Raw genomic sequence first — 113,315 nt, forward strand, 5'->3', positions numbered from 1 at the left:
CTCGCCGAACTCGCTGGACAGCAGCACCGCGCCGCCCCACTCGCCGCCGATGCCGACGCCCTGCGCGAAACGCAGGCACACCAACAGGATCGCCGCCGTGCCGCCGATGTCGGCGTAGGTCGGCAACACTCCGATGAGGACGGTCGCGAACCCGGTGAGCAGCAAAGTGCTGACCAGTACCCGTTTCCGGCCGATCACGTCGCCGAGCCGGCCGAAGATCAGGCCACCGACCGGGCGTGCCACGTAGCCGACGGCGTAGGTGGAGAAGGCCAGCATGGTCGCGGTCAGCGGGTCGCCGCCGGGGAAGAACAGGGTGCCGAAGATGGTGGCCGCGGCGACCGAGTAGGCCGCGAAGTCGTACCACTCCAGGGAGGTCCCGGACAGGCTCGCGGCGAAGGCCCGCCACAGGGCCTTGCGGTCAACAGCGGTGTCAGCCATGTGGCATATTCTATGTATACACGTTGCATGCGCAAGGGAGACACCGTGAGCGAGCTGACGTTCGAGCTGGTCGACGGCCAGAAAGTTACCGTGCGGGTGCGGTCCGCGCTGAACGGCGGCTACGCCGGGCGCAGCCAGGACGACGTCGCCGCGCACGTCGCCGAACTGGCCGCGCTGGGCGTGCCGGCGCCGACCACCACGCCGTGCCTCTACCCCATCGCGCCGTATCTGGTCAGCCAGGCCGACGACGTGCCGGCGCAGCACGGGCACACTTCCGGCGAGGCCGAGTGGGCCATGATCGTCACCCATGACGACGTCCTGCTGACCGTCGCCTGCGACCACACCGACCGCGATCTCGAGGTGCACGGCGTCGCGTGGAGCAAGCAGGCCGCGCCGGACATCGTCGGCCGGCAGGCGTGGCGGCTGTCCGAGGTGGCCGACCGCATCGACACCCTGACCCTCACGGCGTGGGTCTGTGACGGGGAAAGCTGGGTCGAGATCCAGCGCGGCACCCTCGCCGAACTCCTCACCCCACAGTACTGGCTCGACGCGCTACGGGCCCGCGATCTGCTCGCCCCCGGCACCGTCCTGCTGTCCGGCACCATTCCCATGCACCCCGGCGTGGACCAGTTCGCCACCGCCTGGCGCGTCGAGCTCGGCGATCCGGCTACCGGCAACGTGATCCGCTGCCAGTACGCCGTGCGGCGGCTGCCGGAACCGGTCGCTTAGCGCGTCCGTTCGGGCAGTCGCAGTACCGCGCGCCCCGGCCGGTGGATCATCATCGTGGCGAACCCACGACACTGGAGCCGAGATGGATCTCAAGCGCTTCTTCTCCCGGCAGGCGCGCAAGGCCGAGGTCGGCGTCTTCCACGCGGTGGAGACCAAGGTGAAGGCGGCCAGCACCACCGCATTGGTCACCAGCTTCGTGATGGACCTGGTGGCCAAGTACGTGTTCCCCAACGGCGTGCCCGGCTGGGCCACCGCGGTGATCAGCGGCGCCGTGGTCGGCGGCCTCACCTTCGTCGCCGGCTGGCTGGCCAAGCACACCCCGCGCGAGCCGGCGGAAACCCCGGCCGCTCCCCCGGCGGCCGCCTAGCGCCCCCTGGCCTCGGCGGTCAGCACGGCCGCCAGCCAGGACGGTGGCAGCGGCGCTCGATCGCCGGTCTCCAGCCACAGGCCGACCTGCCAGCGCAGCAGCCGGGTCACGGTCAGCGCCGCGCCGCGCACCGCGTTCGGGCTGGTGGCCGGATGCAGCCCGGACAACTGCCGCAGGCCCTCGAAGGTGGTCGGGACCTGGTCGAAGTCACGGATCCAGCGCTTGGCGACCTCGTGGCGGCGGGCCAGCGTCTCCCGGAAGCTGTCCAGCGGCGAGAACACCTGCCCGGCCCACCAGGGCCCGAGATCGAGGCCCGCCGCGGTCGTCAGCAGGGTCAGAAACGCCGGCACGTCCTGGGGGTCACGGGCGGTGATGGCCCGATTCTCCAGCAGGACGAGCGCGCGGCGGGCGAGTGCCGGGTCACCGAGCAGGTCGGCCGACGAACAGGCCCACGCCCCGGTCGGCGCGCCGTCCGGGCCGACGTGCCAGATCTCGGTCCGGCCCGGTCCGAGCGCCACCACGGCACTGCCCGGCGCGGTCAGCGCGACGGGTTCCGCGACGACGACGGCGTTGTCGCCGAGCACTTCGGTCATGGTCCCTCCACGATGGTCAAGATTGCTCAACCATCGCTGAGTGACACAGAGCGTTACATTCGGGACCGTGCTCACCCGGTGGTGTTGCTCCAACCGCTAACCTCTGTCCGCGAAAGTTGACGGAGGAGCTGACGTGAGGCCGTTAGGGACGTCCGACCCGGTTGCGGTGGGCCAGTACCGGAGCATCGCCCTGCTGGGGCGGGGCAGAACGGGTCGGGTGCTGCTGGGCGTCGCCCCGGACGGGACGCTGGTGGCGCTGCGGCTGCTCCATCCGGCGCTGGTGCGGGACGAGGGCTTCCGGCGCGAGGTGCTGACGGCCCGTGAGGTCAAGGTCCAGCACACTGCCCCGATCGTGGACGGGGATCTGGACGCCCCGGTGCCGTGGCTGGCGACCCCGTTCGTGGTCGGGCCGTCGCTGCGCCAGGCCGGCAAGCTGCCGGCGGACTCGATGCCCGGGCTGGCCGCGGGCCTGGCCGCCGGGCTGGCCGCGATCCACGACGCCGGCCTGCTGCACCGCAACCTCAACCCGAGCAACGTGCTGCTGGCCGAGTCCGGCCCCGTGGTGCTCGACTTCGGCATCACGCACGGCCCCGGGCTGGCCGGTTCGCCCGGCTTCGTGGCCCCGGAGCAGGCCGCCGGGCAGCCGACGACCTGGGCCAGCGACGTCTTCGCGTACGGCACGGTCTTGTACACCGCCGCGACCGGCCGCAGCCCGTTCGCGGCGGGGACGCCGCAGCAGACGTTGGCCAACGTCATGCAGCTGGAGCCGGACCTCGGGGCCGTGCCGGACACGCTGCGCTGGATCGTCGGGCCCTGCCTGGCCAAGAACCCGGCCCAGCGGCCCACGCCGGCCCAGTTGTTGGAGGCCATCGGGCAGCCCGTCGGCCAGTGGCCTCCCGCCGTCCAGGACATGATCGCCCGCCGGCAGGCCGACGTGGCTCGCACGGTCGCCGAGCCGCCGGCCCCCGGCACCCCGCCGCCGAGCGTCGAGACCCCGGAGACGCGGCGTCGGACCGCCACGATCATCGGCGCCGTCATCGTGTTCACGGTTTTCGTGACGGCCATGGCCGGCGTGCTGTTGGCGTTCGGCGGCGGTCCCCACACCGACGCCGCGACCAGCACCCCGACCACCACGAACACGCAGCCTCTGGTGACGATCGTTCCCACGACCACCACGACGACGACAACCACCACGACCACCACGACGAGCGCCGCCACCAGCATCCAGGCCGGCGTCTGGTACACGATCACCAACACCGCCACCGGCAAGTGCGTCGACGTCGCCGGCGGCGGCCGCAAGAACGGCACGCCGGTGATCTTGTTCAGCTGCGGTGGCAAGGACAACCAGCAGTGGCAGTTCATCCCCACCGCCAACGGCTTCTTCCGCGTCGCCAGCCGCCGCGCCCCCGCGCTCGGCTTGGACGTGGACGGCGGGGCCGGCGCGGTCGCCAACGGCACCCGCGTGCAGCTCTGGGCTTACGGCGGCGGGGCCAACCAGCAGTGGAAGCCCGTCGACCAGGGCAACGGCACGTTCGAGCTCGTCGTCCAGCACAGCAACGCCTGCCTGGACGTGACCGACGGTTCCAACCAGGACGGCACCCGGCTCCAGCAGTGGCAGTGCTCCGGCAGCCCCAACCAGCTGTTTTCGGTCACCCCGGCCACCTAGCCCCGCCCGCCCCGCACCCCATCCGAATGTCACATGCGCGCCGTACTTGCCTCCCTGAGGCACGTCCGGACCGCATGTGACAAGAAGTGGGTTGACTCGCCGAAGTGTGAGTGGTTTATTACTCCTATGACGTCCTCGCGGCCACGAACCCTCTCCACCTCGGAGGAGCGACGGGAGACGGTGCTCCGCACCGCCGTCGACACCTTCGCCAGTCGGGGGTACTACGGGACCACCACCACCGAGGTGGCGACCCGGGCCGGGATCTCACAGGCGTACGTGTACCGACTGTTCCCCAACAAGGAGGCCCTGTTCCTGGCCGTCGTCGCCCATGCGTACGACCTGGTCCGGGACAGCCTCGCCCGCGGCGCCGCCGCCGCGACCAGCACCGCCCCGCTCGACGTCCTGTACGCCATGGGCGATTCGTACGCCCGGCTCATCCAGGACAAGAACCTCATGCTCATCCAGCTCCACGCCCAGGCCGCCGCCGTCGCCGAGCCCGCCGTCCGCGACGCCGTCCGCGCCGGCTACGCCCGGGTGGTCGAGTACGTCCGCAGCGTCTCCGGCGCCACCGAACCCGAGGTCCAGCAGTTCTTCGCCACCGGACTGCTCTGCCACCTCATCGTCGCCATCGACGCCGACCACATCGACGCCCCCTGGGCCCGAGCCCTGTCCGCCGGCATCCGCCACTTCTGATTCGCCGCCGTCTGCAAGCCCGACCTCACCCACCCCCTTCCGATGCACCCCGCATACCGCCCCTTTTTTCGCCACAACAGTGAGTGGTCAACCACTCATCTACCTAAGGAGATCACCATGTCCATCACCGCCACCGAGATCGTGCTGCCCGGCAAGGTGGAGCCGGAGGGCCTGGAGACGCGCGAGCGCAGCGTGCCGAACCCGGGCAAGGGCCAGGTGCTGGTCCGCATGGAAGCCACCGGGGTGTCGTTCGCGGAGCAGCAGATGCGCCGGGGCAAGTACTACGACCAGCCGGCGTTTCCGTTCGTGCCGGGCTACGACATGGTCGGCACGGTGGAGGCGACGGGCACGGACGTGGACCCGGCGCTGGTCGGCCGGCGGGTGGCAGCTCTGACGAAGATCGGGGCCTGGTCCACGCACATGGTCCTGGACGCGAACACGGTCGTGCCGGTGCCGGAAGGGGTCGACGCCGCCGACGCGGAAACGGTGGTGGTCAACGGGATCACGGCCTGGCAGATGCTGCACCGCAGCGCCCGCGTCCGCGCCGGCCAGACGATCCTGGTGCTCGGAGCCAACGGCGGCGTGGGCTCGACGCTGGTGCAGCTGGCCCGAGCGGCGGGGATCCGCGTGATCGGCACGGCCTCGCCGCGTCACCACGACAAGGTCGCGGCGCTGGGCGCGATCCCGCTGGACTACCGCGCGGACAACCTGACTGAACAGGTCCGTGCACTCGCACCGAACGGCGTCGACGCGGTGTTCGATCACGTCGGCGGCGCGGGCATCGTGGACTCGTTCCGCCTGCTCGCCCCCGGCGGCGCGCTCGTCTCGTACGGCACGGCGGCGACCCGCGACCAGGAGGGCTCGTCCCGCCTCCCGGTGCTCAAGCTGTTCGGCCGCCTGCTGGTGTGGAACGTGCTCCCGAACCGCCGCCGCGCCTCGTTCTTCAACATCTGGACGGGCGTCCGCAATGCCGAGAAGTTTCACGCCCGCCTGCGCCAGGACCTGACCGAGGTCTTCACGCTGCTGGCCGACGGCACGCTCCGCCCGCAGGTCGCGGCCCGGATTCCGCTGGCCGACGCGGCCAAGGCGATGCGCCTGGCCGAGTCGGGCACGGTCACCGGCAAAGTGGTCCTGGTTCCGTGACGGTCAGCAGGTCCCGTCGACGCTCGGCAGCGGCCGGCCGGTCAGATATCCCACCACGGCAGCGTCAATGCAGCTGTTCCCCAAGAAAACCCCGTGGTGATAGGCACCTTCCTGCGTCACCAGCCGCGACCCGGTCAACGCCCGGTGCATCGCCAACTGCCCCGGATAGGGCGCGACCGGATCGTTCGACGCCGCGACCAGCAGCACCGGAAGTCCATTATGGACGTCAGTCAGCGGCTCGATCGGCTGCACCGGCCAGAAAGCGCACGGTGTGATGTTCCGCGTCACCGAACCGAACACCGGCTCATCGGTCCGATGCGCCTGGATGTCACGGAAGTACGTCGCCGGATCACGCGACACCGCCCGGTCGGCACAGAAAACGGCAGTCCCCGAGCGTGCGCCATTCTCGCCACCGCCGATGTAGATCGCGGACAGCTCCGCAGCCAGTCGATCGGTCACCTTGGGCGCGCCGTCCCGCAACTGCCGGATCTCGGTCGCGAACTCGACGTAGTCGTCGGTGGCATCGCTGCGAATCCCGTTGTACAGAAGGTAAGGCAGCACATGACTGTCCACTGTGTACCCTCCAGCCCGCACCGGCCCCAGCCGGCGCACGGTCGTCACCACCTCGTCGGCCGTGTCACCGATCCCCTGTTTGCCCGCGGCCCATTCGGCGAAATGCCGCAGCGCGGCCTCCAGCGCCGGCCCCTGCGTGACGAAGAACCCCGCCCCGAACAACGCGGGATCGACCGAGCTGTCCAGCACGAACCGATCAGCACGGGCGCCGAACATCTGGAGGTACACCGAACCCAGATAGGTGCCGTACGAGTTGCCGTAGTACGAGATTCGCTGCTCGCCCAACGCCTTGCGAATGGCGTCCATGTCCCGCGCGACGTTCCGCGTCGACGCGTACGGCAGCTCGTCCCGGTGCCCCCGCGCGCACTGCGCCGCCAGGCCCGCCTCGAACGCCACGCTTTCCTGATAGCTGGCCAAATTCGGGCCCGCCGACTGCTGGAACGTCACGGTCCGCCACGGACACAGCACCGGCCCGCTTCGTCCGACAAAACGCGGATCGAAGCCGACCAGGTCGTATGCCGCCCCCAAGGCCGGCGCGAAGTCCCCCAGCACGGCCAGTTCCAGCCCACTGTCGCCGGGCCCACCGGGATTCATCAGCAACACCCCGCGCCGATGCGCCGGATCCTTGGCCTTGATGCGGGAAATGGCCACGGACATGGTGCGGCCGTTCGGCTGCCGATAGTCCATCGGCACGGTGATGTCGGCGCACTGCGCGCCCTTGCTGTCGAGCTCCTGGCCGATCGCGTCGTCCGTCCCGAGCGCGCAGCCATGCCAGGTCACCCCCGGCTGCCCCGTCCCCCCGACCGTCAGCGACGCGACCGCCGCCAGCACCAGCGCCACCCCTGATAACGACATGCCCAGGAGGGTGCCGGCGGCGGCAATCATCCATCGTCGGGCCAGAAGACGACGGGCGTTTCAGCCCCGAGGCTGACGCCGTCCCGGATGTTCCCGTGCTACGACGGCCGATCCGTGTCCAGCGGCACGTCACCACCGCGCACCAGACCCAGTTGCACGGTCTGCCGCCCGAACACGGCGTCGACGCCCCAATCGATCAGCGTGCGAGTGCGGTTGCCAGGCATCGCCGCCAGGTGGTAACCGCGTGTCACGGCCGCCGCTGGCAGGCCGGACAACGGAATGCCCAGCGGGTTCGCCGCCGCGGCCAGCCCGCCGAGATCCACCACGAAGCCCAGGTCATGATGCTTGTACTGGGCCATGTGCCCGTTCCCGAGCGATGCCGCGATGTTCTTGCCGGCCAGCTTGCCCTACCGCATCGCGTGCTGCGCGGTCATCGCCGTCAGCTCGCCCGGTCGGGTCAGATCCGGCACCGCCGCGCAATCCCCGCACGCGAAGATCTCCGGATGCCCGGGCACCGCGAGTGTGGCATCGACGATGACGCGCCCGCGCTCCGTCGGCAGCCCGGTCGCTTCGGTCAGCGGGTCCGGCCGCACGCCGACGCACCAGGCCAACGTGCGTGTCGGCACGAACTCCCCGTTCGTCAGCCGCACGCCCTCAGCCGTCGCCTCCGCCACCGAGGTACCCATCATCACCTCGACGCCCCGCCGACGCAGCACCTTGTCCGCGGCCTTGGACAGCCGCGGATCCAACTCCGGCAACACCTTCGGCGCGATGTCCAGCAGCAGCCACCGGATCTTCTGATCCCGCAACGCCCTGCTGCGACCGGCCACCGCCGTCGTGAACGGCGGCCCCTGCGCTGCCACCTCCGTGCCCGTATAACCGGCCCCCACCACCACAAACGTGCAGCGGGCCCGTCGTTCCTCCGGGTCGTCCGTCGCACCGGCCAGCTCGATCTGCCGGATCACGTGATCCCGCAGGTACAACGCCTCGCCGATATCCCGGAAGCCGTGCGCGTGCGCACCGACACCGGGGATCGGCAGCAGCTTGTTCACGCTCCCGGCCGCCAGCAGCAGCCGATCGTAGCTCAGCACATGCGAGCCACCCTCAGGATCCGTGTACGTCAGTTCGCGTTGATCCACCGCCAGCTTCTCCGCTGTGCCCAGTGCCAGCCGTACCTGCGGCAGCGTTTTGGTCAGCGACACCGCCACCCGGCGTGGATCCAGCGACGCCGCCGAGACCTGCGGCAGCAGCGGCAGGTACAGGAAGTAGTCGGTCTTGTTGACCAGCACCACTTCCGTGTCCGGCGGCGCCGCCCGGACCAGCGCCTTCGCCGCGTTGAACCCGGCGAACCCGCCGCCCACAATCACGATCCGGTTCGGTGTGCCCACGTTCCTCACCCGACTTCATGGTCGACAACGCCGCTGGACTACCCGGCCCTGCCGGCGGAAAACCCGGTCCCGCCCAGCATGCGGGCGGGACCAGCACCGGGCAACCCGAAGCCGCCGTGCGGTGCAGCCGATTCCCGCGATCCGCCCAGCACGAACCCGGTGAGCGATGGAGGTTTCTTGCCTCGATTCGACTACCCCAGAACCGCCACCCACCCGAAACACGGGGGTCGGCCCGAACCCGGCCGACGCCCCTCCCCCTTCCCGCCTCCAGCTCAGGACTGCTAGCCAGACGGTCTGGTCAACTCCGCCGGATGCCCCCGCAGGCCCGCCGGAAGCATCGGGCCGGCGCGATTCGGCCGGCCCCTCCCCCAAGGTCAGAACTGCTCGCCGGCCGGCTGCTTGATCGTCACGTTGATGCGGTTGAAGAAGTTCGTGGTGGCGATCATCAGGATGATCGCCGACAGGCCCTTCTCGTCGAAGTGGTCGGCGGCCTCGTCCCAGACGGCGTCGGACACCGGGTCGACCTGGTCGGCCAGGCGGGTGGCGGCCTCGGTGAGGGCGAGGGCGGCCCGCTCGGCGTCGGTGAACAGGTCGCTCTCCCGCCACGCCGAGACGCGCAGCAGGCGGTCGGGGCTCTCGCCGGCCTTCTGGGCGCTGGTCACGCCGGCGTCGACGCAGTAGCCGCAGCCGTTGATCTGGCTGGCCCGCAGGTGCACGAGGTCGAGCGTCGCCTTGGGCACGCCGCCCTGATAAATGGCCTTGAACAGACCCTGCACACCGGCGACGGTGTCGGGCAGAACCTTGGCCGGGTTGGTCATTCGCGCTGCCATGATCTCGCTCCTTCGTTTGTGCTCTGTCATCTCACTGACGAGCCGGTGCGAGAGAACGTGACGGGCATCGATGTGACGGCGGACACTCGCGCCGGGGTCACGGTCCAAGCGCGTCCCGCAAACCGCGCCGGCCGGACACGCCGAGCTTCCGGTACACGCTGGTCAGCGCGAATTCCACGCTGCGCGTGGTGACGTACAGCTCGCGGGCTATCTCCTTGTTGGTCCGACCGGCCGCCGCCCGCCGCGCGACGAACGACTCCCGCTCGGTGAGCAGCGCCGGATCGGCCAGCGCGAATCGGCGACGTCCCCCGGCCTGCCGCAGTTCGCGCCCGGCCCGCTCCATCAATGTCACCGAGCCGCAGCGCATCGCCATGTCGTACGCCATACGCAGCACGGAACGGGCCGCCAATTCGTTGCCGGATTCGCGCAGGCAGCGGCCCCGATCGGCGAGCGCGCGCCCGTACTCCAAACGTGCCGGCGATTCCCGCAGGATGTCGACGGCCTCCGAGAGCAGCTCGGCGTTGCCGGTCACCACGCCGGCGCCGCGCAGCGCGACACCAACCGTCGACGCCGAGCCCCAGCGCCGCGCAAGGTGCAGCTCACGCTCCACAAGGGACAGTGCACGACCACGGTCTCCCAACTCGGCCAACAACAACGCCGCCGTCGACCGCCACGGGCACACCGCAGGGTTGAGGACGCCGCGCTGCTCAAGCCGGCGTCCGCACTCCAACAGGTCGTGCACGGCACGAATCTTGTCGCCATCAGCGGCACGAAGCCGGCCACGCTGGAACAACACGGTGTCGAACCGTGCCGAGCCCGGGATCTCGCCGTCCAGACCCTGGGCACTCAACAGCACCGCCGCGCCCTGCGGTTCGTTGACGTCGATCAGAGCACCGATCATCGGCGCGATGGCGGTGACGTGCGGATCACGTTGCAGCAGCGTCAATCTTCGCGCCTCACGCAGATCTCCCCGCCGCAGCGCCAGATCGCTGCCCAGCGCGAGGGCCAGTCGAGTCAGCGCCGGACGGGACCGTCCCGAGATCGCGGTCATGGCGTTCTCGCACAGTCGCTCGGCCTCGTCGAATTCGTCCATCATGGACAGCGTCGTCACGACGTGCTGCCAGGCCCGGCGATCCACCAGGTCGGAGCCGGCCGTCACGGGCAGGTTCCGTCCGGTGGCCCGCGCCAATGCGACGCCGGCCCGCACCCGATCGCCTTCCAGCGCATGGGACACGGCCGTGATCGCATGCCAGAACCGTTGCCGGCGCGGGTTCTCCGGCAGGGCCGGCATCGACTCCACCACACTCGCGTGTTCAACGCCAATTGACAGCGGTGCGAGCTCATCATGAACATTGACCAGCGCCCGGGCGGCATCGACCAGCTGCCCACGCTCGGCCAACTCGTAGGCCAACGTCGCGCTGCCGCCGGCTTGCGTCAGATGTTCCAGCGCCGCATCGGGATCGGTGTGCACCTCAGCCTCACCGAGCCGAGCCAGCACCGACCGGCGGTCCTCATCGGACAGTGGCTCGGAGAGCAGCCGTTGCAGGCACTCCGCCGCTCGCTCCGGTTCGCCGTCGCTCATGGCCGTGGCCGCGTGCTCGCGCAGCAGCCGGCACGTCCACTCGTCGCCGATGGGATCGGTCGCCAGCAACTGATCCACGACGTTCTCGACCGCTGCGCGGCGTCGGTGCAACGCCCGCGCCGCCCGCAGCCGCATCTCCGACGGAGTTCCCAAGCTCAATGCCACTTCGACCAGTGGAACACTGACTGTGCCGTAGTCGAGGAGTGCTCGACTTGCTGTCCCACAGTCGACGCCGGCCACCGAAGCCACCAGCGAAAGGTCCGCCGTGCCCAGGATCTCGACCGCCCGACCGACGGCCACGAGCTCCGGCCCCAACGTCGCGGCAATCGTGGCCGTCAGCTCCGGCGGCGGCTCCCGGCACAGGTCGCCGACGGACGGCCCGTCACACCGCAACAGCTCGGCCACCAGCCACGGATGTCCTCCGGTCATCCGATGAACCAGGGTGACGTCACCCGGCATCAGCGCCTGGACTGCCGCCTCGTCCAGACGGCCCAAGGGGATCCGATGCGCGTCCCGGGAAAAGTCGCCCAGCCGCCCCGGCAACGCCGTCACGATCATCGCCACCGGCAGGTCGGCCAACCGACGGCGCAGATAGTCCAGCAGCCGGCGGGAATCGCCGTCGCCGAGGTCGAGATCGTCCACGGCGATCAGCACCGGCGCCTTCGCGGCGAGGTCCCGCAGCGCACGGAACAACTCCCGCAGCGCGGCCTGCACCGCCTTGGGGTCGTCGCCTCCGGCGATGCGGTCCACCACCGGGCCGGCGACCGGCTCGAACAGCTGCGCCGCCAACTCGTACGGGAAATCGCGTTCGACCGCGGAGCCCTGCGCAGCCAGCACCGTGAACCCGAGCCCGGCCGCGAGCTCCACACACGCCCTGAGCAGCGTCGTCCGCCCCAGCCGCGGCCCGGCCTCGACGCACACCACGGCCGGCAGCTCGGAAAGCGCTTGCCGACAGACCGCCAGTTCGGCGTCTCGACCAACACAGGCCTGTCCCACCCGCACCCCGGTCGCTCCCTCCACCGTTTCACCAAGGGGTCGTACGGGAAGTCCTCAACCCGCAAAAGAGATGGCGATCGATCACCAGGCGATCCCGGAACGTCGCCCGTGTTAACTTCCGGATCGATCTAGGGAGGGTCATGACCGTCGACGAGTACGGCACCGTGCGGGCCCACGCGCTGCGGCAGTGCCTCGCCGCCGGGGCCACCGTCGAGGAGGCCGAGGACTGCGTGCACGAGGCACTGGTCGAACTGCTCGAGGTGGACGACCCGGCGTCCGTGCGCACCCCCGCCGGCTGGGTCGCGACGGTGTCCCGGCGGCGGCTGATCGACCAGCTCCGGCGGCGGTCCCGGGAACGTGTCGCCGGGCAACGGGAGCCGTCGGCCATCGCCCCGGCCGATCCCGCCGAGCTCGTGGCCGACCGCGACCTCGCACGCTGGCTGGTCCAGTCCATGACCGAGCTGCCGGTCACCACGCAGGAGGTCTGCGCGGCCATCGGCGACGGAAAGTCGGCGACCGAGGTCGCGTCGGAGCTCGGGCTCAGCGCCCGGGCCGTCGAGTCGCACCTCACCCGAGCCCGCCGCCGGCTGCGCAAGCTGCGCATCGCCATCGTGCTGCCGGTCGGTGTGTGCTGCGCGCGGGCCCTGCAACGGTTCGCCGCGCCGCTCGCCTGCGCCGCCGTTGCCGCACCGGTCGCCGCTGTGATGCTCATGCCGACGTCCCCGGTGCCGCAGCCGTCCCCGCCGCGTGCCGAAGCGCCGGTCGCGATGACCACCGCCCCCACCACGACGCCGCCACCCGCCGTCCCGTCGACAACAACTGTTGTCACAACGGTCCCTACGACAACAACCACCGACTCGGCCCCAACACCGGCCGCCCCGCCGCCGGTCACGACCACGACGTCCCACCTCGTTGAACAGGCCCGTGCAGTGGTGCCGAACGTGGACAACGTGGTCAAGGACGTCCTGAGCAAGCTGCCGAAGACGCTGCCGCCGCTGCCCGACCTGCCGCTCAAGCTTCCCCTGGGCAACTGATCTAGGGTGCGGGCATGGTGAACCTACGGGAGCAGATCCTCGCCGAACTGGGTGTCAAGCCGACCGTCGAGCCCAAGGTCGAGATCCGGCAGCGGGTCGACTTCCTCAAGGACTACTTGCGTTCCACCCCGGCCAAGGGGTTCGTGTTGGGTATCAGCGGCGGCCAGGACAGCACGCTGACCGGCAAGCTGTGCCAGCTGGCGGCCGAGGAGCTGCGGGCCGAGGGCCACGAGGCGACCTTCGTGGCGGTGCGGCTGCCGTACGGGGTGCAGGCCGACGAGGAGGACGCGCAGATCGCGCTGCGTTTCATCCAGCCGGACAGGTCGATCGCCGTGAACGTGAAGCCGAGCGCCGACGCCGTCGCCGCCGAGTCCGCACAGGGCCTGCGTGAGCTGCTGGGCGACGAGCCGAAGCTGCGGGACTTCGTGCGCGGCAACATCAAGGCCCGTGAGCGGATGGTCATCCAGTACTCCATCGCCGGGCAGCTGAACCTGCTGGTCGTGGGCACGGACCACGCGGCAGAGGCGGTCACCGGGTTCTTCACCAAGTACGGCGACGGTGGCGTCGACGTCACGCCGCTGACCGGGCTGACCAAGCGCCAGGGCGCGGCCCTGCTGCAGGAGCTGGGCGCGCCGCCGAGCGTGTGGCAGAAGGTGCCGACCGCCGACCTGGAGGACGAGCGGCCGGCGCTGCCGGACGAGGTCGCACTGGGCCTGAAGTACGCCGAGATCGACGACTACCTGGAGAACACGGACGTCGCGCCCGAGGTCGCCGCCCGGGTGGAGTCGGTTTTTATCGCTACGCGACACAAGCGTTCAGTGCCGGTCACCCCTTTCGACAACTGGTGGCAGCAGAGCTAGACCCCTGCCGCGGCGGCGTGCCAGGGTTGATCACGTGCGCCGTCATGAGCATCCCTTCGTGCCCTACCGCCCCGCCCGGCCGTCGAACGACGACGCGCTGCGGCGGGGCGAGGACTTCTACCGTCGGCTGGACGAACGCCGCTCAGTGCGTTGGTTCTCGTCCGATCCCGTGCCACAGCAGGCAATTGAGCTTGCGGTGCGTGCGGCCAACACCGCGCCGAGCGGCGCTCACTTCCAGCCGTGGACGTTCGTCGCGACCGACGACCCCTCGTTGAAGCGCCAGGTCCGGGTCGCGGCCGAGGACGAGGAACGCCGCTTCTACCGTGAGCGTGACGCCCCGGAGTGGCATGCCGCGCTGGCCCGGCTGGAGACCGACGAGCACAAGGAGTTCTTGGAGAGCGCTCCCTGGCTGGTCGTGGCCTTCGCGCAGAAGAGCACGCCGCGGCCGGACGGCTCGCTGCGCAAGAACTACTACGTGAACGAGAGCGTCGGGATCGCCTGCGGGCTGTTCATCGCCGCCCTGCACGAGATGGGTCTGGCCACCCTCACCCACACGCCGAATCCCATGGCATTCCTGGCCGAGCTGTTCGGCCGGCCGGCCACCGAACGGCCGTACATCCTGTTCCCGGTCGGCTATCCGGCCGACGACTGCGAGGTGCCCGACCTGCGTCGGAAACCGCTCTCCGAAGCCCTGGTGGTGATCAGCCAGAACTCGGAGAGCGCTCTCCCACGTTAGGCCCGCATCAGCCCCACGATCGCGTCGATCAGCCCGGTTGCGGCGTCGTGCCAGCTGGACCGGGGCGTCGGGCGGTTCTCGGCCAGCGCGCGTTCCCGCTCGGCCGTCATCTGCACGATCAGGTGCCGCGCCATGTCGTCCCGTTCGGCGCGTACCGGCTTGGGCAGGTCGGGCAGGCACCGGTTGATGCCGTCGAGCACGGCCTGGAGGCTGGGCGAGGCGAGCGCCTCGTCGACCATCACGCCGTGCAGGTCGGGATCGGTCATCACCTGGGCCGCGAACCGCGCGTACCAGGTGGGGCTGCCGAGCGCTTCGAGGTGCGCGGTCGACGGCCGGACCAGGCAGGCGACCCAGACCCGCAGGTCGATGGAGTCGACGGCTTCGTCAACCATGACTGCACGCAGCCGTTCCATCTCGGCCATGTGCCTGCGCACGATGGCCCGCACCAGGTCCGCCTTGGTGCCGAAGTGGTAGCCGACGGCGGTGTTGTTGCCCTGCCCCGCGGCTTCGCTGATCTGCCGGTTGGACACAGCGATCACGCCGTACTCGGCGAACAGCCGTTCCGCCGCCGCCAGAATCGCCTCGCGTGTCGCCTGCGCCCGCACCGATCAGCTCCTCACCATCGCACCGGCAGGGCGCTCAGCCCGCCGACCACCAAGCCTTCCACTCGACGGAGATCTTCCGCCGGCACCGCCAGCTCCAGCGAGGGGACCCGGTCCAGCAGCACGTCGAGCACCGTCTGCAACTCGATGCGGGCCAGCGCCTGGCCGAGGCAGGAGTGCGGGCCGGCGCCGAAGGTCAGGTGCGGGTTGGGCGTGCGGGCGAGATCCATCTCGTCGGCCCGGGCGAACGCCGTCTCGTCCCGGTTGGCCGCCGCCATGTCGCACAACACCGTGGTGCCGCTGGGAATCCGCTCCTCGCCGACCTCCACGTCCTCGTCGACGTAGCGGACCATGCCGAAGCCGAGGTTGGCGTCGAAGCGCAGCGCCTCTTCGACGGCCGTGCGGACCAGGGACCGGTCGGCCAGCAGCCGTTCCCAGCGGGTGCGGTCGGCCAGCAGCATGCCGGTCATCTTGGCGATCATGTTGGCCGTCGTCTCGTGCCCCGCCGCGAGCAGGCCCTGCCCGGTCGCGACCAGCACCGCGTCGGACATCGGCTGCCCTTCCGCGTCCGTCGCCCGCACCAGCTCGCTGAGCAGATCGTCCCCCGGCTCACGGCGGCGTTCCGCGACATGCTCGGCCATGTACGCCGCGAACTCGCGCATGGCCGTGTCCGTCTCCTGCTGGGTGTAGCGCGTCAGGTTGAGCATGTTGTCCGACCAGTGCGAGAAGCGGTCGCGGTCGGTCGAGGGGACGCCGAGCAGGTCGCAGATCACCCACACCGGCAGCGGGAAGGCCAGGCCCGACTTCAGGTCCGCCGGCGTGCCCTTTGCTTGCATCTCGTCGATCAGCTGGTGGGCCATCGCCTCGATACCCGGCCGCAGCGCCATGACCCGCTTCGCCGTGAACCACTTGCTGATCATCCGCCGCCAGCGCAGGTGGTCCGGTCCCTGCTGCGGCAGCACCGTCGACATCTCGCTGTTGAACAGCCCGCCCGACTCCGTGTCCGACAGCCGCGCCGCGTCCGGCGCATCCAGCCGCCGGCCGAACCGGTCGTCCGACAGGATCTGCCGCACGTCCGCGTACCGGGTCAGCAGCGTCGCCCCGTCCCCGCTCGGCAGCGTGACATGGGCAACCGGACACCGTTCTCGCAGCTCAGCCCACTCAGCGGGCGGTTCGAGGGCGGCCGGCCGGGGCAGCGGATAGCTCAGATTCTCCACGTTCCCAGTGAAGACCCGAGGTAGATTTAAGTCAAGCGCCTGACTTAAATCGAGGAGGGGTGGGCAGCGGGGGGATGCGCGGGCAAAGCCGGGTGGGGGGTAGGGACGAGTGGCAGAGCCGGTGGACCGGGGGACCCAAGCGGAGCCGGGCGGCCCGGCGCCGGGGCAGAGGGCCGCCAGGTCCGCCCATCTGATCAGCGAACTGGTCGAAGCCGCGGATGACCGGGCGCTCTCGCGGATCATCGGCCGCTACGCCCGGCTGAACCTGTTGCTGTTGGATGAGCTGGGCTACGTCCAGATCGGCGTTTGGCGACCCACGACTTCACCGCACACATCCCGGTAACCGGTACCCAATCCTGCCGGCTACGCACCAGTAAACCGCTCGCCGCAAGCGCGCGAGCTGGGGGATGCTCAGCGGATGGCGATCTGGGAGCACGACGGGCAGATGTTCGAGTACATCTCGACCTACTGCCTTCCGGAGGACGCATGGCACCACGAAGTGACCGGCCTGTCCGCGTCGGCCTACATCTGCCTCGTGATCCCGGACCTCACGCCCGACGGCCCATTCACACCAGCGCCGCCTGACAACGCCACGCTCCGCTTCTTCGACAGCACGATTCCCTGGCCGATCTGGACCAAGTTCATGACCGCTGTTCAGGATTCACGACACTTTGCGGAGGGATAGCGGAGCGGTGGGTGGGTTGCGAGGCTGCGGGCGACGAAAGCAAGAGGGGTCGGCCTGGGTGGCCGACCCCTCCCCTTCACCGCCCTGCGGCTAGCTCGGCCTCAGCGGGATGGCCCAGCGCTGCTGGGGCGTGCCGACGAAGTCGTAGATCTGCAAAGGGTTGCCGTTGGTGAGCACGCCGGACTGGTCGTCGAGGACCCGGCCGGCGTAGGTGTTGACGATGGCGCCGTCGGGGCGGAAAGCCCACTGCTGACTGCCGGAACCGCAAGTGGTGACGCCGATGGGGGTGCCGTTGGCGACGCTGCGGATGTCGATGCAGTTGGCCATGGACTGAAGACGCCCATCGCCCCACGTGGTCCACTGCTCACCGGAAGAGCCGTAGCAGTCCCAAAGCCAGACGGTGGAGTTCGCGGGGTTCTCGCCCTTGATGTCGGCGCACTTGCCGCCGACGCCGACGATTGCCCCGGTCCACAGAGCCTGGGCGCTCATGCGCCACTGCTGCAAAGCGGTGCCGGTGCAGTCCTGGATGGTGAAGACGGCGCCGAGGGTGTCGGACGCGCCGGTCAGGCAACGGCCGGAGTTGGGGTTGAGGACAGTGCCATCGGGCCGGGAAGCCCACTGCTGGCCGGCGTCACCGGGGTTGCACTGCCACAACATCACAGCAGTGCCGGCGGTGGTGGCGGCGTTGTTGACGGTAAGGCACTTGCCCTCGGCGTGGAGGGTACCGTCGCCGGGGGTGATCCAACTCTGGGCCTGGTTGTGGTAACAATCCCAGACCTGCACGGCATTGAGCCGGGGATCGCCGTTCTTGACGTCGAGGCACTTGCCGCCGGGATCGGTCAGCTGATTGTTCTGACCATGCTGATCGGGCGCCCGCCACACCTGGTCGGACCGGCCGGTGCAGTCCTGCAACTGCAACACGGCCTGGTTGCTGGTGGACGCGGGCGTCAAACAGCGCCCGGACCGCGGGTTGACGATGGTGCCGTTGCCACGGATCACCCACACCTGGTTGCTGGCCTGCGGCACACACGGTGCGAGCACTTCTTGTGTACCGGCAGCGGTGCCGTTGTTCAACGCGGTCAAACACTTGCCGGCATTGGTCAGCGCGCCGTCGGCGGTCTGCGCCCACACCTGTGCACTGGTGGGGTTGCAGTCGAACATCTGGATGCCGTTGGTGGTGCCGGTGGAGTCCGGGCTGGCGTTGTACAGATCCAGGCACCGACCATTGGCCCCGACGAACTGCCCGACCCGGATCGGCTGGTCGCGCTTGACCCTGACATCCCGGAAGTGCACGCCGGCCGGGGCATTGGCCAGGCCGATGTACTGACCGTAGAGCCGGCTGCCGTCGGTGCTGTACTGGTTGACCTGGGTGCCGTTGAGCTTCACCGTGACGGTCCGCCAGTCCACCGAGATCTCGTAGGTGTTCCACTGCCCGGCCGCCTTCTGCGCGGCGGCCTTGGCGCTGCCGTCCACGAACGGCAGGATCGAACCGGTCATGGACGTCCCGGAGGCCGACGTGAGTCCGATGTGGACACCTACGCCGGTCTTGAGCGGCGAAGTGGCATCCGTGCCGGGGTCGGCGAAGCCGATCAGCACATCGGCGCCGTCGCCCTCACCGTCCTGCCTGTAGTCCAGCTTGACGGTGTAGCTCTCGCCCATCATGCGCGCGCCGTACCAGGACACGCCCGTGCCGTCCGAGGTGGACAGTGTGCAGCCGTCGTCGGTGAGGCCCTTGGCGCCCAAGGTGCGCCACCCGACCGAATTGGACTCGAGCCGGCCGTCGTAGACCGCGGTGAAACCGGCCTCGTTGAGCGGCCCTGCACAGTCGGTGTTACCGGCATTGAACGCCGGTCCGCCGACGAAGTAGCCGGCCACGTCCAGCGCGACCTGGGCCTGCCCGCGGTCGTTGCGCACGCCGACCTTGCCGCTGGCGCCCAACGGCACGAACGCGGTCGAGGACATCTTCTCCCGCTGCCGCATGGTCTGCGTGGTGTCCTTGAGCGAACCAGCCTCCTGCGGGAACACCGACAGGTCGGTGCCGAGGGTGTCCTCCTCGCCGCTGGCCCGCAGCACCACGCCGGTGGCCGACCGCGGAATCCCGGACAGACCGGCGATCTGGAAGTTGGCCGTCTCGCCCTGGCCGATGGCAGTGGTGCGCTCGCCGGTTCCCGTTGCGGTGTCGGCGATCCGGGTGGCCTCGGGCAGTGCGACGAACGACGCCGCGTTGGCGTCGGGGGTGAACGCGCCGATCACGTCCACGGTCGCCTGCACGACACCGGTGGTGCGCAGCTTGATGGTGCCGTCCGAGGCGATCGGCACGATCGAGGTGTTGGAGTGCTTCTCGTTCGGGTTGACGTTCAGCGAGGTGCCGGCGGAGTCGGTGGCGAACATGCCGAGCGCGGCACCGTTGCTGGCTTCCGAAGCGGTCAGGTTCACCAGCACGGCGGCGGCCGATGTCGGCACGCCGGCGATGCCGCGGACCGGAATCGGGTACGTCTCGTTGGCGGCCAGCGCGGTCTTGCGCGGGCTGCCGTTGAAGCCCCGCGTGTCCAGCACGCGGACCGGCTGCGGCTCGGGCAGGTAGCCGTTGGCGCCGTCGGGGCTGAAGTAGCCGAGCAGGTCGAAGTTGTCGAACACGTTGCCGGGCCCGGCCTTCAGCCGCACCGCCCGGTCGCTGGTGATCGGCGCGACGACCATGGTGGACACGAAGCCGCTGGCCGGGGAGACCCGCACGGTGGTGGCACGACTGGTCGACGTGGCCGGATCGCCGGTGTAGACGTCCATACCGCTGTCCACGTTCGGACCGGCCGACGGATTCGTCCGTACAGCCAGGTTGAACACGACGGCAGTGGCGCCGGCCGGCACGTTCGACGCCAGCGCCACCGTGCCGACCTCGTTCGGCGCGTAGCCGCGGCCCTCGATCGCCACCGGCTTGGCCAGCGGCATGTACTTCGAGTTGTTGGACTTCGGCAGATCGGTCGGCGAGCCGAGCACCAACTGCCCGCTCCCCCACTGGTTGTCGTTGTGCTTGGGGAAGTCCGCGCCTGCAGTGCCGACTTGAGCTGCGACTGGTCGAGGCTGGGCACGGCCGACTTCAGCAGCGCCGCGCCGCCGGCGATGGTGGCCGAGGCGGCCGAGGTGCCGGCGAAGGTGCCGTTGGCCCAGTAGGAGGTGCTGACGTGGTCGTAGCCGGTGATGTCCGGCTTGATCCGGCCGTCGATGGTCGGGCCCTGGCTGCTGTCGGTCTCCAGCTGGCCGGACGTCGGCGTGGTCGCGCCGACCGCCATCGCGTACGGGGAGGTCGCGGGCTCGGTGATGCTGCCGGCGGCGGTGGCGTACTGGATCGGGTTGTCCTTGGCCGGGCCGGACACGAACAGGTCGAGCCGGGTGCTCGGCTGGGCGTTGACGTTCTTGATGTACACCGAGAACGTGTTGGTGCCGCCGGTGTTGTTGGTGAAGGTCACCTCGGCCGTCGGCTCGCCGCCGCCGGGCGTGCTGGCCTGGTTGTTGGCCGCGTACGCCACGACGTTCGGGTCCGTGGGACCGGTCGGCGGCGTGGTGCCCTTGACCACGTAGAGGTCGAACTCCTGGGTGGTCTTGGGCCAGGCGTCCCAGCGCAGGCCGACCGTTGCGGTGCGGCCGTTGGCCAGCGCGAAGCCGTTGTTGGCGCCGGTGCCGCCGTCGTAGGTGACGAAGCCGTTGGCGTTGGTCGTGGCCTGGCCGGAGTAGTGCGTCTTGGCGTTGTCGCCGGCCGCGACCGACCACAGGATGCCGGCCTGGCTGGTGGTGCGCACCACGTCGGCCGGGCTGCCCGGGTCGCCGGTGCCGTCGCCGCGGCCGGAGGTGAACATGCCGATCGCGGCGGTGATCACCTGCACGCCCTGCTGCTGCAACCAGGACGCGGCCGTGCCGAACTCCATGGAGGTGCTGGCACAGGCGATGAACAGTTGGGCGTCGGGGGCCATGGCGTGCACGACCTCCGCGACGGAGGTGCCGTGCTGCACGGTCGCCGGCGGATCAGCCTGGCAGTTGCCGTAGTTCACCGGCATCTGCGCCGGCAGCGTGCCCGCGGCCTGCGCGTCGGCCAGCCCGCCGAGGTCCGGGTCGATGATGCCGACCTTCACGCCGGCGCCCTTGATGCCGGCGTTGATCCACTGGTTGGCGCCGGACGCCGCCAGGCCCTCCGGGTCGATGTCGCCCATCGGCACGATCCGGTCCGGCGGGCGGATGGCGGCGACACCGGGCTGCTTGGCCAGGTCCGCGACCTTGGCCGCGGGCACCTTGGCCTCGACCCGGCCGTTGCGGCCCATGGCGACGGAGCCGCCGACCGCGGCGACCGCCGCGGCGGCCTGCTGACCGTCCACATAGAGCACCAGGTTGCCCGCCTTGTCCTTGGGCACCAAGGTGTTCGGCTTGGCCGCGGTCACCGGTCCGGCAATCGCCGCCGGCTGAGATGGGGCGGCGACGGCCGGCAGTCCCAGACCGCCCACCCCCAACGCCACCCCCACGGCCAACGCGGCCGCGCGTCTGTGTGTCGCCATGTGCTTTCTCGTTTCTCCTTGTGCGCCGGTCACTTGACCACCGCGTCCCGGCAGCCCCGATAGCCGGGAATCGCGTTGGGCGAGTTGTAAATCCTGGTCTCGCAGTCGAAGTTGCGGCCCTGGGCGATGACGTCGAGGTAGTCCGGCACCAACTGGCCGTCCGGGAAGTGCGGTGTCACCCGGTAGTAGATCGGACCCTTGTTGTCCTCGATCTGCTTCCTGACCTGCTTCTCGACTGCGTGGTACATACGGGACGAGTTGGTCTTGTTCTGGTTGAGCGGCACCAGGTTCCGTGCATCATCGGCGCCGTAGAAGCACCAGGCGATCAGGTGCCCGGCCGCCTCAGCGCACGGGTTGTCCCCGTCACGGCCGTCCATCGGGTGATCCTCCTTGGGCCGGTCGCCGGTCTGGACCATCGTCAGGCAGGCCGCCGCGCCGGTGGCCCGGTTGCCGATGCCGTTGCCCTTGTCGTCGGTGACCCGTTGCAGCGGGCCGTACCAGATGGTGTGCGGCAGATCGCCGTTGAGGCAGTCATCCTCGTCGGCCCGGTAGTCGTAGTTGGCGTCGGCCTGCGGCGCGTCGAACACGCTGACCGGGCCGGACTGGGTGGTCTTGTTGTTAGCGTTGGTCAGGCCGGGCCCGGGGTCGACGATGTGGTCGGCCGGCGGGTCGATGCGGTACTGCGGCGGACGCGGCTTGACGGTGTCACCCGGCGGCTGGCGGTGCTCCCGCTTGTGCACGTTGACGAACCACAGCGGCGGGGGCGGCGGCAGCGGGCGGTGCTTGACGACGGGACGACCGCCGCCATGACCACCGGGGCTGCCACGGGTGCCGCCCGGGCCTCCCGGGGTGCCGTGAGTGCCCGGCTTTCCGGGGCCACCACTGGGATAGCCGTCACGCGGGTTGCAGTAGTAGCTGTTCGAGTGGGCGCAACGATCATGTGCCCAGTCGTAGCGGATCTGGTCCGGGCACGCGTAGCCCTGACTGTCGCGCATCGAGTCGCCACAGCCCGAGACCGTCGCCGGCGTGCACTCCGAGGTGCCGGTGAACTGTCGGGCGATCGACTCGAGGGCCGATTCGAAGGCGTCCAGCCAGCTGTCGGGAACGTGGTCGTAGTCCGGCCCGCAGATGAGTGGCGTCCAGTGGTGGCCGTCGGGGTCGGTGCCGTCGAGCGGATCTGTGTCGCCGTAGCCGAACCGGTTGTTGGACGGGGTGTTCCAGCTGTCGCGGCTGGTGAACTGGCCACTGGCCGGGGAGTACCACCGTGCGGCCATGTCGACCTGGCCGGTGCCGGAATCCGTCCAGCTGCCCTGGAAACCGAGCGCCGAGGTGTCGCCGCTGGACGCGGTGACGGTGCCGAACGGGTCGTAGCTGCGCAGCCCGTCGGTGGTGCCACCGATGTACCGTCCGACGACGTCCCCGTGCTGGTTGGTGAACAGGCTCTTGCCGGTGGTCGCCGTGACTGCCTTGTCCGACAACGGAGTTCCGTCCGGCAGCCGGCTGACGACCCGGTTCCCGTCGGTGACGACGTTGTTGCTCAGCCCGTCGTAGCCGAAGGCCGTTCCGTTGCGGGTGGCAACCCGGTCCAGGCTGTCGTACTGGTACTGCATCGCGCCGCTGGCGACCTGCCGGCCGAAGGCGTCGAAGGTGGAGGCGCTGGTGTTTCCGTTGGTGGTGGTGGACTTCAGGGTGCCGCGAGCGGTGTAGGAATAGGTGGTTCCGTTGCCCGACAACAGCTCGTTGCGCTCATCGTAGCCGAAGGTCTGGCCGCCGACGGAGGTGCGGTTGCCGGCGTCGTCCCAACCGTAGAGCGTGGTCTTGTTGGTCGGGTCGGTCCACGAGCTGAGCCGCCCGGCGCCGTCGTAGCCGTAGGAGTTGTTGGCCGACTTGCCGACCGTCAGATCCGACCGGGACTTCAGGTTGTCGTCGAGGTCGTAGCCGTAGGTCTCGCCGAGCCGGGTGACCTGCGTCGAGCCGTCGGGGCTCTGCTGCAACTGGTCGGAGGCCAGCCGGCCGAGCGGGTCGTAGCCGATGACCCGCTGGGTGTTCTGGGCCACGGCCCGGTCGGTGATCGTGTTGAGCTGGCCGCCGCTGTTGTAGCCGTAGTCCATCGTGCGGCCGGTGACCGGGTCGGTGACCCAGGCGAGCCGATCGGCCTTGTCGTAGCCGTACTTGGTGGTGCCGGCAGTGTCCTTTCTGGACTCCATGGTGCCGTCGCCGTAGTACGTGTACGAACCCGAGGTCGCCGGTCCCTGATAGGTCAGGACGTTGCCACGGTCGTCGTAGGTGTAGATGGTGTCGCCGCCGGGACCGCCGACCTTGGTGATCCGGCCGGCCAGGTCGTAGCCGATGGTCCGGTCCGAAGTGGACGCTTCGGCGCCGGCGCCGGTCTGCTTGTACACCCGGCCCTGGGCGTCGAAGCTGCTGATGCGGGTGATGCCGCCGGGCTCGGTCTGGGTGACGGCCTGCTGCGCCGCGTCGTAGATCGTGGTGCGGGTGCGGTCGGCCATGGTCGGCGCGGCGGTGGTGGCCGGGTCGATGGTCGATTCGGGCAGGCCCCAGGTGTTGTAGGTGAACTCGGTGGCGTGCCCGTCGCCGTCCACCACGTGCGCCTTGTTGCCGAGCGCGTCATAGCCGACGGTGGTGGTGATCGAGTGCGTGGCGTCGACCTTGGTCACCTGCTGCGCGACCCGGTTCAGCGAGTCGTAGCCGAAGGTGGTCAGGCGCCCCTCGGCCGAGGTGGTGCTGGCGACGTTGCCGTTGCTGTCGTAACCGGTCGTGCTGACCCGCAGTTCCTTGCCGTTGCTGGACTGCGAGGACCGCACCGCCCGGCCGAGCAGGTCGTAGCCGGTGGTGGTGACCAGCCCGGTCGGGTCGGTCACGGTGGCCGGCCGGCCGGCGATGTCGTAGCTGGTGACCGTGCTCCGGTTGGTCGGGTCGGTGACCTTCTTGGGCATGCCGGCCGCGTCGAACTCCGTCGTGGTGGTGTTGTTCTGCGGAGTCGTGACGGTGGTCGGGTTGCCGGCGTCGTCGTAGCCGGTTGTCGTTGTGTAGTACAGGGTCTGACCCGAGGACCGGTCCACGTCGGTGGCGGTCCGCCGCTGGCCGAGGGTGTCGTACGTGAACTGCTTACGCGCTCCGGACGGGTCCGTTGTGGACAGTAGTTCGCCGGCACGGTCGTAGCTGTTGGTGACGACGCTGGGCGTGTCACCGACCTGCGGCAGCGTCGTGGTCAGCACATTGCCGTACGGGTCATAGGTGTTGACGGTGACCCGCTTCAACGGATCCGTGACCTTCAGCGCGTTGCCGGCATGGTCGTAGTCGGTGTGCGTGGTCGCGGTGATCGGCGTGCTCGAGCCGGGCGGCGTGTAGTTGGGCAGCGTGCCGTCGGTGGCCCGGCCCAGGCCGTCACGGGCGGTCGTGGTGACGTTCCCGGCCGCGTCCTTGGACTGGGTGACCTCGCCGAAAGCGTTGCGGCCCACCGTGGTCACGCCGCGCACGTCCGGAGTGACCTTGCCGGCCTGCCACACGTCGGCGGCCGGCGTGGTGGTCGTGACCAGCTGGCCGGTGCCGTCGTAGCTGTAGAGCGTCGGCAGCTGGCGGCCGTCGTTGACGGTCGTCGGCAGCCCGCGCTCGTCGCGGATCACCGTGGTGGACACCAGGGTGTTGGCGTCGAGCCGGTCGTCCGAGCGCACGACCTGGTTGCCGGCGTCGTAGCCGAACTGGGTGAACTCGGTACGGGTCGGGTCGGCGGCCCCGGTGCGGGACACCGTCAGCTGGTTGCCGTCGAGGTCACGGGTGTAGCTGGTGGTGCGCTTGAGGCCGGCCGGGTCGAGCGTGGTCGACGCGATGTTGCCGGCCGGGTCGAAGGTGCTGGTGGTGGTGACGCCGCCGGCGGTCACGTCCTGGTTGAGGTTGCCGGCCGGGTCGTAGGACCGCTGCTCCAGCACCAGGTCCCGACTGCCGTCGTAGTTCTTGGCCGTCACGGTGGCGAGCAGGTTGTCGCCCCAGTAGCCGTAGGTTGTGGTGCGGCCCATGGCATCCGTGCTGACCGTGAGCCGACCGCCCGAGTCGTAGGCCTTGGTCGCCACGGTCAGCGAGGTGGCGTTCGGGTCCTGCGGGTCGACGCCGGCGCCACTGACCACAGTGGTCAGTTCGTGCCCGAGCTCGTCGGAGATCGTGGTCCAGTCGAAGCCCCGCACGTCCGTGGTGGTGACGCTGAGGTTGTCCGACGAGAACTTGACCTTCTCGATGCCGCCGTCCGACAGGGTTTTCTGCTGCACCCGGTCGTGAGCGTCATAGACGTAGCTGGTGATGCGCGGCGCGTCGCCGCCCTGGCTCACCGGCAGCGTGTCGCCGAGGGTGATCGACGTGACGTTGCCGTCGCCGTCGTAGCCGTAGGTGGTGATCGGCGTGTGGGTGATACCGGTGATCAGGTTCTTCACCGGTTGGCCGGTGGCCGTGGCGATCTGCGACCGGCCGTCGTAGGTGTAGGTGGTGGAAGCGAAGACCGCGCCGCCGTCGTTGAGCGTGGTGGTCTTGGTGGTGCGGCCGATGTCGTCTGTGGTGCGTGTGGTGTGCAGCTTGGTCGGCGAGATCGTCTCGGCCAGATCACCGTTGTGGTTGTAACGGTTGGTGGTCAGCTCACCGCGCGGTCCGGTGGTCGTCAGCAGTAGGCCCGCGGGCACGGTCTGGTTGTCGGCGGCCGGTTGCGTGCCGTCGGAGTAGAAGTTGACCGTGGTCGGGTGTGTGGTCTGGCCGACCGGGATCGGCTCGATGATGGTCTTCAGGCGACCGGCGGTGTCGTAGTCGAAGGTGGTGCGGTAGGTCGTGTCGGTCGGGCCGGATGACCGCGCGTCCGACTTGCTGGCGACCTTGTTCCCCCTGGGGTCCAACGGGTTCGCCGGCGCGATGTAGGTGAAGTAGGACGTGTTGCAGGAGTTCGCCGCCCGGCAGCTCTTGCGGCTGAGCACGTTGCCGCGCTCGTCGGTGGTCTGCTCGACGCGGATGTTGTTCTCGTCGACGGTCGCCGACAGGAAGCCGGCGGTGTTGTACTCCCGGCTGGTGTTGTGGCCGTTGTGCGAGGTGGTCATCAGGCGGCCGCCGTTGACCACGTCGTAGGTGTAGGTCCAGTCGCCGTAGCCCTGCGGCCCGTGCAGCGTGGCCGTGCGGGTCACGTTGCCCCAGTACGGATTGCCGTTCTGGTCCTTGAGCTGGGCCGAGGTGATCTTCGACGGGTCGATCGTCCACTTCAGACCATCATGGTCGACCAAAGTGGACACTCGGTCGTTGATGTCGTCGTAGGCGATCGTGGCATAGACCCGGGTGCTGTCCTGCGGCAACGTGACCGACTTCAGCTCGATGCCGGCCTGCGCGGCCCGGTAGTGGTCGGCGGCGGCCAGCGCGCCCAGCGAGTGCTGGTAGAACGCGGCCTCGTCGATGTCGCCCTGGAAATAGAAGTTGCCGTTGTTGGTGGCCGGCCAGCCCTGGCCGCGGCCGGCGCCCAGCACGGCGGTGGTCTGCGCCTTGGCGTCGATCAGGCCGGTGATCGGCGAGCCCGCCTGCTGACCGTCCAGGTACAGGTTCTGGGTGTTGATCGCCGTGGACAGGACGGCGTGGTGCCAGTTGCCGTCGTTGACCTGCTGGGTCGTCACGACCTGCCGGGCGCCGCCCGCGTCACGCATCGGGAAGCCGCCGTACAGGAAGCCGTCGGTGCCGACGTAGAGCACCGGGGTTGCCTGGGTCGGCGTGCCGGCCGGAAAAGCCTGGTTCTGCAACGACATCAGCGTGCCGCTGCCGGTGGTCTTGAACCACAGCTCGGCGGCCATGGACATGCTGGTGGTGGCCAACTTGTCCGGCAGCGTGACGTACGAGCTGGCGCCGTCGAAGGTCGCCGCGGTGTCGCCGGTGCCGCCGATCGCGCCCTGCGACCCGACGATCACGCCGTGGCCGGCGGCGCTTTCGCCGCCCTGGTGCCAGGTCACCGCGCTGCCGAAGGTCGCGTTGTTCTGCTCGTCCAGTCGCCAGTAGGCGGCGGGGTTGTCGTCGGCCACCGAGCTCCGGTAGTGCGAACCCGGTTGGTACGTATAGGTTGTGCAGTTCGGGGCCGCGCCCGGCGCGCACACGGTGTTCAGCTGGTCACCGGTGTAGTTGTACTTCCACACCAGCGGTGTGCCGCCAATGCTCGGGGCCTGCGTGGCGACCGAGGTGACGTGGCTGCCGGTCCAGGTCAGCGTCAGCGTGCGGCCGCTGGTGCTGTTGGTGATCGTGCTGACGTGGTCGTTTCCGTCGTACGTCAGGGTTTCCTGGAGCCCGGCCGGGTCGATGATCGCCACCAGGTGCTGGGCGGCGTCGAACTGCCACTGCGTGCCGGTGGAGTCCTTCAGGGTGTGGTAGGCCAGGCCGCCGCCGGTGTTGTGCACCAGCAGCGTGGACTCGCCGGCCGGCGAGCCGTAGCTGCCGTCCGGGTTCAGGCCGAAGCGCAGCTGACGGCCGGTCGGGTAGGTAAGCACCAGGTTGCCGGAGCCGTCGTTGTCCTTGGCCAGCTTCATGTCCACTCTGGACGCCCAGCCGATGCCGAAGGCGCTGTCCCGACGGGGATCGAGGCTGTTGTAGGTGCGGCCGACGGTCAGGTCCGGGCCGACCGTGTCCACCGAGGCGTCGGTGTTCTCCAGCGTGTAGTTGCCGACCTGCGGGTCGAGGCCGGTGGCCTGGGCCGCATCGGGCACGCCGGCCAGGTGTGAGGTGATCTCCGGCTGCGGCACCTGCGGCGTCAGCTGCAACACCGTCCAGTTGGGACTGCCGTCAACGGTGTCGTTGGACTTCACGCCCCAGTAGTAGTTCTTCGTCCAGTACAGCGTGCCGGCCGGCGGCGTCCAGGTCTGCGCGCCCCACGGGGACTCCACGCAGTTCAGGGTCAGGGCCGCGTCGGTGCAGAGCCGGAACTTGTAGGTCAGGCCCTTGTTCGGCCAGTTGTCCGGGTCGATGCCCTCGGCGTACAGCGTCGGTGTCAGCGTCTGCACGGTGGCCGGGGTCGCCGGCTGCTCGTAGTTGACCGTGGGCTTCACGTTGGTCACGTCCAGGTCGAAAACCCCGTACGGAACCTGGTAGGCGACGAAGAAGTCCTGTTTGGACGGTGTCCACATGGTCAGGAAGACCTGGTAGCGCCCGGGTGGCAGGGCGTACAGCGGGATCGTCATGGTCACCGACTGGCCCGGCGCCACGTCGTTCGGCACGGCCGTGCCGTTGGAGACGTAGTTGCCCGGCTGGATGATGTAGCCGAAGTGCCAGCCGTTGCTCGGCGTCCACGTGGTCGAGCCGCGGTTGGTGATCTTGGCGGTGACACTGCCGGTCTGGTTGGCCGTCGGCTGCAACACATCCGTGGCCTGGAAGGCCGCGCCCTCGTCGGAGTACAGCACGTCCAGGAACGGCCGGTTGTCCGCGACCGCCGCGTTGGCCGAGGCGAAGCGCATGCCGTTGCGGTCGGACTCGTCGGCCGCGCGCAGGCTGATCCCGTTGCCCATCGCCGCGCCGTGCGTCCAGTCGGTCAGCACGTCCGCGTCGAACGGGAGTTTCTCCGCCGCCGGGCTGCTGCAGCCGGAGCCACCGTGAGCGAAGGTGCCCGACGCCAGCTGGCGGCCGACCTGCGCGCCGGGCCAGCGCTGACCGCTGTTCCAGCCGGCCGTCGCTTCGTACACGTTGACCGTGCGGGGCGAGCAGGTCGTGGTCCCGACGGCCCACAGGTTGAGCGTGCCGCCGAGGATGTACTTGTTACCCAGGTTGCCCAGCGAGAAGTGCAGGTAGGAGCGGGCAAGCGCGCCGTCGACGTAGCCGGTCTCCAGGATCTCGCTAGTGGAGTCGACGGCCCCGTTGGACTTCACGTACATGTCGTCGGCGGCGTTGTACTGGCCGGCCGACGGGTCGATGTCGACCGGGAAGGCCCGGTTCGGGTCGTGCAGCCAGTTCGCGTCCAGGTTCACGCCGAGCGTCCAGGCGTTGCCCGCCTGGGCCAGGGTGTAGTGGACCGTGCCGGAGGCGTTGGTGGCGTCCTTGGCCGTGCCGGCCGGGATGACGCCGATGACCTTCGTGCCGTCACGCAGTTCCACCGCGCCGTCGGCCGTGAGCTGCGGCGTCAGGTTGGTCAGCGCGAGGGTGTAGCTGTAGGAGGCGGGGGCCTGCGCGGTCGTCAGCAGCAGGTCTTCCTTCACGCCCGTGGTCGTGGCCTGGAGCTTGAGGTCGACGCCCGGCAGTGCCGCCGGGTAAGTAACGGTTGAACCGTTAGTTTTCGCCGGGACGTTGGCCGCGTTGGCGAGGCCGTAGGCCAGGCTGTGCCTGTCGTCGAAGGCCAGTTGGACGAGCTCGGCGTCGTCGGCCTTCGTGGCCACGCTGAGCGTCTGGGCGGTGGCCTTCGGCTTGAGCCGGTCACCGGCCGGCACCAGCGTCGGGTCGATGTGCTGCCAGCTGCCGTCCGGCATTTTCACGTTGGCCGGCTGGTCGTAGACCCGGAGGGTGTGCGTGCCGTTCGGGTTGTCGAACGTTTCCGTGGTCGCCGTGCGATCCTGGGGCCTTTCGACCGCCTTCGGATCGATTGTCGGCGCGTTCGAATGCTGCGAGACCTTCGGCGTGACGTGCTGTCTCTGCGATTCGTTTGAGGTCGCCGGCAACGACGCCAGTTTGTCCGGCACCGCGCCCGGCGGTCTTTCGGTGTTTCTGTCGGGCGCCTTGAGTGCCGCGTTGGTCGCCTGCCCCGGCTTTCCGCCCTGCTGCTCGGGCGCGGTCAGCGACGCCCCCGACGGCAGCCGGCCGTCCGCCGTCAGCCAGGAGAAGTCCACCACCTGCGTGCACAGCGGCAGCGTCACCACTGCCGCCAAGGCCAGCGCGATCCCCACCAGGAGTGCACGGCGCGACGACACCCGAGCCACGGCTCCGCCCCCTCACAGCCCTCGGTCGGCCGTTGTTCGGCCGCCCGTTCCACCCCGGGTGTCTACGGGTGTTCGGGCTGTTCAGAGTCGGTGGTGCGGCGCTGGACAACTAAATCTGAACAAAGCGCTGCCCCGTTCGGATCAGCCGGCACCGGGGCAGAATGGGCGTCGTGCTGGTCACCTCGCGCTCGGCGGCCGAATACCGGGCCATGTTCTCGCTGTCACCCGGCCAGTCTTTCCTCGACTGCTGCGCCGGCGGCGCGAGCTTCTGCGCCGAGACGCCCAACGTTGTCGCCGTCGATCCCGCCTACGTGTTGGGCTACGGGGAACTGTCCCGTCTCGTGCGCACCGGGTTGATCGACGGTGACCGCATTATCGCGGAAAACGTGGACCATTTCGAATGGTCCTGGTACGGCGACGTCGATTCTCGCGCGGCCATGCGTATCGACGCCGCCGACCGGTTCCTGGCCGATCTCCGCACGCGTCCTTCTCGCTACATTGCCGCCGCCCTGCCCGATCTGCCGTTCGCCGATGATTCCTTCGACGTCGCCCTGTGTTCCCATCTGCTGTTCACGTGGGCCGAACGCTTCGACGAGAACTGGCACCGTCGGGCGCTCACCGAGCTGGTCCGGGTCGCCCGGGCCGAGGTCCGCGTCTTCCCGCTCGTCCTCCAGGGCACCGGCGCGCCGGTGCCCTTCCTCTCCCGCCTGCGTTCCGCGCTCCCGCCGTCCGAGCTCCGCGACGTCCCCTATCGGTTCCAACGCGGTGCCCACCAGATGCTGGTCATCGACGCCAGAAACGCTCCAACACGGTGTTGAACGGCTCCCCCACGTCCGGCACCAGGTGCGCCATCCCCTTGCACTGCACCCGTTCCGCCCCGGTCCCCTTGGCGATCGCGTCGCAGATCGCCTCGTATTCCTCCATGTGGCCGCCGCTCACCGCCAGCATCGGGAAATCCGCCTCCCGCAAGGCATCCAGCCGCGGCCGGGCCTCGTCCGGCGGCCTGGCACCGCGCAGCCGCTCTGCCCCCTGGAGCAACGTCGGGTGCACCGGATCGGTGAGCTCCACCGGCGCTCCGGCCAGGGGCAGGAACTTCCGCAGCATCTGCTCCGCCGGCTCCGTCGACGCGCACAACGCCCTGAGCTCCGCCGCCCACGCATCCACCACGGGATTGCCCAACGCCAGCCAGGTGGCCGGCGGCTCGACAACCGTCAACGACAGCACGGCATCGGGGCGCAGCAACGCGGCGTCCATCGCCACCAGCCCGCCGTACGAGTAGCCGACGAGATGCACCGGCCGGTCCAGCACCTCGTCCGCCACCAACGCCGCCTCGGCCTCGAAGTCCTGCCGGCCAACCGCCGGCGAACGGCCGTGCCCGGGACGGTCGACGGCGTGCAGCGTCCAGCGCTCGGTCAACGGCCGCTGACCCCGCCAGGCCTCACGCCCACCGAGCACGGCCCCGTGCACAAGCACGACATCGGGCCCCTGGCCCCACTGATGAACGAACATGAGAGCCACGCTAGCCGTCCAAGGGCTGCCCGATCGGGCTGCACCTTGCCCCACGTCCCACATCAGGGATATTGTCCCAGATGTGGGACACGATCTGGACGCACGGCTCGCTGACCGACTGGCCGAACTGCGGCAGCAGCGTGGCTGGTCGCTGGACGAGCTCAGCGGGCACAGCGGCCTCAGCCGATCGACGCTGTCCCGGCTGGAACGGGCCGAGATCAGTCCGACCACGACCGTGCTGAGCCAACTCTGCGCCGCCTACGGGCGAACGGCCTCGCAGCTGCTGGCCGAAGTGGAGGACGAGCCGCCACAGGTGCTGACACCGGACCAGCAACCCGTGTGGCGGGACGACGACGCGGGCTTCATCAGACGCTCGGTGTCGCCGCCACAACCGGGACTGCGCGGCGAACTCGTCGAGTGCACGCTGCAACCGGGCGCGGACATCGTCTACGCCGTCACCCCGGTTCCCGGTCTGGAGCAACACATCTGGGTCCTCGACGGCGCGCTGGAACTCACCATCGACGGCCGCACGCACGTCCTCGACGCCGGCGACTGCCTGCGGTTCCGGCTCTGGGGCCCGTCCCGCTTCCGTTGTCCCACCGGCGATCCCGTCCGATACGCACTAGTGGTGGTGCTGCCATGACCTACCGACACCGTGCCGCGACACAAGACGACCTACCGGCCATTGTGGACATCTACAACGCGGCCGTGCGCGACCGGACCAGCACGGCCGACCTGGATCCGGTCACCGTGGAGTCGCGGCGGGCCTGGTTCGCCGAGGCGAAACACCCGACCTGGGTCGGCTACCACCCGGACGATCCGGCGACCGTCACCGGTTACCTGTCCTTCGAACCGTTCCTCAATGGACGGCGCGGCTACGACGTCACCCTGGACGTGGCGATCTACCTGCACCCGTCGCACCAAGGCCGGGGCCAGGGCCGGGATCTGCTGCGCGCGGCCATCGCCCACGCCCCGACGCTCGGCGCCCGCACCCTGGCGACGACGATCTTCGCCAGCAACGAGCCGAGCCTGCGGCTGTTCCGGGCCAACGGTTTCGAGGAGTGGGGCCGGCTGCCCGCGGTCGCCGACCTCGACGGCCTGGTGAAGGACCTGGTGATCGTCGGCCGGCCGCTTCAGATCCCGACCCCGTCCGGCCACGTGACGGGAATCTCGGCCGAGTCGGTCAGCCGCAGCTTGCGGCGGGCCCGCTGGTAGAACGTGGTGTGCCCCAGCCGGACCACGCGAGCGGCGCCGGGACGGGCGTGCAGGTCGATGCGGTCCCCCGGCCCGACGTAGCCGGCGACCGCGCCGTCCACCTCGACGGCCAGCCGGCCGCTGGTCGGCAGGATGTCCAGCTCCACTTCGTCGTGTACGGAAAGGACAACGCCCCGGCTCCACGCGGAATGCGGGGCGGCCGGCGTGACCAGCAGGGCTTCCACCGACGGGCTGGTGATCGGCCCGCCGGCGGAGAAGCTGTAGGCGGTGGAACCCGTCGGCGTGGCAACGACGACCGCGTCGGCGGCATAGCTGACGAACGGCTGCCCGGCCACGCGGACCGCGACCACGGCGCTGCCGTCGCCCGGCACCCGCACGACGGCGACGTCGTTGAACGCCGTCACGGTCTTGCCGTCGAAGACGGCATCCACGGCCAGCCGGGGCTCGATGCTGAACTCGTGGTCGTCGATGGCGGTCAACGCCTCGGCCAGATCCGGCACGTCCACCTCGGCCAGAAATCCGAGCTTGCCCAGATTCACGCCCAGCACCGGCGCCCGCTGGCCGTCGGCGATGCGCATGGCCCGCAGCATGGTGCCGTCGCCGCCGAGGCTCACCACCAGGTCGGCGCGGCGGCCCAGCTCCTCAGGCGTGACCGGGATCGCGGCGCAGTTGAGACGCACGATCTCGCCCTCGATGCCGAGGATCTCGATGTCCCGCTTGGCCGCCCAACCGAGCACCGCGGCCACGGCGTCGGCGGAGTCCCGTTGGGGGTGCAGCACAAGCCCGGCTGAATGCATGGGGAAAGTCTGCCCGCTCCCGGCGGTTCCGGCGAGACCTGGACGGTATCCTGGCAGCTATGAGCGCGACGACACCGGTGCGGGGACAGCGCCGCGCCGCGCTGGTCGCGGTGGCCGCGGAGATGTTCGCCCGCAAGCCGTACGACGAGATCTACATCAGCGACATCGCCAAGGAGGCGGGCGTCGCGCACGGCCTGCTCTTCTATCACTTCAAGGACAAGCGCGGCCTGTACCTGGAAGTGCTCGAGCTGATGGCGGCCGAGATCGGCGCGCTGTACGAACGCCGTCCGGGCGAGGACACCAACCCGCTGTGGCTGCGCGGCGTGGTGCGGCGGCAGATCGAGTACCGCCGCGACCACGTCCACACGTCCATGGCGATCATGCGCTCCGGCGGGCAGGATCCCGAGGTCGACGAGGTCATCGAGCGCACACGCCGGTCCGGGGTGTGCTTCCTGGCCAAGCTGCTCGGCCTGACCGGTGATCCGGATCCGCTGCTGCGGATCGCCATGCGCGGCAGCATGGGCGCGGTCGACGAGATGACCATGGACTGGCTCTCGCACGGCCTCGACATGCCGCTGGACCACCTCGTCGAGCTGGCCTACGTCACCCTGCTGGCCATTCTCGGCTCCGTCTGCACCGCCGACCCCCGCGTCACCGCCGCCGTCGCCGAGCTCAAACCGGTCGGCTGATCAGACCGACGCGGTCGCCCACAGGCTGTCGATCTCGCGCTCGGCCTCGGCCAGGCTCTGCTCGGCCAGCGGGATCAGCTCGGCCAACGCCGGCACCACCGAGGCCAGGGTCAGCTCGGCCGTGATGAAGCGCGGCTCGAGGCCGGTCGCGGCCAGGCCGTGCGGCAGCCACGGGGTGACGTGGTCCCAGCCGTGACGGGGCGTGTCCGGGCCGTAGCCGCCGCCACGGGTGCCCAGCACGATGAGGTCGCGGCCCTCCAGCAGGCCGGTGCCGGTGCTCGGGTCGAAGGACAGGCCCGGCGCGACCAGGTGGTCCACCCATGCCTTGACGCTGCTGGGCGCGCCGTAGTTGTAGAGCGGCAGGCCGAGCACGACGGCGTCGGCCGCACGGACCTCGTTGACCAGCTCCTCGCTCAGCTGCCACGAAGCGGCCTGGGCCGGCGTGTGCTGGTCGGGCGGCGTCTGGCGGGCCAGGCCGCCGTCGGCGTCGAGGTGCGGCACGGGGTTGCGGCCCAGGTCGCGGTAGGTGACGGTGCCGTCCGGATGGGCTGCCCGCCACGCTGCGACGGCCCGCGCCGTCAGCTTCCGGCTGACCGACTCGGTCCCCTTGATGCTCGAGTCGATGTGCAACAGGTGCGGCATGCTGGTTCACCCCTGAGTTGACTTGACTTCATGTCAGTTGAGAGCTCAAGCATGCGGGCTGACTTGACTTCATGTCAAATACTGCGTCAGGCGTCACACCCCCGCGAGTCCCGCCCACAGTCACACCGAATGCCTGAAACGGATTCGGCATTTCGGTATGACGCTAAGCGGGACTCGCGGGGTTCAGGAGAGCTGGTAGCAGATCTCGGTCCAGACCTTGGCCGGATCGTCGTCGTGCGGGCCGTAGACCTCCCACCGAACACCCGTCCGGGACAGATTTTCCTTGGCACACCAGGCGATTACGGCATCGTGGGCGGCGCCGAGCTCGGCGTACGATCCATAGTGGACGGTCATGGCCACGCGGCCGGCCGGCAGGCTCGACGAGACCACATTGCCGGTGAGTGGGCACGGCTGCGTCAGCTCGACACCGACCTCGACCCGAGGCGTGTCGTCCAGGTAGAGCATGACGTTGCGGCAGCCGCGGTGGATGTCGGCGGCCCGCAGACAGGCCCAGACCTCGTCCAGCATGGGCTTCCACAGTGCCGGAAATTCCCGCCATGTCGTGGTCGCGGCGACCACGGCCGTCGGCCTGGCCTCGACGTTGCGCACGGTCACGGCGTGCTTCATGCGCCCATGCTAGGACCGGTTCTACGGTGTCGGAATGGTCGTCGTGTTGTGGGTCGTCGTGGCGCTGTGGGCGCTCGGCGAAATCGGGCTCCAGCTCACCCAGCTGCTGCGGAGCAAGCGCACCAAAACGCGCGAATGGGGCAGCTACGGCGGAATCGCGGTGACCGCCGCGCTCGCGGTGGTGGCGGCGTCGCTGCTGCGCCGGACACTGCCGGCGCTGGACTTCTTCCCCGTCCGCGAACCGGGCTGGCTGGTGGCCGCCACCATCCTGATCGCGCTCGGCGGCGGGTTCCGGCTGTGGTCGATCGCCACGCTCGGCCGGTATTTCCGGGCGGTGGTGCACATCCAGGAGGACCACCACGTGGTCCGCACCGGCCCGTACCGGGTGCTGCGGCATCCCTCGTACACCGGACTGCTGGTGGCAACGCTGGGGCTTGCGCTGCTGCTGGGCAACTACGCCTCGACGGTCGCCTTCGAGCTGCTGGTGATCGTCGGCATGCTGTACCGGATCCACGTCGAGGAGCGCATGCTGCTCGACGGGCTCGGCGAGGACTACGCCGCATACATGCGCGAGACCAGCCGACTCATCCCGGGTGTCTGGTGAGTTGAGGGTTTCCGCCGAGATGCCCAGCTGAATTCGGGAAAAGCCTCATAAAGGAGTTCAATGACACACTTGAAGGGTGGAAATCGACGAACTCAGCGCCCACATCACTGACACGTACGCCGGCGTGCGCGTCCTGACGCACGCCGGCGACTCCTTCTTCCTCTACGACCCCGACGGCGACCTGCCGCCGCAGCGGCAGCAGCCGTTCGTCACGATCGTCACCGGCGACCACTACGAGGCCGACTCGCAGCTCGACCGGGACGGCGCGTACCGGGTCAACATCGGTCTGACCAAAGCGGGTTACGCCGCGGTGATCGGTCAGTCCACTGTGGACGACTACACGCCTCGGGACACGCTGCTGCCCCACCCGACCTACGCCGGCCAGCACTGGATTTGCGTCGTCAATCCCGGGCCGCGCACCGACGACACCGTGCGGAAGCTGATCGCCGACGCCTACGAGTTCGCCGTCCGCAAGCACACCAACCGGCGTTAGCTCACCACTGCACCGGCAGGCTCCGCAGCCCGTAGATGATGGCGGAGTTCTTGAACTCCGACAGCGGCAGCGGCGCCGACAGGCGCAGGCCCGGGATCCGGCGCAGCAGCGTGGTCAGCGCGATCTGCAACTCGATCCGGGCCAGCTGCTGGCCGAGGCACTGGTGCGGGCCGAAGCCGAACCCCAGGTGCGTGCGGGCCTGCCGGGCGAGGTCGACGCTGTCCGGCTGAGGAAACACGTCCTCGTCCCGGTTGCCCGACTGGATCGCGGCGACCAGCCACTCCCCCGCCTTCACCTCGGCCCCGGCGACCGTGACGTCCTCGGTGGCCCGCCGCAGCAGGCCGAACTGGATCACCGTCAGGTAGCGCAGCAGCTCCTCGACGGCGGTGGCCGGATCGGCCTGCAACGCGGCCAGCTGGTCCGGATTCTCCAGCAGCAGGGCCGTGCTCAGCGAGATCATGTTGGCCGTGGTCTCGTGCCCGGCGATCAGCAGCGTGGCGCCGATGGTGACCAGCTCGGCCCTGGTCAGCGGCTGGTCGGTGGCGTTGCCACGGGCGATCAGCCGGCTCAGCAGGTCGTCCGCCGGCGCGACCACCCGCTGGTCGATCAACCCGCCGATGTAGTCGGAAATCCGCTGCCACGCCTCGGCGCCGCCGCTGCGGTTGGTCTCGATCGACAGCAGCAGCTCGCTGTCGCGCTGGAACTCGTCCCGGTCGGCGTAGGGCACGCCGAGCATCTCGCAGATCACCAGCGACGGGATCGGCAACCCGAAGTCCCGCACCAGATCGGCGCTCGTGCCCGTCAGCATGGCGTCGATGTGCTCGTCGGTGATGCGCTGGATGTAGGGGCGCAGGGCTTCCATGCGTCGCACGGTGAACTCGCCGATCAGCAGCCGGCGCAGGCGGGCGTGGTCCTCGCCGTCCAGCTGGATGATCTGCCCCGGGTCGGGTTCGCTGAAGTCGTAGCCCGACAGCATGTGCTGCGAGCTCGCGGCCCACGAGCTCAGCCGCCGATCCGAGAGCACCGCGCGGGCATCCTCGTACCGGCTGACCAGCACCGCGTCCACACCGGCCGGGCAGCGCACCGTCGCAACGGGCTCCTCCGCGCGCAGGCGGACGTAGGCCGGATCCGGGTCGAAGGGGCACTTCTCCGTGCGCTGGTTCGGAAAGGCGGGCACATCGACCGGGCGAGTAGTCGTCACGTGAGATAGCTTGCCAGCCATGAAGTCACGCATCGCTGCTCTGATCGGGTCGGTGCTCATCGCCGCGCTGGTTCTGCCTGTTCAGGCAGCGGCGAGCGGTTTTCCCTTGACGCACTGCACCTTCACTCCTACGCCGGACAACCCTGCCGCCAGGCCGGTGCTGCGACCCGTGCCGATCGCACCCACCGTCGGCACGTTCGACGTGACGTTCCACTTCAACTACGGGCCCGTGACCGTGCGGCTCAACCGGGCCGGCGCCGCCCCGTGCGCCGTGCAGAACCTGATCAGCCTGGTGGCGCAGCGGTTCTACGACCACAGCCAATGCTGGCGGCTGACCGACAGCGAGCGGCTCGGCGTGCTCCAGTGCGGCGACATCTACGAGGTGGAGAAGGGCGGTCCGGGCTACAAGTTCCCGGACGAGACCGACGGCACCGAGACGTACGGGCGGGGCACGATCGCCATGGGCAACCAGGGGCCCGGCACCAACGGCAGCGAGTGGTTCATCGTGCACTCGTTCGCGCACATCCCGACCAACTACTCGGTGATGGGCACCGTGATCAGGGGCATGGACGTGCTGGACCGGATCGTGGCCGCCGGCATCATCCCCAGCGAGCGTGGCCCGCGCGACGGCGCGCCGGCCCAGCCCGTCAAGATCCTTCGCGGCACGCTCGGCTAGCGGTGGTCGGCCTCGCCCGTCTCCAGCAGGGTCGAGGCCGCACCCACCACGTTCGGATCCGGCTTGCCGACCACCTCGTGGTCCTTGTCCTCGTAGTCGACCAGTGAGAGCACGTGGCGCATCGCCTCGACGCGGGCGCGCTTCTTGTCGTTGCTCTTCACCACGGTCCACGGCGCGTAGTCGGTGTCGGTGGCCCGGAACATCGCCACCTTCGCCGCCGTGTAGGCGTCCCAGCGGTCCAGCGACTCCACGTCGTTCGGGCTGAGCTTCCACTGCCGGACCGGATCCACCTGGCGGATCAGGAAACGCGTGCGCTGCTCCGCCTGGGAGACCGAGAACCACAGCTTCACCAGCGTCACGCCGTCGTCGACCAGCATCCGCTCGAACGTCGGCGCCTGGTGGATGAAGCGGCTGTACTGCTCGTCCGTGCAGTAGCCCATGACGCGTTCCACGCCGGCGCGGTTGTACCAGGAGCGGTCCAGCAGCACGATCTCGCCCGCCGTCGGCAGGTGGTTGACGTAGCGCTGGAAGTACCACTGGCCCATCTCGCGCTCGGTCGGCTTGTCCAGCGCCACCACCCTCGCCCCACGGGGGTTGAGGTGCTCGGTGAACCGCTTGATCGTGCCGCCCTTGCCCGCCGCGTCCCGCCCTTCACAGGCGATGACCATGCGGCTGCCGGTCTCCTTGATCCAGTACTGCATCTTCAGCAGCTCGATCTGCAGCAGCCGCTTGACCAGGTCGTACTCCTCCCGGCTCAGACGGCTGTCGTACGGGTAGTTCTCCCGCCAGGTGTCCACCACCGTGCCGTCCGGGCGGAGCAGGATCGGGTCGTCGCCGTCCTCGTACTCCACGACCATCTCGTCGTGCTGCAGTTCCGGGAACCGGGCCAGGACCTCCGGCGATTGCTGAATCACCGCCCACACATACGCCAGCCGAACGAACGCGGGGTTACACGGCGGTTGATTTCAGTTGCCACTGAAGTAATAGTGCTTTTATTCGACATGGGTTCACCGATGTGAATCGGCGGAGCCCCGGCGGCCCGGGCCTCGGTGCGGCTCGTGGCGGCCTGGCATAGCCTGCAAGCAGGGAAAACCGCGAGGGAGAGTTCGTGGCGCTGGGTGAGCGGGAGTCGGAACGCGAGCGGTTGGCCGGGCTGGTCGGGGGAATCCGCGACCGGGGCGGGGCGCTGGTGGTCCGGGGCGAGGCGGGCATCGGGAAGTCGGCGCTGCTGGCGGAGATCGAAGCGCCGGGGGTGAGGGTGCTGGCGGCGGTGGGGGTTGAGGCGGAGCACAGCCTGCCCTACGCGGGCCTGCACCAACTGCTGTTCCCGCTGCGCCAAGGGATCGACGCCCTGCCGAAGACGCAACGAGAAGCGCTGGCGACGGCACTGGGGCTGGCGGACGGCCCACGCCCGGAGATCTACCTGGTGGGCATGGCGGTGCTGAACCTGCTGGCGGAAGCGGGAGAACCGCTGCTGCTGATCGTGGACGACGCGCACTGGCTGGATCCGAACAGCCAAGACGTGCTGGCCTTCGTGGCCCGCCGACTGGAATCGGAGCCGATCGCCCTGGTGGCGGCGGTGCGTGACGGCGAGCCGTCGCGGTTGACCACGGCGAATCTGCCGACGATGACACTGGGGCCGCTGTCGGACGAAGCGGCGCGGGAATTGCTGGCGGATGTACCGCCCGGGCAACGGGAGCGGGTGCTGAAAGCGGCGCGCGGCAATCCGCTGGCGCTGAAGGAGCTGTCCCGGGGTGATGCGTCGACGAGCGTGGAGCAGACGTTCGCGAACCGGGTGCGGGCGCTGCCGGCGGGCACGAGGACGTTCCTGCTGACCGCGGCGGTGAATGACACGAATGAGCTTGCCGAAGCGCTGGACGCCACGAAAGCGGACTTGGTGGCGTTGGGGCCGGCGCTGGACGAGAACCTGATCACGATCACGCACGACACGCTGGCCTGGCGGCACCCGCTGCTGCGCACGGCGATCGTCAAGGACGCGGAGCCGCAGGAACGCCAACGGGCGCACCAGGCCCTGGCCGACACGATCACCGATCCGGACCGGCGGATCTGGCACCGTGCGGCGGCGACCACGGGCCCGGACGAGGAGATCGCGGCCGAACTGGTGAAGTCGGCCAAGCGCACGGAACGCCGGGGTGGCGTCGACGCGACGGTGCGGCTGCTCGAACGGGCCGCGAAACTGACCAAGGATCCGGCCGGCCGCGCGGAGTTGCTACTCAAGGCGGCCGGCGGCGCCGTCGAGACGGGCAACCGGGAGCTGGCGGAACGTCTGCTGCGAGAGGCGTCGGCCGAGGACCTCACGCCGAACCAGCGAGCGGTCGCCCGCTGGCTGCCGACCAATCTCGACGACGGCCTGCGGGACGAGGTGTCCAGTCCGGGCGACGTCGCCGACCTGGCGATCAGCGTACTGGCCGACGGCGATCTCGACCTGGCGATGCAGATCCTGTGGGGCGCGGCCATGCGCTGCTTCTGGATCGAGCCCGGCATGGCCGACCGCCGCCGCCTGACCAAAGCAGCCGACGCCATGCCGCTCGACCGCCACGACCCGCGCGTGGTCGCGATCAACGCCTACGTGACTCCGCTCGAACGCGGCGAGTCCGTGCTGGCCGATCTCACCGCGCTGGCCGGCGAGACCGACCGCGACGCGCAGGTGGACCGCTTTCTGGGCAGCGCCGCGATGCTGACCGGCGCCTTCGATCTGGCGGCCCGGTTCTCCGCCAGCGCCCAACCCGGCCTGCGGGCCCAGGGCCGTCTCGCCTTCCTGGCCCGCGCGTTGGGCGTGCAGGCGTGGAGCTGCGTCCGCCTCGGCGATCTCGCCACCGCCATGGCCGCCGCTGAAGAGGGCCAACGGCTGGCAATCGAGACGTCACAGCACTACATCCACGGCCTGACGCTCGCCACTCAAGCCGAGATCGCCGCTTTGCGCGGCGACTATGCTCTGGCCGAAAGCCTTGCCACGCAAGCGGAAAGCATCGGCCTCTCGGCCGGCGCGCGGCCGGTGCTGGCCACCGTCCAGCTGGCCCGCGGCATCGCCGCGCTGGGTGAGGGACGGCACGCCGACGCGTTCGCGAACCTCATGCGGCTCAACGATCCCGCAGACCCCGCGTACCAGGTTGCCTTGCGCTGCTATGCGATCGCCGAGCTGACCGAGGCCGCGGTGCGCTGTGATCAGCTCGGCGTGGTCCGGGAACTGGTGCAGGAGTACGAGATGCACGCGATGGCGTCGCCCTCGCCGGCGCTCCACAGTGGACTCCGCCATGCCCGCGCCGTGCTCGCGGCCGACAACGAGGCGGAGAAGCTGTTCCGGGCCGCGCTGGACGTCGAGACCTGGCCGCTCGAACGCAGCCGAACCCAGCTCGCCTACGGGGAATGGTTGCGCCGGCAACGACGTCCCGCCGATTCGCGCCCGCACCTGCGCGCCGCCCGCGAGACGTTCGACGCGCTGGGCGTGACGGCGTGGGCCGAGCGGGCCCGCCGCGAGCTGCGCGCGGCCGGCGAGACCAGCCCGGACCAGCCCACCGACCGGGTCGGCGACCTGACACCCCATGAGCTGAACATCGCTCGGCTGGCCGCCGAGGGCTTGACGAACCGGGAGATCGGGCAGCAGCTTTATCTCTCACACCGGACCGTGAGCACGCACCTGCACCGCATCTTCCCCAAGCTCGGGATCACCTCCCGCACCGAACTGCGAGAGGTGCTCGGGCCATGACGTATGCCGCGTACGTCATCTGACGGTCGCCCGCGGCCGGAGCCGGTCACTAGCGTCGACAACGCAGTGATCGCCGTTCCCGTCAGGAGTGTTCCGATGATCAGCAGGAGACTGTTCGCGCAGGGCGTCGCCGGAGTCATGGCGGCGGGCACGCTCGCCGCCTGCTCCTCGGAGAAGGCCGCCGCGCCGGCCGCCGCCCCGACGACTTCGCCTGGCCACACCAAGTTCGCCGCCCTCAAGCAGATCAACGCCGGGCCGCTGAACATCGGCTACGCCGAGGACGGGCCGGCCAACGGTCCCGTGGTGTTCCTGCTGCACGGCTGGCCGTACTCGATCCACAGCTACGTCGACGTGGCCCCCATCCTGGCCGCCGCCGGATATCGGGTCATCGTGCCGTTCCTGCGGGGCTATGGCAGCACGACGTTCCTGAGCGCCGACACCGTCCGAAATGGACAGCAGGCCGCCACCGCCTCGGACCTCATCGCCCTGATGGACGCGCTGCACGTCGACAAGGCCGTGCTCGGCGGCTACGACTGGGGCAGCCGGACCGCCGGCTGCGTCGCCGCCGTGTGGCCCGAGCGCGTCAAGGCGGCCGCGCTGGTCAGCGGCTACCTGGTGACCAACCTCAAGGCCCAGCAGCAGCCGCTCACCCCCGTCGCCGAGCGCGGCTGGTGGTACCAGTACTACTTCAGCACCGATCGCGGCGTCGCCGGCTACCGGCAGAACGTGCACGACTTCAACAAGCTGATCTGGCAGACCGCCTCGCCCGACTGGAAGTTCTCCGACGCCACGTACGACCAGAGCGCCGAGGCCTTCGCCAACGCCGACCACGTCGCCGTCGTCATCCACAACTACCGTTGGCGGCTCGGGCTGGCGCAGGGCGAGGCGCAGTACGACGCCGTCGAGCAGAAGCTCCAGGCCGCGCCGCCGATCACCGTGCCGACCATCACCATCGCCAGCGACTTCGACGGCGCCGCCATGGACGGCAAGGCCTACCGGTCCAAGTTCACCGGCAAGTACGACCACCGGATCCTCAAGGGCATCGGCCACAACGTGCCACAGGAGGACCCGCAGAGCTTCGCCAAGGCCGTGATCGACGCCGACAAGCTCTGAGCAGACGGCTCCCCTGACGCGCCGCGGCCTTCGGGTCGCGGCGCGCCGCGTTTCCGCCGACCAAGCCTCGACGCCGTGCCCCGCCACCCATACCGACCGCCAAATCCCGCGACGCAAGGCCACTGCCCAAGCCCCGCCTCGCCCTGGCCTCCCCGCTCTGTCCCGCCTCGCCCTGGCCTCCCCGCTCTGTCCCGCCTCGCCCTGGCCTCCCCGCTCTGTCCCGCCTCGCCCTGGCCTCCCCTCCCCTCCCCTCCCCCGCGCGGTTTTTCGAGCACTTCCTCAACTTTCGAATACACTGTGTCCATGAAGGCACTCGAGGTATTAGCCGACGACCTGGTCTATCCGGAGTCGCCACGCTGGCACGACGGCCGCCTTTGGATCTCCGATGTGCACGCGTATCGCCTGGTCACGGTGGGTGCGACAACGGATGTTGTCTGCGAGGTGCCGGGGCGGCCGGCGGGCAGCGGCTTTCTGCCGGACGGCTCGTTGCTGCTGGCCACGGCCCTGGATCGGCGGCTGAACGTCTGGGACGGCGAGTTCCGGCCGGTGGCCGAGGTGCCGGCGACGGGTCTGCTGAACGACATGGTGGTCGGCCCGGACGGTCGGGCGTGGTTCGGAGACACCGGCTTCCGGCTGGGTGTCGAGGAGCCGCGACCGGGGCGGATCTTCACGTGGACGGCCGCGGAGGGGCCGGAGGTTGCGGCCGAAGACGTCTGGTTTCCCAACGGCATGGTCATCACGGGCAACGAACTGGTGGTCAACGAGTCGACGGCCGACCGGACTTCTGTATTCAGGATCCAGTCTGACGGAATGCTGCATCGGGACCGCGTGCTCGTGGAGGCGGGGCCGTTCCCGGACGGACTGGCGATGGACGCCGACGGCTCGTACTGGATCGCATTGTTCGGCGGGGGCAAGTTCGTGCACGTCAGCGTGGGTGGGGACGTGCTGGAAGAGATCGACACCGGCGGCCGGATCGCGGTGGCCTGCGCCTTCGGCGAAGGGTCGCTGTACCTGTGCACGGCCGAGACGACGATGGCGGATCTGCGCGAGGGACGTAGTCGCGGCTACATTCACCAACTTTCGAATGTCTAGCCAACTTACGAGAGTCTGTGGCAGCATGGGCTGCACCACGCCCCCGCCGATGAGGAGCCGACCATGTCCCTCGAACTGAAAAAGGCCTTGCCGACCAGCGCGGGCCGGGCCGGCTCCGACGCCGTGGCGGCCACCGTGTCCGGGGTGATCGCCGACATCCGCGACCGCGGCGACGCGGCCGTCCGCGAGTACTCGGCCCGCTTCGACAACTGGTCGCCGGCCGAGTTCCGGCTGTCGGCCGCCGAGATCGACCGCATCATCGCCACTGTGCCGGCGCAGACCATCGAAGACATCCGGACCGTGCAGGCCAACGTGCGTGGCTTCGCCGAGAAGCAGCTGGCGTCGATGCTGGAGTTCGAGGTCGAGACGGCCCCGGGGGTTTTCCTTGGCCAGAAACACAATCCGGTCGAAGCGGTCGGCGCGTACGTGCCCGGCGGCCGGTACCCGCTGCTCGCGTCGGCGCACATGACCGTGCTGACCGCGAAGGTCGCCGGCGTCAAGCGGGTCACCGCCTGCACGCCGCCGATCCGCGGCGAAATCCCCGCCGCCACCATCGCCGCCATGCACCTTGCCGGCGCGGACGAGATCCTGCTGCTCGGCGGCGTGCAGGCGGTCGCGGCGATGGCCGTCGGCACCGAGACGGTCGGCAAGGTCGACATGCTGGCCGGCCCGGGCAACGCCTACGTGGCCGAGGCCAAGCGGCAGCTGTTCGGTGAGGTCGGCATCGACCTGTTCGCCGGGCCGACCGAGATCCTGATCATCGCCGACGACACGGCCGACCCACAGCTGGTCGCCGTCGACCTGCTCAGTCAGGCTGAACACGGGCCGGACTCGCCGGCCATCCTGATCACCACCTCCGAGACCGTCGGGCGGGCGGTTCTGGACCACGTCGACCGGCTGCTGCCGGGCATGTCGACCCGTGACTTCGCGGAGCCGGCATGGCGTGATCACGGTCAGGTGCATGTTGTGTCGGGTTTAACGGAAGCGTTCAACCTGGCTGACGAGTTCGCCTCCGAGCACGTGCAGGTGCTGACCGAGAACCCGCGCCAGGCGCTGACCTCGATGAACCACTACGGCGCGCTGTTCCTCGGCGAGGGCACATGTGTCTCCTACGGGGACAAGGTCATCGGCACCAACCACACGCTGCCGACGCGGCACGCTGCGCGGTATACCGGTGGTCTCTGGGTGGGTAAGTTCCTGCGTACCGTGACGTACCAGGAGGTCACCAACGCGGCGTCCAGCGCCGCGCTGGGCGAGCTCTGTGGACGGGCGGCGCGGGCCGAGTTCTTCGAGGGCCATGCTCGGTCCGGCGACATCCGGGCTTCGCGGGTGCGCGGCGAGTTGCCCGCGTGGGCCAAGTGACCACTTTGGACGGTCGGACCGCGCTCGTGACCGGGGCGGGTCGTGGTCTGGGCCGGGGTATTGGTGTGGCGCTGGCTCGTGCTGGCGCGAAGGTGGTGCTGGTCAGCCGTACGGCTGCGGAAATCGATGCCGCTGCCTCGGAAATCCGGGATGCTGGCGGTTCGGCCGTCGCTGTGACCTGTGATGTCCTTGATTTGGCCGACTTTGAGGCCGTGCTGGACGGGGTCGGTGTGGTCGACGTGTTGGTGAACAACGCCGGCACCAACGACCCGATGCCGTTCGGCGAGGTCATGCCTACGGTGTACGACAAGATCTTCGATCTGAATGTTCGGGCCACGTATTTCGTGACCCAGGCGGTGGTCAGTCGCATGATCGCCGCTGGTCGCGGCGGCTCCGTGATCACGGTGTCGTCGCAGATGGGGCAGGTGGGCGCGGCCAACCGGTCCGTGTACTGCGCGGCCAAGCACGCCGTCGAGGGCATGACCAAGGCGTTGGCCGTCGAGCTCGGGCCGCGGGGCATCCGGGTGAACACGGTGGCCCCCGGTTACGTCGAAACCCCTTTGACCGCACCGTATTTCGCCGACGAGGAGTTCCGCGCGGACACCATGCGCCGGATCCCGCTCGGCCGGCTCGGCCTCGTCGCCGACGTCGCCGCCGCCGTCGTGTACCTCGCCGATCCCGCCGCGACCTTCGTCACCGGCACCAGCCTGGTGATCGACGGCGGCTACACCGCCCAGTAGAGGAGAGTCCCGTGTCCGAAGTGCATGACGTCGTCGTACTCGGCGCCGGCCCGGTCGGGCTGATGGCCGCCGGACTGCTCGGCCGGCTCGGTCACGACGTCGTACTGGTCGAGCGGCATCCCAACCTCTACAACCTGCCGCGAGCCGGGCACGTCGATCACGAGGTCGTGCGGGCGTTGCAGCTGCTGGACTGCACCGACACGTTCCTGGCCGACGCCATCGCCTGCGAGACCTACACGATGCGCAACGGCAAGGGCGAGGTGCTGGCCGAATTCCCTTGGGCGTCGGAGGGGATTTCCGGGTACCCGTCGGACTTCATGATGTACCAGCCGACCATGGAGGATCCGCTGCACTCCCGGCTGTGCGACGACCCCCATGTGACGCTGCGGCGGGGCTTCGAGATCACCGACGTCGTGCCGGGGGATGATTTCGTTGAGGTGTATGCTGTTCAGCCGGCTTCCGAGGCCGATGAGTACGGGCCTGCACGGGACGCGGAGTCCATTGTGGTCCATGGTCGCTATGTGATCGCCGCCGACGGCGGGCGCAGCCAGACACGTGAGCAGCTGGGCATCGAGCGCTACGATCTGGGATACTCGGAGGAGTGGCTCAACGCCGACTGCCGGCGTAAGCGGCCCGTGCAGCTTGAGCTCGACACCGGGCAGTGGTGCGATCCGGAGCGGCCTACCACGGTGCTTCCCTTGGGGCGGCGGCATCGTCGTTTCGAGTGGCGACTGCTGCCCGGGGAGACTGCCGAGGAGATGTCCGATCCGGCTGTGGCCTGGGAGCTCCTTGGCCGTCTTGGCCTGACGTCTGAGGACCTTTCCATTGTGCGCCAGCATGTGTGGAACTTCGAGGCCAAGATCGCCGTCACATGGTCTTCCGGTCGGGTGTTTCTGGCCGGTGATGCCGCCCACACGATGCCGCCGTTCCAGGGGCAGGGCATGTGCTCGGGCATTCGGGACGTGACGAATCTGGCCTGGAAGCTCGATCTGGTGCTTCGCGGGGTGTCCTCTCCTGCGCTGCTGGAGACCTACCAGTCCGAGCGGGAACCGAATCTCCTTGCATGGACGCATCTCTCCATCGAGACCGGCAAGGTCACCTCCGTGTTGGACGCTGACGAGGCCGCGTTGCGGGACGAAGCTTTCCATTCCGGGAACGCCCCGGCCATGCCGGTCATTCCGCCTTTGACCGGCATGGTCCGCACTCAGCCCGGTGCCGGCGAGCTCGGTCTCCAGGCCCTGGTGCGTCGAGGTTCTGTGACGGGACTGTTCGATGACGTCATCGGTTGCGGCTTCACAGTGGTGTCCACGATTGCGGATCCTGCCTTGTATCTGTCGCCTGCCCAGCTCAAGTTCCTGGCCGACATCGACACTCGGGTGGTGCATGTCGGCGGCGATGTCGTTGATGTGGAAGGGAAGTATGCCGCCTGGCTCGATTCCCACGAGTGGGAGGTCGTCGTCACCCGCCCGGACTTCCACGTGTTCGGCGGCGGTTCACTGGCCGAGCTGCCCGAGATCATCGACGAGCTGGCTGGTCACCTTCAGGTATGAGCTCGTTGTCTCACAACGGGTTCACTCTATCGAGCGATACTCATACGTCGAGTCGATCTTTGCGCGGGCGTAGAATCGCTGGTATGGACAGGAAAGTCGCTCGTATCATCGAGATCGAGCACCAGAAACGAGCACTCGCCGCCGAGCAACTCCGCCTCACCGCCGAGATCGCCACCGACGAATACGTCGCCACCGACCTCGCCATGGCCCTACAGCTCTCGCCCTCCAACGCCGAGGACTACGTCGACTGGGCCACCCGCGTCGAGACCTACTTCCCCGACGTCATCGACGCCATGGCCGCCGGCATCATCAGCGAACGCTCCGCCCACGCCATCGTCGATCCGACGCGGTTCTATCCCGAAGAGCTCGCTCAACGGGTCGTGAGCGCCACCCTGGCGACCGCCGCCGGCCGCACGCCGCAACAACTCCGGCGCTCATCCCTGGGCCGGCTGCAACGGGCCGACCCCGCGCTGCACTTCCTCAAACGGGAAGAAGCCCGCCGCAACCGCAAAGTCATCATCTACGACGAAGAAGACAGCATGGCCACCCTGGCCTGCCAACAACCCGCCGAGATCGCCCAAGCGATGTACACCAAGATCGATCGGATCGCCCAACAGGAAACGAAAAACGGGCGCACGATCGACGAGGTCCGTGCCGATGTCATGGCGGGGTTGATCCTGGAAGACCCCAAGACCGCTGGTGTGAAGCCGTTGATTCAGGTGACTGTGCCGATCACCGCCTTGCTCGGTGTGGATGAGCGGCCGGGCCAGTTGGACGCCGGTCAGTTGATCCCCGCGCCGGTCGTCCGGGAGCTGATGTCCCACCCGGGCACCGTGTTTCACCGGCTGCTGACCGACAAAGCCGGGCAGCTGCTGGAGTACAGCCCGGACATCTACCGGCCGAAGGCCGATGTGGACCGGTTCATCCGGACCCGGCACAGGACGTGTGTGATGCCGTGCTGCTCGCATCCCTCGCGGTCCTGCGACATCGACCACGCCACCGCCTGGCCGGAAGGCAAGTCGACCGGGACGAATCTCGGGCCGTTGGATCGAAAGCATCATCGGTACAAGCACGCGACCAAGGCGAAGGTGACCATCGCGGACGATGGCACGACGACGCTGGAGACCCGGTGGGGGCTGACCTACACGACCAAGCCGGAGCCTGTTGAGGAACCCCCGTTCTAGGGAGCTCTCCACGCTTTCGAGCACCAGGTGTCGGTCAGCGAGGGCCACGAGCCTGGCGGCGCCGCTGCCGCGGCCACGACGGCTAGACCACGGATGGACAGACTACGGGGCCGTCGCAGCCTTGCCCCTTGACACCGTGGGCGCTTCGAGTGGTGGGCTGGGTCGGGTGGTTACGTTGGTTGGAGCGCTTGCGTTGGGTGGGGGTTGGGCGTCTGGGGTGGCGTGGGTGGGCCTTGCAACTGTGTTGGCATGGGCAGTACGGTTCTCATGGCGGTACCGGCCGCCTCTGGGTCCGCGGGTAGGGCTGCAAGCCCACCGGTTGAGGCATCACCCATCGATGGCTGGTCTTTCCGGCCCGATGTCGCGGACCCGCGGGCGCTGAGGAAGGACTGCCTTGATGAGCCCGCATGCACCGCGTCATGAGCACGGCCGTGAGCTGCCGGAGCGGCCCGATCTACGTTTCCTCAAGGTCGAGGCGAAGCGGCGGCTCGGTGCCGGGGAATTCCCCACACTGCATGAGGCGCAGCTGGCCATTGCCCGAGAGCATGGCTACTCGAGCTGGACGAGCCTGAAGACGGCGATCGACAACGCCGGCACGATCCTCGAGCACGTCCAGTGGGTCATCGACCGCTACAAGAGGTCCGATGGCGCGGACTGGACTCCGCCGGGTGAGGACGACCTCCATGAGCACGTCACGCCCAGGTTCCTGGCGCAGATCTCGGCGGACGTGCTGGCCAAGATGTTGCAGTCGATCGCACCAAGCCTGAGGGAACCGCTGACGGTCGACGCGTCGACTGGAAAGACGCTGAGGGCGGAGATCGGTGGGCTCAGGTTGGAGGCGTCGGCGGAGGAAGAGCGGCCCCATCGGATCACGATGCTCCGGCTGTACCCGATCGCCAAGCGAGTGACCGACGAGCGGCTGGGCGAGCAGGAGAACCGAAGCACGGGAACGGTGCCGGCCAACGCGGTCACGGTCGCTGATCAATCCAAGGCGGAGCTGGGACTGCCGGGGCTGATCATGGCGGGTGACGGGTGGACGGTGTGCTCAGGGTGGCGAGATCTGGACACGCGCGACGAGCTCACCGCCGACCACCGGTTCCCGGCCTACGGGATCGCCAAGGTCATCACGGCCACCGCGGTCACGCTCCTCCTCGACGACCTTGACGTAAGGGCGAACACGATCCTGCGCGGGACCCGGCTGGACGACGACGAGATCACGGTCCGCGACCTGCTCACCCACACCTCGGGGGTCCGCAGCCCCGACGTCCAGTTCGCCCCGGAAGCTCCGGAATTCGTCTACCACGACACCATTCCCTGTAGTGGACAAGGGGTGTGCTGCTGCCGAGCAACGGGGCGTACGCGGTGCTGGGCAAGATCGTCGCCGACGTGACCGGGGTGCCCTACGCCGAGGCGATGAGAGAACTCGTCCTGACACCGCTGGACATGCTCAGCACGGACTTCCCCACAACGTGGCCGGGAGGCGCCGTGGTCACCGGATACCACCTGGCCGAGGACGGGACGTTCGAGGAGGCGGAACGCCACGTCTCGACCATGGCGGCGGCCGGCGGTGCGTGGACCACGGCGCCAGACCTGGTGCGGTTCGGCCGCAACTGGACGACCCTGCTGCCGGCGGACAAGGTCGCGGAGGCCATCCGGCCCCAAGCGGGACCGGGATCGGCCAAGGTGGGCCTGGGCTGGCTCGTGAACCCGGCGGGTGACCTGTACGGCCACTCCGGCGCCGGCCCGGGCGCGGGGGCGTCACTGCTGATCAGCCTGAGCGCAGGCGAGGTGACGGTGGCGGCGACCAACCGCCAGGTGCCGATGGAACCCGTCAACGCCCGCCTGCGCCGGCCCATCGCCTAGCTACACCCCCGGGGTGGTGGGGGTCTTGGACAGGCCCTTGCCACCGGTGCTCTTGTTGGAGGCGCCGATGATGTTCGGCGCCTTCGACGAGGTGCACTGGCTCTGGTCGGTGGCGTTGATGCCGTAGCCGTTCTTGTTGGTCACGGTCAGCGTGTTCTTGCTGAACGTGTTGCCGCACCCCGTCTTGCCCCACACGTTGTGCAGCTGGATGGTGTCAAGATAGGCGTTCTTGGCGGTGTTGCCGGTGATTGTGTACTTGTCACCCTTGATGTCCATTGTGGAATCGGCGTCGTGCTGGTTCTTCTCGCCGGTCCCGTCGAGGGTGTTGCCGGAGATCAGCCCGTCATGGGTGCCCTCCTTGACGTCGATGCCCTCGGCGGCCACGTTGGGCCCGATCTTGTTGTTCAGCACCTGGGTGTAGTTGCTGGCGTCGGGCGTGCTGGGGGTGGCGCCGTAGCAGGACCAGTTGCTGTTGGCCGAACCGAGGTACACGCCCTCGCCGTAGCCGGGCTCCTCCTGGCCGGTGTTGGTCACCGTGGAGTTCTTGATCACGCCGTACGAGCTGCTCTTGCGGAAGTGCACGCCCTCGTACCCGATGTCGTGCACGCTGACACCGTCGATGGTCACGTGCGACGAGCCGTCGAGCACAATACCCTTCTTGGACTTGGTCACACTGAAACCCTTGAGGTTCCAGTAGTTCGCGCCCTGCAGCCACAGGCCGTAGCCGGTCTGGCCGGACGGGCAGTCGGTGTCGCCGAGCTTGAACTTGGGGTCGTGCAGCACGGCTTTGGCGCTGCCGACAAGGGTGATCGGCGCGGCGGCGGTGCCGGACGTGGTGGCGACGAACTGGTCGCCGTAGTCGCCGTCGGCCAGCTGGATGGTGTCGCCGGGCTTGACCGCCTTCAACGCGGCGATCAGCTGGGCGGCGGTGCTGACGTTGATCGTGGTGGCCGCGGCGGCGGGCTGCACGAGTGCCTGAGCCGCGAGCACGGAAGCGAGAATGGCCTTCAACACAGGGAAATCCTTTCGGCAGGGAAGCCGAGGGGGTCGGCCCGCACAGCGGCTGATATGCGGGACGGCCCCCTCGCCGCTACTCAGGCGCCGGGCGTGACCGGGGTCTTGGACAGCCCCTTGCCGCCGGTGCTCTTGTTGGACGCGCCGATGATGTTGGGCGACTTCGACGACACGCACGAACTCTGGTTCGTGGAGTTGATGCCGTAGCCGTCCTTGTTGGTCACGGTCAGCGTGTTGTTGCTGAACGTGTTGCCACAGCCCGTCTTCTTCCACAGGTTGTGCGTCTGGATGGCGTCGAGGAAGGCGTTTTTCACCGTGTTGTTGGTGAACTTGTAGCCGTCACCCTTGACGTCGATCGCCGAGTCGGCCGAGTTCTCGTTCTTCTCGCCGGTCCCGTCGAACGTGTTGCCGTCGACAACGCCGCCCTTGGTGCCCTCCTTGACGTCGAGGCCCTCGGCCGCGACGTTGGGCCCGATCTTGTTGCCCAGCACCTGGACGAAGTCGCCGGCGTCCGGGTTCTTGCCCTTGTTCGTGCCGTAGCACGCCCAGTTGCTGTTGGACGAACCGATGTAGACACCTTCGCCGTAGCCGGGCTGCTCGAGACCGGTGTTGTACACGCTCGAGTTCTTGATCACACCGTAGGCGCTGCTCTTGCGGAAGTGCACGCCCTCGAAGCCGATGTCGTGCACGGAGACCGAGTCGATGGTCACGTGGGTGGCACCGTCGAGGACGATGCCCTTCTTCGACTTGGTCACGCTGAAACCCTTGAGGTTCCAGTAACTCGCGCCGTTGAGCCACAGGCCGTAGCCGGTCAGCCCTGACGGGCAGTCGGTGTCGCTGGCCTCGAACTTCGGGTCGTGCAGCACCGCCTTGGCACTGCCGACAAGGGTGATCGGCGCGGACGCCGTGCCGGAGGTGGTGGCCACGAACTGGTCGCCGTAGTCACCGTCGGCCAGCTGGATGGTGTCGCCGGGCTTGGCCGCCTTCAGTGCGGCGATCAGCTGGGCCGCGGTGCTGACGTTGATGGTCGATGCCGCCGGCTGCACGACGAACGGCGCGACCAGCGCGAGAGCGGTCAGGGCTTTGATCATTTCGCCACCGTCTTCAGGAAGAGCGACGGACCCTTGTCGGTCTTCGTGTCGTCGACACCGTGACCTCCTGTGTAGTCCTGCTGCTCGTTGTGAGCCCAGTCCACAATGGGCTGTCCGCCGACATCCAGGTGGTGGAACGCCTTGCCGTCCCAGCCGAACTGGTAGATCTTGCTGTGGTCGGGGTAGTACGGCGTGTACGCGGCGCCGTCGGTGACCTGCTTGGTCATCGTGTTGTTGAAGAAGACGTTGCGCGGACCCGAGGAACCCGACCACTTGACCGCCTTCTGGCCGGTCGACCAGTAGATCGGGAACCACGTCGAGTCGTCCGGCCCGGAGCCGCCCTCGTCACCGCAGTGCGCGGTGCAGTTGCCGGAGCGGTGCGCGTAGGACACCTTGTTCGTGTTGTTCTCGAACAGGTTGTTGCGCTCGTAGCCGCCGTGGATGTTGAAGTCCGAGTCGATGTCGTTGCCGATCACCACGTTGCCCGACGCGGACCACTGGAAGGTGAAGTGGCGCAGGTCGCGGGTGGTGTTGCCGGCGTAGAGCGAGTCCCACACGCGGGAGCCGCGGAAGTAGCCGTTGCCGCCCTTGCCCTTGTTCCACGAGCCGTCCAACTCGTTGTTGACGATCTGGAGGTTCTTGGCCTCCTCGGTCACGATCGGGTGCGAGCCGGTCATGATCGCGTGGATGCCGGTCACCCAGTCGTTGGCCGCCCACTTGAACACGATGCCCTGCATGGCCAGCTGCGGCGCCAGGTTGCCGTAGTTGTCCTTGGCCTGCGCCTGGGTCACGCCGGGCGGGGCCACCTGGGTGTAGGAGAAGTTCTCGAAGCCGACACCGACGATCGGGTCGACGATCGGCGAGGCCTTGGACGCGTACACGGTGCCGTCGATGGGGGCCGAACCGTCCGAAGTGGAGTCGACCGGCACGTCGTACTCGAGCGGCTTGTCGATGGACACCGTGTGGTTCTTGGTGTCGATCGCGGTGATGGTGAACCACTGCTGCCGCATGTGCAGGTTCTCCAGCGGCCACGTGGTCGGGTAGGCGTTCATCGACTTGTAGAAGTTGATCGAGTTGGCCGCCCGGATGTTGATGAAGCCGCCGACCTTCATGTTGGTGGTCTTGGCGCTGGTGTCCAGGTACACCACCTTGTCGCCGGTGCGGGCGGCGTAGCCCTTGTCGTTGGGCTTGGCCCGCAGCTTGGCGCCGGCCTTCCAGTGCACGTTGATCGTGCCCTCGAACTCGTCCTTGCGGTTGGCCGGGGCCGACTTGTACTCGCTGGCGTAGCTGGGGTCGACCTGGCGGGACTGCACCCGGAACAGGCCGCGGCCCGGCCACAGCCAGCCGCCGCTGGCGTCGTCGAAGCCCATGTTGCCCTGGTCCCACTGGTCGCCGTCCGGCGTCAGCACGTCGTACTGGGTGTTCTTGTCCGGCGCGTAGACGAACTTCGTCTGGTCGGTGCCGGCGCCGCGCAGGATCAGGTAGTTGGCGTCGACGTGGATCTCGTGCGTGACGTCCAGCTGCCCGGCCGGGAAGGTGAGCAGGCTGAGCTTGTTGTAACTGCCCGTGGGCGAGCAGTTCTTGTGCAGGTAGTCGATCGCGGCCTGGATGCCGTTGGTGTCGTCGACCTTGTCGTCCGGCTTCACCTTGTACGTGCTGGCCAGCTGGGCCGGCGTGATCTGGCACTTCTTGTCGGGGTTGACGTCACCCGAGCCGGGCAGGTTCTGGCCGCCGCGGAAGCCGGCCTTGCTCCAGTCGTACAGGCCGGCCACCGGCGCCCGCCGGTTGGCCGCGGACGTGTCCAGATTGGTCAGTGCCGCACTGTCCTTCGGCGCGCCGGTGGCGACCGAGGAGGACAGCGCCAGCCCGCCGGCCACGCACAGGGTGGCCGTCACGAGCGCGACGACCCGCTTTCGCTTCACGAGGATTCCTCCGGGATGCTTCGAGTACAACGGTGAACGGCAGTGTGTGGCGGCGACGGACGCCCCAGTCCGCCGCCGGCCCCACAGGCGAACCCTGACTCGCCTGGGGACCGGCGACGTCCCGCCCCTGCCTGGGCTTGTTGGCCTGAAAGAGATCAGGCCGCGGGGAAGGTCCATTGCGCCGCCGAGCCGGAACAACTGCCCGCGGTCACCGCGGTCTTCGTCGCGCGGAAGCACTTCTTGCCGGTCTGGATGTCCGAGATGGTGCCGCTCGGGTTGGCCGACCACTGCTGTGTCGGGCCGCCGGTGCACTTCTTGAGCGCGATGTCGCCGCCCTTGGAGTCGGCGCACAGGTTGCGGATGCTCAGGAAGGTGCCGTCGAACGTGAAGTTCTGGTTGACCGTGCCGTCACAGGCCTTCACGCCGATCTTGGTGGCACTGGCCGGCGCGTCGAGGCACACCGCCGAGGCGGGGTTCTTGTACGGGCCGACCGTGATCGTCGGCTTCGCGCCGCCGTAGCACTCGCCGGTGCTCGTGTTGAAGATCGGGTCCTTGCTGACCTTCTGGTTGGCGTCCGGGTCGACGATCACCGGCTCCATGGTCGGCGTGTTGTCCTTGTTGTAGTGCGTGAGCGCGACCTCGCACTGGATGGCCTTGAACGGGTCGCCGCCCTTGCCGCCCAGCCAGAGGTCGAAGTGGGCCAGCTTGGGTCCGCCGTTGGGGCCCTTGCCGTTCCAGTCCGAATTGCACTCGTCGCAGTCGTCCTCCATGATGAAGTACTTGCCCACCCGCGGCACGTAGATCTTGCCGCCGGGCTTCACCTCCTTGGTGGACGTGGCGAAGGTGATCGGGTCGTCGAAGGTGCCGACGCCGCCGGCGGTCTTGTGCTTGACCGGGTGCGAGATGTCGCCACCGGGCGGCGTGTTGTCCCACCAACCGTAAAAAGTCAGGAAGGTCTGCTGGGACGCGTGCGGCGCGGCGGCCGACGCCGGCACAACTCCGGTGAGCACCATGGCGATGACGGCGAACGCCGCGAGCACACCGGACGTCAGGACGGGGACGATCGCTCGTCTCCTCATGGTTGCCTCCGTAGCTGACTGGCAGGGCGCCAGGACTCCGAAGGCGGCGGTGACACGAAGCTTACGACCCGTCACCCCATTTAGTAAAGAACCCTTCCTAACAATTTCAGCCTGGGTTCCCCCGAACGGAGTGATCCGGACAGAGGTGATCCGAAACCGGTCACGTGACTATCCACTATGGACGTTTGCGGGCCAAACCGTGTGCTCGCAGCACATGCCGCTCCACCGGGGCGAACACCAGCTGGTTCACGCCGATGCCCACCACGAGCACCAGCGCAATGGTGCCGAAGGCCAGCGCCATGTCGTTGGTGTCCTGGGCTTGTTTCAGCAACTGTCCGAGTCCGTGGCCCAGCGAGGCCGAGGTGGCGATGATCTCGGCGGCCATCAGCGAGCGCCAGGCGAAGGCCCAGCCCTGCTTCAATCCGGCGACATAGCCGGGCAGCGCCGCCGGCAGCAGCACGTGCACCACCGCAGAAAAGCCTTTCGCACCGAGGTTCCGACCCACCTTGAGGTACAGCGGCGGCACCTGGTCCAGCCCCGACACCAGGCCGTTGGCGATGGACGGCACCGCGCCGAGCAGGATCACCGTGTAGATGGTGGCCGGCGTGACTCCGAAGAAGATGACCGCGGGCGGCACCCACGCCACCGACGGCAGGTTCTGCAGGCCGGACAGGATCGGCCCGACCGCGGTCCGCACCGGCTGACTTCGCCCGACCACGACGCCGAGCGGCGTGCCGATCAGCACCGACACGAGAAAACCCAGCGCGCCACGGGAAAGGCTGTTGCCGATGCTGGACCACACCTCGCCCCGGCCGGCCGCGGTGGCCAGCGAGTGCCATACCTCGCCCGGACCCGGCAACACCCAGTCGGGTTGCACGCCGGCCAGATACAGGCCCTGCCAGCCCAGCAGCACCACCGCGATAGCGACCAGCGGCGGCAGCAGGAGTTGACGAAGTCTTCGCCGCGGCGCGGCCCGCGCGCCGGACAGCAGGTCGAGGCCCGCCTCCAGCCGGGCCAGTCCGTTCGGCTCAGGTCTGGCCATGTCTGCTGATCTCCTCCCGCAGATGCTCGGTGATCTCCACGGACAGCCGCGCCACCGCCGGATCCTCGATCCGCCGGGGATGCGGGATGTCCACCGTCCACTCCCGCGCGATCCGGCCCGGCAGCGAGGACAGCAGCACCACACGTTGAGCCAGCCGCACCGCCTCACGCACGTTGTGCGTGACGAACACCGTGCTGAAGCCGGCGGTCTGCCACAGCCGCACCAGCTCCTCGTGCAGCACGTCCCGGGTGATCGCGTCCAGCGCGGCGAACGGCTCGTCCATCAGCAGCACTTCGCTGCCCTGGGCCAGGGCCCGGGCCAGCGCCACCCGCTGCCGCATGCCGCCGGACAGCTCGTGGGCCCGTTTGTTTCGGGCTTGTTCCAGACGCACCAAGGACAACAACCGCCGGGCCTCGGCCTGCCGCTCCTTGCGTGGCACTCCCCGCAGGCGCAGCGCCAGCTCCACGTTGCGAGCGGCCGTCAGCCACGGGAACAGCGCCGACTCCTGGAACATCAGCGCCGCATGGCCGCCGGCCAGCTCGACGTGGCCGGCGGTGGGCGTGTCCAGACCGGCGATCAGGTTGAGCAGCGTCGACTTGCCGCAGCCGGAAGCGCCCAGCAGACAGACGAATTCGCCGGACCGGACCTCGAGTGAGATGTCCTCCAGCACCGGCGGCCCGGTGTCGAAGGACTTGCCCACGCCGTGCAGGGCGACGGCCGTACGGGTCGATCTCGGGGCTACGACGGTCATTGCCTGTCCCCCAAGCCGGCGTCGTCGACCTTGACCTTGCCCGCGGCCTCGAGCTCCGCGTTCAACGGCCCGACGTCCACGATGCCGCGCAGGTCGGTCGCCGACATCAGCCCGACGCTCACCGCGTGGTCGGCCTGCACGCCGACGGTCGAGGCCAGCGGGTCCTCGGTGACCTGCTGCTCGTCCCAGGCGCGGGAGATCTCCGGCTCGGTCAGCGCCGCCCCGGTCAGCCGCCGCAACTCGGTGTTCACGGTTTTCGCGGCCTGGGCGGAATTCCCGGCAATCCAGTCGTTGGTGGCCAGTTCTCCGGCGATCAGCCGCCGCACGGTGTCCGGATGCTCGCGCAGGAATTTGGTCGACACCACCAGGTCCGTGCTGGCGAAGTGGCCGCCCGGCCACAGGTCGTTCTCGTCCACCAACACCGTCGCCCGCGCCTCGATGACCAGCCGCGATGCCCACGGCTCGGGCAGCCAGGCGCCGTCGATCTTGCCGGCGCGGAACTGGTCGAGGGTGGTGGCGTTGTCCTGCGGGCGAACCGCGACGTCACCGCCGCCGTCGGGCGTGGTCTTCATGCCGTGCTGACTGAGCCAGTAGCGCAGGGCGACGTCCTGCGTGTTGCCGAGCTGGGGCGTGGCAAGCGTTTTCCCACGCAGCTGCGCCGGCGTGTCGATGCCCGCGCGGACAACCAGCTCGGCGCCGCCCATGGTCGCACCGGCCACGATCTTCAGGGCCTGACCGTGACTGCGGACATACCCGTTCAGCGCCGAGGACGGGCCGACGTAGGCCGCGTCGAGCTGGCCGCCGAGCAGCGCCGTCATCTCTGCCGGCCCGGCGTTGAACACCTGCGTGGTGAGACGGGTGTCCCCCAGCGACTTCTGGAAGAACCCGTTGGCCACGCCGACCATCGCGGTGGCATGGGTGAGATTGCCCAGGTATCCCAGCCGCAGTTGATCGTCGGGAGCGGCGGCGGCGCAGCCGGCCAGCAGCAGTCCGACGGCCGCGACCGGTAAGAACCCCTTCATGGCCACCACGGCGGCACGCCCACCATTCCGGCCGTCAGCGTGTCGCCGCCGGCCTCGTCGATGAGCAGGACGGCGCCGCAGTGCCGGTTGAACTCGTAGGTGTCGACCGCGAGCGGCTCGCCCGTTCGCAGCGACACCAGTGCGATCTCGTTGGTGTACAAGGTGTCCATCGGGTTGTCGACGGTCAGGTCGTGCACGTCCAGCCGCTCCTCGACCGCTTCGACGAACGCCCGCACGGTACGGGTGGTATGCCGCACCAGCACCCGGTCCCCCACCCTCAGCGGCCGCGAAGCCAGCTGGCAGGCGACAACCGTGAGCCGGTCGGTCGGCTCCGGCATCGTCGACACCGGAGTGATCAGGTCACCACGGGCCACATCCACGGCATCGGCCAGCCGTACCAGCACGGACTGCGGCGCGAAGGCCTCGTCCACCGCCGTGCCGCCGATCTCGATGCCGGCGATCCGGGTGCGGTGCCCGGCCGGGGACACGACCACCGGGTCACCCACTCGGAGCAGGCCGGAAGCCAGTTGTCCGGCGTAGCCACGAAAATCGGTCGCACGGATGACGTACTGCACCGGTAGTCGAGTCGCCTCCGGTTCACCCACGGTCGGCACGGACTCCAGGTGCTCCAACAGCGTCGGCCCGGCGTACCAGGGCATGTGCGAGCTCGGCGTCACCACGTTGTCCCCGCACAACGCGGACATCGGGATCGCGACGATGTCCGGCACGCCCAGTTTGCCGGCGTAGTCGCTGAACTCGGCGGCGATCGAGGCGAAGATCCGCTCGTCGTAGTCGACCAGGTCCATCTTGTTCACCGCCAACGCCACGTGCGGAACCCGCAGCAGCGCGGACACCACGGTGTGCCGGCCGGTCTGCTCGACGAAGCCGTGCCGGGCGTCGACCAGGATCACCGCCAGCTCGGCGGTCGAGGCGCCGGTGACCATGTTCCTGGTGTACTGCACGTGTCCCGGCGTGTCGGCCAGGATGAACCGCCGCTTGGCCGTGGCGAAGTAGCGGTAGGCGACGTCGATGGTGATGCCCTGTTCCCGTTCCGCGCGCAGGCCGTCGGTCAGCAGGGCCAGGTCGGCCTCGGCCAGTCCCCGGCCGAGCGAGGCCCGACGCACGGCCTCCAGCTGATCGGGCATGACCGCGCTGGTGTCGTGCAGCAGCCGTCCGACCAGTGTGGACTTGCCGTCGTCGACACTGCCGGCGGTGGCCAGCCGGAGCAGGTCGCCGGCGGGAAGCTCGGTGGTGGTCATCAGAAGTAGCCCTCCCGCTTGCGGTCCTCCATGGCGGCCTCGGACATCCGGTCGTCGGCGCGGCTGGAACCCCGTTCCGTGACACGGGACGCGGCGATCTCGGCGATCACCTCGTCCACAGAGGACGCCGGCGAGTCGACGGCGCCGGTGCAGGACATGTCGCCGACGGTGCGGTACCGCACCATCCGGTCCTGCACCGGCTCCCCGTCACCGGGCCCGCCCCACGACCCCGGCGCGAGCCACATGCCGTCGCGGAGAAAGACGGTGCGCCGGTGGGTGAAGTAGATCTCCGGCAACTCGATGCCCTCGGCCCGGATGTAGCCCCATACGTCCAGCTCGGTCCAGTTGGACAAGGGAAAGACGCGCATGTGTTCGCCCGGCCGGTGTCGCCCGTTGTACAGCCGCCACAGCTCCGGCCGCTGCCGGCGCGGGTCCCACTGGCCGAAGTCGTCCCGCAGCGAGAAAACCCGTTCCTTGGCCCGGGCCTTCTCCTCGTCGCGGCGGCCGCCGCCGAGCACGGCGTCGAACCGGTTGGCCTCGATGGCCCGCAACAGCGGCAGGGTCTGCAGTGGATTGCGGGTCCCGTCGGGACGTTCCCTCAGCTCGCCGGCGTCGATGTAGGACTGGACATCGGCGACCAGAAGCCGCACGCGGAAGCGGGCCACCGTGCGGTCGCGGAACTCCAGTGTCTCCGGGAAATTGTGCCCGGTGTCCACATGTAACAGCGGAAACGGGATCGGCGCCGGGGCGAAGGCCTTGCGGGCCAGGTGCAGCATCACCGTCGAGTCCTTGCCGCCGGAGAACAGCAGCGCCGGGCGCTCGAACTCGGCCGCCACCTCGCGCAGGATGTGCACCGACTCGGCCTCGAGGGTGTCGAGGTGGGAGAGGATGTGTCGTGCTCGGGTCGTCGCCCTCACACCGAAACCCCTTTCGGTCGCGGCGGGCGGCGGTTCCGCCGGATTGTGGTCACGTGCTGTGCAGGCCGCACTCGGTCTTGGCCCGGCCGGCCCACCGGCCGCTGCGCGCGTCGGCGCCGGCCGCCACCCGCGTGGTGCACGGGCGGCAGCCGACCGACAGATAGCCGTCCGACAGCAGCGGATTGAGCAGAACCCCGTGCCGCACAGCGTATTCCGCCATGTCGTTCGCGGTCCACGCGGCGATCGGGTTGATCTTGATCAGGCCGCGGCGGTCGTCCCAGCCGACCACCGGCGTGTCCGCCCTGGTCGGCGACTCGTCCCGGCGCATGCCGGTGACCCACGCGTCGTAGTGCCGCAGTGCCCCGTCCAGCGGGGCGACTTTGCGCAGGGCACAGCACTTGTCCGGATCGCGGGTGTACAGTCGCGGGCCGTACCACCGGTCCTGCTCGGCCACGGTCTGCTCGGGGACGACCGTGACCAGCGTGATCGGGTAGGTCGCGGCCACCGCGTCCCGGGTCCCGATGGTCTCCGGGAAGTGGTAGCCGGTGTCGAGAAAGAGCACGTGCACACCGGGAGCGTGCCGCGCGGCCAGGTCGACCAGCACGGTGTCGGCCATCGACGAGGCGACGGCGAGCCGGTCGCCGAAGGTCCGGCCGGCCCAGCCGAGTACTTCCGCGGCGGTGGCGTCGTGCAGTTCTGCGGCGGCTCGGTCGGCGATGCGCCGGAGTTCGGCGCGCGGGCGAGCGTCCATGGCGGGCCCTCCTCCATGGGAGTGACCAATTTGTTAGGAAACTTTCCTTACTGTGGGCCGGAGCGTAGGCCCGGCCCGCGCTGGCCGTCAACCCCCGCCATTAGGGTGACCCGTCGCGGCGACATGTCGCAGGTCAGAGACTGAAATCGTTTCCAGGCAACGGCTTCGCGGCCGGCCTGCGGCCGTCCGGTCGGCTTGACGGGATCCACGTATGCGAATAGTGTCCGTGACCGAGTTAAGAAAGTTTCCTATATAACTCGCTCCGGCCGGCGGACCCTGACGCTCTCTCGCCGACGTCCTCCACCGTCCGCGCGGCCCCCTGCCACCGCCGCGCCATGACGGACCCTGTACGGAACTCGAGGGGTGCATCTCGATGCGTGTACTTGTTCTGGGCGGAGACGGCTTCTGCGGTTGGCCGACGGCCCTTCACCTGTCCGACAACGGCCATGACGTCACCATTCTCGACAACCTGAGCCGGCGGGCCATCGACCTGGAACTCGAGGTCGACTCGCTGACCCCGATCCGCCCGCTGGGCGAGCGGTTACGGGTGTGGCGCCAGCTTTCCGGGCGGGACATCGGTTTCATCCGCCTCGACCTCGCCACGGAATACGACCGCCTGGTGTCCGTGTTGACGAGACTCCGGCCGGATGCCGTGGTGCACTTCGCCGAACAGCGGGCCGCGCCGTACTCGATGCGGTCCACCGGGGCCAAGCGCTACACCGTCGACAACAACGTGCGGGCGACGCACAACCTGCTGACCGCGCTGGTCACGACCGGCGGCGAGACCGCGCTGGTGCACCTGGGGACCATGGGCGTGTACGGCTACGGCTGGTCCGGCTCGGCCCCGATCCCCGAGGGCTACCTCACCGTCAAGGTGCCGACCCCCGACGGCGACCTCGACCGCGAGATCCTGCACCCGGCCAACCCGGGCTCGGTCTACCACCTGACGAAGACGTTGGACCAGCTCATGTTCGCCTTCTACGCGAACAACGACGGGCTGCGCGTGACCGACCTGCACCAGGGCATCGTGTGGGGCACGCAGACGCCGCAGACCGCCCGTGACGAGCGGCTGGTCAACCGCTTCGACTACGACGGCGACTACGGCACCGTGTTGAACCGGTTCCTGATGCAGGCGGCCATCGGCCACCCGCTGACCGTGCACGGCACCGGCGGGCAGACCCGTGCGTTCATCCACCTCCGGGACACCGTGCGGTGTATAGAGATCGCGCTGAACAACCCGCCCGAGCCCGGGGCCAAGCCGACGGTGTTCAACCAGATCACCGAGACGCACCGGGTCCGCGACCTGGCCGACCTGGTCAGCGCCATGACCGGGGTCGAGGTGGCCAACCTGCCCAATCCGCGGCAGGAAGCGGTGGAGAACGACCTGGTCGTGCGCAACGACCGGTTCCTCGCGCTCGGCCTCAAGCCGACGACCCTGTCCGAGGGTTTGCTGGAGGAGTGCACGGACATCGCGGTCCGGTACGCCGACCGTGTCGACCCGTCGAAGATCGTCTGCCGGTCGGTGTGGCGCGAGGGCATGGCCGTCGCACCCGATCTGCTGACCGAACTTCCGGTGCGGCAGCCGGTGGCGGTCGACTGATGGCCCGCGGCCAGGCCCGGGTCCGCGGCATGAACGCGGCGGCCGACCTCTCCCCTTTGGTGCGCAAGGAGTTCCCGCACTCGTCGGTCCGGCAGCTGTTGGTCGCGGTGGCCATTCTGTCCGGGGGCTCGGTCCTGGCGTACTTCACCTACACCGATGTCTCGGCCCGCAGCAGCTTCGTCGGCGCGGTGCAGCCCGAGCAGTCGCTCAACCTGGACTTCACCCAGACCGGCCGGATCCAGGACGTCATGGTGCGGGCCGGTGAACACGTCAAGAAGGGCCAGCCGCTGGCCACCCAGGACCAGGCCGTGGCCAAGGCCACGCTGGCCGACGCCAAGGCGGTTCTCGTTGCGGCACAGGCGAAGCTGGCCGCTTTGCAGTCGCCGGCGTTGACCGACACGGCCAAGCAGAACCTGGACCTCCAGGTGGCCAAGGCGAACGCACAGCTGGCCGGCGCGCAGAAGGCGTCGGGCGACGCGGCCGTGACGGCGAATGCCGAAGTGGCCCAGGCACAACAGGCCGTCACGGACGCACAGTCCACATACGACAGTGACAACAGCCAGTACAACTCGGTGTGCGCCACCAACGCGGACGCGGACAAGACATACTGCGCGAATCTCCAGGCGCAGGTGCGCAAGGACGCGTCGGCCATCAGCACGGCCAACGCGAACCTGACCCACACCAAGGCATCCACGGCCCAGCTGCGGGACACGGCCCTGAATGCCGTGACGGCCGCACAGTCCACTGTGGCCATTACCCAGAACCAGCGCGCGGCCGCCGGGGAACCGGCGTCTCCGGCCGATCTGTTCGCCGCCCAGTCATCGGTGGCGTCCGCGCAGTCCGACGTCGACCAGGCCCAGCACACCCTCGATCAGCTCACGCTGACCTCCCCCATCGACGGTGTGATCGCCAACGTCGGCGGCGTGCCCGGCGAGCTCGACGGCACCACCGGGGTGCACGGGTTCGCCGGGCCACAATCCATGCAGCCGGCCCAGGCGCCGGCGTTCAGCCTGTTCCCGCCGGCCGCCGGCACCGACTCCACGCAGAATCCGGGCACCGCCAACCAGCACCCGCTGGTCACGCTGGTCAGCTCGGAAAGCGACGCGGTGGCCCAGGTCGCCGAGTCGGCCATGCCGAAGCTCAAGCCGGGCACCAAGGCTCGCGTAACGGTGAATGCGTTACGACAGACCGTGGACGGCACCGTGGACCAGGTCATCCCGATGCCGATCGACCAGTCCGGCTCGGTGGAGTACGGGGTGCGGCTGACCGTGGCGAACTGGCCCGAGGGCACGACGCCCGGCATGAGCCTGAGCGTGGTCTTCCCATGATTCGCTGGGCGGGCCTTGCCCTGTTGGTGCTGAACATCGCGTTGCTCGCGGTGCTGGTCGTGCATGCCTTGCGCCGCAAGTACGACGACTCCGACCGCGGCGTCGGCAACGTGGTGCGGCTGCCCAAGCCGCACCCGCCGTCGCTGCGGCGGGTCGCCGCGTTCGTGGTGATCTGTCTGGGCGGAAGCCTGGTGCTGAACAGCATCCGCACTCCCGATCTGTCCACTTCGTACAGGTGGGCGATCGGACGCGCTGTCACGGCGGTGGTGCCGCTGCCCGGTGTCGTCGCGAGCTACGTGACCCAACTGCGGCCGGTGATCCCGATCAGCTTCCTCGCCTTCACGGTGGCGCTGGCGCTGTGTGTACGGGCCAGTCCGTTGCGGCGCTTGCTGATCGTGCTGCACGCCCCGCTGGCGATCTTCGCGTCGCTCACCGCGGACACCGCGCTCGGCGTGGTCGGCATCGAGTTCACCCTGCCGCTGGGACCTTTCCCGTTGGTCAGTATCCTCATGCACTACGGCATCGCGTACGTGATGGCGATGCGCCTGGCACTCACCACGTATCTGCTGCCACGGCCGACACAGGTGCCGATCCGGCGCACCGGCGACACGTTCGACACCGTGATCACCATCGTGTCGATGGCCGCGGTGTCGGTGTTGGTCGCTGCCGGCGCGGCCTACGTCGTCAGCCTCATCGGCGACGACCCGATGGCGTACACCTTCCTGCTGCTGGCCATTCCGGTCTATCTCAAGTTCGGCCTCTACATCATGTTGTCCGTCCTGCGCGTGGTCGGCCGGCGCCGGCTGCCGCAGCCGGGGCCGAACCCGCCGCCGGTCGACGTGATCGGGCCGGCGTTCAACGAGGAGACCAACATCGTCGCCTGGGTGCGCAGCGTCGACCGGGCCGCCGCGGCCTACGGCGGCCCGGTGCACCTGATCCTCTGCGATGACGGCTCCACCGACGACACCCGACGACTGGCCGAGGAGGCGATGGCGCGTGCGACCGCCTTACAGGGCACGGTGATCGCCGGTTCCCACACCGGCAAGGCAACCGCCCTCAACCTGGCGCTGACGCGGTGCACCGCGGACTACGTGGTGCGCCACGACACCGACTGCGAGCTGCATCCGAACGTGTTGCGGTTCAGCATTCCCTGGTTCCAGGCCGATCCGCGGATCGGCCTGGTCGGGGCGTTCATGCTGCCCAAGTTCCCGTTCCACACCTGGGTCGACCGGATGCGCTCGCTCGAACTGGCCGCCGGCTTCGGCCTGCCCCGGCTGGCCTACGCGGTCGTCGACATGCAGCCGTGCGTGCCCGGCAACTACACGGCGGTGCGGCGCACCGCGGCGCTGGAGATCGGCGGCTGGCCGGAGGGCATGCTCGGCGAGGACATCGACTTCACGTGCAGCCTCGCCCGCATCGGCTACCGCGCGGTGTACGACCGGCGCGTCTGGGCCTACGAGGACGTGCCGGAATCGTTGGCGCAGCTGCGATTGCAGCGACGACGGTGGAGCCAGGGCTCGATCTACAACTTCGCCCGGTTCGTGCCGCCGGCCGCCGGCTCGGCCGGCCCCCGCTTCTGGTTCGCCGAGTTCTTCAAGGGCGCCCGGCGGATCGTGCAGCCGATGCAGTTCGCCGCCTACCTGTTCGCCTTGCCGGCAGCGGTGTTCGAGCCCGACAACCGGCAGAACCTGATCCGCCTGCTGGCGTTTTTCGTGCTGGCCAAGCTACCCATGCTGGTGGTGACGGTCTGCGCGCTGTGCTACCGCCGGCTGTGGCGGTCGCTGCTGTGGTGGCCGCTGTTCCTCGGTTTCGTGATCGTCAAGCGGCTGGCCAACCTGGAAGCGTTGCTGCTGCTGCGAACCCGCCCGGTGCGGCCGGTGTGGCGCACCGCCCGCCGTGCGGTCCCCAACCCCGACATCGCCTGGCCGGTGCTCACGCCGCGCTACCTGACGAATGGAGATTCGTGAACCGACTGCATCGCCTGATCGTTGCAGCCGTTGCCCTCACCGGCGCCTGCGCCGCCACGGCTGCACCACAGGTCAACGACTCCTGGCAGACGGTCGCCGCCGACGACACCGTCATCACCAACCCGACGCCCCACCTGACCGACAGCCAGCTCGGCTTCCTGCGCGAGGTCGGCCAGCGGACCTGGCGGCTGCTGTCCGGTCCCGGCGTTGATCCGGCGACCAGCCTGCCGCTGGCCAGCGTGCTGCTGGCCGGCCGGCCCGCCGGCACGGTCGAGCTCGCGCCGGCCACGGCCGACCAGCAGTACACCAATCCGGCGCTGATCGGCAACTACCTGACGGCCATCGCGGCGGCCAAGGACCTCGGTCTCGACGACCACGCCCAGGACAAAGCCGCGGCCGTGCTGGCCCGGATCCAGAAGCTGGCCAAGTACAACGGTTTCCTGTTCCGCTGGTACAGCACGACCACCGGGCAGGCCATCGAGGCGCCGCGCGGCCGTCCGATCAAGAACGGCTACGTGTCCACTGTGGACAACGCTTGGCTGGCCCAGGGCATGGTGACCGCCGGGCAGGCGTTCCCGGCGCTGACCGCCGGCTTCCAGGCGCTGCTGGACGCCATGCAGTGGGACTTCCTGTACAACGCCGGCGGAAACGTGCTGTACAACGGATTCCAGGTCGGCGGCACCTACTCCGACTCGACCTACGACAACATGTACTCCGGTCCCCGCATCGCCGACTACATCGCCATCGGCAGCGGCAAGGTGCCCGGACACCTGTGGTGGGGCCTGGCCCGTACGCCGCCGGCCGACCACCGGCAGCGGCAGGTGCCGGCCGGCCAGAACCGGACGTACAGCGATCCTCAGGACGGTCAGCCGTACACCATCTTCGAGGGCCACTACGTCTACGACCGGATCAAGTTCGTGCCGACCTTCGGCGGCAGCATGTACCAGGCGCTGGCGCCGGCCATGGTGGTGCCGGAGCAGGCCCTCGCCCCGCAGAGCCTGGGCATGAACAACCGGAACACCGCGCTGGCCCAGGGCGCGTACGGCCAGTACGGCGCCAAGACCACGGTTTTCGGCTGGTCCGCGGCCACCTCGCCGACCGGAAATCAGCGCTACACCAACTACGGGGCGACCGAGCTGGCCATCAACCAGGGCGCGGTGCCGGACGACGTGATCACGCCGTCGGCCGCCTTCCTGGCCGTGCCGATCATCCCCGAGCAGGCCTTCGACAACATCAGCCAGCTGATCACCCGCTACCCGATGATCTACAACCAGTACGGGCTGCTGGACGCGGTCGAGGCGGCCACCGGCACACTGGCGCCGCGGTTCATGGCCATCAGCCAGACCGCGATCATGATGGCCGTCGACAACGCGGTGAACCAGGACCGGTTGCAGGGCTACTTCGCCGCCGGCCCGTACGCCAAGCTGCTGTTCCCGTACCTGTCCATGGAGCGGTACTCGATCCACGGACTGGTCGGTCCGGGCTGACCGGTACGCTCCCGCCCATGGATTCTCTGGCCAGGGCGGCGGCGGAGCGCGAGGAGTACGACAAGGTCGTGGTCCGCACCCATTTCGGCGACGACGAGGCGTGGCAGGCGGTGCTCGCGCTGGCCGCGGAGTCGTGGGGCGACGACGAGGACGCCGACGAGGAGGGCTTCGAGTCGACCACCTACCCGGTGGACGACCCGACTCTGGCCGGCGCGTCGATCGAGGCGCTGCGCGACACCCTGGCCTCGATCGACGAGTACCTCTCGGTGGTGTTCATCGCCGACGAGGAGACCATGCGCCACCCACTGCACCCGCTGCTGGCGGTGAACCTGGACGACGAGCCCAACTACCTCGACAAGGAGGAGTCGGTGTTCGGCCGCCAGTTCCGGATCGTGCCGCGCCAGGCCTCGGGTCTGCACGTCAACCTGACGCTGGCCAACATGGACTACACGGATTGGGCCGACACGGCCAAGAACTCCGCGGACGGCGTGTTCACCGAGTTCCCCTAATCGACCAGGGCCGGCTCTAGGCCCCGGGATTAATGGCCGTCACCAACTCGGCCCGCTGCTCAGGCGTGAGCGCCAGGTCGACGGCCGCGAGCATGGGCTTGAGGTGCTCCTCGGAACGCGGCCCGACCACCGCCGCCGTCACGCCGGGGTCGGTCAGCACCCAGGCCAGGGCCAGCGTGGTCAGCGGAACGCCGTAGCCGTCGGCGATCTCGGTCAGCCGGGGCAGCGCCTGGAAAGCGCTGTCCAGACTCAGGTCGGTCAGCTCCGGCGGCCGCAGCGCCATCCGGGAGCCGGCCGCGTAGGGCTGGCCGGCGCGGTGCTTGCCGGTCAGCAGGCCGCCGGCCAGCGGGCTGTAGGCCGAGAAGCCGACGCCCTCGGCGGCGCAGACCGGCCACAGCTCGGCCTGCGCCTGGCGGTCGAACAGGTTGTATCCATTTTGGACGTTGACCGGGCGGCCGGCGGTCGTGGCCGCCGAGAGCTGGGCGGCGGTGACGTTGCTGACCCCGTACGCGCCGATCTTGCCGGCTTCGACCAGCTCTTCGAACGCGCCGATGGTCTCCTCGATCGGCACCGTCTCGTCGGGACCGTGAGCCAGGTAGAGCGCCACCCGCTCCACACCCAGCCGCTTGAGGCTGGCGTCGATCTGACCGCGGATGTGGTCCCGGGACAGGCCGCTGCCGGCGTCCGTGGGCCCACCGACCTTGGTTGTAACGGCAATGGCGTTACTTGCCCGGCGATCGGCCAGCCACTCCCCGATCCACTGCTCGGAGAGGCCGCCGGCGTAGGCATTGGCCGTGTCGAACATGGTGATGCCGCCGGCCCGCGCGGCGTCCATGATCTCGAAGGCCGCGTCGCGGCTGTCGCCCTTGCCCCGGAACTGTTTCGGGGACCCGATGCCGCCGAAATTTCCACAGCCGAGAATCAGCGCCGGCACCTGTGGTCCGGCGGCCCCCAACGTCTCGTAGCGCATACCAATACCGTACCCAGCCCTTGACGATGGATTGAGCAAGTGATTTAGTCACTTGGACCGAAGGGAGTGCCGCATGTCACAGGCGCCACAGGCCGGCGGTCTGTCCGACCGGCTGGTCGACGGGCTGTTGGACCTGATCAGCGAGGGTGCACTGGCCCCGGGCGACAGCCTGCCCACCGTGCGCGAGCTGGCCACCAGATTCGCCGTGACGACACCGACCATTCGGGAAGCGCTGCGCCGACTTCAGACCACCGACGCCGTCCGGATGCGCCACGGCTCGGGTATCTACGTCGGCGACGGCATCCACCGCATGCTGCTGCCCAACCCGAACTCCACGCCGCTCAAGGACGAGCACATCGTCCAGCTGGTCGAGGCCAGGCTGACCATCGAGCCCGGCATCGCCGCGCTGGCCGCGGTCAACCGGACCGTCGACGACGTGGAGCGGCTGGCCCGCGCGGTCGACACGGCCAAGCGGGCGCCCGACGACAACCGGCCCAAGCTCAACTTCCACCGTGAACTGGCCGCCGCCTCCGGCAACCAGGTCCTGTTCGAGGTGGTCGACTCGCTGCTGTCGGCGAGAAGCCGGGAACAGCGGGCCCTGCGGGCCCAGATCGAGAACCGCGTCCGCGACTACGAGCAGCACGTGGCGATCTTCCTGGCCGTCGAGGCCGGCAACGCCGAACTGGCCCGCCGGCTGACCGAGCAGCACCTGCACGACCTGCGCACCACCGTCACCGATCACCTGGGGACCCCCGAATGACCTTCCTACCCCGAACGCACCGGCTGGCCGACCTGACGTGGCCCGAGATCGACGAGCTCCGGCCGCACGCGCCGGTCGCGATCGTGCCGCTGGGCGCCACCGAGCAGCACGGGCACGGCATGGCCCAGCGGGTGGACACCGCCCGCGCCGAGGCCGTCGCCGACATGGTCGCCCGCCGGATGGCCCCCAAAGTCGTTGTCACGCCGACGATCCCGGTCGGCATGTCCGAGCACCACATGGCCTTCCCGGGCACGCTCACGCTGTCCCCGGTGACGCTCCAGCAGGTCGTCGTCGAGCTGGTGACCAGCCTGCACCGGCACGGCTGGCGGCGCATCTTCGTGCTGACCGGCCACGGCGGCAACAACTCCGCCATCGACGTGGCGGTGTCCCGGCTGCGGGCCGAGCTCACCGACACGCACATCGCGTGGAGCGGTGTCACCCCCGTCGTGTCCGATGTGGTCAAACAGCACGCCGACAGCCCGGTACGCGGGCATTCCTGCGAGATCGAGACCTCGCAGGCCCTCTACGTCGACCCGGACCTGGTGCGACCCGACCGGCTCGTGCGCGGCAGCGCCACCCTGGACGACCTCGACCCGGCCGGGCGGCTGGCCCGCTCGCACGCCGGCATCCACTTCCCCCAGGCGTACAACGCCCTCAGCCCGACCGGCAACCTGGGCGATCCGCGCCTGGCCACCGCCGAGCTCGGCGCGTTACTGGTCGACACCGTCGTCGACCGCATCTGCGGCTTCCTGACCGGCCTGATCGGCCTGCCGGACCGCAGCCCGGCCCCGCCACCCGCACAGATAGCACTGGAGACCTCATGACCGCCGCCCCGACCCGACGCCGTATCGGAGTGGCCGCCGTCGCGCTCGCCGCCGGGATGTCCCTCGCGGCCTGCGGAGGCGCCGACGCCGGCTCCGACGCCAACTCGCTCGGCACCATCGACGCCGGCACCATCTCGTTCGCCTTCCGCTCGGACGACAAGCCGACCTCGTTCGTGGACAACGGAAAGCCCGCCGGCTTCCTGATCGAGCTGACGCAGGCCATGGCCGCGAAGATGAAGGTGACGCCGAAGTACACGGCCACCGACTTCGCCTCCATGCTGCCCAACATCCGCAACCACAAGTACGACTCGGCCGCCTTCGGCACGCTGGCCACCGACGCCCGCAAGCAGGTCACCGACTTCACCTCGCCGGTGTCCTTCGGCGAGGCGAAGATGGTCAGCCGCAAGGACGCCGCGCTGTCCACTGTGGACGCCTCGGCCGGTAAGACGGTCGCGATCACCCGCGGCAGCGAGCTGATTCCCTTGCTCAAGGCCAAGGTGCCGACGGTGACCGTCAAGGAGTTCCCGAACATCGCGGCCAGCGCCAACGCGCTGACCGCCGGGCAGGTCGACGGACTGTTCACCGGCGAGACCACCGCGCTGGACCTGGTGACCAAGCACCCGGACTACACCGCGTCGCCGTCCATCACCAGCGGCCAGACCGCCCTGCCGGTGGCCAAGGACAAGCCGAACCTGCGCAAGGCGCTGGACGACGCGCTCAAGTCGGTGATCGCCGACGGCACGTACACCAAGCTGTTCGACAAGTGGAATCCCCAGGGCGTGGCCATTCCGGCCGACATGATCGCCTTCTACCCCGGCCTGCAGCAGCGCCCGGGCGCGGGGTCCTGACGCCATGGACGGCATCCAGCACGTTCTCGACACGTTCTTCGACCTGCCGCTGATCCTCAGCACGCTGCCGACGCTGCTGAAGGAGGGCCTGCTCAACACGCTGTTCCTGACCGTGTTGGCCAGCGTCATCGGTCTGGTCGTGGGCGTCTTCCTGGCCAGCGGCCTGATGTCGCGGCACCTGCTGCTGCGGCTGCCCTGCCGCTGGTACGTGGATGTCCTGCGCGGTCTGCCGCACATCCTGTCCATCTACCTGATCGGGCAGGGCCTGCCGCTGGCCGGCCTGAACGTGTTCGGCAGCTGGACCTACGGCTACGCCGCGCTGGCCATCGGGCTGATGGAGGGCGCGTACATGGCCGAGATCTTCCGGTCCGGCTTCCAGAGCGTGGAGAAGGGCATCGTGGAGGCGGCCCGCAGCCTCGGCCTCTCCCGGGCCAGGACCATGCGGCTGATCGTCATCCCGATCGGGTTCCGGCGGGTGCTGCCCGCGCTGACCGGGCAGTTCATCCTGGTCATCAAGAGCACCGCCCTGGTCTACCTGCTGGGGCTGGCCACCGGGCAGCGGGAGATGTTCGCCATCGCCCAGGACACGTCCAGCAACAACGCCTCGCTGTCCCCGCTGGTGGCGGCCGGCCTGTTCTACCTCGTGATCACCGTGCCGCTGACCTACGCCGTGAACGCGTGGGACCGGCGGATGCGTGAGGGCCGCCCGGTCGCCGCCCTGCCGCCCGTGGAGGCAGCCGCATGACCACCATGACGCGCGCCGGCACGGCCGTGCGCTTCGAGCACATCGACAAGAGCTTCGGACAGAACCAGGTGCTGCACGACATCGTGCTGGAAGCGCCGGGCGGCGCCACCACGTGCATCGTCGGGCCGTCCGGCTCGGGCAAGTCCACGCTGCTGCGGTGCGCGAACCTGTTGGAGGTGCCCACTTCCGGCCGGATCCTGATCGGCGACGACGCGATCACCGACCCCGGCGCGGACGTGGACCGCATCCGCACCCGGGTGGGCATGGTGTTCCAGAACTTCCACCTGTTCCCGCACCACACCGTGCTGAACAACGTGACCCTTGCGCAGCAACGGGTTCTCGGTCGCACGCGGGACGAGGCCGTGCAGGTGGCGCGCAAGCACCTTGACGCGGTCGGACTGTCCCGTTTGGAGGATCGACGGCCGGAGCAGCTGTCCGGCGGTCAGCAGCAGCGGGTGGCCATCGCCCGGGCGCTGGCCATGGATCCCGAGGTGATGCTGTTCGACGAGGCCACCTCGGCCCTCGACCCCGAGCTGGTGAAGGGGGTCCTCGCGGTAATGCGCGATCTCGCGGACCGCGGCATGACGATGATCGTGGTCACGCACGAGATGCGGTTCGCGCGTGAAGTGGCGCAGCAGGTGGTGTTCCTCGACCAGGGACGCCTGCTGGAGGCCGCCCGTCCCGCCGAGTTCTTCGACACCCCCAGCTCCGACCGGCTCCGGTCCTTCCTGAAGCAGGTGCTGTGATGAGAGTGCTCCCGCTCGCCGCCGTCGTGGCCGCGGTCGCCGCTGTGCTCACGCCGGCCGCGGCTTCCGCCACGCCGTCCGTGCGCAACTACCCCATCCTGTCCGCCGGCTGCCTGTCCCGCAGCGCGCCCGCAACCGGCGTGACCACGCATGAGACCGTGACGTCCGGAGGCCTTGAGCGGGAGTACCTGCTGCACCTGCCGGCCAGTTACGAGCCGCACCACCCGACGCCGCTGATCATGGCCTTCCACGGCCGCAAGGGCGATGGCACGGACATCGAGGCCTTCTCCGGCATCGACAATCTGGACGCCATCGCCGTGTATCCAGTGGGGGCCAAGGGCGAGGCCGACCAGCGGGCCTGGCAGAGCGCGCCGTACGCGGCCGCGGGCGTCGACGACGTCAAGTTCGTCAGCGACCTGCTGGACAAGCTCCAGGCCACGCTGTGCGTCAACCCGAACCGGATCTACGCCACCGGCAAGTCCAACGGCGCCGGCTTCGTGTCGCTGCTGGCCTGCCAGCTTCCCTTCCGTATCGCCGCTTTCGGCACGATCGCCGGCGCCTTCTACCCCGGCACCACCGTCGGCTGCGACACCAGCGCCCCCGCGCCGATCGTCGACTTCCACGGCACCGCCGACCCGACGATCAAGTACGACGGCGACGTCAGCCACGGTGTGGCCACTCCGCCGCTGATGGACTGGGCCCAGAACTGGGCCACGCACAACCACTGTGCCACTGGGCCCGAACAGACGGCCATCGGCACCGACGTGCTCCAGTTCTCGTGGAACGGCTGCCAGCAGCACGCCAACGTGACGCACTACCGCATCATCGGCGCCGGCCACACGTGGCCCGGTGAGCTGGTGGACAGCGGCCCCGGGTCGGCCACCCAGACCATCAAGGCCACCCAGGTGATCTGGGACTTCTTCAGCACCCACCCGCTGACCGCCCACCTGTGACCGGGTGCTCGCCCCTCGCCGGGAGGGGCGAGCATCCCTTGTCTTCACCCGGTAGCATTGCCGGTGCACCGACCTCGTTCCGCCGACCGCCGGGCAGCTCCTTGGGGGCTCCTGCATGGCTTTCGGACGAGCGCTGACCAGTTCTCCGGTGTTGTTGCCGGACGACGCCACCGTGCCGATTCCGGTGGCTACGCGGGGGTTTGTACGGATTCGGGTGGCACTGGCGGCGATCGGCCTGCTGGCCGGCGGCATCTACGCCTGGGGCATCACGGTCCGGCCGGTGCACAACTACTACGCCTCGGCCGTCCGGAGCATGGCCGGCAGCTGGCGGGCGTTCGTGTTCGGCGGGTTCGACCCGCAGGGCTCGATCAGCATCGACAAGATCCCGGGCGCGTTCTGGCTCCAGGCGCTGTCGGTGAAGGCGTTCGGCTTCCACGACTGGTCGGTGGCGCTGCCGTCGGTGCTGGAAGCCGTGGCGACGGTGTTGGTGCTGTACAAGGTGGTCTGCCGTTGGTCCGGCCCAGCCGCGGGGCTGCTGGCGGCGCTGGTGATGGCGTTGACGCCGATCGCCGCGGCGTTGGCCAAGGCGCAGATCGCCGACACGTTGTTGACGCTGCTGCTGGTGTGCGCGGCCGGGGCGTGGCAGAAGAGCGTGCTGGACGACAAGCCGTTGTGGCCGTGTGCGGTGTGGGTCGGGCTGGCCTTCCACGTGAAGATGGTGCAGGCCTGGCTGGTGCTGCCGGTGTTCGTCATCGGCTATCTGCTGTTCGCGCGGCGGCGGCGGTTCGGCCGGCTGGCGGTGGCCGGCGTGGTGACTCTGGCGGTGTCGTCGGTCTGGGTGGTCATCACCTTGCTGACACCGGTGGCCGACCGCCCGTACATCGATGCGACCACGGACAACAACCCGTTGAGCATGGTCCTCGGCTACAACGCGGCGAGCCGTTTCCGCGGCGGCAACGGCTGGCGGGACCTGCTGTCGGAGCACACGTTCGTGCAGATCGGCTGGATGTATCCGATTTGTCTGCTGGCGGTCTTGCTCGGTCTGCGCTGGACCCGTGACCGCACCGGGTACGCGATGTGGGGCCTGTGGTTGGCGGTGCACATGCTGGCTTTCGGATTGGGCCAGTTCCGGCACGCCTACTACGTGATCGTGCTGGCCCCGGCGGTCGCCGCGCTGACCGGGGCCGGGTTGATGCTGTTCTGGCGTGAACGAGCTCGCCGTCCTTGGCTGCTCCCCACTGTGTTGCTGGCCACCGCCGGCTGGGCCCTGGCACTCCCCCACCGTTCGCTCACCGCCGCCATCACCGTGCTCACCATGATCGCCGTGTTGGCGCTGCTCGCCGCCCGTACCTCACGCCTGGCCGCTCTGGGCGCGGTGATCGGTCTTGTCGCGGTATTGATCACCCCCGCCGCCTGGACCTTCTCCACCGACGTGAAGGTGTCCCGGGCCAACGCCGCCAACCCCGCGGTGGACGCCAAGCCCCGCAAGCCCCACCTTTTGTCCAAAGAGGACCGTGAGCTGCTGGACTTCGTGCAGCGCGGCAGCGGAAACGCCCGGTACGTGCTCGCCGTCGACGGCGCCGGGCCCGCCGCCACCCTCATCTCCCAGGCCGGCGCCAGCGTGCTGCCCATGGGTGGTTTCAGCGCCAAGACGCCGTTCCCTTCGGCCGCGCAGTTCCGGGTGTTGATCTCCAGTGGGCAGCTCCGGTACGTCCAGGGCAAGGCCTCGAAGCCGGCCCGCACCGCCGCCCAGACCAACGTCGACTGGGCCGCCGAGCACTGTCGAGAAGTGCGCGCTCACCTGTACGACTGCGCCGGCCGGTAGTCCGGAGAGCGCTCTCCGGCGTACGGTGGTCGGCGTTCCGAGCACCGGGAGGTCTGTGTTGGACAGCGCGGAGCAGGCGATCGTCGACACCGTCCACGACTTCGTCGACCGGGACGTGCGGCCCGTCGCACGGCAGTTGGAGCATGAGAACACGTATCCCGAGGCGTTGATCGAGCAGATGAAACGGCTCGGCGTGTTCGGGCTTGCCATCCCCGATGAGTTCGGCGGTGCCGCCGTGTCCGCGCCGTGCTTCGCGCTCGTCACCGAGGAGCTCGCCCGCGGCTGGATGAGCCTCGCCGGCGCGATGGGCGGGCACACCGTCGTCGCCAAACTTCTGCTCCAGCACGGAACCCCGTCGCAGCAACGCCGTTACCTGCCACGCATGGCCACCGGTGAACTCCGCGCCGCCATGGCTCTCACCGAGCCCGACGGCGGCTCCGACCTCCAGGCCCTGCGCACCGTCGCCCGCCGCGACGGGGACTCCTACATCGTCAACGGCAGCAAGACGTGGATCACCAACGCCCGCCGCGCCGGCCTCGTCGCCGTGCTGTGCAAGACAGATCCTCAGGCCGATCCGCCACACCACGGCATCAGTGTCCTGCTCATGGAGAAGGTTCCCGGCTTCACCATCTCCCGTGATCTACCCAAGCTGGGTTACAAGGGCGTCGAGAGCTGCGAACTGTCCTTTCAGGACTGTCGCGTGCCTGTTTCGTCTCTACTGGGCGGCATGGAGGGTTCCGGCTTCTCCCAGATGATGCAGGGCTTGGAACTCGGCCGCATCCAGGTCGCCGCCCGGGCCACCGGCGTCGCCCGCGCCGCCTTCGACGACGCTTTTTCTTATGCCCAGCAACGCCATTCCTTCGGCAAACCCATCTGGCAGCACCAGGCCGTCGGCCACCTCCTCGCCGACATGGCCACCCGCCTGACCGCCGCCCGCCAGCTCCTCCTCCATGCCGCCACCCTCTACGACTCCGGCCAGCGCTCCGATCTCGAGGCCGGCATGGCCAAGCTCTTCTGCTCCGAGACCGCCATGACCATCGCCCTCGACGCCCTCCGCATCCACGGCGGCCATGGCTACTCCACCGAGTTCGACGTCGAGCGCTACTTCCGCGACGCCCCATTGATGATCGTCGGCGAGGGCACCAACGAGATCCAGCGCGACATCATCACCCGCCAACTGATCCGCCGCCGCGGCCTGTCCGGCTGAACGACCCACGCTGCCCCGACCACTGCGAGCGTGCAGACGCGCGCCAACGGATTTCCTCGGCGCGCGGGCGGCATTCCCCGCTGCACCCGGGCCGGCGACCTCGCCGCCTCCGACATCGGTCGCGGCGCGTCACATGACCGGGTTGAGGCCGCCGTCGATGATGATGTCCGCGCCGGTCAGGTTGCCGACCCGGCCGCTGGCCAGGAACGCGACCAGGTCGCCGAACTCCTCGGGCCGGGTGAACCGGCCGGTTGGCGCGTCCGCCGCCGCCGTGGCCGCCACTGCTTGGGGGTCACCGTCCGCGCCGGCGACCGTCGCGGCCACGCCGCCCTTGCCCAGCCACAGGTCCGTCGAGACCGGGCCAGGGCTGACCGTGTTCACCCGTACGCCCTGCGGCCCCAACTCCCGGGCCAGCGCCTTGAAGGTGCTCAGGCAGGCCGCTTTGGCCGCGCTGTAGTCGACCACCGTCGGCGTCGGCAGGGTTGCGTTGATCGAGGTCACGGTGACGATCGAACCCGCCCGTTCGATCAGCGACGGCAGCGCCGCCCTGGTCGTGCGGATCGCCGACATCAGGTCCAGGTTGAACGTCGCCAGCCACTCATCGTCGGTCACCTCGGCAAAACCGTTCAACCGGGGGTGCACCAGCCCGACGTTGTTGACCAGGATGTCGATCCCGCCGACCCGTTCGATCGCCTCGTCCACCACCCCCGCCGCGCCCTCCACGGTCGCGAGGTCGACCGCCACCGTCTCCACCGGCAGCTCCGCCAACTCCCCGCCCACGTTCCGGGCGGCCGCCACCACCCGCACCCCTTCGTCGACCAGCGCGCGCACCACCGCCAGCCCGATCCCCCGGCTCGCCCCCGTGACCAGCGCCGTCTTGCCCCGCAGCTGAAGATCCATCGCCAGCACTCCCGTCATCCGGCCCCCAGCGTGGCATGATCCACCAGTGGACCGCACATCGGACGAACGGGAGTTCTTGGCAACACTGATAATCGGCGACATCGTCGAAGGCACGGTGGTGCCCGATGATCGCCGCGAGGCAGCCGTCGTGCTGGACGGCTTCCCCGCCCGGCCATTGGCGTGGGTGGGCGCACTGGACCTTTCTTGGCAGCGACGCCGGGTCCTTGAGGTCGGTGAGCGGATCATCGCCGAGGTGATGCGCGTAGATCTCGACCGCGGCGTGCAGCTTTCCACCGCCGCCACCGAGAACCCGGAGCTCTGGGCGTTTCTGAAGGCCCGCCAGGCCGGCGAGGTCCTGACCGGCACCGTGGCGGCAATCGAGCCGTTCGGCGTGTTCGTCGCCCTGGACGACGGTCCCCCACACCCGATCTATCCCGGCGTCGGTTTCGTCACCCATCCCGAGCTGGCCTGGGGCCGCATCGAGGCGACGACCGATGTGGTGCAGGTCGGCCAGCGCGTGCAGGGCGAGTTCCTAGTCTTCGACACGTACAACGGCGAGGCCCGGCTGTCACTGAAGGCGCTCGAGCCAAACCCCTTCCTCGACCTCACGGTCGGCCAGGAATTCCTGGGCAGGGTCACAAAAGTGTTGCCACTAGGGGTGTTCGTGGCGATCAGGGACCGCGTCGAGGGGCTGGTCCGTGATCTCGACCCGATGCCGGCGGTCGGCGATGAGATCCAGGTGACCGTCGTGGCGGTCGACCTGTCGAAGGTGCTGCTCAGACCGACAGCATCTTCTGGATTGCTTGACGAGTGACGCCCAGCTCGCGGGCGATGTCGGACTGGGTGACGCCCTGAGCGATCAGAGACTGCATGAGCTCCCGGCGCTCGGCGGCGAACTGCTGGGCCAGGCGGGCGTGGTGGATGGCCTGGGCACGGACTTCCTTGATGCGGTCGTAGGTTTCGCGGTGTGGGTCCATGACACCAGCGTGACAACAGGGGGTTGACATGTCAACCCCCTGTTGTCACAGCGGATGCTCTACGCCTGAAGGACAATCCCGTCGGGGCGGATCACGGCGGCGCGGGCCTTCCCCTGACGCAGCCAATCGGCGAGCCGAGGATGCGACTCGGCGGTCACGACGGTGATCCGGTCAGGCATGAAGCCAGGGCACAGGGTTCCGGCCAAGCTGCGACTAAATCGAGGCCGTAGCACGAGTTCCGAGCGGCGCAGGGCCGGGGTTTCGCTGCTGAGCACCCGATTCCTCAGCCCCGGCACCAGATGCAGGCGCGGCATCAGGACGCGCCGAAGCAGGTTGCCGACCTCGCCGCCCTCGGTCATCGCGGCACCGAGCAGCTTGGCCAGGCGGATCATCGTCCGAACATGCGGCCGTCGCTCGATCTGGTACGTGTCGAGCACCGAGGCCGGCAACTCTCCCTTGTGGACGGCGGCGAGCTTCCAGGCCAGGTTGGCCGCGTCGCGCAGGCCCGCGCCGAGTCCCTGGCCGATGAACGGCGGCGTCAGGTGGGCGGCGTCGCCGAGCAGGAAAACCCGGTTGTCACGCCACTTGTCGGCGATCTGGGCCCGGAAGGTGTACTCGGCCACCCGCCGCAGGCTCAGGTCCTCGACCGTTGTCCACGGCGCGATCAAGGGCCGCAACCGGTCCAGATCCCGGTAGTCGTCGGCGGTCTCGCCGTCACGGAGCCGGAATTCCCAGCGGTAGCGGGACCGGCCGACGCGCATGTACGTTGCCGCGCGGCGCGTGTCGCAGACCTGGTGCACGCCGTCCCACTGCCCCAGATCCGCGTTGCTGTCGATGTCCACGACCAGCCACCGTTGCGCGAAGCCGAGATCCTGCATGCGAGCGCCGATTGCCTTGCGCACGAAGCTGTTCGCGCCGTCGCAGCCGAGCACGTAGTCAGCCCGTTCTCCGTTGACGCGGACGTGATCACCGTGCTGGGTGATCTCCGTGACCTCGACGCCGTGGACCACCGTGACTTTCTTATGCAGCAAGCGTTCCAGATCCGGCTGGTCGAACATATTGGCCTCGGGAAAGCCGTGCCGGCCGGCTGCCGAGGAGCGGCGGAACTCGGCCAACACGCGCAGATTCGCGTCGAGCAGCCGCAAACCCTGACCTGGCCACGAAATCGACGCGAAGTCGACGCCGACGGAGTTCAAGATCGCATGGGCCTCGTCGTCCAGATGCACGGCCCGAGGCTGCTCGTGCGGCGCTGGCCGGCGGTCCAGCACGAGGCAGTCGACGCCGCGCCGGGCGAGCAGCGCTGCGACGGTCAGGCCCGTCGGCCCCGCCCCGACCACCACGACCGGCGCCATGTCAGAGGCCCGGCCAGCCGCGCTTGAGATGCTCGAACGCGATGTCCAGCGCGGCCGGGGCGTCCTCGGCGGTGCCAGCCAGGTCGGGGATCTCCAGCACGTAGCGGGCGACCAGCCGCAGCGACACGTCGGCCTCGCGCCCGGTCTCGGCCGCGATCACCTCGGCCAACGCGGCCTCGTTGTCCGTCCACATGCGACGGGCGTAGGCCCGCAAAGCCGGCGTGTTGGCCACGAGTTCGACGACGGGCCGTGTCTCCGGGTCGGCTTCGAAAGGACCGCGGGTCGCGAGGAAGTCCCGTAGCGCGTCGAGGACCGACCGGTCGCCGCGTTCCCTCACGGCCGCCGTCAGCGACCGGCCGCGCTCCTCACCGTCGCCGAGGACCAGTGCCTCCTTGCCCGCCGGGAAGTGCGCGAACAGGGTCGACACGGCTGTGTCGGCCGCCTCGGCGATCTCCGCCACCGTCACCTTGTCGAAGCCGCGAGCCAGGAACAGCCGCGTGGCCGCGTCGGAGAGCGCTCTCCGGGTGGCCTCTTTCTTGCGTTCGCGCCGCCCCTGCGTCATGCCGTCACCGTACCTGCGGTCGAAGCGATTGCAAAGTCGGAGTCACTCTGATTACGGTGTGACTATGACTTGGAACGTGCATCAACCGCCGCGGGCCGACGGCCGGACCGTGCTGGTCACCGGGGCCAACGCCGGCATCGGCTTCTTCGTCGCCCAACAGCTGGCCGGCGCCGGCGCGACCGTCGTGCTGGGCTGCCGCTCACGGGCGAAGGCCGAGGCGGCCATGACCGCCATCCGCACCAGCCACCCCTTGGCGTCGCTGAGTTTTCTGCCGCTGGACCTGGGCGACCTGTCGTCACTGGCGACCGACAGCCTGACTACACGCCTCGACGCAGTGGTGCTGAACGCCGGCATGCTGATCGAGGGCCGCGATCCGGACGAGCGGACGTTCGCCGTCAACCACCTGGGTCACTTCGCCCTCACGGCATTGCTCGCGCCACACCTCTCCCCCGGCGTTCGGATCGTGACGACCGGCAGTTTCGTGGCCAGAACAGCCACGTTCAACGAGCATGAACACGACGGCAAGCGGGCCTACGCCGGGTCCAAGCTGGCCCAGATGCTGTTCGGCGTCGAACTGGCCCGACGCGGCGTGTTCAGCGTGGTCAACCATCCCGGCGGGGCGCTCGACTCCCTCACCCCACCCAACCGCCCGGGGCTCCGCCCGCAGCGCCTTCTGTTGCAGGGCAAGGACTCCGGCGCGTGGCCGGCCGTTCGCTGCGTGCTCGATCCCGACGTCCGCAGCGGTCAGCTCTGGGGTCCCCGCATGTTCGGCCTGCGTGGCATCCCACGGGAAGAACCCGTTCGCGGCATCCTCGCCGACACCGACCTGGCCGCTGCCGTGTGGGAGCGCAGCGTCGAGCTCACCGGCCTCGACCCGTCAGCGGCCCTTCTTCGGCGGCAGTGACTTGGCGTAGCCCACGCCGCGCCACACCCACTCGGCCAGCTCCTCGTCGTTCTCCACCGTCACGTGCAGCCAGCCGGTCATCTCCCGGCCGCGCATCACCATCGGCTCCACCCCGTCGCCGAGCAGGCTGTCGCCTTCGGCCGGGTCGACCCGCACCAGCAGGCCGCCCTGCCCGCTCGCCGCCACCGACATGTTCCCGTTGACCAGGAACGCCAGACCGCCGAACATCGCCTTCTCCACGACGATCTCGGTCGCCACCAACTCGCGGATCCGCTCGGCCAGCTCGGTGTCATAGGCCATGCGCGGGATTATCGGCCCCGGATCCGGCCGTCGCCACCTAGAGTCGAGGTGTCACCGGACGGGGAGGACCAGGTGCGAAGAACACGCCAGTGGGACCGGGACAACCAGCCGCCGCGGGCGCCGTGGAACGAGGTCGCTGCCGGGTTGTGAATGGGCGGGCACGAGTGGATCGACGAGCACGGTGAGCTGCAATCCGCCGCCGTGACCGACCAGTTCGACGTCGTGATCAGCCTGTTCACCCGGCCGGGCCACGGCCCTTCGCCGGACCGACTGCACGTCGTGCACGAGATTCCCGACGCGGCGCTGCTGCCGGCGCAGATCGACCGCGTGGCGGAGCTGGCGGCATGGGCGGCGGCGCAGCTGCGGGCTGGACGGACGGTGCTGGTCCGCTGCCGTGCCGAGCTCAACCGATCGGGCCTCGTGACCGCCCAGACGCTGATCGAACTGGGCGACGATCCGCGCATGGCGATCGAGCGGGTGCGACGGGCCCGGTCCGAGTCGGCGCTGAACAACACGATCTTCGTCGACTACCTGACCACCGGGCTGAGCGTCTCGTCCCTGCTCAGCGGCCTGGACGTCTAGAGCCAGCGGGCGAACCAGGCGCGGGTGCGGTGCAGCACGTCGAGGCGATGGGCGCGCTCGACGAACGAGTGACCCTCACGGGCGTAGACGACGAACTCGTGCTCGACGCCGTAATGCCGCAGGGCGCGGTGGAAGTATTCGGACTGGGCGAGCGGGACGTTGGTGTCCTCGGCTCCGTGCAGGATGAGCACGGGTGTACGGACGGACGAGGCGTAGGAGATCGGGCTGAGCTCGTCATGCCGGTGCGGGCCCACGCCCTCCCAACCGGTGCTGCCACCGAGCGCGGCCTCGTAGCGGCCTTCCTCGCCGCTGCCGACGAGCATGCCCCAGTCGGTGACACCGGCCCCCATCAGGGCGGCGGCGAAGCGATCGGTGTGCCCGACGGCCCAGGCGGCCAGGAAGCCGCCATGGCTCCAACCGGCGATGCCGAGCCGTTGGGCATCGGCGACGCCGTCGGCGATCAGCAGGTCGATGCCGGTGAGGATGTCTGTCCACTCCTCCTGTCCAACCGCACTGGACACCGCGAAGGCGAACTCGTGGCCATGTCCCATGCCGCCGCGCGGATTGGGCAGGAACACGGCGTAGCCGGCCAGCGCGAGCCACTGCCCGGACGGGAACCAGTGCAGTGCGAACCGGTCGGCGTTCCGGTCGTACGGCCCGCCGTGTGGCAGGGTGACCAGCGGAAACGGGCCATCGCCGGTCGGCGGCAAGATCAGTAGGCCGTCCAGTTCGAGGCCGTCGGACGCCTGGTAGGACAGCCGGGTCTGGGTGCCCCAGGTGATGTCACGGGTCCAGGGCCGGAGGTCGGTGACGCGAACTCCGTTGAGGTGCACGTCCGGCGGCTCGTAGGCGGTGCTCACGACGGCGGCCAGCGATCCGCCGCCGATGCTGACCTCCTTGACCAGGCCGGTGCTCCGGGAGACCAGGCCTGTTGACAGCCGTTGAACAGACGTGTCCAGTCCCTCGGCGACGACCATGATCGGATCGCCGTCCTCGGCCTGGACGAGTTCGAACGGACAGGCGGCCATCCCCTCGGTCAGGTTGCCGTCGACCACGTCGTACACGGCAGCACCGGACTGGAGGCTGGGCGGCGTCGACGCGAGGTAGGCGATCCGCCACGTGCCGGCCTTGCGCCACACGGGCGAATGCGCGCCGACCACCGCCGGCCCGAGGTCCTGTACTCCGCCGTTCAGGTCGACGATGTGCAGCTCCGGTTCGAGCCGCCCGGGATCGATCTCGTGACTGGACCAGGTGAGCACGGCCAGCGGCCCGCCGCCGGGCTGTTGCGTGACGGCATCGACGTGCCGATTCCCGTACAGCACACGGATTCCACGAGCATCGGCGATACGCAGGCGAGACGGCCGCGGGCCGCGGACGTCGATGTCGCCGGGCGGCGCGTCAGCGGCGATGAACAGCACACCGTCGGCCAGCGGCAGATGATCGTCGATGCCGGCATCCCAGCTCAGCACCACGCTGGCAGCACCCGACAACTCGACCCGGTGCAGCGACGTCTCCGAGACCACGTACACCGACCGCGAATCCGGAGCCCACCGCGGATTCCCGCCATCAGACAGCTTTCTCGGCGCGACGCCGACGCCGGCCAGCCACACTCCGCCGGCCGGCCGCAGCTCGTACGCCACCCAGCGCCCGTCCGGCGACACCCGGACGGCGGCGGCGTCGAAGGCGTCCACGATCATCTCGGCGGTCAGCACGACCGCTGACACTAGCCGGAATTCGTTGGCCCCCAGGACGTGCGGCACCGATGCCCATCGTTCGGTGGATTTCGCCGCCAGCACGGTGTTGGTTGATTACCAGTATGGGCTTGGGGGACAGCGGTTGGTCGATCACGCAGGTGACGCCACCGGTCGGATGGTGGGTGCCGGCAGTGACCGGCATGCTCGCCGTGGCCGCCAGCGCGACAGCCGTGCTGCCGCGCGTGGTGCGGTCACGACGCCTGAGGACGGGGCTCAACCTGCTCAACGTGGTGAGCACAGCGGCTCACGAAGCCGGACATGCGCTGGCCAGCTGCCTGACCGGCGGTGGGGTGTGGGTCATCCGGGTGCACACGCCGGACTCCGGCGTCACCTACACCTGGTACACATCACGGTTGTCCTCGATCGTCACGACCTTGGCCGGCTACGCGCTGCCCCCGCTGGCCGGGCTCGGTGCCGCCACGCTGCTGGCCCGTGGCCATGCCCCGATGCTGCTGGCGCTGACCCTCGCGGCCGTGCTGCTGATACTGGTCGTCACCCGCGACCTGATCACGTTGGCCAGCGTGGTCGCCATCGGGGCGGTGGCGGGACTGTCGCTGTACTGGGGCCCGATCTGGTTGCAGCAGTGGGTCGCCTACGGCGAGACGTGGCTGCTGCTGTTCGGCGAGGGCTTCGGGGTGCTGGCGATCGCGCTCAACCGCGTCCGCGGCGGCTTCGGCGACCAGTCCGACGACGCCGCCCATCTGGCGCAGGACACGCACATACCCGGCGTGGTGTGGATCGCGGGCTGGCTCGGGTTGAGCGGCTGGGTGCTGTGGCACGGGGTTCCGATGCTCTTGACCTGACGCCAGCCGGAAATCCGTTGAAACAAGCCGACTTTCGGCCCCTTGTGGGCGGAATACGCGGTTTCTAGCGTCGGCCGGGTGTTGAGACGAATCCTCATCGCCGGCATGGTGTCGGCGCTGGCCGTGTTACCGCTGCCCGTCGTGGCGCAGGCGGACACGGCCGCCGCGACGGTGGTGCCGATCCGGGTGACGGGCGACCCGGCGAAGCGCTTCAACCTGGTGATCCTCGGCGACGGCTACACCGCCGCGGACATGCCCAAGTTCCGGGCGGACGTGGACAAGCACATGAACGTGCTGTTCACGATCGAGCCGTACAAGTCGTACCGCAACTACATGAACGTGTACTCGGTGGAGATCCCGTCGCCGGACTCGGGCGTGAGCTGCGATCCGGACCTGACCTCGCCGAAGAAGAACACACCGCTGCACATGGCGTTCTGGTCGGGCTGCGACCCGCAGGGCGTGCAGCGGGCGCTGGAGCTGGACGAGAACGCGGCCACGCCGTACGCCGACCTGGTGGCCGGCACGACGGCGGCGAACCGGCAGATTCTGGCCATCGCCAACAGCACGACCTACGGCGGCGTCGGCGGCTCGTACGCGACGGCCTCCGGTGGCAACGCGATGTCGTCGCTGATCACGCCGCATGAGCTGGGCCATTCGCTGGGCGGACTTCAGGACGAGTACGACTACTACGCCCGCGGCGTGCGCGGTGGCGCGTACAGCGGCGGGGAGCCGAGCTCGGTGCACCACACCACGCTGACCGAGCAGCAGATGACGCAGCAGCAGAAGAAGTGGTGGCGCTGGCTGGGCGAGCCGAGCGAGGCCGGCGGCACCATCGGCCGCACCGAGTCGGGCATGTACAGCAGCACCGGCATCTGGCGGCCGAGCGCGCACTCGATCATGAAGACGCTGGGCTACTACTACGACCAGGTCGGCCGCGAGGACATGGTCAGGTCGATCTCGGCCAAGACCAGCATCGTGCAGGACGCCACCGCGACGACCAAGACCGTCGGCGCCGACCGGGTGCTGTGGATCACCCCGATGCACCCGAACAGCCACCAGCTGACGATCACATGGAGCCTGGACGGGCAGGCCCTCAAGGCAGCCGGCCAGCAGCTCGACCTGCGGCAGCTGAACCTCAAGGCGGGCAAGCACAAGGTGGCGGCGACCGTCGTCGACCCGACGGACTACGTTCGTGACCCGGCGATCCGGCAGGCGCTGACCACAACCCGCACCTGGAACGTCGACACCACGGTCAGGACGACGCCGACCAGCACCCCGCTCGACTTCACCGACACCACGGAAACCGACCGCCCGGTCGGCGCGGACGAGGTCGTGTTCGCGGACACCACGCACCCGGTGAACCAGGTCGTGCCGGTCCGCTGGGCGCTCGACGGCCAGGCGCTGCCGACCACGGCCAACGACGTGGACCTCAAGGGCCTCAAGCTGACCGGCTCGCACACGATCACCGCGACGGTCGGCGGCAAGACCCGCAGCTGGACGGTCGACGGCACGGCCCCGTCCACCGACTACAAGCTGTCGAACTCGCTGCTCACCGTGCGGAAGGCCGACGGGACCAGCGAGTACGTCTACAATGGACCGTTCACCATGAAGCTGACCGCGGCCGACGACCGCACCGGCTCCCTGGTCAGCGAGTTCCGCACGGACGGCGACGGCTGGTTCAACTACTTCGGCTGGCCGACCGACTCCAGCCAGCCGTGGCACTTCACACCCGGCGGCACCGAGATCGACCATTTGGTCTACGGCAAGCTGGGCAAGCCGCGACTGTCCCCTTGGGACGATGCGACGCCGAGCTACGGCCAGCACACCATCGAGTACCGCACGACGGACGCGGCCGGCAACACCGCGTCGGCCAAGAGCTTCCAGGTGAACCTGCTGCCGGCGCCGCCGGCCTGCACGACCACGATCACCGGCCGGCACGACGGCGCGCTGATCATCCGTGACGGCGTGACGTGCCTCGATCACGCCCAGGTCAGCGGGGCCATCGTGGTGCAGCCGGGCGCTTCGCTGGTCGCCACCGGTTCGACGATCACCGGCGGCCTGAGCGCAACCGGGGCGAACGCCGTGGAACTGTTGGACACCACCGTGCACGGGGCCGCGAGCATCGTCGGCACCACGCAGGACGTGACCGTCGTCGGCGGCTCGATCAGCGGCACGTTGGCCTTGTCCGGCAACCACACCGGATCGCGCCAGCCGGTCGTCGCCGGCCTCGCGGTCACGGGTGCGTTGACCTGCGCCGGGAACTTCCCCGCCCCGAACGACATCGCCGCGCCGAACACCGTGCGCGGCGGGGCGATCGGGCAGTGCGCAGGCCTGTAGGCCATGGGCGCGCGTCCTCGTCCATGCGGGCATAATCCCCCGCATGGACGAGGCGCTGCACGAACGAATGCGGGAAGCGGTCAAGGACGTGCCGGCCGGGCGGGTGTCGACGTACGGCGACATCGCCGCCATGGCCGGCGCGCCCAGCCCGCGCATGGTCGGCGCGCTGCTCTCCGAGGACGGCCACGACCTGCCGTGGCACCGCATCCTGCGGGCCAACGGCACGCCCGCGCCGCACATCGCCGAAGAACAGCTGGCGCGGCTGCGGGCCGAGGGGGTGCTCGCCGACGGCCAGCGGGTCAACCTGAAGAAGTACCGCTGGCAGCCGGAGAGCTAGGCCATATGCTCCGCCAGTTCCCGGTAGCCGTCAGCCGCCGTGGCCGACGAGATCGTTCACGGCGCGTTTACGGCGCAGCAACCGTGGCAGCACACCGTGATACATCTGTTGGGCCAGTGGAGAAGGCGGCACCAGGAGCACCGTGCACTGCGCGTGGGCGGCGCAGTACCTCGGCACCGACGGAATCAGGGCGCGGCGCAACCAGTTGCGCCGTCCCGCCCCGACCACCAGCAGGTCGTTCTCGCTCTCCGCGATGCACATCAACGCCTTGCCCGCGTCGGCCCGCACCGCCACCTGCTGCACATCGACATCGTCAGGGATACCGCCCAGTGCCTCGTCCCACGCTCTGGCCAGCCGCTCCCAAGCGCCCCGCTCCCACAACTGCTTGAGCTGCACATCGAGTGTGCGCCGGTAGGCGGCCTCGCCACCGGGCGCGCTCCACGCGATCACCGCGACGAGCGGGACCGCGCGCATCCGCGCCTCGGTCACCGCCCGCCGCAACGCCTGCAAGCTGCCGACCGAGCCGTCGACACCGACGACGACCCGTCGAACACCATCCATCCGGGCAATGGTAGTCACCCGGCGCAAGTGCACCGGTCACCCGAACGAGTTCTTGACGCTGTGTTGAATGGCCCTGCCTCCGGCGGGGCCGAGCGATTTCTGCCTAGAAGTCCTCGTCGAAGCTCACCGTTCCCGTGACTGCCACCTGGTAGGCGGACACGCGGCGCTCGAAGAAGTTGGACAGCTCCTGCACGTCCTGCAACTCCATGAAACCGAACGGGTTCTTGGCGTTGAACTCCGGGGCCAGGCCCAGCGCGGCCAGCCGCCGGTCGGCGACGTGCTCCAGGTAGGACCGCATGTCCGCCAACGACAAACCGGCCACACCCTGGGTCAACAGGTCCTCGGCGAACTTGGTCTCGGCGTCGACGGCCTCGCGCAGCATCTGCCGGACCTGGTCGTGTAGCGCGTCGTCGAACAGGTCCGGTTCCTCGCGTCGAACGGTGTCCACCACGTCGAACGCGAACGCCATGTGCATGGACTCGTCGCGGAACACCCAGTTGGTGCCGGACGCCAGCCCGTTGAGCAGGCCGCGCGAACGCAGGAAGTACACGTAGGCGAAGGCGCCGTAGAAGAACAGGCCCTCGATGCAGGCGGCGAAGCAGATCAGGTTGAGCAGGAACGTGCGCCGGTCCGCCTTGCTGTGCAAGCGATCCAGCTGCCCGATGGAGTCCATCCACTTGTAGCAGAACTCGGCCTTGTCGCGGATGGACGGGATGTTCTCGACCGCCGCGAACGCCTCGGCCCGCTCGGTCTCGTCGGGCAGGTAGGTGTCCAGCAGCGTCAAGTAGAACTGAACATGCACGGCCTCCTCGAACAGCTGCCGCGACAGGTACAGCCGGGCCTCCGGCGCGTTGACGTGCTCGTACAGGTTGAGCACCAGGTTGTTGGCGACGATGGTGTCGCCGGTGGCGAAGAACGCGACCAGCCGGTTGATCAGGTGCTGCTCGGCCGGCGTCAGCTTCTTCAGGTCGGCCAGGTCGGAGTGCAGGTCGACCTCCTCGACCGTCCACGTGTTCTTGATGGCGTCCCGAAAACGCTCGTAGAACAGCGGATAGCGCATGGGGCGCAAGGTCAGGTCCATGCCCGGGTCGAGCAAAGCCTGCTGACGGGTGGTGTTCTCAAGGGCGGTCACTGGCAGGCCTCACACGATTCGGGGTTCTCGAGAGAGCAGGCGACGGCGTCGACAGCGGGCACGGTGGCCTGCTGGATGCGCGTCGCCGGGCGGGAGCGCAGGTAGTAGGTGGTCTTCAGCCCGGCTTTCCAGGCGTACAGGTACATCGAGGAGAGCTTGCCGATGGTCGGCGAGGCGACGAACAGGTTCAGCGACTGGCTCTGGTCGATGTACGGGCCACGGGCGGCGGCCAGCTCGATCAGCGCCTTCTGCGGCAGTTCCCACGCGGTGCGGAACAGCGACCGGCTGGCCTCGGGCAGCCCGGCCAGCGCCTGCGCCGAGCCGTCGTCCCGCTTGAGCTGGGCCCGGGTGGCGGCGTTCCACAGCCCGTGCTGCTTCAGCTCGGCGACGAGATAGGTGTTGACCTGCAAGAACTCCCCGGACAAGGTCTCGCGCTTGAACACGTTCGACACCTGGGGCTCGATGCACTCGTAGCAGCCGGCGATGGACGCGATGGTCGCGGTCGGCGCGATGGCGACCAGCAGCGAGTTGCGCAGGCCGCTCTCGGCGACGCGCTCCCGCAGCGTGGCCCAGCGCTCGGTCTGCGTCGGCGTCACGCCCCACAGGTCGGGCTGGAGGTCGCCGCGCGCCGCGCGAGTCTGGTTGTACGCCGGGTGTGCACCGGCGCTGGCCGCGAGATCGGCCGAGGTCTCCAGCGCCGTCAGGTAGATCTCCTCGGCGATCCGGGTGGACAGCTCCTTGGCTGCCGCCGAGTCGAAGTCGAGGCGCAGCTTGAAGAACACGTCCTGCAGGCCCATCACGCCCAGCCCGACCGGCCGCCAGCGCGGGTTGGACCGCCCGGCCGGCTCGGTCGGGTAGTAGTTGATGTCGATCACACGGTCCAGGAACGTGACCGCGGTGCGGACGGTCTCCCGCAGCCGGTTCCAGTCCATGCTGTCGCCGGCCACGTGCGCACCCAGGTTGACCGAGCCGAGGTTGCACACCGCGGTCTCGGCGTCGCTGGTGACCTCGAGGATCTCCGTGCAGAGATTGGACAGGTGCACCACGTTGGCCGGTTCGGCGGTCTGGTTGCAGGTGCGGTTGGCGGTGTCCTTGAAGGTCATCCAGCCGTTGCCGGTCTGGGCCAGCGTGCGCATCATCTTGCCGTACAGGTCGCGCGCCTTGACCGTGCGCACGGCCCGGCCGGCCTGTTCAGCGGCACTGTACGCGAGTGTGAACGCCTCGCCCCACAGGTCCGGCAGCTCAGGCGTCTCGTCCGGGTCGAACAGCGACCACTCGCCGTCGGCCTCGACCCGGCGCATGAACTCGTCCGGGATCCAGTTGGCGATGTTCAGGTTGTGCGTGCGGCGCGCGTCCTCGCCGGTGTTGTCGCGCAGCTCGAGGAACTCCTCGATGTCCGGGTGCCACGTCTCCAGGTAGACGCAGGCCGCGCCCTTGCGCCGGCCGCCCTGGTTGACTGCTGCCACCGAGGCGTCCAGCGTGCGCAGCCACGGCACGATGCCGTTGGAATGGCCGTTGGTGCCCCGGATCAGCGCGCCGCGGGACCGAACCCGGGACCACTGCACGCCGATGCCGCCTGCGAACTTGGACAGCTGCGCCACCTGCGCGTACCGCTCGTAGATCGACTCGAGCTCGTCGCGCGGCGAGTCCAGCAGGTAGCACGAGGACATCTGGGTGTGCCGTGTACCCGAGTTGAACAGGGTTGGTGAACTGGGCAGGTAGGCGAGCGAGGACATCAGGCGGTAGAAGCGGATCGCCTCGGCCGCGGTGTGCGACAGACCGCAGGCCACGCGCAGCAGCCAGTACTGCGGGCGCTCCACTACCGCGCGGGAGTTGGGGTGGCGCAACAGGTAGCGGTCGTACACCGTGCGCAGGCCGAAGTACTCGAAGCGGCGGTCCGCGTCCGGGTCGATCGCGTCGTCCAGCTTGCGGGCGTGGGTGGCCACGAACGTGGCTGTCTCGTCGCCGATCAGGCCCTCGCGGTGCCCGAGCGCCACACTCTGGCTGAACGAGTGGATGCCCTGGCCGCGGACTTCCTTGTCGATGTACGCCGCCAGCAGCTGCGCCGCCAGCTTGGAGTACTCCGGCTCCTCCGACACCAGCTCGGCCGCGGTCTGGATGGACAGCCGGTCCAGCTCCTCGGTCGTCGCCCCGTCGTACAGGCCGTTGATCGTCTTGGTGGCGACCCGCAGCGGGTCCACCTCGGCCAGCCCGACCGCGCAGCGGCCGACCGCCTTGACAATCTTGTTCACGTCCACGGTCTCGACCGCGCCGCTGCGTTTCCGCACCCGCATCGTCGGGTGGGAATCCCGCACGACTGTCTCCACAGTCCCTGACTCCTCGCACGCTGTGGGCCCTGGGCGCGAGGACGGCGCCGGCATGCGCCGGTGACGGTCCCCACGCCCTCCCTCGGGGCCTGGACACGAGCCCGTTCACGGTGCGAACGGGCGAGCGGGCAGGTCTTCGGACTTACGGGCATGCCGGTCGGCACCTACTGGCCGTCGCTTCCCGGACCTCTGGGTCCAGTGCTTCGTGACGGCGGTCGTTCCCGTTCACCGCTGCGGGGCAGTCCCGGATTCGCACCGGGTTCCCTCTTACGACGACCGCCCTGGCGGGACGGCCGAACCAGCTCGGTGAGCACAATACATGGACGACGATCAGTCGCAAGCACCCACATCTTGTGTCGCGTGTCAGATGCTCCGGATCGCGGCGGCGGCCTTGTCGGCCAGCTCGGCCACCTGCGTGTCGGTGATGACCAGGGGCGGGCCGAACAGCAGCAGGTCGCCGTTGCGGCCGTCGGCGCAACCGGTCGAGTGGTAGACCAGCAGCCCGACCTCCTTGGCCGCGGCGACGACGCGCTCGGCGATCCGCGCGTCACGGGCGAACGGCTGCTTGGTGTCGCGGTCGGCGACGAGCTCGACCGCCTGAAGCAGGCCCATGCCCCGGATGTCGCCGACGGCCGGGTGATCGGCGAGGCGGTCGTGCAGGGCCTTGGCCAGTTCGCGGCCGCGTTGCTCGGCGGCGGCTGTTAAGTGCCGCTCGCGCATGACGTTCAACACGGCTAAACCGGCGGCGGCGCCGACCGGGTGGTGGGAGTAGGTGAAGCCGTGCACGAAAGTGCCGATGGTGTCACGGATCTCGGCGGTGCAGACGGCGAGGCCGAGCGGCCAGTAGCCGGCGGCCGCGCCCTTGGCGGTGACGAGGATGTCGGGCCGGATTCCCCAGTGCTCGCAGGCGAACCAGCGACCGGTGCGGCCGAAGCCGGTCATCACCTCGTCGGCGATCAGCAGCACTCCCCGCTGCCGGCAGATCTCGGCGACCGCCGGCCAGTAGTCGTCCGGCGGCACGCAGGCGCCGAGTGCCGCGCCGGCAACGGGTTCGGCGATGAACGCGGCGACGTCCTCGGTGATCATCCGATCGAGTCTGGTGGCATGCCAGGCGCCGCAAGCGTTTGGGTGATTTGGGGCTGGGCAACGGTATTCGTACGGCGAGGAGGTGTGCCAGGCCGCCCCGAGCCACGGCCGATAGGGGTCTCTCAGCGCGGCCCGGCCGGAAACGTCGAGCGCGCCACGGGAATTGCCGTGGTAGGCGCCCTGCCGGCCGATGATCACGTGCCGGTCCTCGCCGCGGGCGAGATGGTAGGCGCGGGCCATCTTCAACGCCGTCTCGACCGCCTCGCTGCCGCCGGACACCGGATAGATCCGCGGGTCGTCGAACGGCAGCAACGGCGCCAGGGCGTCGGCGTAGTCGTCGAGTGCCTTGGAGGCAAAGGCAGTCCCGTGCACGTAGGCGATCCGCCGGGACTGCTCGGCGATGGCATAGGCCACCTCGGGCACGCCGTGCCCGATGGACGTGACGACCGCGCCGCCGGAGCCGTCGAGATAGCGCCGACCGTCCACATCGAACACTTCGACCCCCGTTCCCCCGGCCACGCGTGGCAGGCCGGGGGAACGGGTGAACACGTGCCGACTCATCCGGCGACAGCCTGACCGAACAGCTCCAGCGCCTTGCGCGCCTCCTCGGCCGTGACGACCAGCGGCGGCGACATCCGGATGCTGCTCTCGCCGCATTCCAGCACCAGCAGGCCAAGCTCGAACGCCCGCTGCTGCACCCGTGCCGCCAGTTCGGCCGTGGCGAACTCGACGCCGATCATCAGCCCGACACCACGAACGTCGGTGATCTTGTCCGCGAATCGCCGCCGAAGCTCACGGAGGCCGGTGATCAACTGCTCGCCGATCGTGGAAGCGTTGTCCAGCAAGCCTTCCTCAGCGATCACCTCGAGCGTGGCCAGGCCGGCCGCGCACGGCACGGGACTGCCGCCATACGTGGAGCCGTGCGCGCCGGCGGACCACTTCTCCAGCAGCTCAGCCCGGGCCATGAACGCGCCCAGTGGCAGGCCGGAGGCGATGCCCTTGGCGCTGATCAGCACGTCCGGTCGGACACCGGTGTGCTCGATCGCCCACAGTTTGCCGGTGCGCCCCATGCCCGACTGCACCTCGTCGGCGACGAGCAGGATCCCGTGCCGGTCACACAGTTCCCGCAGTTTGCGCAGCCAGCCGTCCGGCGGCACGAGGTAGCCGCCCTCGCCCTGAATCGGTTCGACGAAGATCGCCGCGACCTCGTCGGGCGACACCTGGTGCCGGAACAGCAGGTTCTCGATGTGCTCGAAGGTCTCGTCGCTGCCGTACGGTGCGTGCAGCACACCGGGCAGCAGCGGGCCAAAGCCCTTGTGGTACTTGGCCTTCGACGCGGTGAGCGTGACTGCGCCGTAGCTGCGGCCGTGGAACGCGCCGTAGAAGCTGATCACGTACGGGCGGCCGGTGCAGTACCGGACCAGCTTCAGGGCGCCCTCGACCGCCTCCGCGCCTGAGTTGCTCAGGAACACCCGGACCGGCCCGTCGATCGGGGCGGTGGCGGCCAGCGCCTGGCCCATCCGGGAGTAGATCGGCAGGTAGAAGTCGCTGGCCGAGTAGTGCAGCAGCTCCTCGCTCTGCCTGTGCACGGCCTCGACCACCTTGGGATGGGCGTGGCCGGTGGAGTTGACGGCGATGCCGGCGTTGAAGTCCAGGAACCGGTTGCCGTCCACGTCCTCGATGACGCAGCCGCGACCTCGTTGCGGCACAAGGGGATACGCCCGCGGCAGGGACCGGCTGGTGACGGCCGCGTCCCGGGCCAGCACCTCACGGGCCATCGGGCCCGGCAGTTCCGTGCGAATGTCCGGTGCGGTGATCATCGTGGTCATCGGCCGACCTCCGTCCGGGACTGCTCACGCAGGTACTGCTGCACGTAGTAGCGGCCGCCGCCGGCCTTGCCGGTGCTGCCCGAGCCCTTCCAGCCGCCGAACGGCTGCACCCCGGCCAGGCGCCGGTCGTCGCGCCCGCGGCCCGGTTCACGTACACCACACCGGCCTCGATCCGGTCGAGGAAGGCGTCGATCTCCCACTGCTGGCCGGCGAAAATGCCGGCGGTCAGGCCGAAATCGGTGTCGTTGGCCTGGATGACGGCCTCGTCCAGCGAGTCCACCGGCACGACCGCCACCAACGGCACGAACAGCTCCTCGGTCAGCAATCGATCATCCGGCGGCAGATCCGTGACGACTGTCGGCGTCACGTAGTGTCCGTCGGCTCGCCCTTCACTGCGCCGCAACAACTCTCCCCCGGCCGCGATCTTGCCCACTCGGCGGGCGTGATCGACGGCGTCGGTGAACCGGGCGACCGCGTCCTCGTCGATCACCGGGCCCATGAACACCGACCGCTGCGTCGGATCGCCGACCACCACCTCGCCGGCCTTGGCCACCAGCCGGTCCACCAGACCCTGGTACGCCGTCCGTTCGACGTAAACCCTCGAGCAGGCCGAACACTTCTGCCCGGAGAAGCCGAAAGCCGACCGTGAGATGCCGGCCGCGGCGACGTCCAGATCGGCACCGGCCGTCACGACGGCCGCGTTCTTGCCGCCCATCTCGCAGATCGCCGGCTTCGGATACCGCTTGGAAAACCTTTGGTACACCGACATTCCCGCCTGGTACGAGCCGGTGAACGTCAACCCGGCGACGTCCGGGTGCTCGACCACGGCGTTGCCCACCTGGTCACCGCCGAGCAGCAGGTGCAGCGCGTCGGCCGGGATTCCCGCGTCCCGCAGGCATTCCACCAGCTTGACCGCGGTGTAGGTGCCCTGCTCGCTGGGCTTGAGAACCACGGTGTTGCCGGCGGCCAGCGCGGCCCCGGCCGGTCCGGCGGCCAGCGCCATCGGGAAGTTGAACGGGCTGATCACCGCCCACACTCCGTGCGGGCGCAGCACGCTACGGGTGATCTCGTTGGCGGACAGTCGTTCCATCTCGTGCGAGAAGCCGTTGTTGTCCTCGACCTGCCGGCAGTAGTAGCGGATCAGGTCGGCCGACTCCTCGACGTCACCGAGCGCTTCGAGCCGGTTCTTGCCGACCTCGATCGTCATCAAAGCGGCCAGCTCACCGGACCGCTCGCTGATCAGGTCGGCGGCGTTTCGCAGCAGGAAACCCTTTCCGGCCAGGGTTTCGACGCCCAGCCCGAGGCGGCTGCGGCCGTCACGGCTTCGTCCACATCGGACTCGGTGGCGGCGTGGGCGGTGCACAGCACGACCGAGCGATCGCACGGGCTGGTCACGGTGAACGCGGGCCCGTTGCCCGGGATCGTCGCACCGAGCCAGGACTTCGCGACGCGCAGTCCGTTCTCGTAGGAGGCGTGCAGTTCTTCGTTGTCCGACGTCAAAGTCGCGTAGGTGACGCGCGTTGTCACTTCAAACCCTTTCCGGGCACGGCGAAACACACCTACCGGGAACGGCAGGCGTGGGACGGCAGTGACGTCAGAAAGAGGTCCAGCCGCCGAGCGCGCGCGGCATCAGCAGCATCAGGACGCGGAAGGCACCCATGTGTCAGCTCCATCCTCGTGGGCCTCACCGTCGAAGCCCACGGGCGGCAACCTGGCTCTCGACGCCTGGCCGACGTCGAACACAGTGGCGGGACCGCGCCGGAGTCGCACCGGCTTCCCCGCGCCGCGGGCCTTACGCCTCGTTTATAGCAGGGCAAACGCCGCCGCGGGACCCCCTGGACGTCGTGTGGCCCCGGTCACCGTCGCGCTTATTGCACCGTTCGTTCTCAACAGACTATCGTCTTCGGCATGGACTTCACCAAGACCGTTGCCGTAGTGACCGGAGCGAACCGCGGCCTGGGCCGTCACTTCGCCGAGCAGCTCGTCGCCCGTGGCGCCAAGGTGTACGCCACCGCGCGCCGACCCGAAACCATCGACATCGAGGGCGTCACCCCGCTGCGCCTCGACGTCACCGACCACGCCAGCATCGAGGCCGCCGCCGCGATCGCGGCCGACGCCACGCTGCTAATCAACAACGCCGGCCTCGGCGGCGGCGGCGAACTGCTGACCACCCCCCTCGACGAGATCCGCGAGCAGCTCGAGGTGCACTACATCGGTTCACTGGCCGCCACCCGCGCCTTCGCGCCGGTGATCGAGGCCAACGGCGGCGGCGCCGTGCTGAACGTGGCCTCGGTGCTGTCCTGGGCGCACGTCCCCAGCGTCGGCTCGTACTCGGTGGCCAAGGCGGCCGAGTGGGCGATGAGCAATGTGGTGCGCCAGGAGTTGGCGCCCAAGGGCATCACCGTCACCGGTCTGCACGTCGGCTACATGGACACCGACATGGCCGCGCACGTGACCAGCGGCAAGTCCGACCCGGCCGAGGTCGCGAGGACGACCCTCGACGCCGTTGCCAAGGGCGAGGCCGAGGTGCTCTTCGACGAGCTCACCCGGAACGTGAAGGCCGGCCTGAGCGCCGCACTGTAGTTCGTGTGAGAGGTTTGTCCCCATGGTTCGGCACAAGGAGTTCGACCCGGACACGGCCGTCACCGACGCGATGGCCGTGTTCTGGGAACGCGGCTACGAGGCGACGTCGGTACATGACCTGGTCGAGCGCACCGGCGTCGGCCGGCGCAGCATGTACGACACCTTCGGGGACAAGCACTCGCTCTACCTGCGCGCGCTCGACCGCTACATCGGCGACGTCGAGGCCGGCTACGAGGAGAAGACTTCCGCCGCCCCCGACGGCCTCAGCGCGATCCGCTCCGCGTTCGATCTCCTGCTCCAATCGCCGGCCGACGACTTTCGGGGATGTCTGGTCGTGAACAGCTCGACCGAATTGGGACCTTCGGACGACGAGGTCGCACAACGCTTGAGCCGGCACCAGGACGTGAGCCGCGAGATGCTGTCGGCACAGATCCGTCGCGGTCGACGCGACGGTTCCGTCACCGACCGTATCGACCCGGAAACCGCCGTCGCGGTGGCGTACAACGCCTGGCTCGGGGTCCGGGTCCAGGTGCGGGCGCGTACCCCGCGTGACCAGATCCTCCACGATGTGGAAAAACTGTTGTCCCTGCTCAACGGTTCACGGACCTGAACATTTCGCGTGCCTGAAGGGTATTGACGGGGCCGCACCGCCTATCCCAAACTGATGGCCCCTGCTCTTCTCGAAGTCGGTATGGCACCGCCGCCAGACCGGAGGAGATTAATACCCATGCGCAATACCCCTGCCAGCGTTTCTCGCTGTGACGGGGCGGCCCGAAAACCGTGGGATCCTGCCTGATCCCCCGGTTCCCTGACGCCGCCACACGTCCCTGCGAGGAGCCCAAAATTGAACAAGAAGCTCACGGCGAGCGCCCTGACCCTCGCCGCGGCCGGCACCCTGTTCGCCGGCCAGTCCGCCATGGCCGCACCGGCCCTGAACACCGGTGTCGCGCCGGGCGGGAATTTCAACCTCTCGGTGTGGTCCCTCCAGGAGCCCGTCGGCTCCCCCGGCTCGCCACGGACGATCAGCCCCAGCCAGCTGAAAGGGGCCGGCGGGTACCAGGACGCGTACTTCTACACCGACAAGTCCGACGGTTCCATGACCTTCTGGGACCCGGAGAACGGCGTGCACACGCCCAACTCCAACTTTTCCCGTTCTGAACTCCGTGAGATGAATTCGAGCGGGTCCGCGGCCAGCTGGGGTCTGCCCGGCACGCACAAGCTCAGCGCCACCGTGAAGGTGACGAAGGTGCCGTCCAGTGTCTGCGTCGGGCAGATCCACGCCAGTGAGGGCAGCGGCACCACCAAGCCGCTGATCGAGCTCTACTACCACAGCAATGGCGATATCGTCGCCGGCATCGAGAACGGGCCCGGCGGCGGACAGACCGCCCACTCCATCGGCCACGTCTCGCTGAACACGCAGTGGAGCTACGTCATCAGCGTCACCGGCGGCAACACCATCAACATCTCCATCAACGGGGCGAACCATTCCTTCGCCATTCCGTCAGGTTGGAAGGGATACCCGCAGTACTTCAAGGCGGGCGACTACAACCAGTCCGCCAGCAGCAGCTCGACCAATGGCGCGACCGTCCACTTCTACGCGTTGACCGTCTCGCACAGCTGAGCTTTTCACGTTTCCGGCCCGGCGGGTTCCCCGCCGGGCCGGTTTCAGTGCGATCGGCGACCTCGCACCGGTCAGCGCTGGGCCATGATGAGGTCCCGGACCGCGCGGGGATCCTCGATCCCCCGCAGTTCCAGCCGCCTCGGGCCACGGACGAAGCCGACCTCGAACCGCGGTCCGAACCGCACGTTGCCGTGACCGCCGTGATCGTCCGCGACCGGCGGCCGCATGGTGCGGAGAAAATCACTGCGCACGCGGGTGACGCCCAGCACCCTGGACTCGACCACCAGCCGCTTGTTCGTCACGGTGTACGTGGTCGAACGCAGCACGAGCTGGCGCACCACGAGCCGCCCGACCAGCAGGTACAGCCCGACCGCGACAAAGCCCCAGACGATCAGCGGTACCCGGTCCGGCGGCCAGACGCTGCGAAACACCACGCTGCACCACAGGATCGAGAACGGCACCAGGAAGAAGTCCCCCGCGTCGAAGACGGGATACCGGACCGGCTTCCCGGTCCACACCACCCGCTCCGACGGAAATAAGTCCGCTGTCACAACGGAAACGATACGACCGCGGCGACCGGCCGTCCTGTGATTTCAGCGACCGCGTTCGGCCAGGGTCTGGCCGCCGGAGCTCCAGAGCTCGGGGTCGACCTCGGTGATCAGCACGCGAATGGACGCGTCCGGCGCGCCGAGGCTGTCCCGGACGGCGTTGTGCACGGCCTGGAGGCACTCGCGGAGCTGCTCGCGGGAGCGGCCGGCGGCGACGGAGATGTGGACGATGGGCATCAGCGGGCCGCCAACCCGGGCAGCTGCGGCTGGGAGGCGCAGCGATTGGTCGGCCCACGCCACATGTCGATGGCGTCCGGCTCGGCCGGGTCGAAGTACCGCACCCGCCAGGCGTTGTCATCGTCGATCCGCCGCACGCCGTAAGAGTACTCGTAGGTCAGCCCCTCGGGTCCCTTGAAGTACAGGAACACGGCCCCGGACTGGGGATGCCGGCCGGGGCCCTGCTCGATCTCGATCCCGTTGTCCTGCAGGAAATGCCAGCTGCGCATGACGTCGTCGATCGAGGAGACCTGGAAGTTCATGTGGCACAGGCCGGGCCCGGCCCCCTTGAACACGGCCATCTTGTGGTGCACGGGATCGAAGCGCATCAGACACGCGGCGTCGCCGATCCAGTCGGACACCTTCATGTTGAAGTGCTTGGTCCAGAACCTGTGTGCGGCACGGACATCGGGCGCATCGAGGCAGAGGTGGCCGAACTCGGTGATGCCGGCGGCCCTGGCGAAGTTGACCGGGGTCGGCACCTCCTTCTGGTCGACCACGAGCTCGACGACGTTGCCGAACGGGTCCTCGAAGGCGATGAACTCCCGCACGTGCCGGTCGACGGCGGCCGCCTTGTCACCACGGGTGACGGTGAAGCCGGCCCGTGACAGCTCGGCCTCGGCGTCGGCCAGCCGGTCCTCGTCGGCCAGGGTGAAGGCGGACGCCAGCACGCCGGCCTCACCGGCCACAAAGGACAGACAGTGGTGCCGGTTGTCGGCCCGCAGATAGGCCCGGTCCGCGGTGCGCTCGACCAGTTCGAGGCCGACGATGTCGACCGCGAAGCCGACGGCGGTCTCCAGGTCCGCGGTGCCGGAGCGGACGTACGCGATGTCCTGGATGGTGATCACTGCCCCACCTCGCTGTCAGACGGCAATCCTACGGTCACAACGCTACAGGTATCGATATACATGTCAATCCTCTGGTTGACAGATATACAGATACAGGTAACCATTGCCTCATGTCGCCAGCCAGCATCGCCGATGACCTCACCCGGGCCGGACACGCGCTCGACACCGCCGGGCTGGTCACCGCGTTCGGGCACGTCAGTGCCCGTCTTTCGAACGAAGAGCTGCTCATAACGCCGCCCCGACCGCTGGGCGCGCTGACCGGTGGGAAATTCCCGCAACTGTCCATTTGTGCGGAGAACATTCCCGACGACGCGCCCCGTGAAGCGTGGATGCACACCGCTATTGCCGCCGTCCGCCCGGACGTCGGCGCGATCTGCCGGGCCCAGCCGCCGGCCGTCGCCGCGACCGCCGTGCTCGCCATCCCGCTCGTGCCGCTGCACGGCCAGGGTTCGCTGCTCGGCGCGATCGTCCCGATCTTCCACAACTCACGCCTGATCCGTGAACCGTCGATCGCCCGCGAACTGGCCGCCGCGCTCGGCAGCGCCTACGCCCTTGTGCTGCGCGGCAACGGCGCGATCACCGTCGGCGCCACCATCGCCGAGGCCACCGCCCGCATGTGGATCCTCGAGGAGACCGCGAAGCTCACGCTCGCCGTCGCCGCCCACGGCCCGATCCGCCCGCTGCCGGCCGAGGAGCAAGCGGCTTGGGCGGCAACAGGTTCCGAACTGCTCAATCGCATCTGGCACCACCTGACCGCAGTGTCGCGGTGAAAGGACCCCGCCATGCCGAACAGAGTTTCCCGCGGCGCCTTATGGAGCGTCGTCATCCTGTGCGCCTTCGCCGTCACCTTCGACGGCTACGACCTCGTCGTCTACGGCACGACCGTGCCGTCCCTGCTGGCCGCGTGGCACATCGGCCCGGCCCAGGCCGGCACGATCGGCAGCTACGCGCTGATCGGCATGCTGATCGGCGCGCTCCTGGTCGGCACGGTCACCAACCTGATCGGCCGCCGCCGGATCCTCGTGCTCTGCATGGTGTGGTTCTCCGTCTGCACGGCGCTGTGCGCGCTCGCCCCGAACCCGGAAGTGTTCGGGCTGCTGAGGTTCATCGCCGGTATCGGGCTCGGCGGCCTGATGCCGACCGCGGCGGCGCTGGTCGTCGAGTACGCGCCGGCGGGCAAGCACAACCTGACGTACGTGCTGATGCAGTCGGGCTACGCGGTCGGCGGCATTCTCGCGTCGGCACTGGCGATCTCGGTCATTCCGTCGCTGGGCTGGCAGACGATGTACGTCATCGGCGCGGCTCCGGTGCTGGCGGTGCCGTTCGCGCTGCGCTGGCTGCCGGAATCGTTGGAATACCTGGTGTTGCGCGGCCGTACCGATGACGCCGCTCGGCTGGCCGCGCGGCTCGGCGTCGAGGTGCCGACGATTTCCCTGTCGGAGAAGCGGAACTGGCTCGCCGGTCTGCGCGAGCTGGCCGCACCGGGCTTCCGGATGGGCACGATCCTGTTGTGGCTGGCCAGCTTCAGCTCGCTGCTGATGGTGTACGGCATGAACACCTGGCTGCCGCAGATCATGCGCCAGGCCGACTTCCCGCTCGGCTCGGCGCTGAGCTTCCTGCTGGTGTTCAACCTGGGCTCGATCATCGGCTCGGCCATCGGCGGCCGCGCGGCCGACATCCTCGGCTCCAAGCCCGTTGTCGCGGTGTCGTTCCTGCTGGCCGTGCTGAGCATCGCCCTGCTGGCCACCCGACCGTCCACAGTGGTCATCTATGTGCTGTCCGGTATCGCGGGCTACGGCACCATCGGCACCACCAACCTGATCAACGTGTTCGTCACCCGCTACTACCCGCCCACGTCCGCTGCGGTCGGCATCGGCTGGTCGCTCGGCGTCGGCCGGCTCGGCGCCATCCTCGGCCCGGTGCTCGGCGGCCTCGTGCTCGCCTCCGGCGCGAGCTACGTGTGGAACTTCTACCTCTTCGCCGCCGTGGCGGTCATCGGGCTGGTCGCGACCGGACTGGTACCGGTCGCCGGCCGGCAGCCGGCCGCTGTTCAACTGAGGGAGCAGACATCGTGAAGATCCGGCACGTCATCGGCGGGGCGGAGATCGACTCCGCCGATGGCGCCACCTACGACGACATCGACCCGTACACGCGGCAAAGCTATGCCACGGTTGCCCGTGCGTCGGCGGCCGACGTGGATCTGGCGGTCGCGGCGGCGCGCAAGGCGTACGACGAGGGCCCATGGCCGCGTATGGGTTTCGCCGAGCGGGGCCGTCTGCTGCACAAATTCGCCGACCTGATGGAGGAGCACGCGGCGGAGCTCGGTGAGGCCGAGGGCCGCGACATGGGCAAGCCCATCGCGGCCGCCGCCTCGCACGACGTGCCGCGTTCGGCCCAGAACTTCCGCTTCTTCGCCGACCATGCCCGGCTGGCCGTCGCCGAGGCGCTGCCGTCCGACATCGGCATGCACACGTACACGCGGTACGAGTCGGCCGGCGTGGTGGCGGCGGTGTCACCGTGGAACTTCCCGCTGATGCTGGCCACGTGGAAGATCGCGCCGGCGCTGGCGTGGGGCAACACGGTCGTGTTGAAGCCGGCCGAGGACACCCCGCACTCGGCGGCGATCATCGGCCGACTGGCGCTGGAGGCCGGCATTCCCGAGGGCGTGCTGAACACCGTGCTGGGCTTTGGCGACGCCGGCGCGGTGTTGACCCGCGATCCGCGCGTCGACCGGATCACGTTCACCGGCTCGTCGGTGACCGGTCGGGCGATCGCCACGGCGGGTGCGGCGAACCTGACGCCGGTGAGCCTTGAGCTCGGCGGCAAGGGGTCGAACCTGGTGTTCGACGACGCGAACCTGGATGTGGCCGTCGACTGGTCGATCCGGGCGGCGTTCAGCAACACTGGACAGGTGTGTTTGGCCGGGTCGCGCTTGTATGTGCAGCGGGGTGTTTACGACGAGTTCCTGTCGCGGTTCGTCGCCGCAGCTGAGGCGATGACACTGGGCGATCCGTCTGATCCGTCGACCGCGATCGGGCCTTTGGCGTCGGAGAAGCACCACGACAAGGTCGTCGGGTATTTGGAGCCGGAGAAGACCGGCGGTGCGACAGTCGTGACCGGCGGGCTGGGTGAGGACTGGTTTGTGCGGCCAACCGTGCTGACGGAGGTGCCGGCCGATGCGCCGGTGCAGCGGGAAGAGGTGTTCGGGCCGATCGTGACGGTCACTCCGTTCGAGGCGGAGGAGGACGGGGTCCGGCTGGCCAACGACACGCCGTACGGGCTGTCCGCCATGGTGTTCAGTGACGGTCTACACCGGGCGCATCGGGTTGCCGGGGCGCTGCGCAGCGGCAACGTGTGGGTCAACTGCTTCTTCGTACGCGACCTGCGCGCGCCGTTCGGCGGTGTCGGCGACTCCGGGTGGGGACGGGAAGGCGGCAACTTCAGCCGGGAGTTCTTCACCGAGCCGAAGACCGTGACCATGCGGATCGACGGCTGACGGTTAGTATCGGATCATGTCCCTACAGCACGCTTTGTTGGGGGTGCTGGAGGCACGCCCGATGTCCGGCTACGACCTCGTTCGCTTCTTCGACGGCTCCACCGGGTGGATCTGGGCCGCGCCGCAGAGCCAGATCTATCCCATGCTGCGGCGCATGGAGCAGGCCGGGCTGATCGCGGGCGACGAGGAGGCTCGCGGGCCCCGGTTGACGCGGACGGTGTACTCGGTGACCGAGAAAGGTCACCGGGAGCTGGCGGTGTGGTTGGGGACGGCCCATGATGCCGCGCCGCCACGGGATCCGTTCATGGTGCAGGCGTTGAACTTCGACACGATCCCGGCGGAAGAGGCGATGAAGGTGCTGGACGCGTTCATCGCTGAGCAGGAGAAGGCGGCGGCGGAAGCGGAGGCGCATCGGGATCGGTTGCTGCGTAAGGAGACTGCGTTGCTGCGGGAGAGGCTGACGCGAAGGGATCCGGCGGAGCATGATCGGATCGCGCGGTTGAAGGCGCATGTGTTTGACGGGATTGCGGCGGTGGCGCGGGTGCGGGTGGAGTGGGCTCGGGAGGGGCAGAGGTTGTTGGGGGAATAGGGGTTGCGGGAGTTAGGTTTGGGGGTTGGGTTGGGTTGGGTTGGTGCGGTTTGGGTGGGGGGATTTATTCGGTGTGGTCGCGTGGATTTGGTGTGGAGCCTCTGCGCGATGGCCCAAGGGCTAAAAGCGGGCAGGACGAGCCTGCCCTTGGCCTGTCAATTGTACGCCATCGCGCCCCTCCACACAAAATCCACGCGACTAGTCGGAGTTGCCGTGTTGCGGTGTGGCGGGAGGAAAGAAAAGCCTTTCTGCCTGGCGGGATTCACCCGTTAGAGATTCGCGTTCGATCTTGTGTTCGAGTATTCTCAGAAGTATGGAACTCACCCGCGAGATCGAGAACAGGGAACCCACCGGGGCCATGTTCGATCTGGTGGTGGGTGCGGATCCCGCGAGCCTGACCCAAGAACAGTTGGTCAATTTTGTGGGGGTGGCCCGGAAGGTGCGGGCGGTGTGTGAATGGGCCGAACATGAGGCCCTCAACCACATCGACGACCTGACTGAGTTGGCGATGGCGACGAAGGTCTCGGAGCCGGCGCTGGCCCGGTCCCAGGAGATCGCCGCTGCCTTGGAGACTCATCCCGCGCTGGCGGAGCGGTTCCGTCGGGGTGAGATCGACCTGGCCCGGTTCGCGGCAGTGTGGGAGCGGACCCGCCATCTGTCGGATCCTGCGCAGGTCGCCGAGGTCGACCGGGCCCTGGCTGAGGAGGCCGCTGGGATGACTCGGACTCAGGTGTGTCGCAAGGCCACCGCGCTGGTCGCAAAGGCCGATCCGGATGGTTATGAGCAGCGCTGCCACAAGGCCAAAGACGACCGGCAGGTCGGGCTCTCGGCCTTGCCCGACGGCATGGCCAAACTGGTGTGGATCCTCCCCGCCACTGAAGCCCACCAGCTGTTCCAACAGATCTGCGCCGACGCCAAGTCCCTACCGAAGGACGAGCGCACCACCGACCAGAAACGCTCCGATGTGCTCTGGGACCGTCTACGGGGCAAGCACACCAACTGGAACGTGCGGACCTTCGTGACCATCTCGATGGAGACCCTGCTGGGCCTGACCAATGACCCTGGCCAGCTTGCCGGTTATGGCCCGATCGCGGCCGAGGCGGCCCGCGAACTCGCGATGCACGGCCCCTTCCGGGGACTTCTCCTCGATGAGTACCAGCAGATCTCCGCGATCAGCACCGACACCTACCGGCCCACGGCGCTGATGAAAGAGACGTCCGTTGCTCGGGCCGGCGGGACCTGCACCGCCCCCGGCTGCACCCTCCCGATCCAGGAACACGACCACATCACCCCGTGGCCCACAGGCCGCACCCAAGCCACCAACCTGCAAGGGCTCTGCACCTGGCACCACCACCGCAAACACGACAACTACACAGTGACTCAGGATTCAGATGGCACCACTCACTGGATCACCCCGGCCGGCCGCCATCACATCACCCGCCCCCTGCGGCACTAACCGGGGAACGGGCACCGGGAAAGGACTTCCCGCAGCCACCACAAAAAGGGTGCAGTGTGGGAGTCAAAACCCAGCCACCGCCATCCCATTCACACACCGATCGCCAACTCCCCGAATTGGGTCGATTTTGTGTGGAGGGGCGCGATGGCGTACAATTGACAGGCCAAGGGCAGGCTCGTCCTGCCCGCTTTTAGCCCTTGGGCCATCGCGCAGAGGCTCCACACCAAATCGACCCACACACCGAAGCCCCCCCCCGGAAACCGCCCAACGCAGGCACCCAACTCTCTCACCCCCACTGCCGAGACAACATCATCGCAGTAGTCCGCAAAGCCGGCACCACCCGCTCCAACTGCATCTTCCCCACCCACCCCGAAACCGACACCGCCGCAATAGCCTTCCCCTCAGAGTCGATCACCGGGCAAGCCGCACACACCACCCCATTAGCCGATTCCTCATACTCATGTGCCACCCCATCCGTCCGCACCCGCCGCAACTCCCGCATCAACACCCCACGCATAACGACTGTCCGACCCGTCACCCGCTCCAACGGCCGCCCCAACACCGCCTCCCGCACTTCCTCCTCCGCATGCGCCAGCAACGCCTTCCCCACCGCCGTCGCATGCGCCGGCATCCGCCCCCCGATCCTCGACGGCACCGCCGGCGCAGCCCGACTGGTCAGCTTGTCCAGGTACACAACATCCGGCGCCTCCAGCACAGCCAGATGCACCGTCTCCCCCGACGCCCGGTGCAGGTCCTCCAAGAACGGCCGCGCAGCATCCCGCAACCCCCGCTGCCGAGGCACCAACTGCCCCAGCTCGAACACCCGCAACCCGAGCCGCAGCCCACCCTCCCCCACCTCCAGCATCCCCAGCTCCACCAACTGCCCCGCCAGCCGATGGGCCGTCGGCTTCGCCACCCCCGCCCGACGGGCCAATTCGGACAGTGCCACGCACCGGTCGTCGTCCGGCCGGAACGCCGCCAGCAGGGAAACCGCCCGGCCCAGCACCGAATTCTGACCGTCGTCTCGCTGAGTGGAACGCATAGCTGGCATCGTGCCACGCCGAACCGCCATCGTCGACCTCGTGACCCCCCAGATCCAGCAAGCCGCCGACCGGCTCCAGGAAGCCATCGACACCGGCAAGCCCTGTGCCCCGGTGCGCGACCTGATCGGCGAGCACGACATCGACGCGGCCTACGCGGTCCAGGAGATCCTCACCGCCACGAAACAAGCCGCCGGCCACCACATCGTCGGCCGAAAGATCGGCCTCACCTCGGATTCGGTGCGCGGCCAACTCGGCGTCTCCCAGCCGGATTTCGGCACGCTGTTCGAGGACATGGGCTACGCCACCGGCGAATCCGTGCCACTCACCCGACTTCTCCAGCCCCGCGTCGAGGCGGAGATCGCCTTCGTGCTGGACAGGGACATCGACAACCCGCACACCTCCGTCACCGACATCCTTCGCGCCACCGACTTCGTCGTCGCCGCGATCGAGATCGTGGATTCCCGTGTGGACGGTTGGGACATCCGCATCGCCGACACGGTGGCGGACAACGCCTCCAGCGGCCTCTACACCCTGGGCTGCACACCGTTTTCCCTCACCGGCCTCGATCTCGCCCAGGTCGGCATGGTGCTGGAGCACGAAGGCGAACCGGTGTCGGTCGGCTCCGGCGCCGCCTGCATGGCCAACCCGGTGGTGGCGGTGGCCTGGCTGGCCCGGGAACTGGCCCGTCGCGGCAATCCCCTACGAGCGGGCGAAGTGGTGCTCTCAGGCGCCCTCGGCCCCATGGTCCCGGTCAAGACAGCCGGCGTGTATACCGCGCGGCTCGACGGACTGGGCGAGGTCCAAACCGTGTTCACGAACGACGACGGAGGTGCACGATGACCGTGGGTGCGGTCGTGATCGGTTCCGGCAACATCGGCACCGACATGATGTTCAAGATCAAGCGGCTGTCGAGCAGCCTGCACGTGGCCGCGATGGCCGGCATCGACCCGAATTCCGACGGCCTGGCCCGGGCCAACCGACTCGGTATCGCCACGACCGCGTCCGGAGTGGACGGTCTCGTCGACATGCCGGAGTTCGCCGAGGCCCGCATCGTCTTCGACGCCACCTCCGCCGGCGCACACAAGCACAACGCGGCCGTCGCCGCCGCGCACGGCAAGCTGATGGTGGACTTGACTCCGGCCGCGGTCGGCCCGTACGTGGTGCCGCCGGTCAACCTGGACGAACACCTCAGCGCCGACAACGTCAACATGGTCACCTGCGGCGGCCAGGCCACGATCCCCATGGTGGCAGCGGTTTCCCGCACCACACCCGTCGCGTACGCGGAGATCGTCGCCTCGATCTCCTCGAAGTCGGCCGGCCCCGGCACCCGGGCCAACATCGACGAGTTCACCGAGACGACGTCGGCGGCCATCCAGACCGTCGGCGGCGCGGCCAAGGGCAAGGCGGTGATCGTCCTCAACCCGGCCGAGCCGCCGCTGGTCATGCGGGACACGGTGTACTGCCTCATCGAGGACGGCGACCAGACCGCGATCACCGATTCCATCACCAAGATGGTCGCCGAGGTGCAGACCTACGTGCCGGGCTACCGGCTCAAGCAGGACGTGCAGTTCGACCCGATCTCCGTGCCTCACTTGCCGGCGCTGCGCCGAAAGTTCAACGGCGTCAAGGTTTCGGTGTTCCTCGAGGTCACCGGGGCCGGCCACTACCTGCCCGCCTACGCGGGCAACCTCGACATCATGACCTCGGCCGCGCTGCGGACCGGCGAGCGCATCGCCGAGCTGCGCGGCTGGCTGACCGAGCCCGCGGTGGGGAGCATCGCATGACCGACGTCTACGTCCAGGACGTGACCCTGCGCGACGGCATGCATGCCATGGCGCACAACTACTCCGTCGACCAGGTGCGGGAGATCGTCACCGCGCTGGACGCTGCCGGCGTGGCGGCGATCGAGGTGGCGCACGGCGACGGACTGGGCGGTTCCAGCGCCAACTACGGGTTCGGCGCGCACACCGACGCCGAGTGGATCACCGCCGCGGCCGAGTCGGTGACGAACGCCAAGCTGACCACGTTGCTGCTGCCGGGCATCGGCACGATCGAGGATCTCAAGCACGCCAAGGATCTCGGCGTCACCAGCGTGCGCATCGCCACGCACTGCACGGAAGCCGACATCTCGGCCCAGCACATCACGTGGGCCCGGGAGAACGGCATGGACGTCGCCGGCTTCCTGATGATGAGCCACCTCAACGAGCCGGCCAAGCTGGCCCAGCAGGCCAAACTGATGGAGTCCTACGGCGCGCACTGTGTCTACGTAACGGATTCCGGCGGCCGGCTGACGATGAAGGACGTGGCCGAACGGGTCGACGCCTACAACCAGGTGCTCGAACCGGGCACGCAGCTCGGCATCCACGCGCACGAGAACCTGTCGCTGTCGGTGGCCAACAGCGTGACCGCCGTGGAACACGGCGCGTACCGGGTGGATGTCGCGCTGGCCGGCCAGGGCGCGGGCGCCGGCAACTGCCCGGCCGAGGCTTTCATTGCCGTGGCGGACATTCTCGGCTGGAATCACGGCTGCAACCTGTTCGCCTTGCAGGACGCGGCCGAGGATCTGGTGCGGCCGCTGCAAAACCGGCCGGTTCGGGTCGACCGTGAGACGCTGACCCTGGGCTACGCCGGCGTGTACTCGAGCTTCCTGCTGCACGCCGAGCGGGCGGCCGAGCGGTACGGGCTGGACACGCGGGAGATCCTGGTGGAGTTGGGCAAGCGCCGCATGGTCGGCGGGCAGGAGGACATGATCGTGGACGTGGCGCTCGACCTGGCCGGGAAGGCATCGTGACGACCTCGACGGCGCCGCTCGCGGCCCGGCTGCACGACGCCCAGCGCAACGCCGAGGCGACGCCGCAGCTGCCGGCGGGAATCTCCATCGACGAGGCGTACGAGATCCAGCATGCCGTGCTGGCACAGCGTTTCGCGGCCGGGGAACGGCTGGTCGGCACCAAGCTCGGCTTCACGAGCCGGGCCAAGATGGTGCAGATGGGCGTCTCCGACATCATCGTCGGCCAGCTCACCGACGCCATGCGCGTCGACGACGGCGGCGAGGTACGACTGTCCACTTTGGTCCACCCGAGGGTCGAGCCGGAGATCGTGTTCCGGCTCGGACACGATGTCGACCCGGCGGATCCGTTGGCCGACATCGTGTCCGCGGTGGACGCGGTCGCGCCGGCGGTCGAGGTCATCGACTCTCGCTACCGGGACTTCAAGTTCAACCTGGCCGACGTGATCGCCGACAACACCTCCGGCGGTCTGTTCGCGATCGGCGGCTGGCTGCCGGTCGGCGACGTGGCCAACCGGGCCGTGCGGTTGAGCGTCAACGGCAGGGACGCGCAGTTCGGGTCGACGGCCGCCATTCTCGGGCATCCGCTCCGGGCGCTGCGGCAGCTGGTCGGCATCGCCGCCAAACAGGGATTCCCGCTGCTCAAAGGCCATGTCATCCTGGCCGGCGCGGCCACCGCGGCGGTGCCGTTCGGGCCGTCGGTGGTACGGGTCGAGGTGGCCGGGCTCGGCAGCGTCACCGTGCGCGGCGTCGCCTGATCATCACGGTAGGCTGGTCCCCTCGACGCTTGGGGGGATCAAATGCCGTTGCCTCGTCGCACGCTGCTGTTCGGCGGGCTCGCCGTCGCGCTCGCCGGCTGCGGCGGCAGCCCGTCGCCCACGGCGCCGTCGTCGACCACCACGTCACCGACGGCCGCGCCGGACGCCGATCTGGCTGCGCTGGAACAGAAGTTCGGCGGGCGGCTCGGCTTCTACGCGCTCGACACGGGTAGCGGCCGCAGCGTCTCCTACCGGACCGACGAGCGGTTCCTGATGTGCTCCACGCACAAGGTGCTGGTCGTCGGCGCGATCCTCCAGTTGCGGCAGCAACAATCCGGGTTGCTGGACCGGGTGATCCCGTACGACAAGTCCAAGGTGCTCTCGTACGCCCCGATCACGTCCCAGCACACCAGCATGAAGGTGTCCGAGTTGTGCGAGGCGACGCTGAAGGTGAGCGACAACACCGCCGACAACCTGCTGATCGACCTGCTCAAGGGCCCGCAGGCGGTCACGGCCTTCGCCCGCACCCTCGGCGACAACGTCACCCGGCTCGACCGGATCGAGCCCCAGCTCAACGACGGCGCGCCCGGCGACGAGCGCGACACCACCAAGCCGCCCGTCTTCGCCTCCGACCTGTACGCCTTGATCGCCGGCGAGGGCCTCGACACCGCCGGGCGGGATCTGCTGGTCAACTGGATGAAATCCAGCACCACCGGCCTCGATCTGGTCCGCGCCGGCCTGCCCAAGGACTGGACCGCCGCCGACAAGTCCGGCAGCGGCTCGAAGGGCGAGGCCAACGACGTCGCCGTGGTCTGGCCGCCGAACCACGCCCCGCTGGTGATCACGGCGTACACCACGCCCAAGGACCCCAAGTCCACCGCCGGCCGCAAGCTCATCGCCGACGCCACCGCCATCGCGGTGACGAAGCTGGTGCAGTAGAAGGCGGCCGCACGGCGTGCGTTGCGGGCCCGTCAACAGCGCGTAACCGGAATTTCCTTTCAGCACCGCACTTCTGGCGGTATCCAGGCCCGACACCCGTAGCACGTCCGAGTGGACTTTTCGGCCCGGCACAGCGGGTTGTGGCTTACTGGCAGGCATGTCCCTGATGTCTCGGCTTCTTGCCCCGAGTGTGTCCGGAGACCCGGCCGAGCTGGCCGCGGCGGTGCTGGCCGACATGCGGTCGGCGCCGTCCGGGGAGCTGGCGGCGCTGCTCACCGCGGACGGACCGGAACCGCAGGCCCCGCCGAGCCTGGTCTTCCCCACCGAACAGCCGTCAACGCTGGGCATGTCGGCGGCGCGGCTGCCGCTGCTGCTGGCCGACAAGCCACGGGAGCCGGCGCCGCTGCTGCCGGAGCCGGCGGTGGACGACGACTCCGACGAGGTGCCGGAGCTGTTCTGCCCCGGACCGGTGCGCGA

104 protein-coding genes, 1 pseudogene and 2 riboswitches (2 of these 107 only partly in view) are annotated in these 113,315 nt (G+C 69.0%); of the genes and pseudogenes, 59 read left to right on the plus strand and 46 right to left on the minus strand.

Annotated elements, in window-relative coordinates:
• On the minus strand, positions 1–438 hold the 5' portion of the coding sequence (locus M3Q35_RS16035) for an MFS transporter (RefSeq protein ID WP_273942588.1). 840 nt of this gene lie to the left of the window's left edge; only the first 438 of its 1,278 coding nucleotides appear in the window; its start codon is at positions 436–438; the stop codon falls past the left edge of the window.
• A gap of 45 nt (positions 439–483) precedes the next feature.
• Here M3Q35_RS16035 and M3Q35_RS16040 point away from each other — a divergent pair, with 45 nt between their 5' ends.
• Complete coding sequence (locus tag M3Q35_RS16040) at positions 484–1,167, plus strand: DUF2848 domain-containing protein (protein WP_273942589.1); 684 nt, start codon at positions 484–486, stop codon at positions 1,165–1,167.
• Between the two features lie 82 nt (positions 1,168–1,249).
• Entirely contained in the window at positions 1,250–1,534 is a 285-nt protein-coding gene (locus M3Q35_RS16045; protein WP_273942590.1) for a hypothetical protein, read from the plus strand.
• Here M3Q35_RS16045 and M3Q35_RS16050 read toward each other — a convergent pair.
• A complete protein-coding gene (locus M3Q35_RS16050; RefSeq protein WP_273942591.1) occupies positions 1,531–2,127 on the minus strand; it encodes a DUF6218 family protein in 597 nt (198 codons plus the stop codon). The genes M3Q35_RS16045 and M3Q35_RS16050 overlap by 4 nt on opposite strands.
• Before the next feature lie 133 nt (positions 2,128–2,260).
• Here M3Q35_RS16050 and M3Q35_RS16055 point away from each other — a divergent pair, with 133 nt between their 5' ends.
• The 3 genes from M3Q35_RS16055 to M3Q35_RS16065 all read left to right on the plus strand — a co-directional run bounded on the left by M3Q35_RS16055 (position 2,261) and on the right by M3Q35_RS16065 (position 5,629).
• The gene (locus M3Q35_RS16055) at positions 2,261–3,793 is read left to right on the plus strand and encodes a serine/threonine protein kinase (protein ID WP_273942592.1); all 1,533 of its coding nucleotides are present in this window, start codon (positions 2,261–2,263) and stop codon (positions 3,791–3,793) included.
• 180 nt (positions 3,794–3,973) lie between these two features.
• Positions 3,974–4,486, plus strand: a complete 513-nt coding sequence (locus M3Q35_RS16060) for a TetR/AcrR family transcriptional regulator (protein ID WP_273942593.1) — start codon at positions 3,974–3,976, stop codon at positions 4,484–4,486.
• 117 nt (positions 4,487–4,603) lie between these two features.
• Positions 4,604–5,629: a medium chain dehydrogenase/reductase family protein gene (locus M3Q35_RS16065; RefSeq protein WP_273942594.1), complete on the plus strand. Its 1,026-nt coding sequence runs from the start codon at positions 4,604–4,606 to the stop codon at positions 5,627–5,629.
• Positions 5,630–5,632: 3 nt separating this feature from the next.
• On the opposite strand, the gene M3Q35_RS16070 is transcribed toward M3Q35_RS16065, so the two are convergent.
• The 4 genes and pseudogenes from M3Q35_RS16070 to M3Q35_RS16085 form a co-directional block, all read right to left on the minus strand.
• A complete protein-coding gene (locus M3Q35_RS16070; protein ID WP_273942595.1) occupies positions 5,633–7,057 on the minus strand; it encodes an alpha/beta hydrolase in 1,425 nt (474 codons plus the stop codon).
• A 98-nt stretch (positions 7,058–7,155) separates the two neighbouring features.
• Positions 7,156–8,445, minus strand: a pseudogene (locus M3Q35_RS16075) (NAD(P)/FAD-dependent oxidoreductase).
• Between the two features lie 374 nt (positions 8,446–8,819).
• Positions 8,820–9,275 (minus strand): carboxymuconolactone decarboxylase family protein, encoded by a 456-nt coding sequence (locus tag M3Q35_RS16080; protein ID WP_273942596.1) that lies wholly within the window; start codon positions 9,273–9,275, stop codon positions 8,820–8,822.
• 97 nt (positions 9,276–9,372) lie between these two features.
• A complete protein-coding gene (locus M3Q35_RS16085; protein ID WP_273942597.1) occupies positions 9,373–11,859 on the minus strand; it encodes a helix-turn-helix transcriptional regulator in 2,487 nt (828 codons plus the stop codon).
• A 134-nt stretch (positions 11,860–11,993) separates the two neighbouring features.
• Here M3Q35_RS16085 and M3Q35_RS16090 point away from each other — a divergent pair, with 134 nt between their 5' ends.
• The 3 genes from M3Q35_RS16090 to M3Q35_RS16100 are packed head-to-tail and all read left to right on the plus strand — an operon-like array spanning position 11,994 to position 14,483.
• Positions 11,994–12,887 (plus strand): RNA polymerase sigma factor, encoded by an 894-nt coding sequence (locus M3Q35_RS16090; RefSeq protein ID WP_273942598.1) that lies wholly within the window; start codon positions 11,994–11,996, stop codon positions 12,885–12,887.
• 14 nt (positions 12,888–12,901) lie between these two features.
• Positions 12,902–13,747, plus strand: a complete 846-nt coding sequence (nadE, locus tag M3Q35_RS16095; protein ID WP_273942599.1) for an ammonia-dependent NAD(+) synthetase — start codon at positions 12,902–12,904, stop codon at positions 13,745–13,747.
• 34 nt (positions 13,748–13,781) lie between these two features.
• A complete protein-coding gene (locus tag M3Q35_RS16100; protein WP_273942600.1) occupies positions 13,782–14,483 on the plus strand; it encodes a nitroreductase family protein in 702 nt (233 codons plus the stop codon).
• Here M3Q35_RS16100 and M3Q35_RS16105 read toward each other — a convergent pair.
• Together M3Q35_RS16105 and M3Q35_RS16110 are read right to left on the minus strand one after the other, a co-directional pair.
• Entirely contained in the window at positions 14,480–15,088 is a 609-nt protein-coding gene (locus M3Q35_RS16105; RefSeq protein WP_273942601.1) for a TetR/AcrR family transcriptional regulator, read from the minus strand. The two genes, M3Q35_RS16100 and M3Q35_RS16105, sit on opposite strands and share 4 nt — an antisense overlap.
• An 11-nt stretch (positions 15,089–15,099) precedes the next feature.
• Positions 15,100–16,302 carry a cytochrome P450 gene (locus M3Q35_RS16110; protein WP_273942602.1) on the minus strand — a complete coding sequence of 401 codons (1,203 nt, stop codon included), beginning with the start codon at positions 16,300–16,302 and terminating at the stop codon, positions 15,100–15,102.
• A gap of 109 nt (positions 16,303–16,411) precedes the next feature.
• Here M3Q35_RS16110 and M3Q35_RS16115 point away from each other — a divergent pair, with 109 nt between their 5' ends.
• Together M3Q35_RS16115 and M3Q35_RS16120 are read left to right on the plus strand one after the other, a co-directional pair.
• Complete coding sequence (locus M3Q35_RS16115; protein ID WP_273942603.1) at positions 16,412–16,645, plus strand: hypothetical protein; 234 nt, start codon at positions 16,412–16,414, stop codon at positions 16,643–16,645.
• A 75-nt stretch (positions 16,646–16,720) separates the two neighbouring features.
• The gene (locus M3Q35_RS16120; RefSeq protein WP_273942604.1) at positions 16,721–16,987 is read left to right on the plus strand and encodes a hypothetical protein; all 267 of its coding nucleotides are present in this window, start codon (positions 16,721–16,723) and stop codon (positions 16,985–16,987) included.
• Positions 16,988–17,077: 90 nt separating this feature from the next.
• Here the strand turns inward: M3Q35_RS16120 and M3Q35_RS16125 are convergent, their stop codons facing one another.
• Genes M3Q35_RS16125 through M3Q35_RS16135 form a run of 3 tightly spaced genes read right to left on the minus strand, consistent with a single transcriptional unit; the run spans position 17,078 to position 30,416 of the window.
• The gene (locus tag M3Q35_RS16125; protein ID WP_337960634.1) at positions 17,078–19,684 is read right to left on the minus strand and encodes a ricin-type beta-trefoil lectin domain protein; all 2,607 of its coding nucleotides are present in this window, start codon (positions 19,682–19,684) and stop codon (positions 17,078–17,080) included.
• Positions 19,642–21,528, minus strand: coding sequence for a S8 family serine peptidase (locus M3Q35_RS16130; protein WP_273942605.1), 1,887 nt, complete (start codon positions 21,526–21,528; stop codon positions 19,642–19,644). Before M3Q35_RS16130 ends, M3Q35_RS16125 begins: the two co-directional genes overlap by 43 nt.
• A 29-nt stretch (positions 21,529–21,557) precedes the next feature.
• On the minus strand, positions 21,558–30,416 hold the full coding sequence (locus M3Q35_RS16135; RefSeq protein WP_273942607.1) for a DNA/RNA non-specific endonuclease: 8,859 nt from the start codon (positions 30,414–30,416) through the stop codon (positions 21,558–21,560).
• 203 nt (positions 30,417–30,619) lie between these two features.
• On the opposite strand from M3Q35_RS16135, the gene M3Q35_RS16140 reads away from it, so the two are divergent.
• Entirely contained in the window at positions 30,620–31,267 is a 648-nt protein-coding gene (locus M3Q35_RS16140; protein ID WP_273942608.1) for a methyltransferase domain-containing protein, read from the plus strand.
• Here M3Q35_RS16140 and M3Q35_RS16145 read toward each other — a convergent pair.
• Entirely contained in the window at positions 31,233–31,958 is a 726-nt protein-coding gene (locus M3Q35_RS16145) for an alpha/beta fold hydrolase (protein ID WP_273942609.1), read from the minus strand. The genes M3Q35_RS16140 and M3Q35_RS16145 overlap by 35 nt on opposite strands.
• An 82-nt stretch (positions 31,959–32,040) precedes the next feature.
• On the opposite strand from M3Q35_RS16145, the gene M3Q35_RS16150 reads away from it, so the two are divergent.
• Positions 32,041–32,601, plus strand: a complete 561-nt coding sequence (locus M3Q35_RS16150) for a helix-turn-helix domain-containing protein (RefSeq protein WP_273942610.1) — start codon at positions 32,041–32,043, stop codon at positions 32,599–32,601.
• A complete protein-coding gene (locus M3Q35_RS16155) occupies positions 32,598–33,173 on the plus strand; it encodes a GNAT family N-acetyltransferase (protein ID WP_273942611.1) in 576 nt (191 codons plus the stop codon). Before M3Q35_RS16150 ends, M3Q35_RS16155 begins: the two co-directional genes overlap by 4 nt.
• Here the strand turns inward: M3Q35_RS16155 and M3Q35_RS16160 are convergent.
• Positions 33,092–33,970: an NAD(+)/NADH kinase gene (locus tag M3Q35_RS16160; RefSeq protein ID WP_273942612.1), complete on the minus strand. Its 879-nt coding sequence runs from the start codon at positions 33,968–33,970 to the stop codon at positions 33,092–33,094. The two genes, M3Q35_RS16155 and M3Q35_RS16160, sit on opposite strands and share 82 nt — an antisense overlap.
• A 59-nt stretch (positions 33,971–34,029) precedes the next feature.
• Between M3Q35_RS16160 and M3Q35_RS16165 the strand changes: the two genes are divergently transcribed.
• Positions 34,030–34,659 (plus strand): TetR/AcrR family transcriptional regulator, encoded by a 630-nt coding sequence (locus M3Q35_RS16165; RefSeq protein ID WP_273942613.1) that lies wholly within the window; start codon positions 34,030–34,032, stop codon positions 34,657–34,659.
• Here M3Q35_RS16165 and M3Q35_RS16170 read toward each other — a convergent pair whose 3' ends face one another.
• On the minus strand, positions 34,660–35,301 hold the full coding sequence (locus M3Q35_RS16170) for an FMN-dependent NADH-azoreductase (RefSeq protein WP_273942614.1): 642 nt from the start codon (positions 35,299–35,301) through the stop codon (positions 34,660–34,662). It abuts the gene before it with no gap.
• A gap of 183 nt (positions 35,302–35,484) precedes the next feature.
• Entirely contained in the window at positions 35,485–35,928 is a 444-nt protein-coding gene (locus tag M3Q35_RS16175; protein ID WP_273942615.1) for a GyrI-like domain-containing protein, read from the minus strand.
• 34 nt (positions 35,929–35,962) lie between these two features.
• Between M3Q35_RS16175 and M3Q35_RS16180 the strand changes: the two genes are divergently transcribed.
• Positions 35,963–36,532 carry a methyltransferase family protein gene (locus M3Q35_RS16180; protein WP_273942617.1) on the plus strand — a complete coding sequence of 190 codons (570 nt, stop codon included), beginning with the start codon at positions 35,963–35,965 and terminating at the stop codon, positions 36,530–36,532.
• Between the two features lie 76 nt (positions 36,533–36,608).
• Positions 36,609–37,025, plus strand: a complete 417-nt coding sequence (locus M3Q35_RS16185; protein ID WP_273942618.1) for a DUF6194 family protein — start codon at positions 36,609–36,611, stop codon at positions 37,023–37,025.
• Position 37,026: 1 nt separating this feature from the next.
• On the opposite strand, the gene M3Q35_RS16190 is transcribed toward M3Q35_RS16185, so the two are convergent.
• Positions 37,027–38,226, minus strand: a complete 1,200-nt coding sequence (locus M3Q35_RS16190; RefSeq protein WP_273942619.1) for a cytochrome P450 — start codon at positions 38,224–38,226, stop codon at positions 37,027–37,029.
• A 19-nt stretch (positions 38,227–38,245) separates the two neighbouring features.
• On the opposite strand from M3Q35_RS16190, the gene M3Q35_RS16195 reads away from it, so the two are divergent.
• Positions 38,246–38,902: a peptidylprolyl isomerase gene (locus tag M3Q35_RS16195; protein WP_273942620.1), complete on the plus strand. Its 657-nt coding sequence runs from the start codon at positions 38,246–38,248 to the stop codon at positions 38,900–38,902.
• On the opposite strand, the gene ppk2 is transcribed toward M3Q35_RS16195, so the two are convergent.
• On the minus strand, positions 38,899–39,813 hold the full coding sequence (gene ppk2 / locus M3Q35_RS16200) for a polyphosphate kinase 2 (RefSeq protein ID WP_379793933.1): 915 nt from the start codon (positions 39,811–39,813) through the stop codon (positions 38,899–38,901). The two genes, M3Q35_RS16195 and ppk2, sit on opposite strands and share 4 nt — an antisense overlap.
• A gap of 197 nt (positions 39,814–40,010) precedes the next feature.
• Here ppk2 and M3Q35_RS16205 point away from each other — a divergent pair, with 197 nt between their 5' ends.
• From M3Q35_RS16205 to M3Q35_RS16225, 5 genes are all read left to right on the plus strand, one after another.
• Positions 40,011–42,629, plus strand: coding sequence for an ATP-binding protein (locus M3Q35_RS16205; RefSeq protein ID WP_273942621.1), 2,619 nt, complete (start codon positions 40,011–40,013; stop codon positions 42,627–42,629).
• Between the two features lie 96 nt (positions 42,630–42,725).
• Positions 42,726–43,742, plus strand: coding sequence for an alpha/beta fold hydrolase (locus M3Q35_RS16210; RefSeq protein WP_273942622.1), 1,017 nt, complete (start codon positions 42,726–42,728; stop codon positions 43,740–43,742).
• A gap of 303 nt (positions 43,743–44,045) precedes the next feature.
• Complete coding sequence (locus tag M3Q35_RS16215) at positions 44,046–44,834, plus strand: SMP-30/gluconolactonase/LRE family protein (RefSeq protein WP_273942623.1); 789 nt, start codon at positions 44,046–44,048, stop codon at positions 44,832–44,834.
• 63 nt (positions 44,835–44,897) lie between these two features.
• Positions 44,898–46,196, plus strand: coding sequence for a histidinol dehydrogenase (gene hisD / locus M3Q35_RS16220; RefSeq protein ID WP_273942625.1), 1,299 nt, complete (start codon positions 44,898–44,900; stop codon positions 46,194–46,196).
• Entirely contained in the window at positions 46,193–46,936 is a 744-nt protein-coding gene (locus M3Q35_RS16225) for an SDR family NAD(P)-dependent oxidoreductase (RefSeq protein WP_420704762.1), read from the plus strand. Before hisD ends, M3Q35_RS16225 begins: the two co-directional genes overlap by 4 nt.
• On the opposite strand, the gene M3Q35_RS16230 is transcribed toward M3Q35_RS16225, so the two are convergent.
• A complete protein-coding gene (locus M3Q35_RS16230; protein ID WP_273944759.1) occupies positions 46,921–47,055 on the minus strand; it encodes a hypothetical protein in 135 nt (44 codons plus the stop codon). The genes M3Q35_RS16225 and M3Q35_RS16230 overlap by 16 nt on opposite strands.
• Here M3Q35_RS16230 and M3Q35_RS16235 point away from each other — a divergent pair.
• From M3Q35_RS16235 to M3Q35_RS16250, 4 genes are all read left to right on the plus strand, one after another.
• Positions 46,999–48,486 (plus strand): bifunctional 3-(3-hydroxy-phenyl)propionate/3-hydroxycinnamic acid hydroxylase, encoded by a 1,488-nt coding sequence (locus M3Q35_RS16235; protein WP_273944364.1) that lies wholly within the window; start codon positions 46,999–47,001, stop codon positions 48,484–48,486. The genes M3Q35_RS16230 and M3Q35_RS16235 overlap by 57 nt on opposite strands.
• On the plus strand, positions 48,483–49,670 hold the full coding sequence (locus tag M3Q35_RS16240) for an HNH endonuclease signature motif containing protein (RefSeq protein ID WP_273942626.1): 1,188 nt from the start codon (positions 48,483–48,485) through the stop codon (positions 49,668–49,670). The genes M3Q35_RS16235 and M3Q35_RS16240 overlap by 4 nt, the downstream gene beginning before the upstream one ends.
• A gap of 397 nt (positions 49,671–50,067) precedes the next feature.
• Positions 50,068–51,060, plus strand: a complete 993-nt coding sequence (locus tag M3Q35_RS16245) for a serine hydrolase (protein WP_273942628.1) — start codon at positions 50,068–50,070, stop codon at positions 51,058–51,060.
• Positions 51,003–51,533 (plus strand): serine hydrolase domain-containing protein, encoded by a 531-nt coding sequence (locus M3Q35_RS16250; protein ID WP_273942629.1) that lies wholly within the window; start codon positions 51,003–51,005, stop codon positions 51,531–51,533. The genes M3Q35_RS16245 and M3Q35_RS16250 overlap by 58 nt, the downstream gene beginning before the upstream one ends.
• Here the strand turns inward: M3Q35_RS16250 and M3Q35_RS16255 are convergent, their stop codons facing one another.
• The 10 genes from M3Q35_RS16255 to M3Q35_RS16300 form a co-directional block, all read right to left on the minus strand.
• Complete coding sequence (locus tag M3Q35_RS16255) at positions 51,534–52,547, minus strand: right-handed parallel beta-helix repeat-containing protein (protein WP_273942630.1); 1,014 nt, start codon at positions 52,545–52,547, stop codon at positions 51,534–51,536. It abuts the gene before it with no gap.
• Positions 52,548–52,627: 80 nt separating this feature from the next.
• Positions 52,628–53,638 (minus strand): right-handed parallel beta-helix repeat-containing protein, encoded by a 1,011-nt coding sequence (locus tag M3Q35_RS16260; protein WP_273942631.1) that lies wholly within the window; start codon positions 53,636–53,638, stop codon positions 52,628–52,630.
• A complete protein-coding gene (locus M3Q35_RS16265; RefSeq protein ID WP_273942632.1) occupies positions 53,635–55,560 on the minus strand; it encodes a right-handed parallel beta-helix repeat-containing protein in 1,926 nt (641 codons plus the stop codon). Before M3Q35_RS16265 ends, M3Q35_RS16260 begins: the two co-directional genes overlap by 4 nt.
• A gap of 155 nt (positions 55,561–55,715) precedes the next feature.
• Complete coding sequence (locus M3Q35_RS16270) at positions 55,716–56,639, minus strand: RICIN domain-containing protein (protein ID WP_273942634.1); 924 nt, start codon at positions 56,637–56,639, stop codon at positions 55,716–55,718.
• Between the two features lie 175 nt (positions 56,640–56,814).
• The gene (locus M3Q35_RS16275; protein WP_273942635.1) at positions 56,815–57,681 is read right to left on the minus strand and encodes an ABC transporter permease; all 867 of its coding nucleotides are present in this window, start codon (positions 57,679–57,681) and stop codon (positions 56,815–56,817) included.
• Complete coding sequence (locus M3Q35_RS16280) at positions 57,668–58,432, minus strand: ABC transporter ATP-binding protein (RefSeq protein ID WP_273942636.1); 765 nt, start codon at positions 58,430–58,432, stop codon at positions 57,668–57,670. Before M3Q35_RS16280 ends, M3Q35_RS16275 begins: the two co-directional genes overlap by 14 nt.
• A complete protein-coding gene (locus tag M3Q35_RS16285) occupies positions 58,429–59,454 on the minus strand; it encodes an ABC transporter substrate-binding protein (RefSeq protein WP_273942638.1) in 1,026 nt (341 codons plus the stop codon). The genes M3Q35_RS16280 and M3Q35_RS16285 overlap by 4 nt, the downstream gene beginning before the upstream one ends.
• Positions 59,451–60,713, minus strand: a complete 1,263-nt coding sequence (locus M3Q35_RS16290; protein WP_273942639.1) for a sulfate adenylyltransferase subunit 1 — start codon at positions 60,711–60,713, stop codon at positions 59,451–59,453. Before M3Q35_RS16290 ends, M3Q35_RS16285 begins: the two co-directional genes overlap by 4 nt.
• The gene (gene cysD / locus M3Q35_RS16295) at positions 60,713–61,630 is read right to left on the minus strand and encodes a sulfate adenylyltransferase subunit CysD (RefSeq protein ID WP_273942641.1); all 918 of its coding nucleotides are present in this window, start codon (positions 61,628–61,630) and stop codon (positions 60,713–60,715) included. Before cysD ends, M3Q35_RS16290 begins: the two co-directional genes overlap by 1 nt.
• Before the next feature lie 49 nt (positions 61,631–61,679).
• Positions 61,680–62,381, minus strand: a complete 702-nt coding sequence (locus tag M3Q35_RS16300) for a phosphoadenylyl-sulfate reductase (protein ID WP_273942642.1) — start codon at positions 62,379–62,381, stop codon at positions 61,680–61,682.
• 373 nt (positions 62,382–62,754) lie between these two features.
• On the opposite strand from M3Q35_RS16300, the gene M3Q35_RS16305 reads away from it, so the two are divergent.
• Genes M3Q35_RS16305 through M3Q35_RS16325 form a run of 5 tightly spaced genes read left to right on the plus strand, consistent with a single transcriptional unit; the run spans position 62,755 to position 69,272 of the window.
• On the plus strand, positions 62,755–63,981 hold the full coding sequence (locus M3Q35_RS16305; protein WP_273942643.1) for an NAD-dependent epimerase/dehydratase family protein: 1,227 nt from the start codon (positions 62,755–62,757) through the stop codon (positions 63,979–63,981).
• Positions 63,981–65,309, plus strand: a complete 1,329-nt coding sequence (locus M3Q35_RS16310; RefSeq protein WP_273942644.1) for an HlyD family secretion protein — start codon at positions 63,981–63,983, stop codon at positions 65,307–65,309. Before M3Q35_RS16305 ends, M3Q35_RS16310 begins: the two co-directional genes overlap by 1 nt.
• Positions 65,306–67,276 carry a glycosyltransferase family 2 protein gene (locus tag M3Q35_RS16315; RefSeq protein ID WP_273942646.1) on the plus strand — a complete coding sequence of 657 codons (1,971 nt, stop codon included), beginning with the start codon at positions 65,306–65,308 and terminating at the stop codon, positions 67,274–67,276. Before M3Q35_RS16310 ends, M3Q35_RS16315 begins: the two co-directional genes overlap by 4 nt.
• Entirely contained in the window at positions 67,273–68,763 is a 1,491-nt protein-coding gene (locus M3Q35_RS16320; RefSeq protein ID WP_273942647.1) for a glucoamylase family protein, read from the plus strand. The genes M3Q35_RS16315 and M3Q35_RS16320 overlap by 4 nt, the downstream gene beginning before the upstream one ends.
• Before the next feature lie 17 nt (positions 68,764–68,780).
• On the plus strand, positions 68,781–69,272 hold the full coding sequence (locus M3Q35_RS16325; protein WP_273942648.1) for a DUF6924 domain-containing protein: 492 nt from the start codon (positions 68,781–68,783) through the stop codon (positions 69,270–69,272).
• Positions 69,273–69,288: 16 nt separating this feature from the next.
• Here the strand turns inward: M3Q35_RS16325 and M3Q35_RS16330 are convergent, their stop codons facing one another.
• Positions 69,289–70,242, minus strand: a complete 954-nt coding sequence (locus tag M3Q35_RS16330; protein WP_273942649.1) for an aldo/keto reductase — start codon at positions 70,240–70,242, stop codon at positions 69,289–69,291.
• Between the two features lie 73 nt (positions 70,243–70,315).
• On the opposite strand from M3Q35_RS16330, the gene M3Q35_RS16335 reads away from it, so the two are divergent.
• From M3Q35_RS16335 to M3Q35_RS16370, 8 genes are all read left to right on the plus strand, one after another.
• Positions 70,316–71,002, plus strand: a complete 687-nt coding sequence (locus M3Q35_RS16335; protein WP_273942650.1) for a FadR/GntR family transcriptional regulator — start codon at positions 70,316–70,318, stop codon at positions 71,000–71,002.
• Positions 70,999–71,826, plus strand: coding sequence for a creatininase family protein (locus M3Q35_RS16340; protein WP_273942651.1), 828 nt, complete (start codon positions 70,999–71,001; stop codon positions 71,824–71,826). The genes M3Q35_RS16335 and M3Q35_RS16340 overlap by 4 nt, the downstream gene beginning before the upstream one ends.
• Positions 71,823–72,674, plus strand: coding sequence for an ABC transporter substrate-binding protein (locus M3Q35_RS16345; protein WP_273942652.1), 852 nt, complete (start codon positions 71,823–71,825; stop codon positions 72,672–72,674). The genes M3Q35_RS16340 and M3Q35_RS16345 overlap by 4 nt, the downstream gene beginning before the upstream one ends.
• Before the next feature lie 4 nt (positions 72,675–72,678).
• Entirely contained in the window at positions 72,679–73,419 is a 741-nt protein-coding gene (locus M3Q35_RS16350) for an amino acid ABC transporter permease (protein WP_273942653.1), read from the plus strand.
• On the plus strand, positions 73,416–74,165 hold the full coding sequence (locus tag M3Q35_RS16355; protein ID WP_273942654.1) for an amino acid ABC transporter ATP-binding protein: 750 nt from the start codon (positions 73,416–73,418) through the stop codon (positions 74,163–74,165). Before M3Q35_RS16350 ends, M3Q35_RS16355 begins: the two co-directional genes overlap by 4 nt.
• Positions 74,165–75,118, plus strand: coding sequence for a CE1 family esterase (locus M3Q35_RS16360; protein WP_273942656.1), 954 nt, complete (start codon positions 74,165–74,167; stop codon positions 75,116–75,118). Before M3Q35_RS16355 ends, M3Q35_RS16360 begins: the two co-directional genes overlap by 1 nt.
• Positions 75,119–75,233: 115 nt before the next feature.
• Positions 75,234–76,943 (plus strand): ArnT family glycosyltransferase, encoded by a 1,710-nt coding sequence (locus tag M3Q35_RS16365; protein WP_273942657.1) that lies wholly within the window; start codon positions 75,234–75,236, stop codon positions 76,941–76,943.
• A gap of 58 nt (positions 76,944–77,001) precedes the next feature.
• Entirely contained in the window at positions 77,002–78,150 is a 1,149-nt protein-coding gene (locus M3Q35_RS16370) for an acyl-CoA dehydrogenase family protein (protein WP_273942658.1), read from the plus strand.
• A gap of 129 nt (positions 78,151–78,279) precedes the next feature.
• Here the strand turns inward: M3Q35_RS16370 and M3Q35_RS16375 are convergent, their stop codons facing one another.
• Positions 78,280–79,068, minus strand: coding sequence for an SDR family oxidoreductase (locus M3Q35_RS16375; RefSeq protein WP_273942659.1), 789 nt, complete (start codon positions 79,066–79,068; stop codon positions 78,280–78,282).
• 28 nt (positions 79,069–79,096) lie between these two features.
• Here M3Q35_RS16375 and M3Q35_RS16380 point away from each other — a divergent pair, with 28 nt between their 5' ends.
• Positions 79,097–79,864, plus strand: coding sequence for a S1 RNA-binding domain-containing protein (locus tag M3Q35_RS16380; protein WP_273942660.1), 768 nt, complete (start codon positions 79,097–79,099; stop codon positions 79,862–79,864).
• On the opposite strand, the gene M3Q35_RS16385 is transcribed toward M3Q35_RS16380, so the two are convergent.
• Genes M3Q35_RS16385 through M3Q35_RS16395 form a run of 3 tightly spaced genes read right to left on the minus strand, consistent with a single transcriptional unit; the run spans position 79,827 to position 81,941 of the window.
• Positions 79,827–80,027: a hypothetical protein gene (locus tag M3Q35_RS16385; RefSeq protein ID WP_273942661.1), complete on the minus strand. Its 201-nt coding sequence runs from the start codon at positions 80,025–80,027 to the stop codon at positions 79,827–79,829. The genes M3Q35_RS16380 and M3Q35_RS16385 overlap by 38 nt on opposite strands.
• 59 nt (positions 80,028–80,086) lie before the next feature.
• Positions 80,087–81,379, minus strand: a complete 1,293-nt coding sequence (mhpA, locus tag M3Q35_RS16390; protein WP_273942662.1) for a bifunctional 3-(3-hydroxy-phenyl)propionate/3-hydroxycinnamic acid hydroxylase MhpA — start codon at positions 81,377–81,379, stop codon at positions 80,087–80,089.
• A gap of 1 nt (position 81,380) precedes the next feature.
• Entirely contained in the window at positions 81,381–81,941 is a 561-nt protein-coding gene (locus M3Q35_RS16395) for a TetR/AcrR family transcriptional regulator (protein ID WP_273942663.1), read from the minus strand.
• A 64-nt stretch (positions 81,942–82,005) separates the two neighbouring features.
• Between M3Q35_RS16395 and M3Q35_RS16400 the strand changes: the two genes are divergently transcribed.
• A complete protein-coding gene (locus M3Q35_RS16400) occupies positions 82,006–82,845 on the plus strand; it encodes an SDR family NAD(P)-dependent oxidoreductase (RefSeq protein ID WP_273942664.1) in 840 nt (279 codons plus the stop codon).
• Here the strand turns inward: M3Q35_RS16400 and M3Q35_RS16405 are convergent.
• Positions 82,819–83,145: a TfoX/Sxy family protein gene (locus M3Q35_RS16405; RefSeq protein WP_273942666.1), complete on the minus strand. Its 327-nt coding sequence runs from the start codon at positions 83,143–83,145 to the stop codon at positions 82,819–82,821. The two genes, M3Q35_RS16400 and M3Q35_RS16405, sit on opposite strands and share 27 nt — an antisense overlap.
• 150 nt (positions 83,146–83,295) lie before the next feature.
• Between M3Q35_RS16405 and M3Q35_RS16410 the strand changes: the two genes are divergently transcribed.
• Positions 83,296–83,727, plus strand: coding sequence for a protein-tyrosine phosphatase family protein (locus M3Q35_RS16410; RefSeq protein WP_273942667.1), 432 nt, complete (start codon positions 83,296–83,298; stop codon positions 83,725–83,727).
• On the opposite strand, the gene M3Q35_RS16415 is transcribed toward M3Q35_RS16410, so the two are convergent.
• On the minus strand, positions 83,724–85,439 hold the full coding sequence (locus M3Q35_RS16415) for a S9 family peptidase (RefSeq protein ID WP_273942668.1): 1,716 nt from the start codon (positions 85,437–85,439) through the stop codon (positions 83,724–83,726). The two genes, M3Q35_RS16410 and M3Q35_RS16415, sit on opposite strands and share 4 nt — an antisense overlap.
• Before the next feature lie 164 nt (positions 85,440–85,603).
• Here M3Q35_RS16415 and M3Q35_RS16420 point away from each other — a divergent pair, with 164 nt between their 5' ends.
• From M3Q35_RS16420 to M3Q35_RS16430, 3 genes are all read left to right on the plus strand, one after another.
• Complete coding sequence (locus tag M3Q35_RS16420) at positions 85,604–86,284, plus strand: M50 family metallopeptidase (protein WP_273942669.1); 681 nt, start codon at positions 85,604–85,606, stop codon at positions 86,282–86,284.
• 78 nt (positions 86,285–86,362) lie between these two features.
• Complete coding sequence (locus M3Q35_RS16425; RefSeq protein ID WP_273942670.1) at positions 86,363–88,621, plus strand: M64 family metallopeptidase; 2,259 nt, start codon at positions 86,363–86,365, stop codon at positions 88,619–88,621.
• 43 nt (positions 88,622–88,664) lie between these two features.
• Positions 88,665–88,958, plus strand: coding sequence for an MGMT family protein (locus M3Q35_RS16430; RefSeq protein ID WP_273942671.1), 294 nt, complete (start codon positions 88,665–88,667; stop codon positions 88,956–88,958).
• A gap of 30 nt (positions 88,959–88,988) precedes the next feature.
• Here M3Q35_RS16430 and M3Q35_RS16435 read toward each other — a convergent pair whose 3' ends face one another.
• From M3Q35_RS16435 to M3Q35_RS16465, 7 genes are all read right to left on the minus strand, one after another.
• Positions 88,989–89,519, minus strand: coding sequence for a universal stress protein (locus tag M3Q35_RS16435; RefSeq protein ID WP_273942672.1), 531 nt, complete (start codon positions 89,517–89,519; stop codon positions 88,989–88,991).
• A 103-nt stretch (positions 89,520–89,622) separates the two neighbouring features.
• Positions 89,623–90,651, minus strand: coding sequence for a ribonucleotide-diphosphate reductase subunit beta (locus tag M3Q35_RS16440; protein WP_273942673.1), 1,029 nt, complete (start codon positions 90,649–90,651; stop codon positions 89,623–89,625).
• Positions 90,648–92,978 carry a ribonucleoside-diphosphate reductase subunit alpha gene (locus M3Q35_RS16445; RefSeq protein WP_273942674.1) on the minus strand — a complete coding sequence of 777 codons (2,331 nt, stop codon included), beginning with the start codon at positions 92,976–92,978 and terminating at the stop codon, positions 90,648–90,650. The genes M3Q35_RS16440 and M3Q35_RS16445 overlap by 4 nt, the downstream gene beginning before the upstream one ends.
• Before the next feature lie 110 nt (positions 92,979–93,088).
• A riboswitch (cobalamin riboswitch) is annotated at positions 93,089–93,296 on the minus strand.
• Between the two features lie 45 nt (positions 93,297–93,341).
• Complete coding sequence (locus M3Q35_RS16450; protein ID WP_273942675.1) at positions 93,342–94,625, minus strand: aminotransferase family protein; 1,284 nt, start codon at positions 94,623–94,625, stop codon at positions 93,342–93,344.
• The gene (locus tag M3Q35_RS16455) at positions 94,622–95,893 is read right to left on the minus strand and encodes an aminotransferase class III-fold pyridoxal phosphate-dependent enzyme (protein ID WP_273942677.1); all 1,272 of its coding nucleotides are present in this window, start codon (positions 95,891–95,893) and stop codon (positions 94,622–94,624) included. Before M3Q35_RS16455 ends, M3Q35_RS16450 begins: the two co-directional genes overlap by 4 nt.
• Positions 95,832–97,103 (minus strand): aldehyde dehydrogenase family protein, encoded by a 1,272-nt coding sequence (locus tag M3Q35_RS16460; protein ID WP_273942678.1) that lies wholly within the window; start codon positions 97,101–97,103, stop codon positions 95,832–95,834. Before M3Q35_RS16460 ends, M3Q35_RS16455 begins: the two co-directional genes overlap by 62 nt.
• A 29-nt stretch (positions 97,104–97,132) precedes the next feature.
• Positions 97,133–97,420 (minus strand): hypothetical protein, encoded by a 288-nt coding sequence (locus M3Q35_RS16465; protein ID WP_273942680.1) that lies wholly within the window; start codon positions 97,418–97,420, stop codon positions 97,133–97,135.
• 157 nt (positions 97,421–97,577) lie between these two features.
• Positions 97,578–97,703, minus strand: a riboswitch (cobalamin riboswitch).
• A 98-nt stretch (positions 97,704–97,801) separates the two neighbouring features.
• On the opposite strand from M3Q35_RS16465, the gene M3Q35_RS16470 reads away from it, so the two are divergent.
• The 3 genes from M3Q35_RS16470 (at position 97,802) to M3Q35_RS16480 (ending at position 100,097) form a co-directional block, all read left to right on the plus strand.
• Positions 97,802–98,476 (plus strand): SDR family oxidoreductase, encoded by a 675-nt coding sequence (locus tag M3Q35_RS16470; protein ID WP_273942681.1) that lies wholly within the window; start codon positions 97,802–97,804, stop codon positions 98,474–98,476.
• Between the two features lie 22 nt (positions 98,477–98,498).
• Positions 98,499–99,086, plus strand: coding sequence for a TetR/AcrR family transcriptional regulator (locus M3Q35_RS16475; RefSeq protein ID WP_273942682.1), 588 nt, complete (start codon positions 98,499–98,501; stop codon positions 99,084–99,086).
• 234 nt (positions 99,087–99,320) lie between these two features.
• Positions 99,321–100,097: a polysaccharide lyase family 7 protein gene (locus M3Q35_RS16480; protein WP_273942683.1), complete on the plus strand. Its 777-nt coding sequence runs from the start codon at positions 99,321–99,323 to the stop codon at positions 100,095–100,097.
• Between the two features lie 71 nt (positions 100,098–100,168).
• Here the strand turns inward: M3Q35_RS16480 and M3Q35_RS16485 are convergent, their stop codons facing one another.
• From M3Q35_RS16485 to M3Q35_RS16495, 3 genes are read right to left on the minus strand one after another with little or no spacing between them, the layout of a single operon-like run.
• Positions 100,169–100,648, minus strand: coding sequence for a hypothetical protein (locus M3Q35_RS16485; RefSeq protein ID WP_273942684.1), 480 nt, complete (start codon positions 100,646–100,648; stop codon positions 100,169–100,171).
• Positions 100,649–100,690: 42 nt separating this feature from the next.
• Positions 100,691–100,882, minus strand: a complete 192-nt coding sequence (locus M3Q35_RS16490; protein WP_273942685.1) for a tautomerase family protein — start codon at positions 100,880–100,882, stop codon at positions 100,691–100,693.
• On the minus strand, positions 100,882–101,769 hold the full coding sequence (locus M3Q35_RS16495) for a VOC family protein (protein ID WP_273942686.1): 888 nt from the start codon (positions 101,767–101,769) through the stop codon (positions 100,882–100,884). The genes M3Q35_RS16490 and M3Q35_RS16495 overlap by 1 nt, the downstream gene beginning before the upstream one ends.
• A gap of 110 nt (positions 101,770–101,879) precedes the next feature.
• On the opposite strand from M3Q35_RS16495, the gene M3Q35_RS16500 reads away from it, so the two are divergent.
• The 5 genes from M3Q35_RS16500 (at position 101,880) to M3Q35_RS16520 (ending at position 107,310) form a co-directional block, all read left to right on the plus strand.
• Entirely contained in the window at positions 101,880–102,539 is a 660-nt protein-coding gene (locus M3Q35_RS16500; RefSeq protein ID WP_273942687.1) for a class II aldolase/adducin family protein, read from the plus strand.
• A gap of 12 nt (positions 102,540–102,551) precedes the next feature.
• Positions 102,552–103,844: an MFS transporter gene (locus M3Q35_RS16505; protein WP_273942688.1), complete on the plus strand. Its 1,293-nt coding sequence runs from the start codon at positions 102,552–102,554 to the stop codon at positions 103,842–103,844.
• Positions 103,841–105,265, plus strand: a complete 1,425-nt coding sequence (locus M3Q35_RS16510) for an aldehyde dehydrogenase (protein ID WP_273942689.1) — start codon at positions 103,841–103,843, stop codon at positions 105,263–105,265. The genes M3Q35_RS16505 and M3Q35_RS16510 overlap by 4 nt, the downstream gene beginning before the upstream one ends.
• A gap of 16 nt (positions 105,266–105,281) precedes the next feature.
• Entirely contained in the window at positions 105,282–105,854 is a 573-nt protein-coding gene (locus M3Q35_RS16515; protein ID WP_273942690.1) for a PadR family transcriptional regulator, read from the plus strand.
• Between the two features lie 313 nt (positions 105,855–106,167).
• Positions 106,168–107,310 carry an HNH endonuclease signature motif containing protein gene (locus tag M3Q35_RS16520; RefSeq protein ID WP_273942691.1) on the plus strand — a complete coding sequence of 381 codons (1,143 nt, stop codon included), beginning with the start codon at positions 106,168–106,170 and terminating at the stop codon, positions 107,308–107,310.
• 286 nt (positions 107,311–107,596) lie between these two features.
• Here M3Q35_RS16520 and M3Q35_RS16525 read toward each other — a convergent pair whose 3' ends face one another.
• Entirely contained in the window at positions 107,597–108,352 is a 756-nt protein-coding gene (locus M3Q35_RS16525; RefSeq protein WP_273942692.1) for an IclR family transcriptional regulator, read from the minus strand.
• Positions 108,353–108,392: 40 nt separating this feature from the next.
• Between M3Q35_RS16525 and M3Q35_RS16530 the strand changes: the two genes are divergently transcribed.
• The 6 genes from M3Q35_RS16530 to M3Q35_RS16555 form a co-directional block, all read left to right on the plus strand.
• Positions 108,393–109,193, plus strand: a complete 801-nt coding sequence (locus M3Q35_RS16530; RefSeq protein ID WP_273942693.1) for a 2-keto-4-pentenoate hydratase — start codon at positions 108,393–108,395, stop codon at positions 109,191–109,193.
• Entirely contained in the window at positions 109,190–110,137 is a 948-nt protein-coding gene (locus M3Q35_RS16535) for an acetaldehyde dehydrogenase (acetylating) (RefSeq protein WP_273942694.1), read from the plus strand. Before M3Q35_RS16530 ends, M3Q35_RS16535 begins: the two co-directional genes overlap by 4 nt.
• The gene (gene dmpG / locus M3Q35_RS16540) at positions 110,134–111,144 is read left to right on the plus strand and encodes a 4-hydroxy-2-oxovalerate aldolase (protein WP_273942695.1); all 1,011 of its coding nucleotides are present in this window, start codon (positions 110,134–110,136) and stop codon (positions 111,142–111,144) included. The genes M3Q35_RS16535 and dmpG overlap by 4 nt, the downstream gene beginning before the upstream one ends.
• Positions 111,141–111,899, plus strand: a complete 759-nt coding sequence (locus tag M3Q35_RS16545) for a 2-keto-4-pentenoate hydratase (protein ID WP_273942696.1) — start codon at positions 111,141–111,143, stop codon at positions 111,897–111,899. Before dmpG ends, M3Q35_RS16545 begins: the two co-directional genes overlap by 4 nt.
• 42 nt (positions 111,900–111,941) lie before the next feature.
• On the plus strand, positions 111,942–112,838 hold the full coding sequence (bla, locus tag M3Q35_RS16550) for a class A beta-lactamase (protein ID WP_273942697.1): 897 nt from the start codon (positions 111,942–111,944) through the stop codon (positions 112,836–112,838).
• A 166-nt stretch (positions 112,839–113,004) separates the two neighbouring features.
• Positions 113,005–113,315, plus strand: the 5' end (the start) of a protein-coding gene (locus M3Q35_RS16555) for a family 2 encapsulin nanocompartment cargo protein terpene cyclase (protein ID WP_273942699.1). The gene runs 913 nt beyond the window's last position; 311 of the gene's 1,224 nt are visible here — the first part of the coding sequence; the start codon lies at positions 113,005–113,007; its stop codon lies off the right edge, out of view.

Source organism: Kutzneria chonburiensis, from assembly GCF_028622115.1.
In the GTDB taxonomy this organism is placed as follows: Bacteria; Actinomycetota; Actinomycetes; order Mycobacteriales; family Pseudonocardiaceae; genus Kutzneria; species Kutzneria chonburiensis.

Excerpts from the sequence above, each read along its gene's own strand:
- M3Q35_RS16520 (WP_273942691.1), top strand. The coding sequence starts at position 106,168 with ATGGAACTCACCCGCGAGATCGAGAACAGGGAACCCACCGGGGCCATG.
- M3Q35_RS16385 (WP_273942661.1), bottom strand. The coding sequence starts at position 80,027 with ATGGACCCACACCGCGAAACCTACGACCGCATCAAGGAAGTCCGTGCC.
- M3Q35_RS16050 (WP_273942591.1), bottom strand. The coding sequence starts at position 2,127 with ATGACCGAAGTGCTCGGCGACAACGCCGTCGTCGTCGCGGAACCCGTC.
- M3Q35_RS16505 (WP_273942688.1), top strand. The coding sequence starts at position 102,552 with ATGCCGAACAGAGTTTCCCGCGGCGCCTTATGGAGCGTCGTCATCCTG.
- M3Q35_RS16125 (WP_337960634.1), bottom strand. The coding sequence starts at position 19,684 with ATGGTCGTCGCGCCGATCACCAGCGACCGGGCGGTGCGGCTGAAGGCC.
- M3Q35_RS16455 (WP_273942677.1), bottom strand. The coding sequence starts at position 95,893 with ATGACCACGATGATCACCGCACCGGACATTCGCACGGAACTGCCGGGC.
- M3Q35_RS16130 (WP_273942605.1), bottom strand. The coding sequence starts at position 21,528 with ATGGCGACACACAGACGCGCGGCCGCGTTGGCCGTGGGGGTGGCGTTG.
- M3Q35_RS16065 (WP_273942594.1), top strand. The coding sequence starts at position 4,604 with ATGTCCATCACCGCCACCGAGATCGTGCTGCCCGGCAAGGTGGAGCCG.
- M3Q35_RS16400 (WP_273942664.1), top strand. The coding sequence starts at position 82,006 with ATGACTTGGAACGTGCATCAACCGCCGCGGGCCGACGGCCGGACCGTG.
- M3Q35_RS16155 (WP_273942611.1), top strand. The coding sequence starts at position 32,598 with ATGACCTACCGACACCGTGCCGCGACACAAGACGACCTACCGGCCATT.
- mhpA (WP_273942662.1), bottom strand. The coding sequence starts at position 81,379 with ATGGCGCCGGTCGTGGTGGTCGGGGCGGGGCCGACGGGCCTGACCGTC.
- M3Q35_RS16515 (WP_273942690.1), top strand. The coding sequence starts at position 105,282 with ATGTCCCTACAGCACGCTTTGTTGGGGGTGCTGGAGGCACGCCCGATG.
- M3Q35_RS16280 (WP_273942636.1), bottom strand. The coding sequence starts at position 58,432 with ATGACCGTCGTAGCCCCGAGATCGACCCGTACGGCCGTCGCCCTGCAC.
- M3Q35_RS16195 (WP_273942620.1), top strand. The coding sequence starts at position 38,246 with ATGAAGTCACGCATCGCTGCTCTGATCGGGTCGGTGCTCATCGCCGCG.
- M3Q35_RS16490 (WP_273942685.1), bottom strand. The coding sequence starts at position 100,882 with ATGCCCATCGTCCACATCTCCGTCGCCGCCGGCCGCTCCCGCGAGCAG.
- dmpG (WP_273942695.1), top strand. The coding sequence starts at position 110,134 with ATGACCGACGTCTACGTCCAGGACGTGACCCTGCGCGACGGCATGCAT.
- M3Q35_RS16360 (WP_273942656.1), top strand. The coding sequence starts at position 74,165 with ATGAGAGTGCTCCCGCTCGCCGCCGTCGTGGCCGCGGTCGCCGCTGTG.
- M3Q35_RS16345 (WP_273942652.1), top strand. The coding sequence starts at position 71,823 with ATGACCGCCGCCCCGACCCGACGCCGTATCGGAGTGGCCGCCGTCGCG.
- M3Q35_RS16330 (WP_273942649.1), bottom strand. The coding sequence starts at position 70,242 with ATGCGCTACGAGACGTTGGGGGCCGCCGGACCACAGGTGCCGGCGCTG.
- M3Q35_RS16535 (WP_273942694.1), top strand. The coding sequence starts at position 109,190 with ATGACCGTGGGTGCGGTCGTGATCGGTTCCGGCAACATCGGCACCGAC.
- M3Q35_RS16215 (WP_273942623.1), top strand. The coding sequence starts at position 44,046 with ATGAAGGCACTCGAGGTATTAGCCGACGACCTGGTCTATCCGGAGTCG.
- M3Q35_RS16285 (WP_273942638.1), bottom strand. The coding sequence starts at position 59,454 with ATGAAGGGGTTCTTACCGGTCGCGGCCGTCGGACTGCTGCTGGCCGGC.
- M3Q35_RS16430 (WP_273942671.1), top strand. The coding sequence starts at position 88,665 with ATGGACGAGGCGCTGCACGAACGAATGCGGGAAGCGGTCAAGGACGTG.
- M3Q35_RS16500 (WP_273942687.1), top strand. The coding sequence starts at position 101,880 with ATGTCGCCAGCCAGCATCGCCGATGACCTCACCCGGGCCGGACACGCG.
- M3Q35_RS16235 (WP_273944364.1), top strand. The coding sequence starts at position 46,999 with ATGGCCGCCGGACTGCTCGGCCGGCTCGGTCACGACGTCGTACTGGTC.
- M3Q35_RS16305 (WP_273942643.1), top strand. The coding sequence starts at position 62,755 with ATGCGTGTACTTGTTCTGGGCGGAGACGGCTTCTGCGGTTGGCCGACG.
- M3Q35_RS16245 (WP_273942628.1), top strand. The coding sequence starts at position 50,068 with ATGAGCCCGCATGCACCGCGTCATGAGCACGGCCGTGAGCTGCCGGAG.
- M3Q35_RS16405 (WP_273942666.1), bottom strand. The coding sequence starts at position 83,145 with ATGGCCTATGACACCGAGCTGGCCGAGCGGATCCGCGAGTTGGTGGCG.
- M3Q35_RS16045 (WP_273942590.1), top strand. The coding sequence starts at position 1,250 with ATGGATCTCAAGCGCTTCTTCTCCCGGCAGGCGCGCAAGGCCGAGGTC.
- bla (WP_273942697.1), top strand. The coding sequence starts at position 111,942 with ATGCCGTTGCCTCGTCGCACGCTGCTGTTCGGCGGGCTCGCCGTCGCG.
- M3Q35_RS16145 (WP_273942609.1), bottom strand. The coding sequence starts at position 31,958 with ATGTTCGTTCATCAGTGGGGCCAGGGGCCCGATGTCGTGCTTGTGCAC.
- M3Q35_RS16275 (WP_273942635.1), bottom strand. The coding sequence starts at position 57,681 with ATGGCCAGACCTGAGCCGAACGGACTGGCCCGGCTGGAGGCGGGCCTC.
- M3Q35_RS16180 (WP_273942617.1), top strand. The coding sequence starts at position 35,963 with ATGGTCGTCGTGTTGTGGGTCGTCGTGGCGCTGTGGGCGCTCGGCGAA.
- M3Q35_RS16300 (WP_273942642.1), bottom strand. The coding sequence starts at position 62,381 with ATGGACGCTCGCCCGCGCGCCGAACTCCGGCGCATCGCCGACCGAGCC.
- M3Q35_RS16525 (WP_273942692.1), bottom strand. The coding sequence starts at position 108,352 with ATGCGTTCCACTCAGCGAGACGACGGTCAGAATTCGGTGCTGGGCCGG.
- M3Q35_RS16260 (WP_273942631.1), bottom strand. The coding sequence starts at position 53,638 with ATGATCAAAGCCCTGACCGCTCTCGCGCTGGTCGCGCCGTTCGTCGTG.
- M3Q35_RS16080 (WP_273942596.1), bottom strand. The coding sequence starts at position 9,275 with ATGGCAGCGCGAATGACCAACCCGGCCAAGGTTCTGCCCGACACCGTC.
- M3Q35_RS16475 (WP_273942682.1), top strand. The coding sequence starts at position 98,499 with ATGGTTCGGCACAAGGAGTTCGACCCGGACACGGCCGTCACCGACGCG.
- M3Q35_RS16230 (WP_273944759.1), bottom strand. The coding sequence starts at position 47,055 with ATGCCGCTCGACCAGTACGACGTCGTGACCGAGCCGGCCGAGCAGTCC.
- M3Q35_RS16240 (WP_273942626.1), top strand. The coding sequence starts at position 48,483 with ATGAGCTCGTTGTCTCACAACGGGTTCACTCTATCGAGCGATACTCAT.
- M3Q35_RS16395 (WP_273942663.1), bottom strand. The coding sequence starts at position 81,941 with ATGACGCAGGGGCGGCGCGAACGCAAGAAAGAGGCCACCCGGAGAGCG.
- M3Q35_RS16160 (WP_273942612.1), bottom strand. The coding sequence starts at position 33,970 with ATGCATTCAGCCGGGCTTGTGCTGCACCCCCAACGGGACTCCGCCGAC.
- M3Q35_RS16120 (WP_273942604.1), top strand. The coding sequence starts at position 16,721 with ATGGCGATCTGGGAGCACGACGGGCAGATGTTCGAGTACATCTCGACC.
- M3Q35_RS16175 (WP_273942615.1), bottom strand. The coding sequence starts at position 35,928 with ATGAAGCACGCCGTGACCGTGCGCAACGTCGAGGCCAGGCCGACGGCC.
- M3Q35_RS16355 (WP_273942654.1), top strand. The coding sequence starts at position 73,416 with ATGACCACCATGACGCGCGCCGGCACGGCCGTGCGCTTCGAGCACATC.
- M3Q35_RS16270 (WP_273942634.1), bottom strand. The coding sequence starts at position 56,639 with ATGAGGAGACGAGCGATCGTCCCCGTCCTGACGTCCGGTGTGCTCGCG.
- M3Q35_RS16340 (WP_273942651.1), top strand. The coding sequence starts at position 70,999 with ATGACCTTCCTACCCCGAACGCACCGGCTGGCCGACCTGACGTGGCCC.
- hisD (WP_273942625.1), top strand. The coding sequence starts at position 44,898 with ATGTCCCTCGAACTGAAAAAGGCCTTGCCGACCAGCGCGGGCCGGGCC.
- M3Q35_RS16310 (WP_273942644.1), top strand. The coding sequence starts at position 63,981 with ATGGCCCGCGGCCAGGCCCGGGTCCGCGGCATGAACGCGGCGGCCGAC.
- M3Q35_RS16470 (WP_273942681.1), top strand. The coding sequence starts at position 97,802 with ATGGACTTCACCAAGACCGTTGCCGTAGTGACCGGAGCGAACCGCGGC.
- M3Q35_RS16435 (WP_273942672.1), bottom strand. The coding sequence starts at position 89,519 with ATGGATGGTGTTCGACGGGTCGTCGTCGGTGTCGACGGCTCGGTCGGC.
- M3Q35_RS16410 (WP_273942667.1), top strand. The coding sequence starts at position 83,296 with ATGGGCGGGCACGAGTGGATCGACGAGCACGGTGAGCTGCAATCCGCC.
- M3Q35_RS16290 (WP_273942639.1), bottom strand. The coding sequence starts at position 60,713 with ATGACCACCACCGAGCTTCCCGCCGGCGACCTGCTCCGGCTGGCCACC.
- M3Q35_RS16090 (WP_273942598.1), top strand. The coding sequence starts at position 11,994 with ATGACCGTCGACGAGTACGGCACCGTGCGGGCCCACGCGCTGCGGCAG.
- M3Q35_RS16210 (WP_273942622.1), top strand. The coding sequence starts at position 42,726 with ATGATCAGCAGGAGACTGTTCGCGCAGGGCGTCGCCGGAGTCATGGCG.
- M3Q35_RS16350 (WP_273942653.1), top strand. The coding sequence starts at position 72,679 with ATGGACGGCATCCAGCACGTTCTCGACACGTTCTTCGACCTGCCGCTG.
- M3Q35_RS16070 (WP_273942595.1), bottom strand. The coding sequence starts at position 7,057 with ATGTCGTTATCAGGGGTGGCGCTGGTGCTGGCGGCGGTCGCGTCGCTG.
- M3Q35_RS16375 (WP_273942659.1), bottom strand. The coding sequence starts at position 79,068 with ATGACGGGAGTGCTGGCGATGGATCTTCAGCTGCGGGGCAAGACGGCG.
- M3Q35_RS16325 (WP_273942648.1), top strand. The coding sequence starts at position 68,781 with ATGGATTCTCTGGCCAGGGCGGCGGCGGAGCGCGAGGAGTACGACAAG.
- nadE (WP_273942599.1), top strand. The coding sequence starts at position 12,902 with ATGGTGAACCTACGGGAGCAGATCCTCGCCGAACTGGGTGTCAAGCCG.
- M3Q35_RS16165 (WP_273942613.1), top strand. The coding sequence starts at position 34,030 with ATGAGCGCGACGACACCGGTGCGGGGACAGCGCCGCGCCGCGCTGGTC.
- M3Q35_RS16315 (WP_273942646.1), top strand. The coding sequence starts at position 65,306 with ATGATTCGCTGGGCGGGCCTTGCCCTGTTGGTGCTGAACATCGCGTTG.
- M3Q35_RS16450 (WP_273942675.1), bottom strand. The coding sequence starts at position 94,625 with ATGAGTCGGCACGTGTTCACCCGTTCCCCCGGCCTGCCACGCGTGGCC.
- M3Q35_RS16170 (WP_273942614.1), bottom strand. The coding sequence starts at position 35,301 with ATGCCGCACCTGTTGCACATCGACTCGAGCATCAAGGGGACCGAGTCG.
- M3Q35_RS16365 (WP_273942657.1), top strand. The coding sequence starts at position 75,234 with ATGGCTTTCGGACGAGCGCTGACCAGTTCTCCGGTGTTGTTGCCGGAC.
- M3Q35_RS16335 (WP_273942650.1), top strand. The coding sequence starts at position 70,316 with ATGTCACAGGCGCCACAGGCCGGCGGTCTGTCCGACCGGCTGGTCGAC.